The sequence below is a fragment of the Streptomyces sp. LaPpAH-108 genome (genome assembly GCF_000373625.1).
GTDB lineage: Bacteria > Actinomycetota > Actinomycetes > Streptomycetales > Streptomycetaceae > Streptomyces.
Genome location: NZ_KB891993.1, coordinates 57,672 through 169,922 on the forward strand (window position 1 = coordinate 57,672; position 112,251 = coordinate 169,922).

General features: G+C 72.3%; 104 protein-coding genes and 5 pseudogenes (2 of these 109 running past the window's edge). 63 read left to right on the forward strand and 46 right to left on the reverse strand.

Annotated features, from left to right (window positions below; genetic code table 11):
* From B079_RS0111640 to B079_RS36540, 4 genes are all read left to right on the forward strand, one after another.
* Positions 1-604, forward strand: partial view of a hypothetical protein gene (locus B079_RS0111640; protein ID WP_158684967.1) — the 3' portion only. 1,376 nt of this gene lie to the left of the window's left edge; only the last 604 of its 1,980 coding nucleotides appear in the window; its start codon lies beyond the left edge, outside the window; it ends in the stop codon at positions 602-604.
* Positions 601-1,305 carry a hypothetical protein gene (locus B079_RS0111645; protein WP_026248592.1) on the forward strand — a complete coding sequence of 235 codons (705 nt, stop codon included), beginning with the start codon at positions 601-603 and terminating at the stop codon, positions 1,303-1,305. Before B079_RS0111640 ends, B079_RS0111645 begins: the two co-directional genes overlap by 4 nt.
* Before the next feature lie 244 nt (positions 1,306-1,549).
* On the forward strand, positions 1,550-1,816 hold the full coding sequence (locus B079_RS35810; RefSeq protein WP_018545978.1) for a helix-turn-helix domain-containing protein: 267 nt from the start codon (positions 1,550-1,552) through the stop codon (positions 1,814-1,816).
* A 125-nt stretch (positions 1,817-1,941) separates the two neighbouring features.
* Positions 1,942-2,109, forward strand: coding sequence for a transposase (locus B079_RS36540; protein ID WP_420705769.1), 168 nt, complete (start codon positions 1,942-1,944; stop codon positions 2,107-2,109).
* Positions 2,110-2,364: 255 nt separating this feature from the next.
* Here B079_RS36540 and B079_RS0111660 read toward each other — a convergent pair whose 3' ends face one another.
* The 3 genes from B079_RS0111660 to B079_RS0111670 form a co-directional block, all read right to left on the reverse strand.
* On the reverse strand, positions 2,365-2,790 hold the full coding sequence (locus B079_RS0111660) for a helix-turn-helix domain-containing protein (protein ID WP_234016781.1): 426 nt from the start codon (positions 2,788-2,790) through the stop codon (positions 2,365-2,367).
* Between the two features lie 84 nt (positions 2,791-2,874).
* Positions 2,875-4,197, reverse strand: coding sequence for a hypothetical protein (locus B079_RS0111665; protein WP_158684969.1), 1,323 nt, complete (start codon positions 4,195-4,197; stop codon positions 2,875-2,877).
* Positions 4,198-4,519: 322 nt separating this feature from the next.
* Positions 4,520-6,343 (reverse strand): XRE family transcriptional regulator, encoded by a 1,824-nt coding sequence (locus B079_RS0111670; RefSeq protein WP_158684971.1) that lies wholly within the window; start codon positions 6,341-6,343, stop codon positions 4,520-4,522.
* A 176-nt stretch (positions 6,344-6,519) separates the two neighbouring features.
* Between B079_RS0111670 and B079_RS35815 the strand changes: the two genes are divergently transcribed.
* Positions 6,520-6,927: a hypothetical protein gene (locus B079_RS35815; protein WP_018545983.1), complete on the forward strand. Its 408-nt coding sequence runs from the start codon at positions 6,520-6,522 to the stop codon at positions 6,925-6,927.
* Between the two features lie 84 nt (positions 6,928-7,011).
* Here the strand turns inward: B079_RS35815 and proP are convergent, their stop codons facing one another.
* Entirely contained in the window at positions 7,012-8,517 is a 1,506-nt protein-coding gene (gene proP / locus B079_RS0111685; protein ID WP_018545984.1) for a glycine betaine/L-proline transporter ProP, read from the reverse strand.
* 401 nt (positions 8,518-8,918) lie between these two features.
* On the opposite strand from proP, the gene mgrA (B079_RS0111690) reads away from it, so the two are divergent.
* The 6 genes from mgrA (B079_RS0111690) to B079_RS0111715 all read left to right on the forward strand — a co-directional run bounded on the left by mgrA (B079_RS0111690) (position 8,919) and on the right by B079_RS0111715 (position 13,633).
* A complete protein-coding gene (gene mgrA, locus B079_RS0111690) occupies positions 8,919-9,965 on the forward strand; it encodes an L-glyceraldehyde 3-phosphate reductase (protein WP_018545985.1) in 1,047 nt (348 codons plus the stop codon).
* Between the two features lie 195 nt (positions 9,966-10,160).
* Positions 10,161-10,646 carry a cation:proton antiporter regulatory subunit gene (locus B079_RS0111695; protein WP_026248595.1) on the forward strand — a complete coding sequence of 162 codons (486 nt, stop codon included), beginning with the start codon at positions 10,161-10,163 and terminating at the stop codon, positions 10,644-10,646.
* 5 nt (positions 10,647-10,651) lie between these two features.
* Positions 10,652-11,893 (forward strand): cation:proton antiporter, encoded by a 1,242-nt coding sequence (locus B079_RS0111700; protein WP_018545987.1) that lies wholly within the window; start codon positions 10,652-10,654, stop codon positions 11,891-11,893.
* 90 nt (positions 11,894-11,983) lie between these two features.
* Positions 11,984-12,628, forward strand: a complete 645-nt coding sequence (locus B079_RS0111705; protein ID WP_018545988.1) for a DedA family protein — start codon at positions 11,984-11,986, stop codon at positions 12,626-12,628.
* 100 nt (positions 12,629-12,728) lie between these two features.
* On the forward strand, positions 12,729-12,902 hold the full coding sequence (locus B079_RS31770; RefSeq protein ID WP_018545989.1) for a CsbD family protein: 174 nt from the start codon (positions 12,729-12,731) through the stop codon (positions 12,900-12,902).
* A gap of 260 nt (positions 12,903-13,162) precedes the next feature.
* Complete coding sequence (locus B079_RS0111715) at positions 13,163-13,633, forward strand: ATP-binding protein (protein ID WP_026248596.1); 471 nt, start codon at positions 13,163-13,165, stop codon at positions 13,631-13,633.
* Between the two features lie 10 nt (positions 13,634-13,643).
* Here B079_RS0111715 and B079_RS0111720 read toward each other — a convergent pair whose 3' ends face one another.
* The 4 genes from B079_RS0111720 to B079_RS0111735 all read right to left on the reverse strand — a co-directional run bounded on the left by B079_RS0111720 (position 13,644) and on the right by B079_RS0111735 (position 17,346).
* A complete protein-coding gene (locus tag B079_RS0111720) occupies positions 13,644-14,657 on the reverse strand; it encodes an MASE1 domain-containing protein (protein ID WP_018545991.1) in 1,014 nt (337 codons plus the stop codon).
* A gap of 146 nt (positions 14,658-14,803) precedes the next feature.
* A complete protein-coding gene (locus B079_RS0111725; RefSeq protein WP_018545992.1) occupies positions 14,804-15,634 on the reverse strand; it encodes a PP2C family protein-serine/threonine phosphatase in 831 nt (276 codons plus the stop codon).
* 95 nt (positions 15,635-15,729) lie between these two features.
* Positions 15,730-16,050 carry a hypothetical protein gene (locus tag B079_RS0111730; RefSeq protein WP_018545993.1) on the reverse strand — a complete coding sequence of 107 codons (321 nt, stop codon included), beginning with the start codon at positions 16,048-16,050 and terminating at the stop codon, positions 15,730-15,732.
* Between the two features lie 72 nt (positions 16,051-16,122).
* The gene (locus B079_RS0111735) at positions 16,123-17,346 is read right to left on the reverse strand and encodes a hypothetical protein (protein ID WP_018545994.1); all 1,224 of its coding nucleotides are present in this window, start codon (positions 17,344-17,346) and stop codon (positions 16,123-16,125) included.
* A 187-nt stretch (positions 17,347-17,533) separates the two neighbouring features.
* Between B079_RS0111735 and B079_RS0111740 the strand changes: the two genes are divergently transcribed.
* The 3 genes from B079_RS0111740 (at position 17,534) to B079_RS0111750 (ending at position 20,962) form a co-directional block, all read left to right on the forward strand.
* Positions 17,534-18,988 (forward strand): glyceraldehyde-3-phosphate dehydrogenase, encoded by a 1,455-nt coding sequence (locus B079_RS0111740; protein ID WP_018545995.1) that lies wholly within the window; start codon positions 17,534-17,536, stop codon positions 18,986-18,988.
* 159 nt (positions 18,989-19,147) lie between these two features.
* Entirely contained in the window at positions 19,148-19,717 is a 570-nt protein-coding gene (locus B079_RS0111745) for a TetR/AcrR family transcriptional regulator (protein WP_018545996.1), read from the forward strand.
* Positions 19,718-19,771: 54 nt separating this feature from the next.
* Positions 19,772-20,962, forward strand: coding sequence for a GDSL-type esterase/lipase family protein (locus B079_RS0111750; protein WP_018545997.1), 1,191 nt, complete (start codon positions 19,772-19,774; stop codon positions 20,960-20,962).
* A gap of 23 nt (positions 20,963-20,985) precedes the next feature.
* Here B079_RS0111750 and B079_RS0111755 read toward each other — a convergent pair whose 3' ends face one another.
* Both B079_RS0111755 and B079_RS0111760 read right to left on the reverse strand, forming a co-directional pair.
* Entirely contained in the window at positions 20,986-21,627 is a 642-nt protein-coding gene (locus tag B079_RS0111755) for a class F sortase (protein WP_018545998.1), read from the reverse strand.
* A 168-nt stretch (positions 21,628-21,795) separates the two neighbouring features.
* Positions 21,796-22,401 (reverse strand): hypothetical protein, encoded by a 606-nt coding sequence (locus B079_RS0111760; protein WP_018545999.1) that lies wholly within the window; start codon positions 22,399-22,401, stop codon positions 21,796-21,798.
* Positions 22,402-22,698: 297 nt separating this feature from the next.
* On the opposite strand from B079_RS0111760, the gene B079_RS0111765 reads away from it, so the two are divergent.
* From B079_RS0111765 to B079_RS0111790, 6 genes are all read left to right on the forward strand, one after another.
* Positions 22,699-23,565 carry a fructosamine kinase family protein gene (locus tag B079_RS0111765; protein WP_026248597.1) on the forward strand — a complete coding sequence of 289 codons (867 nt, stop codon included), beginning with the start codon at positions 22,699-22,701 and terminating at the stop codon, positions 23,563-23,565.
* Positions 23,566-23,784: 219 nt separating this feature from the next.
* Positions 23,785-23,976 (forward strand): putative ATP-grasp-modified RiPP, encoded by a 192-nt coding sequence (gene tgmA / locus B079_RS0111770; RefSeq protein ID WP_018546001.1) that lies wholly within the window; start codon positions 23,785-23,787, stop codon positions 23,974-23,976.
* A gap of 16 nt (positions 23,977-23,992) precedes the next feature.
* Positions 23,993-24,976 (forward strand): ATP-grasp ribosomal peptide maturase, encoded by a 984-nt coding sequence (gene tgmB, locus B079_RS0111775; RefSeq protein ID WP_018546002.1) that lies wholly within the window; start codon positions 23,993-23,995, stop codon positions 24,974-24,976.
* A gap of 36 nt (positions 24,977-25,012) precedes the next feature.
* On the forward strand, positions 25,013-25,939 hold the full coding sequence (locus B079_RS0111780) for a Gfo/Idh/MocA family protein (protein ID WP_018546003.1): 927 nt from the start codon (positions 25,013-25,015) through the stop codon (positions 25,937-25,939).
* A gap of 193 nt (positions 25,940-26,132) precedes the next feature.
* Entirely contained in the window at positions 26,133-27,245 is a 1,113-nt protein-coding gene (locus B079_RS0111785) for a PP2C family protein-serine/threonine phosphatase (protein ID WP_026248598.1), read from the forward strand.
* A gap of 105 nt (positions 27,246-27,350) precedes the next feature.
* Positions 27,351-28,607 (forward strand): serine hydrolase domain-containing protein, encoded by a 1,257-nt coding sequence (locus tag B079_RS0111790; protein WP_018546005.1) that lies wholly within the window; start codon positions 27,351-27,353, stop codon positions 28,605-28,607.
* A 149-nt stretch (positions 28,608-28,756) separates the two neighbouring features.
* Here B079_RS0111790 and B079_RS0111795 read toward each other — a convergent pair whose 3' ends face one another.
* Positions 28,757-30,262 (reverse strand): helix-turn-helix domain-containing protein, encoded by a 1,506-nt coding sequence (locus B079_RS0111795; RefSeq protein WP_018546006.1) that lies wholly within the window; start codon positions 30,260-30,262, stop codon positions 28,757-28,759.
* 161 nt (positions 30,263-30,423) lie between these two features.
* On the opposite strand from B079_RS0111795, the gene B079_RS0111800 reads away from it, so the two are divergent.
* The 3 genes from B079_RS0111800 (at position 30,424) to B079_RS0111810 (ending at position 33,276) form a co-directional block, all read left to right on the forward strand.
* A complete protein-coding gene (locus tag B079_RS0111800) occupies positions 30,424-31,044 on the forward strand; it encodes an L-threonylcarbamoyladenylate synthase (RefSeq protein ID WP_018546007.1) in 621 nt (206 codons plus the stop codon).
* A gap of 125 nt (positions 31,045-31,169) precedes the next feature.
* Positions 31,170-31,925: a dienelactone hydrolase family protein gene (locus tag B079_RS0111805; RefSeq protein ID WP_018546008.1), complete on the forward strand. Its 756-nt coding sequence runs from the start codon at positions 31,170-31,172 to the stop codon at positions 31,923-31,925.
* A gap of 205 nt (positions 31,926-32,130) precedes the next feature.
* The gene (locus B079_RS0111810; protein WP_078495952.1) at positions 32,131-33,276 is read left to right on the forward strand and encodes a glycoside hydrolase family 64 protein; all 1,146 of its coding nucleotides are present in this window, start codon (positions 32,131-32,133) and stop codon (positions 33,274-33,276) included.
* 85 nt (positions 33,277-33,361) lie between these two features.
* Here the strand turns inward: B079_RS0111810 and B079_RS0111815 are convergent, their stop codons facing one another.
* The 3 genes and pseudogenes from B079_RS0111815 to B079_RS0111825 form a co-directional block, all read right to left on the reverse strand.
* Positions 33,362-35,770: a M4 family metallopeptidase gene (locus B079_RS0111815; RefSeq protein WP_018546010.1), complete on the reverse strand. Its 2,409-nt coding sequence runs from the start codon at positions 35,768-35,770 to the stop codon at positions 33,362-33,364.
* Between the two features lie 318 nt (positions 35,771-36,088).
* Positions 36,089-36,937, reverse strand: coding sequence for a helix-turn-helix domain-containing protein (locus B079_RS0111820; protein ID WP_018546011.1), 849 nt, complete (start codon positions 36,935-36,937; stop codon positions 36,089-36,091).
* Positions 36,938-37,015: 78 nt separating this feature from the next.
* Positions 37,016-37,318, reverse strand: a pseudogene (locus B079_RS0111825) (transcriptional regulator); the annotation flags it as partial.
* Positions 37,319-37,662: 344 nt separating this feature from the next.
* Here B079_RS0111825 and B079_RS36295 point away from each other — a divergent pair.
* The 3 genes and pseudogenes from B079_RS36295 (at position 37,663) to B079_RS0111840 (ending at position 39,855) form a co-directional block, all read left to right on the forward strand.
* Positions 37,663-38,363 (forward strand): annotated as a pseudogene (locus B079_RS36295) (low temperature requirement protein A).
* The gene (locus B079_RS36300) at positions 38,279-38,713 is read left to right on the forward strand and encodes a low temperature requirement protein A (protein WP_078495924.1); all 435 of its coding nucleotides are present in this window, start codon (positions 38,279-38,281) and stop codon (positions 38,711-38,713) included. The pseudogene B079_RS36295 and the gene B079_RS36300 overlap by 85 nt, the downstream one beginning before the upstream one ends.
* A 116-nt stretch (positions 38,714-38,829) precedes the next feature.
* Complete coding sequence (locus tag B079_RS0111840) at positions 38,830-39,855, forward strand: LLM class flavin-dependent oxidoreductase (RefSeq protein ID WP_026248600.1); 1,026 nt, start codon at positions 38,830-38,832, stop codon at positions 39,853-39,855.
* A gap of 22 nt (positions 39,856-39,877) precedes the next feature.
* On the opposite strand, the gene B079_RS0111845 is transcribed toward B079_RS0111840, so the two are convergent.
* Complete coding sequence (locus tag B079_RS0111845) at positions 39,878-40,840, reverse strand: TauD/TfdA dioxygenase family protein (RefSeq protein WP_018546015.1); 963 nt, start codon at positions 40,838-40,840, stop codon at positions 39,878-39,880.
* A 321-nt stretch (positions 40,841-41,161) separates the two neighbouring features.
* On the opposite strand from B079_RS0111845, the gene B079_RS0111850 reads away from it, so the two are divergent.
* Entirely contained in the window at positions 41,162-41,770 is a 609-nt protein-coding gene (locus B079_RS0111850; protein ID WP_018546016.1) for a hypothetical protein, read from the forward strand.
* Positions 41,771-41,875: 105 nt separating this feature from the next.
* Here the strand turns inward: B079_RS0111850 and B079_RS0111855 are convergent, their stop codons facing one another.
* Together B079_RS0111855 and B079_RS0111860 are read right to left on the reverse strand one after the other, a co-directional pair.
* Complete coding sequence (locus B079_RS0111855; RefSeq protein WP_018546017.1) at positions 41,876-42,349, reverse strand: peroxiredoxin; 474 nt, start codon at positions 42,347-42,349, stop codon at positions 41,876-41,878.
* On the reverse strand, positions 42,346-42,726 hold the full coding sequence (locus tag B079_RS0111860; protein ID WP_018546018.1) for a membrane protein: 381 nt from the start codon (positions 42,724-42,726) through the stop codon (positions 42,346-42,348). Before B079_RS0111860 ends, B079_RS0111855 begins: the two co-directional genes overlap by 4 nt.
* Positions 42,727-42,908: 182 nt before the next feature.
* Here B079_RS0111860 and B079_RS0111865 point away from each other — a divergent pair, with 182 nt between their 5' ends.
* On the forward strand, positions 42,909-43,862 hold the full coding sequence (locus B079_RS0111865) for an ATP-dependent DNA ligase (protein ID WP_037801530.1): 954 nt from the start codon (positions 42,909-42,911) through the stop codon (positions 43,860-43,862).
* 116 nt (positions 43,863-43,978) lie between these two features.
* Entirely contained in the window at positions 43,979-44,755 is a 777-nt protein-coding gene (locus B079_RS0111870; RefSeq protein ID WP_018546020.1) for an NPP1 family protein, read from the forward strand.
* A 67-nt stretch (positions 44,756-44,822) separates the two neighbouring features.
* On the opposite strand, the gene B079_RS0111875 is transcribed toward B079_RS0111870, so the two are convergent.
* The 4 genes and pseudogenes from B079_RS0111875 to B079_RS31785 all read right to left on the reverse strand — a co-directional run bounded on the left by B079_RS0111875 (position 44,823) and on the right by B079_RS31785 (position 47,780).
* Positions 44,823-45,347, reverse strand: coding sequence for a hypothetical protein (locus B079_RS0111875; protein ID WP_018546021.1), 525 nt, complete (start codon positions 45,345-45,347; stop codon positions 44,823-44,825).
* Positions 45,348-45,570: 223 nt separating this feature from the next.
* Positions 45,571-46,436: pseudogene (locus B079_RS31780) on the reverse strand (ABC transporter permease).
* On the reverse strand, positions 46,396-47,241 hold the full coding sequence (locus B079_RS0111885; protein WP_018546022.1) for an ABC transporter ATP-binding protein: 846 nt from the start codon (positions 47,239-47,241) through the stop codon (positions 46,396-46,398). The pseudogene B079_RS31780 and the gene B079_RS0111885 overlap by 41 nt, the downstream one beginning before the upstream one ends.
* On the reverse strand, positions 47,235-47,780 hold the full coding sequence (locus B079_RS31785) for a MarR family transcriptional regulator (protein WP_018546023.1): 546 nt from the start codon (positions 47,778-47,780) through the stop codon (positions 47,235-47,237). Before B079_RS31785 ends, B079_RS0111885 begins: the two co-directional genes overlap by 7 nt.
* Before the next feature lie 181 nt (positions 47,781-47,961).
* Here B079_RS31785 and B079_RS0111895 point away from each other — a divergent pair, with 181 nt between their 5' ends.
* A complete protein-coding gene (locus B079_RS0111895) occupies positions 47,962-48,753 on the forward strand; it encodes an RNA polymerase sigma factor SigF (protein ID WP_018546024.1) in 792 nt (263 codons plus the stop codon).
* A gap of 272 nt (positions 48,754-49,025) precedes the next feature.
* A pseudogene (locus tag B079_RS33885) lies at positions 49,026-49,835 on the forward strand (VOC family protein); the annotation flags it as partial.
* Between the two features lies 1 nt (position 49,836).
* On the opposite strand, the gene glgX reads toward B079_RS33885, so the two are convergent.
* Complete coding sequence (glgX, locus tag B079_RS0111905) at positions 49,837-51,951, reverse strand: glycogen debranching protein GlgX (RefSeq protein WP_037801481.1); 2,115 nt, start codon at positions 51,949-51,951, stop codon at positions 49,837-49,839.
* 23 nt (positions 51,952-51,974) lie between these two features.
* Complete coding sequence (locus B079_RS0111910; RefSeq protein WP_018546028.1) at positions 51,975-52,469, reverse strand: hypothetical protein; 495 nt, start codon at positions 52,467-52,469, stop codon at positions 51,975-51,977.
* A 301-nt stretch (positions 52,470-52,770) separates the two neighbouring features.
* Between B079_RS0111910 and B079_RS0111915 the strand changes: the two genes are divergently transcribed.
* The 9 genes from B079_RS0111915 to B079_RS31795 all read left to right on the forward strand — a co-directional run bounded on the left by B079_RS0111915 (position 52,771) and on the right by B079_RS31795 (position 67,356).
* Positions 52,771-53,070 (forward strand): DUF5133 domain-containing protein, encoded by a 300-nt coding sequence (locus tag B079_RS0111915; protein ID WP_018546029.1) that lies wholly within the window; start codon positions 52,771-52,773, stop codon positions 53,068-53,070.
* 109 nt (positions 53,071-53,179) lie between these two features.
* On the forward strand, positions 53,180-55,174 hold the full coding sequence (locus tag B079_RS0111920) for an alpha-1,4-glucan--maltose-1-phosphate maltosyltransferase (protein WP_026248603.1): 1,995 nt from the start codon (positions 53,180-53,182) through the stop codon (positions 55,172-55,174).
* Positions 55,171-56,889, forward strand: coding sequence for a maltose alpha-D-glucosyltransferase (treS, locus tag B079_RS0111925; protein WP_018546031.1), 1,719 nt, complete (start codon positions 55,171-55,173; stop codon positions 56,887-56,889). Before B079_RS0111920 ends, treS begins: the two co-directional genes overlap by 4 nt.
* Positions 56,890-56,919: 30 nt before the next feature.
* Positions 56,920-58,284 (forward strand): maltokinase N-terminal cap-like domain-containing protein, encoded by a 1,365-nt coding sequence (locus B079_RS0111930; protein ID WP_026248604.1) that lies wholly within the window; start codon positions 56,920-56,922, stop codon positions 58,282-58,284.
* 1 nt (position 58,285) lies between these two features.
* Positions 58,286-60,493: a 1,4-alpha-glucan branching enzyme gene (gene glgB / locus B079_RS0111935; protein ID WP_018546033.1), complete on the forward strand. Its 2,208-nt coding sequence runs from the start codon at positions 58,286-58,288 to the stop codon at positions 60,491-60,493.
* Between the two features lie 261 nt (positions 60,494-60,754).
* The gene (locus B079_RS0111940; protein WP_018546034.1) at positions 60,755-62,659 is read left to right on the forward strand and encodes an AMP-dependent synthetase/ligase; all 1,905 of its coding nucleotides are present in this window, start codon (positions 60,755-60,757) and stop codon (positions 62,657-62,659) included.
* Between the two features lie 161 nt (positions 62,660-62,820).
* On the forward strand, positions 62,821-63,255 hold the full coding sequence (locus B079_RS0111945; protein ID WP_026248605.1) for an ATP-binding protein: 435 nt from the start codon (positions 62,821-62,823) through the stop codon (positions 63,253-63,255).
* A 209-nt stretch (positions 63,256-63,464) separates the two neighbouring features.
* A complete protein-coding gene (locus tag B079_RS31790) occupies positions 63,465-64,880 on the forward strand; it encodes an NAD(P)/FAD-dependent oxidoreductase (protein WP_037801482.1) in 1,416 nt (471 codons plus the stop codon).
* Between the two features lie 163 nt (positions 64,881-65,043).
* Positions 65,044-67,356 carry an FUSC family protein gene (locus tag B079_RS31795; protein ID WP_037801532.1) on the forward strand — a complete coding sequence of 771 codons (2,313 nt, stop codon included), beginning with the start codon at positions 65,044-65,046 and terminating at the stop codon, positions 67,354-67,356.
* A 45-nt stretch (positions 67,357-67,401) separates the two neighbouring features.
* Here B079_RS31795 and B079_RS0111960 read toward each other — a convergent pair whose 3' ends face one another.
* Positions 67,402-67,839 carry an ATP-binding protein gene (locus tag B079_RS0111960; RefSeq protein WP_018546038.1) on the reverse strand — a complete coding sequence of 146 codons (438 nt, stop codon included), beginning with the start codon at positions 67,837-67,839 and terminating at the stop codon, positions 67,402-67,404.
* Positions 67,840-67,982: 143 nt separating this feature from the next.
* Between B079_RS0111960 and B079_RS0111965 the strand changes: the two genes are divergently transcribed.
* The gene (locus tag B079_RS0111965) at positions 67,983-68,249 is read left to right on the forward strand and encodes a hypothetical protein (protein WP_018546039.1); all 267 of its coding nucleotides are present in this window, start codon (positions 67,983-67,985) and stop codon (positions 68,247-68,249) included.
* A 324-nt stretch (positions 68,250-68,573) separates the two neighbouring features.
* Positions 68,574-69,029 (forward strand): cyclic nucleotide-binding domain-containing protein, encoded by a 456-nt coding sequence (locus tag B079_RS0111970; protein ID WP_018546040.1) that lies wholly within the window; start codon positions 68,574-68,576, stop codon positions 69,027-69,029.
* A 36-nt stretch (positions 69,030-69,065) separates the two neighbouring features.
* On the opposite strand, the gene B079_RS0111975 is transcribed toward B079_RS0111970, so the two are convergent.
* On the reverse strand, positions 69,066-70,385 hold the full coding sequence (locus tag B079_RS0111975; protein ID WP_018546041.1) for an MFS transporter: 1,320 nt from the start codon (positions 70,383-70,385) through the stop codon (positions 69,066-69,068).
* A gap of 135 nt (positions 70,386-70,520) precedes the next feature.
* Positions 70,521-71,138: a LysE/ArgO family amino acid transporter gene (locus B079_RS0111980; RefSeq protein WP_018546042.1), complete on the reverse strand. Its 618-nt coding sequence runs from the start codon at positions 71,136-71,138 to the stop codon at positions 70,521-70,523.
* A gap of 77 nt (positions 71,139-71,215) precedes the next feature.
* Between B079_RS0111980 and B079_RS0111985 the strand changes: the two genes are divergently transcribed.
* The gene (locus tag B079_RS0111985; RefSeq protein WP_018546043.1) at positions 71,216-72,100 is read left to right on the forward strand and encodes a LysR family transcriptional regulator ArgP; all 885 of its coding nucleotides are present in this window, start codon (positions 71,216-71,218) and stop codon (positions 72,098-72,100) included.
* Here B079_RS0111985 and B079_RS0111990 read toward each other — a convergent pair.
* A complete protein-coding gene (locus B079_RS0111990) occupies positions 72,066-72,815 on the reverse strand; it encodes a TetR/AcrR family transcriptional regulator (RefSeq protein WP_018546044.1) in 750 nt (249 codons plus the stop codon). The genes B079_RS0111985 and B079_RS0111990 overlap by 35 nt on opposite strands.
* Positions 72,816-72,946: 131 nt before the next feature.
* Between B079_RS0111990 and B079_RS0111995 the strand changes: the two genes are divergently transcribed.
* On the forward strand, positions 72,947-74,167 hold the full coding sequence (locus B079_RS0111995; RefSeq protein WP_018546045.1) for a saccharopine dehydrogenase family protein: 1,221 nt from the start codon (positions 72,947-72,949) through the stop codon (positions 74,165-74,167).
* Between the two features lie 48 nt (positions 74,168-74,215).
* Here the strand turns inward: B079_RS0111995 and B079_RS0112000 are convergent, their stop codons facing one another.
* Positions 74,216-75,649, reverse strand: a complete 1,434-nt coding sequence (locus tag B079_RS0112000) for a M1 family metallopeptidase (RefSeq protein WP_018546046.1) — start codon at positions 75,647-75,649, stop codon at positions 74,216-74,218.
* A gap of 171 nt (positions 75,650-75,820) precedes the next feature.
* Here B079_RS0112000 and B079_RS0112005 point away from each other — a divergent pair, with 171 nt between their 5' ends.
* Positions 75,821-76,168 (forward strand): DUF488 domain-containing protein, encoded by a 348-nt coding sequence (locus B079_RS0112005; RefSeq protein WP_018546047.1) that lies wholly within the window; start codon positions 75,821-75,823, stop codon positions 76,166-76,168.
* Positions 76,169-76,184: 16 nt separating this feature from the next.
* Here B079_RS0112005 and B079_RS0112010 read toward each other — a convergent pair whose 3' ends face one another.
* Positions 76,185-77,858, reverse strand: coding sequence for an FAD-binding dehydrogenase (locus B079_RS0112010; RefSeq protein ID WP_018546048.1), 1,674 nt, complete (start codon positions 77,856-77,858; stop codon positions 76,185-76,187).
* Positions 77,859-77,885: 27 nt separating this feature from the next.
* Positions 77,886-78,509, reverse strand: coding sequence for a TetR/AcrR family transcriptional regulator (locus B079_RS0112015; protein ID WP_018546049.1), 624 nt, complete (start codon positions 78,507-78,509; stop codon positions 77,886-77,888).
* A gap of 111 nt (positions 78,510-78,620) precedes the next feature.
* On the opposite strand from B079_RS0112015, the gene B079_RS0112020 reads away from it, so the two are divergent.
* The gene (locus B079_RS0112020; RefSeq protein WP_018546050.1) at positions 78,621-79,268 is read left to right on the forward strand and encodes an alpha-ketoglutarate-dependent dioxygenase AlkB; all 648 of its coding nucleotides are present in this window, start codon (positions 78,621-78,623) and stop codon (positions 79,266-79,268) included.
* Positions 79,269-79,334: 66 nt separating this feature from the next.
* Positions 79,335-80,087, forward strand: a complete 753-nt coding sequence (locus tag B079_RS0112025) for an MBL fold metallo-hydrolase (protein WP_026248607.1) — start codon at positions 79,335-79,337, stop codon at positions 80,085-80,087.
* Positions 80,088-80,295: 208 nt separating this feature from the next.
* On the opposite strand, the gene B079_RS0112030 is transcribed toward B079_RS0112025, so the two are convergent.
* A complete protein-coding gene (locus B079_RS0112030) occupies positions 80,296-81,174 on the reverse strand; it encodes a universal stress protein (RefSeq protein ID WP_018546052.1) in 879 nt (292 codons plus the stop codon).
* A gap of 253 nt (positions 81,175-81,427) precedes the next feature.
* On the opposite strand from B079_RS0112030, the gene B079_RS0112035 reads away from it, so the two are divergent.
* Genes B079_RS0112035 through B079_RS0112045 form a run of 3 tightly spaced genes read left to right on the forward strand, consistent with a single transcriptional unit; the run spans position 81,428 to position 84,911 of the window.
* Positions 81,428-83,104, forward strand: coding sequence for an FAD-dependent oxidoreductase (locus B079_RS0112035; protein ID WP_018546053.1), 1,677 nt, complete (start codon positions 81,428-81,430; stop codon positions 83,102-83,104).
* A complete protein-coding gene (locus B079_RS0112040) occupies positions 83,101-84,564 on the forward strand; it encodes an ATP-binding protein (protein ID WP_018546054.1) in 1,464 nt (487 codons plus the stop codon). Before B079_RS0112035 ends, B079_RS0112040 begins: the two co-directional genes overlap by 4 nt.
* Positions 84,561-84,911, forward strand: a complete 351-nt coding sequence (locus tag B079_RS0112045) for a UBP-type zinc finger domain-containing protein (protein ID WP_018546055.1) — start codon at positions 84,561-84,563, stop codon at positions 84,909-84,911. The genes B079_RS0112040 and B079_RS0112045 overlap by 4 nt, the downstream gene beginning before the upstream one ends.
* 24 nt (positions 84,912-84,935) lie before the next feature.
* On the opposite strand, the gene B079_RS0112050 is transcribed toward B079_RS0112045, so the two are convergent.
* Together B079_RS0112050 and B079_RS0112055 are read right to left on the reverse strand one after the other, a co-directional pair.
* Entirely contained in the window at positions 84,936-86,147 is a 1,212-nt protein-coding gene (locus B079_RS0112050; RefSeq protein WP_018546056.1) for a GDSL-type esterase/lipase family protein, read from the reverse strand.
* Positions 86,148-86,362: 215 nt separating this feature from the next.
* Positions 86,363-88,150: a M4 family metallopeptidase gene (locus tag B079_RS0112055; protein WP_026248608.1), complete on the reverse strand. Its 1,788-nt coding sequence runs from the start codon at positions 88,148-88,150 to the stop codon at positions 86,363-86,365.
* Between the two features lie 308 nt (positions 88,151-88,458).
* Here B079_RS0112055 and B079_RS0112060 point away from each other — a divergent pair, with 308 nt between their 5' ends.
* From B079_RS0112060 to B079_RS0112075, 4 genes are all read left to right on the forward strand, one after another.
* Positions 88,459-89,661 (forward strand): serine hydrolase domain-containing protein, encoded by a 1,203-nt coding sequence (locus tag B079_RS0112060; RefSeq protein WP_026248609.1) that lies wholly within the window; start codon positions 88,459-88,461, stop codon positions 89,659-89,661.
* 80 nt (positions 89,662-89,741) lie between these two features.
* Positions 89,742-90,419 (forward strand): AIM24 family protein, encoded by a 678-nt coding sequence (locus tag B079_RS0112065; protein WP_026248610.1) that lies wholly within the window; start codon positions 89,742-89,744, stop codon positions 90,417-90,419.
* Positions 90,420-90,514: 95 nt separating this feature from the next.
* Positions 90,515-92,176, forward strand: a complete 1,662-nt coding sequence (locus B079_RS0112070) for a protein kinase domain-containing protein (RefSeq protein ID WP_018546060.1) — start codon at positions 90,515-90,517, stop codon at positions 92,174-92,176.
* Positions 92,177-92,250: 74 nt separating this feature from the next.
* Positions 92,251-92,901 (forward strand): DUF2238 domain-containing protein, encoded by a 651-nt coding sequence (locus B079_RS0112075; RefSeq protein ID WP_018546061.1) that lies wholly within the window; start codon positions 92,251-92,253, stop codon positions 92,899-92,901.
* Positions 92,902-92,921: 20 nt separating this feature from the next.
* On the opposite strand, the gene B079_RS0112080 is transcribed toward B079_RS0112075, so the two are convergent.
* The 3 genes from B079_RS0112080 to B079_RS0112090 all read right to left on the reverse strand — a co-directional run bounded on the left by B079_RS0112080 (position 92,922) and on the right by B079_RS0112090 (position 95,482).
* Positions 92,922-93,971 (reverse strand): aldo/keto reductase, encoded by a 1,050-nt coding sequence (locus B079_RS0112080; RefSeq protein WP_018546062.1) that lies wholly within the window; start codon positions 93,969-93,971, stop codon positions 92,922-92,924.
* A gap of 90 nt (positions 93,972-94,061) precedes the next feature.
* Complete coding sequence (locus B079_RS0112085) at positions 94,062-94,538, reverse strand: DUF6328 family protein (RefSeq protein WP_018546063.1); 477 nt, start codon at positions 94,536-94,538, stop codon at positions 94,062-94,064.
* Between the two features lie 59 nt (positions 94,539-94,597).
* Complete coding sequence (locus tag B079_RS0112090) at positions 94,598-95,482, reverse strand: SDR family oxidoreductase (protein WP_018546064.1); 885 nt, start codon at positions 95,480-95,482, stop codon at positions 94,598-94,600.
* 174 nt (positions 95,483-95,656) lie between these two features.
* On the opposite strand from B079_RS0112090, the gene B079_RS0112095 reads away from it, so the two are divergent.
* Entirely contained in the window at positions 95,657-96,559 is a 903-nt protein-coding gene (locus tag B079_RS0112095; protein ID WP_018546065.1) for a LysR family transcriptional regulator, read from the forward strand.
* Between the two features lies 1 nt (position 96,560).
* On the opposite strand, the gene B079_RS0112100 is transcribed toward B079_RS0112095, so the two are convergent.
* From B079_RS0112100 to B079_RS0112120, 5 genes are all read right to left on the reverse strand, one after another.
* Positions 96,561-97,166: a TetR family transcriptional regulator gene (locus tag B079_RS0112100; protein WP_018546066.1), complete on the reverse strand. Its 606-nt coding sequence runs from the start codon at positions 97,164-97,166 to the stop codon at positions 96,561-96,563.
* Positions 97,163-98,668, reverse strand: coding sequence for an MFS transporter (locus tag B079_RS0112105; protein ID WP_018546067.1), 1,506 nt, complete (start codon positions 98,666-98,668; stop codon positions 97,163-97,165). The genes B079_RS0112100 and B079_RS0112105 overlap by 4 nt, the downstream gene beginning before the upstream one ends.
* 102 nt (positions 98,669-98,770) lie before the next feature.
* Complete coding sequence (locus B079_RS0112110) at positions 98,771-100,012, reverse strand: FAD-dependent monooxygenase (protein WP_018546068.1); 1,242 nt, start codon at positions 100,010-100,012, stop codon at positions 98,771-98,773.
* Between the two features lie 125 nt (positions 100,013-100,137).
* Positions 100,138-100,836, reverse strand: a complete 699-nt coding sequence (locus B079_RS0112115) for a ribonuclease H family protein (RefSeq protein WP_078495925.1) — start codon at positions 100,834-100,836, stop codon at positions 100,138-100,140.
* A gap of 34 nt (positions 100,837-100,870) precedes the next feature.
* Positions 100,871-101,665 carry a VOC family protein gene (locus B079_RS0112120; RefSeq protein WP_026248613.1) on the reverse strand — a complete coding sequence of 265 codons (795 nt, stop codon included), beginning with the start codon at positions 101,663-101,665 and terminating at the stop codon, positions 100,871-100,873.
* Positions 101,666-101,784: 119 nt separating this feature from the next.
* On the opposite strand from B079_RS0112120, the gene B079_RS0112125 reads away from it, so the two are divergent.
* Positions 101,785-102,672, forward strand: a complete 888-nt coding sequence (locus B079_RS0112125; RefSeq protein ID WP_026248614.1) for an aminoglycoside phosphotransferase family protein — start codon at positions 101,785-101,787, stop codon at positions 102,670-102,672.
* A gap of 18 nt (positions 102,673-102,690) precedes the next feature.
* On the opposite strand, the pseudogene B079_RS31800 reads toward B079_RS0112125, so the two are convergent.
* Positions 102,691-102,924, reverse strand: a pseudogene (locus B079_RS31800) (hypothetical protein); the annotation flags it as partial.
* A gap of 42 nt (positions 102,925-102,966) precedes the next feature.
* A complete protein-coding gene (locus B079_RS0112135) occupies positions 102,967-103,449 on the reverse strand; it encodes a VOC family protein (RefSeq protein ID WP_018546073.1) in 483 nt (160 codons plus the stop codon).
* A 469-nt stretch (positions 103,450-103,918) separates the two neighbouring features.
* Between B079_RS0112135 and B079_RS0112140 the strand changes: the two genes are divergently transcribed.
* A complete protein-coding gene (locus B079_RS0112140; RefSeq protein ID WP_018546074.1) occupies positions 103,919-104,809 on the forward strand; it encodes an RNA polymerase sigma factor SigF in 891 nt (296 codons plus the stop codon).
* A 117-nt stretch (positions 104,810-104,926) separates the two neighbouring features.
* Here B079_RS0112140 and B079_RS0112145 read toward each other — a convergent pair whose 3' ends face one another.
* Entirely contained in the window at positions 104,927-105,379 is a 453-nt protein-coding gene (locus B079_RS0112145; RefSeq protein WP_026248615.1) for an ATP-binding protein, read from the reverse strand.
* A 201-nt stretch (positions 105,380-105,580) separates the two neighbouring features.
* Positions 105,581-106,000, reverse strand: a complete 420-nt coding sequence (locus B079_RS0112150; protein ID WP_018546076.1) for a hypothetical protein — start codon at positions 105,998-106,000, stop codon at positions 105,581-105,583.
* Positions 106,001-106,472: 472 nt separating this feature from the next.
* Here B079_RS0112150 and B079_RS0112155 point away from each other — a divergent pair, with 472 nt between their 5' ends.
* The 4 genes from B079_RS0112155 to B079_RS0112170 are packed head-to-tail and all read left to right on the forward strand — an operon-like array spanning position 106,473 to position 109,770.
* Positions 106,473-107,003, forward strand: a complete 531-nt coding sequence (locus B079_RS0112155) for an EF-hand domain-containing protein (RefSeq protein WP_018546077.1) — start codon at positions 106,473-106,475, stop codon at positions 107,001-107,003.
* A 60-nt stretch (positions 107,004-107,063) separates the two neighbouring features.
* On the forward strand, positions 107,064-108,173 hold the full coding sequence (locus B079_RS0112160) for an isocitrate/isopropylmalate family dehydrogenase (protein WP_018546078.1): 1,110 nt from the start codon (positions 107,064-107,066) through the stop codon (positions 108,171-108,173).
* Positions 108,170-108,913, forward strand: coding sequence for a cysteine hydrolase family protein (locus B079_RS0112165; protein ID WP_018546079.1), 744 nt, complete (start codon positions 108,170-108,172; stop codon positions 108,911-108,913). The genes B079_RS0112160 and B079_RS0112165 overlap by 4 nt, the downstream gene beginning before the upstream one ends.
* Positions 108,892-109,770 (forward strand): SAM-dependent methyltransferase, encoded by an 879-nt coding sequence (locus B079_RS0112170; RefSeq protein WP_018546080.1) that lies wholly within the window; start codon positions 108,892-108,894, stop codon positions 109,768-109,770. The genes B079_RS0112165 and B079_RS0112170 overlap by 22 nt, the downstream gene beginning before the upstream one ends.
* Before the next feature lie 83 nt (positions 109,771-109,853).
* On the opposite strand, the gene mgrA (B079_RS0112175) is transcribed toward B079_RS0112170, so the two are convergent.
* Positions 109,854-110,846, reverse strand: coding sequence for an L-glyceraldehyde 3-phosphate reductase (gene mgrA, locus B079_RS0112175; RefSeq protein ID WP_018546081.1), 993 nt, complete (start codon positions 110,844-110,846; stop codon positions 109,854-109,856).
* Between the two features lie 152 nt (positions 110,847-110,998).
* On the opposite strand from mgrA (B079_RS0112175), the gene B079_RS0112180 reads away from it, so the two are divergent.
* On the forward strand, positions 110,999-111,928 hold the full coding sequence (locus tag B079_RS0112180) for a LysR substrate-binding domain-containing protein (RefSeq protein WP_018546082.1): 930 nt from the start codon (positions 110,999-111,001) through the stop codon (positions 111,926-111,928).
* Positions 111,929-112,007: 79 nt separating this feature from the next.
* Positions 112,008-112,251: the 5' end (the start) of a mycothiol transferase gene (locus B079_RS0112185; RefSeq protein ID WP_018546083.1), read on the forward strand. 272 nt of this gene lie beyond the right edge of the window; only the first 244 of its 516 coding nucleotides appear in the window; its start codon is at positions 112,008-112,010; its stop codon lies off the right edge, out of view.

The following is a 112,251-nucleotide window of genomic DNA, read 5'->3' on the forward strand; positions in this document are numbered from 1 at the left end:
CGCCCTGATGCTGCTGTGCCCGCTGGCCGGCGGCATCTATCTGGCCTGCCGGGTGGGCGTCCGCCTGGTGCGTGCCGCGCTCCGGGCGACCCGGGACCGGCCCGCGAAACGGCTGCTTCTCGCAGCCGCCGTGGGCGCGGGCGTGCTCGGTCTGTCGTTCGCGTGGTGGCAGGGGCTCACCCCCCGGCCGCTCCCGGCGGCGGCGCCGGTCACACCCGTCCTGCAACCGGCCGCGCCCACGCCCCGGCCCGCACCGCCCACGCCCTCCGGCTCTCCTTCGCCCTCCGCGTCGCGGCCGGAGGCGAGCGCTTCCGTCGTACGTCCGCTGCCCCGCCGTACGCCCGTCGCCCCAAGTCGCCCTGTCCGGCCCGCCGTACCGCCGGTCACCGCCACCGCGACGCCTGCCGCTCCGCGGCACTCCGCCTCGGCCCGGCCCACGACCGCGCCTCCGGACCGGCCCGCGCCGTCCTCCTCGGACGAGCCGGAGCCCTCCGGGTCCGCGTCGGCGCCGCCCCCTGCGACCACCCTCCCGCCCACGTCCGCTCCGGCGAGCCCGACCGAGCCCCCGGACGGACACCGCCCCCAACACAGGAGCCAGTCATGAAACATCGCAAGCCACACACCGGTCTTCTCAGGAGCCGGGTGGCCGGGATCGGCGTGGCGGCCACCGCCGCGCTGGCCGCGACCGCCACCGTTCCCGCCACCGCCGTCACCCTCCCGACCGCGCCCACCGCCCCGAGCGGCGCGGCCGGCCGGGCGGCGGTCGCGGTGGACCTCGCCAACTCCCGCGCCGACAGGACCCGCATGTACGACTTCGACGAGAGTTTCCGTATCCACGAGTACGGCCCCACGGTCGCCGTCACCGCCAACAACCGTGCCACCGCCGTCTCGGCGGGCTGCTCGGCCGACGCCCCGTGCCGTTCGATCGCGCTGTCCTTCCAGATCGTGACGACGGCGGGCAGCAATGCCCGGCTCATCAACGCCACCAACCTCAGCCGGGCGTTGAACGAGCACTGCCCGAGCTGCGAAACCCTGTCGGCGGCCTACCAGTTCGTGGTGGCCACTCCGCGCGAGTTCCATCTCAGCAAGGCGTCGCGCTCCGAACTCGCCGGTATCGAACGGCAGGTGGAGGCGCTGCGGACCTCACGGCTGCCCATCGCCCGGATCCGGGAGCGGGCGGACGCGCTCGCGCAGCAGGTCAAGGTCATCCTCGACCGCGAGACGGCGCGTGCCCCGCGTGGTGACGCGCGTGATCCGCGCACCAACTTCGCGCCCACCGTGACCATGCACCGCCACATGCGCTGACCCCGGTCGGCCCGAGCGGGGTCCGGCGCCGCGCACGCGGTGCCGGACCCCGCCGCCCCGGCGGACCGCCCGTACCGCCCGTACCGCCGGGCAGATCGTCCGCACCACCGGGCAGGGAGCGTCCGCCCCGGCACGCCCCGGCCCGGCCCGGAAGAGCACCACCCGACCCGGAAGAGAAGTCAGGCTCCGCCCGTACGAGTGACCGGGCGACCGGCATGAACCCCGACACCGGAGACGTGACCCAGTGAGCCCACACCACCCCGAGCTGCGTGATCTCGCCATGGAACTCCTCTCGCAAGGACGTCCGGCCAGGGAGATCGCGCAACGCCTGCGGATCTCGCCGCAGACCGTCTACCGCTGGCGCAGGACCCGTGTCCCCCGGCCCGAGGTGGCGCAGACCCGCAGCCGCATCGCGGAGCTGGAGCGGGAGATCCTGATGCACCGCAGAACGATCGAGGCCCTGAAAGACGCGATGCCCCCAAAAGGCGCTACGCGGTCGTTTCTCAAGTAGCCGCGCACGGACACCCGATCAGCAAGCTCGTCGCCCTCCTCGGTGTCTCCGAGTCCGGCTACTACGCCTACCGGAAGCGACCGCCGTCACCCCGCGCCCTGCGCCACGCCTGGCTCACCCAGCTGATTCTGACGATCCATCACGAGTCGGGCGCGTCCTACGGCTACCGCCGCATCCACCAGGTACTCCACGACCGCTACGGCGTCACGGTCAGCCACGGAACCGTCGAACACCTCATGCGGCAGGCCCGCATCCACGGCAAGACCGGCCGCACCGCCGCCCCGAACCCCTGACGGACAGTATGAACACAGCAGCAGCCCCGCCCGGTACAGCGCATCCGTACCTCCCCGTCCATCCCGTGCCGGACACCGCCGGACCGCAGGCCCAGCGCATCCGCCTCTACAGCGCGCTCGACACCCTGCGCGCGCCGCTCGGTGCCACCGACATCCAGGCGGTCTTCGACATCGCCGAACTCGACGCCGCCACCGTGCAGACGGTGATCGGCTGGATCACCGGCCCGCGCACCGCCGGGCTGGCGACTGCTCCCCTTACTCCGCCTCTTCCGGCGCTTCCGCCGCAGCCGTTCCCGCCGTCAGCAGGGATTCCACCAGGACCGCCACATGGCGGCGGTCCGCCGCGCTGAGCCGGCACACGCTCGCGATGAGGATCTCGACCTCGGGGTCGGCCTGTTCGGGCACCGACTCGTAGTAGAGGCTGACCCCCGCCGCCTCGGCCGCCGCGCGCCGCAGCGGCTCCACCGGGACGCCGAGGCCGCGGGCCAGACCCTCCAGCGTCGCGTCCTGCGGCATGCGCGCGAGGCGGGTCGCCGTCGCCAGGTGATGCACCGTGGAGCGTGAGATGCCGCCGCGCCGGGCCACATCGCCATAAGACCAGCCAAACCGATCCAACCTACTCCTGATCAGCTCCCGCAGCGAACTCGACACCACCGGCACATCCCATCGGAGACACAACATCCATCTGCCTAAGACCCAACGACCCGCCCCCCGAAGTCGTTCTGCCCCGCACCCCGGTCGAGTGGCGCGGGGTTGACACTCCCGTCACCGCCAGGCCGCCTGAATCCGGTCGAACTCCGCCCGCAGCCTTCGGCTCCGCACGACGGGGCACATCCAGTCCACGTCCGTCGGCCGCAGCTGCCACAGACCATCCTGGTCCAGGGTCAGCAGCAGGCGCTCGGCGTGCACGGCCAGCCAGTCGTCGGCCCCGAGGTCACGGGCGAGGCGGAGCACACCGATCACGAGCGTGGGCGTGCGGCGGTCCTCCGGGATGTGGTCGTGAAGGGTGAGAGCGGTGGCGAGGATCGTCTCGGCGTCATCGCGGGCCGCTCCTCGCCACAGGTGCGTGGTCACCGCCTCCTTGAGCAGGCTCTCCAACCTCAGTTCGGCCGTACCACCGTTGTCCAGCGCGGGCGCCTCGCGGCGGAACCTGCGGGCGATCGGGGCGAGTTCGGCAGGGGAGACGTCCCGACGCCCGGCCAGCCGCGCCAGACAGTCGGCCAGCACCAGCCAGGTCCGGGCGGCGACCCCACCGGAACCGGTGTGCTGGGGCGAAGTCAGGTCGTCCAGCAGGGGGATGGCGATTCCGGGCGGTAAGTCATCGGCCACGTCCCGGAGATGACGCGCGACGAGGTCGACGGCGAGGGCACCGTTGTCTCCGGCGAGCGCCCGTAAGCCCTCGAGAATGCCCGGGTGCAGCCCGTGCGGTGACCGTGGGTCCGGGCGGCAGAGGAGGGCGATCAGGTCGTGAGCCGCGGATACGCCCTTGTCGCCGTCGAAACGGTACGTGATGAAGGCGTCCGGCACACGGTCGAGCAGGGGTGCCACAGCCTGGAGCAGACACTGGAGGTCGGCGTCCCAGATGAAGGCCGCGAGGGTGTGCAGACGGGTGGAGAGTGGCTGCTGCTCGACGGCGTGCGCGGCGGCCGCAAGTTCTCCGAGGCCGCTCAGGTCGAGCGCCCAGGCCGGGTCGAGCGCGGCGGGGTCCGTGCCGGGCATGACGACGAGGTCGCGGGTGTCGCGGTCGACGGGCTGGACCCGGAGCGAGGTGATGAAGGCGCCCCAGGATGCCTCCCCGAACTGTGAGCGCCAGAGGTGGGTCTGGCGGCGCCAGCGGTCGAGGGTGGCGTCGCCACCGATGACCCGGGAGACCGGCAGGGGGCTTTCGACCTGGGCGGCCAGGAGCAGGAGGTTCGCGGTATAGATCGCGTCCTGCCGGATGCGGTGGGCTGGGGCCGGGAGGTAAGGAACGAGGGTACGGCGCGAGTCGTCCGCGAGGGTCCGCCGAAACAGGACGCCCAGTAACGCGACCAGGTCGGACCGGTGTTGGGGCGGCAACGGAGAAAGCAGTTCTCCCACATTCGCCAAGACCTCGACTCGGTCACTGGGAACGTGCCGCAAGGGCACCCGGAACCAGTAGGCCCCAGGGCATTCGCTCGGCCGCTGGCGGGGTGCCGCTGCGCCCACCCGTGCCGCCCCAGCGGCACGACTGCCCGCAGCTGACCAGGCTTCTCAGCCGACCTGAGCTGCAACCCCCTAGGGGCGCGGGGAACTGCGCGATCAGCCACGACGCACCCGCACTTGGACCACGACGTGGGTTGCGGACAACGAACTCCGTCAGTCGATGTCGGTTACCTCGTAGCACGACCGCGCGCCAACACGCTGTAGGTGATCGGCGTCATCAACGGCACTAGCTGGCTGCGAGTTCGCGATGCGGTCGAAGCGCCTCGGCCGTCAAAAAGCGTAAACCGGTGTCGAGGAAGTACGGCGATTCGTGGTGTTCCACGTCCACAGCCAGTGTGCGACACCGGACATCGTCGAACGGTTCAAGGCGGACCACCCTACCGGCAGCGGGCGTTCGGGCCTGGTCCGCCACGACCGTGCGGCTGGTGACGATCACGATCGTGGGGCGACCCTGTTCGCTCTCGTTGCGCTGGAATCGCTCCACGCTGTGCAGGTAGTCGTAGTGGCGCTGGGGCTCGGACTGGTCGGCGGCGGCCTGGAGCAGTTCGTCGAAGCCGTCCAGCAGGACGACGCGGACGACGCCGGAGCCCGCCGTGACCTCCGTCCAGGGGGTGTGGCGGCCGGTCGAGCGCCACAGGGCTTCCTCGATCTGGCCGCGGACGTCCAAGTCGGCGGGCAGGTGGCGGAGTTCGACGCGTTGGCAGCAGAACTCCGAGGCCGGGAGGCGGGCGGCGATCAGCTGGGTCAGGAGGGACTTGCCGCTGCCGGGGTGACCGAGGACCACCAAGGGGCCATGAGTCGCGGCGTCGGTCAGCAGGTACGCCGCCAGGAACTCCGCGAAGTCGTCCCGCAGCGGCATGCGGAGCCACCAGTCGTCGCGGGACAGTCCAGGGGAGCCGGTGTACGAGGCGACACGGAAGGCAGGGTCGACATAACCGGCCCCGAGGGTGGGGATGCGCGGTCCCGAGGCTTCGCCTGCCGCGAGGGGCGCGCGTAACAGATGACGGTGGCGGTCGGGCGCCTTGGCGCCATCGGCGAACTGTTCCAGCAGGTCGGCCAAGGCGCTGAGCGCGGTGGGGAGCTTCTGATCAGCGGAGGTCGGCTGCTCCACCGCCTCGGGCGGGTCCTCCGTGTGGGAGGTGAGGCGCAGTTCGGGGCAGTCCCAGAGGACGTGGTCGAGCAGGGTTTCGTAGCGGCGCCAGGCGGTCCGGGCCAGGTCTCCGGGGTCGGTTTCACGGGCTCCGGCTCCGTGGACGAGGTCGGCCGCGTACGAGTACGCCGTCTCGATCTCGTGACGGCGACCCGCCGGGGTTCCGACCCTCGTGGAGCCGAGGGTGACGTGCTCCAGCTCGGTCACGATGTCGACGGTGGGCGCCCCATCGCGCATCGGCCCCAGCTCGGGGTCGTACACGATGCCGTACTGCGAGACGGCCTGGCAGAACGCCGCCACGAGGACGGCCAGGTCGGCCGCGCACAGCAGGGCCGTGCGGGCGGTGCCGTGACTCGACCGGACCCGTTCCGCGAATCCTTCCAGGACCGGGCGCAGGTCGGCCCCCGTGCCGCCGGTCAGCCGCAGCGGTTCCAGGACCTCTTCGGCCAGCCCGTGGAAAGCCTGGCGTCCGCCGACCAGGATCTCGATCGCCCCGGCGAAGTCGACGGCGACCTCGGCGGGCGGTGGCGGCGCGACGGCAGGTTGCTTCCTGGCGCGGGGAGGTTGTCTCCCGGCGCGGGGCCTCGCGCCGGGCCGCCCCGGAACGGCCCTCACCGCCGCGTTCGCCTCGACCTCCTCCAGCCGCAGCCGCCACCATCCCCGGTCGAAGGTCAGTCCGGCGGGCGGCCTGGGACCGCTTCGGGTGCGGCAGTAGTCGACCACGCCGAGCACGTCGTCCCAGGAGGGTGGCGTGGCGCGACGTGCGTTGAGGAGGGCCGAGACCGTCGGTTCGCTGCGGTGCAGTGCCCGGGCCAGGTCGCTCTGTGGGATTCCGCAGCCGCGGACCAGCCGTCGGAGCAGTCCGCAGAAGTCCGCCACCGCGCCGGACGTCTCCCCCACCGCACACCCCCGCGTCTTCGGCCCGCTTCGGCGCGGACGAACGGACAGGTGCGGTCCGGTCTGCGTCAACGCCTCCGCAGTTTCGCGTACTTCGGTGTTCCCGAACTGAACGTCCCTTTGTTGCCAGGGTCATTGCGTCACGCCAGGTGCCCGCGCATCAAGAAGGAGACGAGCCCATGTCCCGGCTTTCGGCCGAACTGCCCGCGCTGTTGCTGTCCTTGACGCTCTTGGGCGCCTTCGTCGGGGTGGTGCTGCCCGCTGTGTGGTCCGCTCGGGCGGATCGGCGGCGGGACGCGGCGCGTGTACTCGGGCAGCTGCTGGCGGGGCTGGGACCGGTCGCACGGCGCGGCGTTCCGCTCGCGCCGTCCCACAGCTCGCTGTACACAGAAATCATGAGTGACGACATTGCTGCCGAGCTGTTTCACCCGGGGGACGTCGTCCCCACCTCCGGGATCTACGAGTGCGACTGCGACCGAGCGCACGAGTACAGCACCGATGTGAAGGGCCACCGTTTCCCGCCGCTGCGGCACGACTGCGGCGGCCACGGGTGGCGGCTCAAGGCCGCCACACCGTCCGGAGCCTGAACAGCCTGAACAACCGGAACAGACGGAACAACCTGAGCAGCCGGAAACCCGAACCCACGGGGTCGGCCCCGGCCCTCCCCGCCGTCAGCCCCGCCCCGTCCCCGCCCGCTCCTGCGCCAGCGCGTACAGCTCCTTCGACGTCGTGATCAGCTCGCGCCGTTCCTCCCGGGAGCCCACCATCGGCCGGGAGCCGTTGAGCGGCATCTGCGCGGTCTCGGGGAGGAACTTGACGGTCACCAGGCCGATGACGCCCGCGAGCATCAGGTAGTACGCGGGCATCAGATCGTCGCCCGTGGCGTCGACCAGCGCGGCGGTGACCAGCGGGGTCGTGCCGCCGAAGGCCGCGACGGCGAAGTTGAAGCCGATACCCATGGCCGCGTAGCGGACGGCGGTGGGGAAGAGGGCGGGCAGCGTGGCCGCGCTGGGGGCGGCGAAGCAGGCCAGCAGGGTGGCGAGGATCAGCACGCCGAGGATCGGCAGCCAGGTCCCGTGGGCCTTGATCAGCAGGAACGCCGGGATCGCGAGGATGATCATCGCGGCGGCGGCCCAGCCGTACAGCGGCCGTCGGCCCACCCGGTCGCTGAGGCGGCCGAGGAAGGTGATCAGGATGACGATCCACACCATGCCGATGAGCACGAGTACGTCGGCCGAACTGCTGGAACGTTTCAGCGTCTCGGTCTGGTAGGTCGGCAGATAGCCGGTGACCATGTAGTTGGTGACGTTGTAGAGCAGCACCAGGCCCATGCAGATCAGCAGTCCGCGCCAGTGCCGCTGGATGATGTCCTTGAACTCGCTGCCCGCCGACTCCTGCGCCAGGCTCTTCTCGTGCTCGTCCAGCTGCTGCTGGAAGGCCGGGGACTCCTCCAGCTTGAGCCGCATGTAGAGGCCGATGACACCGAGCGGCCCGGCGACCAGGAACGGGATGCGCCAGCCCCAGGAGAGCATCTGGGCGTCGGTGAGCCACAGGTTGAGCGCCGTGACCAGCGCCGAGCCGAGGGCGTAGCCGACGAAGGTGCCGAAGTCGAGCCAGCTGGAGAGGAAGCCGCGCCTGCGGTCCGGTGAGTACTCGGCGACGAAGGTGGTCGCGCCGCCGTACTCCCCTCCGGTGGAGAAGCCCTGCACCATGCGGGCCACCAGGAGGAGGATCGGGGCAGCGATGCCGATCGAGGCATAACCGGGGATGACGCCGATGGCGAAGGTCCCCACCGCCATCATGATCATGGTGGTGGCCAGCACCTTCTGCCGCCCGAGCCGGTCGCCGAGCGGGCCGAAGAAGAGGCCGCCGAGGGGCCGTACGACGAACGCGGCGGCGAAGGTCGCGAAGGAGGAGACGACCTGCGCGGCCGGAGAGGCGCCCGGGAAGAAGACCTTGCCGATGGTGGCGGCGAGATAGCTGTAGACGCCGAAGTCGAACCACTCCATGCAGTTGCCGAGCGCCGAGGCGCCGACGGCCCGCTTGAGCAGAGGCGGCTCGACGACCTGGACGTCGTCCTTGCCGAACGCGCCCCGGTTGCGGCGGAGTCTGCGGGTCAGCTCCTCGCGGACCTGACGCGGCAGCGCCGTGACGGCCTGCGATGCCTTGGTCCCCATCCTGTGCGGTCGTTCACCGTCGGACATCGCACCGCTCACGTGCCGCTCCCTTCGCCGCCGGTACTGCCGTTGTGCGCGCACCCCGGCGGCACCGGGTCTTTGCCCTGTGCATCATCCTGCTGCCCCACGCCTCACACGTCACACCGACAACAGGCACATGGGGGAACCGCACACGTAAGGGTGGGAAATGCGGTGCCACCCGCACACAGGGGGGGGGTGAGCCACACACAGCCACACACAGCCGCACACGGCCGCGCCCAGCCACACCCAGCCGATTCAGAAACCACGGCGCTCAATTCCATGACAGACGGCGGTTGGACTTCCGAATCATGAAGGCGCAGGGTGGACCAGCCCCTTTTCGTCTCGGGGCACCCCCTACGGCACCATCCGGAGAACACCCGATGAACCACGTCGCGGACCCCGCTCGCTACGACGGCACCATGCGCTACCGGCGCACCGGCCGCTCGGGGCTGGACCTCCCCCTGCTGTCCCTGGGCTACTGGCACAACTTCGGCGACGACCGCCCCTTCGAGTCCCAGCGCGAGATCGCGCTGCGCGCCTTCGACCTCGGGATCACCCACCACGACCTGGCGAACAACTACGGTCCGCCCTACGGCTCGGCGGAGATCAACTTCGGCCGCCTGATGAAGCAGGACCTCGCGCCGTACCGCGACGAGATGGTGATCTCCACCAAGGCGGGCTGGGACATGTGGCCCGGCCCCTACGGTCAGGGCGGTGGCTCGCGGAAGTATGTGCTGGCCTCCCTGGACCAGTCGCTGAAGCGTATGGGCCTGGACTATGTGGACATCTTCTACTCCCACCGGCTGGACGCCAGCACCCCGCTGGAGGAGACCATGGGGGCGCTCGACACGGCCGTCCGCCAGGGCAAGGCGCTCTATGTGGGCATCTCCTCCTACGACGCCGAGCGCACCCGGCAGGCAGCGGCCATCCTGCGCGAGCTGGGCACGCCGATGCTGATCCACCAGCCGTCGTACAACATGCTCAACCGCTGGATCGAGACGGACGGCCTGCTGGAGGCGGCCGAGGAGGAGGGCTTCGGCGTCATCGGCTTCACCGCGCTGGCGCAGGGCCTGCTGACCGGCCGCTACCTCGACGGCGTGCCGCAGGACTCGCGGGCCGCGCAGGGCAAGTCCTTCGACCCGGCCTGGCTGACCGAGGAGATGCGGGGCAGGCTGCGCGCCCTGAACGACATCGCGGCCCGGCGCGGGCAGAGCCTGGCCCAGATGGCGCTGGCCTGGGCGCTGCGGGACGAGCGGGTGACCTCGCTGGTCATCGGCGCCTCGCGGGTGGAGCAGCTGGAGCAGAACGTGGCGGCGCTGGAGAACCTGGAGTTCACCGCCGAGGAGCTGGCCGAGATCGACAAGTACGCCACCGACGGCGGTGTCGACCTGTGGCGGGAGGCCCGGCTGGGCACCATGGGCGGCTGAGTCCCTCTGGCTCCCCGCGCCCCGGGCGTTTTACCCTCCCCCTGTCTCGGCGGTCGGCCGGTCTCCGAAGCAGGGGGACAAATGGGCACATATGCCCCCTGACCAGCCCGTTTCTTCGGGTGGCCATGCACCGTCAAGGTAAGGTGCCGGTAATGGCCACTTCAAGAAACAGTCAAGTCAGTCAGGGGGGTCGCCATGGGCGCCGCACGCACGAGTAGGACACCACTGCCGGGAATCGGCGTCCGGTACGACCTCACCACCAAGGAACAACGCCGCTTGTCGGTGGTGGCCCACCGCGACGGGTCACGCACACTCAGCGCCTACCGTGAGGACGATCCCGACACCTGCGCGCTCTCGGTCCAGCTGACCGGCGCGGAGGCGGAGGCCGTCGCCGGGGCCCTCAAGCCGACGCACCACAGCCCGAACCTGCTGTCCACGACCGAACTCGGTCTCGTGGCCGAGCGGATCTCGCTGTCCTCCCTCTCGCACTGGAACGGGCGGCTGCTCGGGGAGACCCGGATGCGCACCGAGACCGGCGTGTCGATCGTGGCGGTGCTGCGCCGCGCGGACGCCATCCCCTCCCCCGGCCCCGGCTTCCGGCTGGCCGGCGGGGACACGCTCATCGTGATCGGTACCCGCGAGGGTGTCGACGCGGCCGCGGCGATCCTCGGCAGGGAGTGATCGGGATGCACTCCTCCGCGGTCTTCCTGATCGAGTTCGGCGCCATCATCCTGGCCCTCGGGCTGCTCGGCCGCCTCGCCGCGCGGCTGCGCTTCTCGCCCATCCCCCTCTATCTGCTGGCGGGCCTCGCCTTCGGGGAGGGCGGTCTGCTGCCGCTCGGCGCGAGCGAGGAGTTCGTGGCGATCGGCGCCGAGATCGGCGTGATCCTGCTGCTGCTCATGCTGGGCCTGGAGTACACGGCGGGCGATCTCGTCTCCAACCTGAGGACGCAGTATCCGGCGGGGCTCGTGGACGCCGCGCTCAACGCGCTCCCGGGCGCCGCGATGGCCCTGATACTCGGCTGGGGCCCCATCGCCGCCGTGGTCCTCGCGGGCATCACCTGGATCTCCTCCTCCGGCGTCATCGCCAAGGTCCTCGGCGACCTGGGCCGTCTCGGCAACCGTGAGACACCGGTCATCCTCAGCATCCTCGTCCTCGAGGACCTGTCGATGGCGGTCTATCTGCCGGTGATCACCGCGCTGCTGGCCGGGACCGGGCTCGCGGCGGGCAGTGTCACCCTCGCCGTGGCGCTCGGCGTCGCCGGGATCGTCCTGCTCGTCGCGGTGCGCTACGGCCGGATCATCTCCCGGTTCGTCTCCAGCGACGACCCGGAGAAGCTGCTCCTGGTCGTGCTGGGCCTGACCCTGCTGGTCGCGGGCGTGGCGCAGAAGCTCCAGGTGTCGGCGGCGGTCGGCGCCTTCCTGGTGGGCATCGCGCTCTCCGGCGAGGTCGCCGAGGGCGCCCACAATCTGCTGGCCCCGCTGCGGGACCTGTTCGCGGCCGTGTTCTTCGTGTTCTTCGGCCTGCACACCGACCCGGTCAGCATTCCGCCGGTGCTGCTGCCCGCGCTCGCGCTGGCCGTCGTCACCGCCCTCACCAAGATCGCCACGGGGTACTGGGCGGCGCGGAGAGCGGGGGTGTCCGAACGCGGCCGGTGGCGGGCGGGCGGCACGCTGGTGGCGCGGGGCGAGTTCTCCATCGTCATCGCCGGACTCGCCGTCACCTCGGGGATCGATTCCCGGCTCGGCCCGCTGGCCACGGCGTACGTGCTGATCCTGGTCGTCGTCGGCCCGCTGACCGCCCGCTACACCGACACGGTCGCGATGCGGCTGACGCGGTGGCGGCGTACGCGCCCGGCGCCGGTGGAGGCGAAGGCCGACGCCGCCGACGCCGCCGAGCCCGCGGCGGACCCGGTCGGCCGCGCCTAGGGGTCCACGGCAACCTGTGGGAGGGCCCCTGAGTGGTCTTCCCGCAGGTCAGTGCGGGGTGAGCGGGCCGGTGCGGCGTACCGTTGGGGCATGGCGCCTCCGTTGCCCGGCCCGCTGGCCGATCTGGCCCCGCTGCTCGGCCACTACGGCTACTGGGCGGTGGGTGCGGTCGTCCTCCTGGAGGACTTCGGGGTGCCCGCCCCCGGCGAGACGATCCTGCTGGCGGCGGGCGTCTACGCGGGCGCGGGCGAGCTGAACATCGTGGCCGTGGCGGCCATCGCGTTCGTCGCGGCCGTGCTCGGGGACAACATCGGCTACCTGATCGGCCGCACCGGTGGCCGGGTCTTCGTGGAGCGCTGGGGCAAGTACGTCTTTCTGACGCCCCAGCGCTTCCAGGCCGCCGAGCGGTTCTTCCACCGGCACGGCGGCAAGATCGTCACCGTGGCCCGGTTCGTCGAGGGGCTGCGTCAGGCCAACGGGGTGATCGCGGGCACCACACGGATGCCCTGGCCGCGCTTCCTCGCCTTCAACGCGCTGGGCGCCGCCCTGTGGGTGGGCCTGTGGTGCACGGTGGCCTATGTGGCGGGCAGCCACATCACGACGGTGTACGACGAGATCATCCGCTACCAGCGCTATGTGCTGATCGGCGTGGCCGTGGTGGTCGCCGCGCTGGTCGTACGCCATGTGGTCCGGCGCCGTCGGCAACGCCGAGGGCCCGGAACGCGGTCCGCGTGACGGTGCCGCCGGGACGGGAGTGCCGGGCGGGTTTGGACCGGGACGCAGCGGACAGGCGGAGGAGGACAGCGGACCCGAGAGACGTTGGGATGTGAACCCCATGGCTGGCGACCAGAAGGCGAAGGCCAAGGCCGAGCAGGCCAAGGGCAAGCTCAAGGAGACGATGGGCCGCGCCGTCGGCAACGAGAAGATGGAAGCCGAGGGCCGCATGGAAGGCGCGCGCGGGGATGCCCGCGAAGCCAAGGAGAAGACGAAGGACACGTTCAAACACTGAACCGGCGGCACACCGCACCGGTGCCGGGCGGGTCCGGAGTTCCCCTTCACGGGGGCTCCGGGCCCGCCCGTGTGTGCGGTTCCCGGCCAGGTACGCCGTCGTGCGCACGGCGCTGACCTGGGACGGATGTCCGATCGGGCGATTGGTGGCCGGATGCTCTTGTCCGGCGGCACAGCGGGTAACCGCAACAGGGACGGCACGGCCCTCCGTGATCGCGAGGAAGGGATCGGGGCGGCCCCTGAGGAGAAGGGCGACGACCCATGGACCTCCCCTTCAGGACGCAGACGACGACGGGGACACGGTTGCCCGCGCGGACCGGCGCGGCAGCGGCGCCGCGCGTCAGGCGGGAGTGGGACGCCGGTGTGCCCTCGCTCTCCGAGGCGCGCGAGGCGGTGGGCGGCCTGCTGGCCCGGGTGCGGCCGGTTCCGGCTCGCCGGGTGGTGCAGGACGCTCAGCTGGTGGTCAGCGAGCTGGTGACCAACGCGTTCAAGCACGCGACGGGACCGTTCGCGCTGCTGCTTGAGCTGGCCCCGGACGGGAGCACGCTGCGCATCGGTGTCACGGACGGCTCCCCCGAACCGCCCCGGCCCCAGCCGCCGGACCCCGGGCGGATCGGCGGGCACGGGCTGCGGCTGGTGACGCTGCTGTGCGCCGCGCTGGAGGTCACCCCGCATCGCGGGGGCAAGCAGGTGACCGCGACGCTGCCCCTGACGGCCCCGCCCAAGCACTGAGGAGCCCTGGTCAGGGCCCCCGGTTCGGCGGGGTGGGCCGGTCCGGGGCGTAGGGGGTGGAGGGCGCGGGCCTGGGCGGCGGGCCGTCGCCGGTGGTGAGGTGTTCCAGCACCTCGACCAGTTCCTGGCAGGCCCGCTCGACGGAGCGCCGGGTGTGGCGCTGCTCGGTGATCACAGCGGACAACAGGAGCGCGGTCAGCGCCATCGTGCCGTTGAAGCCCTGGAGTTTGGCCATGACCTGGACGCGGCTCAGTTCGGCGAACGCCCCGCTGCCCTCGGTGGCGGCTCCGGCGGCCAGCACCGAGGTGAGCAGCGCGCAGCCCACGCTGCCGGCCAGTTCGAACCGCAGCGCGCCCCAGATGATGACCGGGTAGACGAGGAACAGCAGGCTGAACGAGCTGTAGACGGCCAGCGGCACGACACAGCAGGCGGCCACGGCGAGGGCCAACGCCTCTTTCCAGCGGGTGGTCGGGGGTCTGCGCGCCTGGCGGAGCAGGAGCAGCAGCGGGGTGACGAGCAGGACGCCCATCGCATCGCCCACCCACCAGGCGAGCCAGACGGTCAGGAACGCGTGCGGGGGCAGCGCGTCGGTGGCCACGAGCAGGGCGACGCCGGTGGTGGCGCTGATCAGCATGGCGCCCAGCGCGCCGAGGAACACCAGGGCGACGCCGTCGCGCAACCGGCTCAGATCGGTGCGGAAGCCGGTACGGCGCAGCAGCACCGCCGCGCACAGGGGTGCGGCGGTGTTGCCGAGGAGATAGCCGAGCGCGTAGGGCGCCGGGGTGTCGAGGTAGGCGACGATCAGGAACGCGCCGAGGGTGATCCCGGGCCAGCAGCGCAGTCCGAGGAGGAGCAGGGCGGCCACGGCGACGCCGGTCGGCGGCCAGATGGGGGTGACGACGACGCCGTCCACGACGAGGCGGCGCATGAGCCCGAGCCAGCCCGCCGCGAAGTAGCAGGCGGCGACGGCCAGCATCTGGAGGGCCGGGCCGGCCGCCCGGCGCACGTCCAGGATTGCCACCACATCAGCACTCTCACACCGGGGCTGTGCCCTCGGCCAGGCGAGAGGTGTGCGGAGCGGCCCTATGGCTGAACCGGCGGGGCCGTATGGACCCGAAGCGGCCGTCCCACGCGACGAACCGGTCGTCCCACGCGGCGCGGCGGCCCGTCCTACCCGGCTCCGTCCGGCCCGTCGTGGCCGACGACGAGCACAGCCGCGTCGTCCTCGTGCCCGATGTTCTCCGCGCCCTTGATCACCGCCGCGGCCAGCGCGTGCACCTCCAGGCCCGCGACGGCGGCGATGCCCGCGAGCCGTACGACCTGGTCGAGCCCCTCGTCGATGCTGAGCGAGGGGCCCTCCACCACGCCGTCGGTGAGCAGGACGAACACGCCCCCGGTGGTCAGCCGGTGCCGGGTGACGCGGTACTCCAGGCCGCCCTGGATGCCGAGCGGCGGTCCGCCGAGGTCGTGGACGATGCCGGACTTGCCGTCCGCGGTGGCCCAGACGAAGGGGATGTGTCCGGCCCGCGCGCTCTCCAGGACACCGGTGGCGGGGTCCAGGCGCAGGAAGGTGCAGGTGGCGAAGAGGTCGCTGCCGAGGGTGAGCAGCAGGTCGTTGGTGCGGGCGAGGAGTTCGCCGGGTTCGCTGGTGACAGAGGCCAGGGCGCGCAGGGCGGCCCGGACCTGGCCCATGAAGGCGGCGGCCTCGATGTTGTGGCCCTGGACGTCGCCGATGGACAGGCCGATGCGGCCGTCGGGCATGGCGAAGGCGTCGTACCAGTCGCCGCCGACATTGAGGCCCTGGTAGGCGGGGGCGTAGCGCACCGCCAGGTGCAGGCCGGGCAGGCGGGGCAGGTCACGGGGGAGCATGCCGCGTTGCAGGGCGATGGCCAGCTCGACCTGGGTGCGCTGCAGCTCCGCGCGCTCGCGCGCCTGTGCGGTGAGCGAGCCGAGTCGGGCCAGCAGTTCGTCGCCGTCGTCCGTGGAGCGCTTGCGGAACATCGGTCACTTCCGGCTGGGCGGAGACACCGAAACCGCCTTTTGGGTGGTTTGCTGGAGTCTTGTCGTCTCGTGGGGTGAATACCCGGTACGGCCGGTCACCGCACCTGTGAATCGATGCCCGTGATCACGGCGGGTCCGAGCGGCGCGGTGTGCTCGTCGAGTCCGGCGGCGCGCAGGGCGGAGTCGGCGAGGCTCCGGGCCTCCCGCTCGGCGTGCGGTCCGGTGTCCGCCTCGACGGTCAGGCGGAGGGTGAAGGTGTCGTCGTCGTTGACGGTGAGGGCGTCGAGGTCCTCGTCGCTGCCCATGGTGGTGGTGTGCGGGTCGGCGGGGCGCAGCGCCCGGCCGAGCCGTGCGCGGGCGTCGGGCTCGATCCCGTCGGTGAAGGTACCGGGGACGGTGATGACGTACGTGGTCATGGCGTTCCTTTCCTCGGGCCTGCCCTCCTACCCCGGATCGGGGACCTCGCACAGCCCTGCCGCCCGTACGGGTCACAGCGGCGCGTGTGCCACCACCATGACGTACGCGCCGTAGACCAGGGAGACGGCGGTCAGGGCGCCGCCGATCAGCAGGACCTGGGCGCGGCGCGGCCCCCAGGCGCGGGCGAGCGCCCGGGCGGGCGGGATGAGCAGCGGGAAGTCCGGCAGCAGGAAGCGCGGTTTGGAGGAGAAGGAGCCGGAGCCGCAGATCACGAGGAGGACGAGGACGCCGCTGAAGACCACGAGGACCAGCGGGGCGCGGTCCAGGCAGAGCAGTCCGAACAGGACAAGGGAGATCACGACGACGAGCAGGGCCACCGGGTAGACGAACTTCCCGCCGTGGGCGAAGAGGGCGCCGAGGAAGCGGACGGCGCCCGCGCCGAGGTCGAAGCGGGAGCCCCAGGCGCTCTGCACGGTGAAGTAGCCGCCGGGCACGTCGCCGGTGCGCAGGCCGACCCAGAGGACGTAGCCGAGCCAGCCGAGCGGGGAGATCAGGGCGCCGGTCCAGAGCGCGGGCGGCACCCGGCCGTGCCGGTGCCATGCCTCGTGGGCGGCGGCGACGCAGACGGCGACCGCCACGGCGAAGCCGGTGGGCCGGGCGAGCCCCGCGAGCAGGGCGAGCGCGCCCGCCCACAGCCAGCGGCGCCGCAGGACGCAGTACAGGGAGAAGGCGGCCAGGGCGGCGAAGAGGGATTCGGTGTAGGCGATCGTCAGCTCGACGGCGTGCGGCAGGACGGCCCACAGCCCGACCAGGGCGGTGGCGGCGGCGCGGCCGTGCAGCAGGTGGCCGACGAGGTAGACGCCGTAGGCCGCGACGAGTGCGGCGGTCCAGGAGATCAGGAGTGCGGCGGCTCCGGGGACGAGCGGGAAGACCTGGGTGAGGGCCCTGATCAGCGCGGGGTAGAGCGGGAAGAAGGCCCAGTCGGTCTGGACGCCACCGCTCGGGGTGATCCAGATGAGGTTCCCGTAGCCGTGCTCGGCGATGTGCAGATACCAGCGGGCGTCCCAGGCGTGGGCGAGGTCGCGGACCAGGGGACGGCCCGCGAGGAGGTTGCCGATGATCACGGCGACGGTCCCGGCCAGCCGGACGCCGGTGAACAGCGCGAGGGCGGCCGGGGCGCCGTCCGGCATCCGGGCGCGGACGGCGCCGGGCAGCGCGCGGGCGCGCAGGGGACGGGCGCGCGGGGGACGGAGGGGGGCGACCGGCTCGGGCCGGGGCACGGAGGGCGTGATCACGCACCGACCATGGTCACGCGGCCCGGGCGGTGCAATGCGCGAGCCGGGTGTCGCCCGCTCTTCCACCCTGATTCAGGAACGGAGGTCAGGTCCCCGTGCCCGGACCCCACCCCCCGGCAGCACTGTGAACAGGGAGAAGTAGGGTGTGTTCACCATATGAGCGCCGCCTAGCTCGAAAGATAGATCTGTGACTGTCAACGACGACTCGTTCACGAACTGGAAGAACCGCGAGGAGATCGCGGAGTCGATGATCCCGATCATCGGGAAGCTGCACCGCGAGCGGGACGTGACCGTCCTGCTGCACAGCCGCTCCCTGGTGAACAAGTCGGTGGTCAGCATCCTCAAGACGCACCGTTTCGCCCGGCAGATCGCGGGCGCGGAGCTGTCGGTCACCGAGACCATGCCGTTCCTCCAGGCACTGGCCGGTCTCGACCTCGGGCCGTCCCAGATCGACCTCGGGATGCTCGCCGCGCTGTACCAGGCGGACGACCGGGGGCTGAGCGTGGCGGAGTTCACCGCCGAGGCGGTCGCCGGGGCCACCGGCGACGACAAGATCGAGCGCCGCGAGCCGCGTGACGTGGTGCTCTACGGCTTCGGCCGGATCGGTCGGCTCGTCGCCCGGCTGCTGATCGAGAAGGCCGGGTCGGGCAACGGGCTGCGGCTGCGCGCGGTCGTGGTGCGCGGGGGTGGCGCCCGGGCGGGCGGCGACCTGGTCAAGCGGGCCTCGCTGCTGCGCCGCGACTCGATCCACGGCCAGTTCCAGGGCACCATCACGGTGGACGAGGACGCGGGCACGATCGTGGCGAACGGCAACACGATCCAGGTGATCTACGCGGACGACCCGTCGGCCGTGGACTACACCGAGTACGGCATCCGGGACGCCATCCTCATCGACAACACCGGCAACTGGCGTGATCGCGAGGGGCTGTCGAAGCATCTGCGGCCCGGCATCGACAAGGTCGTCCTGACCGCGCCCGGCAAGGGCGACGTGCCGAACATCGTGCACGGCGTGAACCACGACACGATCAAGCCGGACGAGCGCGTCCTGTCCTGCGCGTCCTGCACCACCAACGCCATCGTGCCGCCACTGAAGGCGATGGACGACGAGTTCGGTGTGCTGCGCGGCCATGTGGAGACGGTCCACTCCTTCACCAACGACCAGAATCTGCTGGACAACTACCACAAGGCCGAGCGCCGGGGCCGGTCCGCGCCGCTCAACATGGTGATCACCGAGACCGGTGCCGCGTCCGCCGTCTCGAAGGCGCTGCCGGAGCTGAAGGCGCCGATCACCGGTAGCTCCATCCGGGTGCCGGTGCCGGACGTCTCGATCGCGATCCTGAACCTCCGGCTCGGCCGCGAGACCACCCGGGACGAGGTGCACGACTACCTGCGCGAGGTGTCGCTGACCTCCCCGCTCAAGCGGCAGATCGACTTCACCACGGCGCCCGACGCGGTCTCCAGCGACTTCATCGGCTCGCGGCACGCCTCGATCGTCGACGGCGGCGCCCTCAAGGTCGACGGGGACAACGCGATCCTCTACCTCTGGTACGACAACGAGTTCGGCTACTCCTGCCAGGTGGTCCGGATCGTCCAGCACGTGTCGGGGGTCGAGTACCCGACGTTCCCGGCGACCACGGTCTGACGGTCCCACCGCGCACGCCCCGGCGATCCCCTTACGACGGCCGCCGACCGGAAGCCCCGGTCGGCGGCCGTCGTGCTACCTGGACCCTAATAGAGATTCGCGTTTGCCTAATAGCTTTAGGCACCCGCATAATCGTCCTGTCTTCCCAGGAGGTGTCCCATGGCGCGTGCGGGTCTGAGCACGGAGCGGCTGGTCCGGGCCGGGGCGGAGCTGGCCGACGAGGCCGGGTTCGACCAGGTCACGGTGTCGGCGCTGGCCCGGCGGTTCGACGTGAAGGTGGCGAGCCTGTACTCCCATGTGCGGGGCAACCACGATCTGCGCACCCGGATCGCACTGCTCGCACTGGAGGAGCTGGCCGACCGCGCCGCCGAGGCGCTCGCGGGCCGGGCGGGCAAGGACGCCCTGACGGGCTTCGCGAACGCCTACCGCGACTACGCCCGCGCGCACCCCGGCCGCTTCGCCGCGGCCTCGTACCGGCTCGACCCGGAGGACGCCGCCGCGAGCGCGGGCGGACGGCACGCCCGGATGACCCGCGCGATCCTGCGCGGCTACGACCTCTCCGAACCCGAACAGACCCATGCGGTACGACTGTTGGGCAGCGTGTTCAGCGGCTGGGTCGGACTGGAGTCGGCGGGCGCCTTCGACCACAGCACGCCCGGCTCGCAGGAGTCCTGGGACCGCGGCCTCGACGCCCTGGACGCGCTGCTGCGCAACTGGCCGTCCGCCTGAGCGACTTGGCCGCACGCCCCGAATCACACCCCCCTCTTCCGACAGGCAGCACCGATGACCACCGTGTCCGACGACCTGACCACCACGCCCCTCACCGCCGGTCTCATACACGGCGCCCTCGAACTGGAGCGCACCGAGCGGGGGTTGCTCCCCCACCGGCTGCCCGCGCGGGCCCGCGCCCAGTGCGCCGACCCGCAGTTGCACCTGGTGGAGTCCCAACCGGCGGGCGTACGGCTGGTGTTCCGCACCCGTGCCACCACCGTCGAGCTGGACACCCTGCCCACCAAGCGGGTCTACGCCGGTGCGCCGCCACGCCCCGAGGGCGTGTACGACCTGCTCGTGGACGGACGCCCGGCGGGCAGCACCTCCGTCCCGGGCGGGAACACCCTGCTGATCGACATGGCGGCCGGTACCGCCGAGCACCACCCCGGCCCGGTGGGCACCGCGCGCTTCACCGGCCTGTCCCCCGAGGACAAGACCGTGGAGATCTGGCTGCCGCACAACGAGACCACCGAACTGGTCGCGCTGCGCACCGACGCGCCCGTCACCGCCGTACGGGAGCGGGAGCGTCCGGTGTGGCTGCACCACGGCAGCTCGATCAGCCACGGCTCCGACGCCGCGTCCCCGACCGGCACCTGGCCCGCCGTCGCCGCCGGGCTCGGCGGGGTGGAGCTGATCAACCTCGGCCTCGGGGGCAGCGCCCTGCTTGACCCGTTCACCGCCCGCGCACTGCGGGACACGCCCGCCGACGTGATCAGCGTCAAGCTGGGCATCAACCTGGTCAACACCGATCTGATGCGGCTGCGCGCGTTCGGGCCCGCCGTGCACGGCTTCCTCGACACGATCCGCGAGGGTCACCCCGACACGCCGCTGCTCGTCGTCTCGCCGGTCCTGTGCCCGCTGCACGAGGACACGCCGGGACCGACGCTGCCCGACTTCACCGCGCTGAGCGAGGGACGGCTCGCGTTCCGGGCGGCCGGTGATCCGGCGGAGCGGGACCAGGGCAGGCTGACCCTGAACGTGATCCGCGAGGAGCTGGCCCGCATCGTGCGCCAACGGGCCACCGAGGACCGCCACTTGCACCTTCTCGACGGGCGCGAGCTGTACGGCGCGGCCGACTTCGCGGAGCTGCCGCTGCCCGACGGGCTGCACCCGGACGCCGCGGCCCACCGGCGCATCGGGGAGCGCTTCGCCGCGCTGGCCTTCGCGCCGGGCGGCCCGCTGAGCACGCCGGCCGCCCGCTGAGCACGCGGGTCGCTCGCTGAGCGTCACACCAGGTGCGCGAACACCACCAGGTTCTCGGTGTAGTCCTTGGCCGTGTGGTCGTAGTCGCCCGCGCAGGTGATCAGCCGCACCTCGGGGCGGGCCGCGTTGTCGTAGACGCGGTCGCTCGGGAAGTCGTCCTTCTCGAAGGTCTCGGCGCTGTCCACGACGAACTTCGCGGTGCGGCCGTCGGCGCGCTCGACGGTGAACCGGTCACCGGGGAGCAGGGCGTCGAGACCGGCGAAGACGGCGGCGGAGGTCTTCGTGTCCACGTGTCCGGCGATGACCGAGGTCCCCTTCTCACCGGGCGAGACGCCCTTGCTGTACCAGCCGACGAGGTTGGTGTTGTCGGCGGGCGGGGGCTCCAGGCGGCCGTCGGAGCCGAGGACGAGGGCGGTGAAGGGGGCGTTCACCCCGATCTTCGGGATGACCAGGCGGGTCGGCGCGGACCGGGGCAGGGCCGGGCCCGCAGGGCCGGTGGCGGCCGTCGTACCGGCGGCGCGGGTCGCGCCCGGGACCGTGCCGGTGCCGTGATGGCCGCTGAGCACGCTGAGCACGAGGACGACGATCGCCACGCCCCACAGGGTCAGCCGGCCCCCGCGGGCGGCCTGTTCGTCGGCGCGGTGCGGGGAGGGATCTGCTGCCATCGGACACCACCTCACTCGGTCACGGCAGCGCGGTTCGGGACCGGGGCGCCGGCCGCCGGACCCCGAGGGGTACCGGCGGCCGTGGCCCCTGGCCCTGTCGCCGGACTCCCGTCGCCACGGCGGGCGGGCGCAGGGAGTCCGACGACAGGGGCGGGGAAGGCGAGTCGGTCAGGAGGCCGAACCGGCGGCCTTCCTGCGCCGCAGCACGTACACCCCGGCCGCGCCCGCGGCGAGCACCGCGAGACCGCCCGTCGTCGTCGAGCTGGAGTCGTCGGCGAGACCGCCGCCGCCGGTGTGCATCCCGCCGCGCGGCTCGTCGTCCTTGTCCCCCTTGCCGCTGTCCCCCTTGCCGCTGCCGGAGTCGCTCTTGCCGGTGTCGCCCTTGTCCTTGTAGGTCTCGGGGTCGAAGCGGCTGTCGTCACTGCCGCTGGAGCTGGAGCTGGAGCTCCAGTCGTCTCCGCTGCCGCTGCTGCTGCCGCTGCTGAGGACGGAGGCGAGGGCGCCGCCGCCGGTGTGCATGCCGCCGCGCGGCTCGTCGTAGCCGCCGCCGTCGCCCGAGCCCTTGCCCGAACCGTCGCCGGAGCCCTTGTCGTAGCCGTCGCCGGAGCCCTTACCGGACCCCTTGCCGTGGTCGCTGCCGGAGCCGCTGTCCTGCTTGTTGTAGGAGGAGTCGTCCCGGCCTCCGTCGTCCCCGGCGAGCGCGGCTCCGGGGACGGCGAGGGCGAGGGCGGCGGATGCGGCCGCCGTGGCGAGAAGAATGCGGGCAGAACGCATATCGGTGTCCTTCCGCCGTGGCCGGGCAGCGGATACCTCATCGGCTGTCAGGACCCGGCCCCGACACGAACCACCGTCGAACAGGGCGCCCCGGCGCGCGATCCAGGCCGCCCAGCCGGGTCACCGCTCCACCCGTCTGTCCCAGCGACACGCCGCGAGCGCCCCCGGACGGGTCAACGGTGATCACGCCGGAGGCGGAGGACCGCGCTGCGGCGACGCGACTTTGGCCGGATTTCGTCGTAGTAAAGCGCGAAGTTCCGCCCCTGGGACGCCTCTGACGGGTCGTACCCTGTGGGCGTGATCGAGCGAGGCGAGGCTCCAGGGGCGGTGGCGTCCCGGCTCACCGGGCGCCGTCCCGTCAGCGGCCCGGCGCCGTCCGGGTCGCCCGCGGTGGTGATGCTCGAGGACGGTACGGCGGTGATGGTCAAGCGCGGGGACGGCCCGGGCGCGGTGCGCGCGGAGGCGGCCGGACTGCGCTGGCTGGGCGCTGCCGGGTCGGTGCGCGTGCCCCGGGTGCTCGGCGCCGACGAGCGCTGGCTGGTCACCGAGTACGTGCCGACCGGGCGTCCCGAGGCCGGGGCCGCGCTGCGTTTCGGCCAGGCGCTCGCGGAGCTGCACGCGTCCGGGGCGCCCGCGTTCGGCGCGGCGCCGCCGGACGGGCCGGAGGAGGCGTTCATCGGCCGGGCGCCCATGCGCAACGTCCGGGGCGACGACTGGCCGCGCTGGTACGCCGAGCACCGCGTGCTGCCGTATCTGCGCACGGCGGTGGACGCGGGCACGATCCGGCCGGGCGAGGCGTCCGTGGTCGAGTCGGTGTGCGAGCGGCTGCCCGGACTGGCGGGGCCCGCCGAGCCGCCCGCGCGGCTGCACGGCGACCTGTGGCAGGGCAACGTCCTCTGGGGCGCGGACGGTGAGGTCCGTCTCATCGACCCGGCCGCGCACGGCGGGCACCGGGAGACCGACCTCGCGATGCTGGCGCTGTTCGGCTGTCCCGAGTGGGACCACGTGCTCGCCGGGTACGAGGAGACGGCGCCGCTCGCCGACGGCTGGCGCGACCGGGTCGGTATACATCAGCTCTTCCCGCTGCTGGTGCACGCGGTGCTGTTCGGCCGGTCCTACGCCGATCAGGCCGTCGCGGCGGCCCGTACGGCGCTGTCCGGCTGAACCGCCCTGCCGGGCTTGGCCGCTCGACGCGCGGGCATCCGAACTCCGCTGAATCCGCGTCGATTTGACGCAGCCACTCCCCCGCCTTCGGCGTCTTTCTGGCTGACGCCGAACGGCGCTCCCCGCACCGCCTCCGGACACCGGTCACGGAGTGTGAGGAAACCAACCAATCGTTCGATTCGTATAAGGACGTGAAAGAACGAATCAGGGAGGACGACCATGCAACCGTTCACGCTCAACTACGCACGACCCGCTGTGCAGTTGGATGTCACCGCCCCGTACGCGTACGACGCCGGGCTCCAGTTGAACGTCCTCCCGGACGGAAGGATCGCCGCCACCGACCACGCGACGCTGCACGCCCTGGGGACCACCACCTCCACGGCGGGCTCCAAGACCCACTTCGACGACTGAACGCGGGCCCCGGACGATGACCGTGCTCATCCTCACCAGCGACGAGGACGTGACGGCGGACATGGTGGTCCTCCGCCTGGGCGAGACGGGCGTGCCCGTCGTCCGGCTCGATCCCGCCGATCTCACCAACGGGGTGACCCTGTCGGCCGAGTTGACGGGCGGGTCCGCCGACGGGCATCTGTCCGTCGGCGGCCGTCTGGTGAGCCTCGGCGCGGTGCGCTCCGTGTGGGTGCGCAGGCCGGGGCGGGCGGCGGCGCGGGCCGCCCGGCCGTCCGCCTGGCTGACCGAGGAGTCCACGCAGGCGCTGTACGGGATGCTGCGGTGCGCCGGGGCACGCTGGATGAACCATCCGGACGCGGCCCGGCGGGCCCGGTACAAGCCCTGGCAGCTGCATCTGGCGCGGCGCAGCGGGTTCGCCGTGCCCGCCACGCTGATCACGACGTACCCGGAGGCGGCCCGGGAGTTCGCGGGGCGTTTCCCGGATCTGGTGGTCAAGCCGGTCTCGGGGGCGCATCCGCAGGAGCCGCCGCGTGCGGTGCCGACCAGCCGGGTCGCGCCGGACGCCGACTTCACGGCCGTCGCCTACGGTCCGACCCTGCTCCAGCAGCGGGTCGCCAAGCGGGCCGACATCCGGCTGACGGCTGTCGGGGACCGGCTCCTCGCGGCGCGCAAGCCGGTCGATCCGGACGCCCATCCCGACGACGTGGACGTGCGGTTCGCGCCGTCCGTCTCGCCCTGGCGGCCCGCCGAGGTGCCGCCGCGCGTGGCCGAGGGCGTGCACCGGTATCTGCGCGGGGCGGAACTCGCGTACGGCGCCTTCGACTTCGCGGAGGACGCGGACGGGGTGTGGTGGTTCCTGGAGTGCAATCAGTCGGGCCAGTTCGGTTTCGTCGAGCTGGAGACCGGTCAGCCGATCGCCCAGGCCATCGCACGCTGGCTGGCCGGAGACGGAGAGCCGGGGCGGACGTATCTCAAGGGCGAGAGGGACAGGGCGCCGTGACGCGGTGCCGGCCGGCTCGAAGGAGAGGAACGCGACATGCGCATCGGACTGCTGGGGACGGGCCCCTGGGCGCGGGCGGCACACGCGCCCGCGCTCGCGGCCCACACGGCCGTGGACTTCGCCGGGGTGTGGGGGCGCCGCCCGGAGGCGGCGGCCGAGCTGGCCGGGGAGTACGGCGTCCGGGCGTACGAGGACGTGGACGAGCTGCTGGCCGGGGTGGACGCGGTGGCGGTGGCGCTGCCGCCGTCGGTGCAGGCGGGGCTCGCGGTGCGGGCGGCCCGGGCGGGCTGTCATCTGCTGCTGGACAAGCCGCTGGCGGTGGACGTCGCCGAGGCGCGTGAGGTGGTCGTCGCCGCGGAGCGGGCCCAGGTCGCCTCGGTGGTGTTCCTGACCACCCGGTTCCAGAAGGAGCCGGAGGCGTGGATCGACGAACAGGCCGCCGAGTCGGGCTGGTTCACGGCGCGGGCGCAGTGGCTGGGCGCGGTGTTCACGACCGGGAGTCCGTTCGCGGCCTCGGCCTGGCGGCGGGAGAAGGGGGCGCTGTGGGACGTGGGCCCGCACGCGCTGTCGGTGCTGCTGCCGGTCCTCGGTGATGTGCGCGAGGTCCTGTCGGCGGTGCACGGTCCCTCGGACACCGTGCACCTGGTGCTCGACCACGCGACCGGCGCGTCCAGCACCCTCACCCTGAGCCTCACCGCGCCGCCCGCCGCCGCGGGCGCCGATGTGGAGCTGCGCGGCGAGGCGGGCGTCGCCCTCCTCCCCCGCGGCTCGGAGGGCGCGGTCCCCGCGCTCACCCGCGCCGTCGACGCGCTCCGGGACGCGGCGCGCACGGGCCGCCCGCATCCGTGCGACGCGGCGTTCGGGCTGCGCATCACCGAGATCCTGTCGGCGGCCCAGGCCCGGCTGACCGGCGAACCGGCGGGCTGGACGACGGCGACGGACGGGGTGAGCCCGGCGGGGTGAGCCGGGCCGGATGCGAGAGGCCGGGTGTGACGGGCCGGGTGTGACGGGCGCGGTCGGCGGACCGGGCAGCCCCGGTGCTGCCGGTGGGGACGGACCCGGCACCCGGCGCCCCGCCGGGGCCGGTCGAGCGGCGCGTGCCCCGGCCGGGTGTCCGGAGAAGGCCCCGGTGACGGCCCCGGCGTAGCGTGGCGTTGTGAGATCGTTGCGCGGCCGGTCAGGGCGCCGGAGCCGGGAACGTCGCGGCTGGCTGCGGGGTGCGCCGCCGCCGCGCTGGGTGCGGGTGCTTCCGGCGCTGTTGCTGCTGGCCGTGTCCCTGGCGACGCTCGTGACCCCGCACGCGGGCGATCTCGGTTTCCTGCTCGGCGCGATCCCGCCGCTCGCGGTGCTGTCGTACGGCCCGCTGGCGACCGCGCTGCTGGGTGTCCTGGTGGTGGTGGCGCTGCTGCTGCCGATGACCCATCTGAACCGGCCCGGTGACACCGATCTGCTCACCATCGTGTTCGTCTCCTTGCTGAGTGTGTTCGTCTCCTATGTGCGCAGCCACCGCGACGCCCAGCTGGGCACCGAGCGCGCGATCGGCGAGGCGGTCCAGCGGGCCGTGCTCCCGGAGCTGCCGGAGCGGGTCGGCGCGGTCGCGTGCGCGGGTTTCTCGCGGGCCGCGCAGGGCGGGACGCTGGTGGGCGGGGACTTCTACGACGTGCGGGACGGCCCGTTCGGGGTGCGCGCGGTGATGGGGGACGTACGGGGGCACGGCCTGGAGGCGGTCGCCACGGTGGTGGCGCTGCTCGGCGCGTTCCGGGAGGCGACGCTGGACCAGCCGGACCTGGAGGCGGTGGCCGCGCGGATGGACCGCAGGCTCACGGTGGATTCGGCCGGGGTGCGGCACGCGGAGCTGTTCGCGACGGCCGTGCTGCTGGAGTTCTCCGCCGACATGCGCTCGGTGCGGGTGGTGGCGTGCGGGCATCCGCCCCCGGTGGTGCTGCGCGGGGGCCGCGCCTGGGAGACGACCGTGACGCCGGGGCCGCCGCTGGGCATCGGTCTGATCGGGGTCGACCCGCCGAAGGAGGTGACCGTCGACCTCCGGCCGGGCGACCGGCTGCTGATCGCCTCCGACGGACTGTGGGAGGCGCGCAACGCCGACGGCACCTTCTATCCGCTGCCCGAGCGGCTGGCCGCGCTCTCCTGGCACGGCGCGCCCGAGCTGCCGAGCGCGCTGTGGACGGATGTACGGCGGCTCGGGTACGAGGTGCGGGACGACGCGACGGTGCTGGTGCTGGCGCCGGTGCCGACGGGCGGGGCCGGGTGAGCGCTCCTATCCTGGGAGTTCCGGGTCGCTGACGTCTCGCCCATCGGTCTCGCTCATCGGTCTCGCCCACCGCACGGTCGTGTCCCACGTGCTTGGAGGCAGCCCATGCCCCGTCCGCCCGTACGCCCGCGCCGGAAAGCCGCCGTCGCTCTGACCGCCGTGGCACTCGCGGCGCTCGCCCTGCCGCTCGCCGCCGCTCCGGCGGGAGCCGCCCCGCTGCTCGCCCCGGCCGCCGCGCCCGGCCCCTCCCCGTCGGACAGCCCGGACAGCGGGGTGCGCGAGCTGACGCCCGAGGTCGCGGACCGGCTGGACAGTGCCGTGCGCGAGGTGATGGACGAGGCGCGGGTGCCGGGTGTGACGGTCGGCATCTGGACGCCGGACCAGGGCAGTTACGTCCGCTCCTTCGGGGTGGCCGACAGGAGCGACGGGCGCCGGATGGCCCCGGACCTGTACACGCGGATCGGCAGCGAGACCAAGACGTTCACGGTGACCGCGCTGCTCCAGCTGGTGGACCAGGGGAAGGTCTCCCTGGACGACCCGGTCTCCCGGTACATCGGCGGTGTCCCCGACGGCGACAAGATCAGCCTGCGGCAACTGGCCGGGATGCGCAGCGGGCTGTACAACTACTCGGACGACCCGGACTTCTTCAAGGCGCTGACCTCCGATCCGCAGCGCTCCTTCACCCCGCGCGAGCTGCTGGACTACGCCTTCAAGCACCCGGTGCTCTTCCCACCGGGGCAGAAGTTCGACTACTCCAACACCAATCTGATCCTGCTCGGCCTGGTCGTGGAGCAGCGGAGCGGGCAGCCGCTGGGGGACTACATCAAGGACCACATCCTGGACCCGGCCGGGATGAACCGTACGTCGTTGCCGTCCGGCGCCGAGTTCCCGAAGCCGCATCCGCAGGGGTACACGAACCAGACGGCCGACGGGAAGGTGGAGGAGACGGCGGGCTGGAACCCGTCCTGGGGCTGGGCGGCGGGCGCGATGGTCTCCACGCTGGACGATCTGCGCGTGTGGGCGCCCACGGTGGCGACCGGTGAACTCCCCGACGGCAGGCGGATGATCGACGAGTCGACGCAGCGCCAGCGCCTGGTGACCCCGCCGACGGGCGTGCCGGGCGCGGGATACGGGCTCGGCATCTTCGACGTGCACGGCTGGATCGGCCACAACGGCTCGCTGCCGGGGTACGAGTCGCTGACCGTCTATCTGCCCTCGGCGCGCACCACGCTCGTGGTGCTGCTGAACACCGACATCGACCACGACGGGCAGGAGCCGAGCACGCTGCTGGGCCAGGCGATCACGCGGATCATCTCCCCGGGGCACGTCTTCGACCTGCCCGCGCAGCCCGCGGCGCGGTGAGCCGGGAGCCGGGAGCCACCGGATGCGGAAACAGGCCGGCGGGGCCCCGACCGGTCCCCCGCTCCGGTCGTGCCCCGCCGACCGTCGAATCTACGCGCGGCGCGCGCCGGTGGCCATCGCGTCCGTGCCCGGTCCGGGGCGGCGACCACTCACTCGTGCACAGGGGCGTCCGCTTGGTCCCCGTTCGAACCGTCGTGCGGGGGCGGTCGCAGGTCGCCGCAGGCCAGATGGGCGAGGACCACCTCGTACAGATCGGTGCCGCCGGCCAGCAACTGCCGTTCCAGGACGGGTTCGGCGGCCCGGACGTGCTCGCGCACGGTCTGCGCGTGGACGCCGCGTTCGCGGGCGGCGCGTTCGGCGTTGGCCCCGGCGGCGATCCAGGCGCGCAGGGTGCCGCGCAGGTCCCGGCCGTCGCCGTCGAGGCGGCCGAGCAGCGCGTCGGCCCAGTCGCGCAGCGCGGGCGAGCCGAGCAGTCCGCCGAGTCCGGCGGGCGTACGGGGCCGTGCGGCGGCGGGGTCGTACGGCCCGTGCGCGGCCTCGGTGACGAGGGCGAGGCGTACGGCGGCGCGGGCGGTGAGGTCGGTCAGGTCGGTGCCGAGCAGGGCGGCGACGCGGTCCATGCGGGCGCGGACGGTGTTGCGGCTGACGCCGAGCACCTTGGCTGCGTTGACGGCGGTGAAGTCGAGTCCGAGCCGGGTGGTGGCGAGGAGTTCGGCGCGTATGTGGTGGGGCAGCGTGTCGAGCGGGCGGAGCAGGGCGGCGGACCAGGCGCGCAGGGCGGCGGGGTCCAACAGGCGCTCAGGGTGGGTGCGTTCGGCGTAGACGGCGCTGCGGTCGGGGCGGTGGCGGGCGACGGCGAGGGCGCTGACGGCCTGTCCGTAGGCGGTGGCGGTGCGGGCGAGGCGCTGGCGGGTGCTGCCGCCGAGGTAGACGCCGGGGTGGTCGCCGAGGAGGGCGCGCAGCCGCTGTCCGGCGGCGGGGGCGGGGCTGACGACGATGACGTGGCCATCCATGGCGGGGCAGCGCACGACGAGCGCGCCGCCCTCGGTGGCCTCGGCGCAGCTCTCGGCGAGGGCGTCGCGTTCGGCGGGGGACGCCTCGACGACGTAGACGCGGGCGGTGTCCCCTTCGAGCAGTCCGGGCCAGAGTCCGGCGGCGACGCGGCGGGCGGAGACGACGTCCTCGACCATGAGCAGTTGCAGGATCGCGAGGCGCAGGTCGGCGGAGGCGCGGCGCAACCGGCGTCCGGCGTCGGCGAGTTCGGCCTCGCGCAGCAGGAGGGCGAGGACGGTGGCGGTGCGGTGGACGATCTCGGCGGTGCGCTGGTCGAAGGGTTCGGCGCGGGCCACGGCCAGGGCGGCGCCGGTGGTCGTGGTGAGCCGGATGTGGCGGCCGTCCTCCTCCAGGGCGGCCGAGGAGAGCCCGCCCCGGGCGATGCGGCCGACGAGTCCGGGGTCGAGCGGCAGGGGGTCGCCCGCGAGGACGGTGCCGTGCGCGTCCTGGAGGCTGACCGAGGCGCGGATGCCGCGGGCGAGCCAGGCGACGACGCGGCGCGGGTCACGGACGGCGGGGCGGAGCTGGTCGAGCAGTTGCTCCGCCCAGGGGGCGTCGGGGCCGTACGGCTCCCGGGGGCCGTCGGCTGCTCGGGCGGCCACGTCGTTTCGCTCCTCATATCGGTGCTGACCTCGGGTTTCGTCGGTGGACGTTACCCGAAGAGGGCGTGCGGGGCGCAGGGGTGTGCCGCAGAACACGGCGCGGTGGGGGCCGCGCGGGCGGGGTGCGCCGGTGGCAGGCGGGGACGGCATAAGCTCGGCGGATGGCGAAGTATTACGACGTGCATCCCGACAACCCGCAGCCGCGCGCCGTCGCGCAGATCGCCGACGCGGTCCGTTCGGGGGCGCTGATCGCGTATCCGACGGACTCCTGTTACGCGCTGGGCTGCCAACTGGGCAGCAAGGACGGCATGGAGCGCATCCGTTCCATCCGTCATCTGGACGACCGGCACCATTTCACGCTGATGTGCCGGGACTTCGCGCAGCTCGGGCAGTTCGTGCGGATCGACAACGACGTGTTCCGCGCGATCAAGGCGGCGACGCCCGGGAGTTACACCTTCATCCTGCCCGCGACCCCCGAGGTGCCGCGCAAGCTGCTGCATCCGAAGAAGCGGACGGTGGGGGTGCGCATCCCGGACCATGTGGTGACGCAGGCGCTCCTCGCGGAGCTGGGTGAGCCGCTGGTCTCCAGCACGCTGCTGCTGCCGGACGAGGAGGAGCCGCCGACGCAGGGCTGGGAGATCAAGGACCGGCTCGACCATGTGGTGGACGCGGTGGTGGACTCCGGGGAGTGCGGCACGGAGCCGACCACGGTGGTGGACTTCTCCTCCGGGGAGCCGGAGGTCGTGCGCCGGGGCGCCGGGGACGTATCGCTGTTCGAGTGAGGCAGCGGGCCGGGCACGTGAGGCGGCGGGCCGGGCGCTCCGTCGTGGATCTTGCGTGGCAGCATGAGCCGGGAGGGGCGCCGGGGCATCCCGCCGGGCGCCGGTGATCCCAGGAGGCTCGCGCGATGACCGCCGTGGAGGGTACGACCGTTCAGATCCCGACGAAGGACGGCGTCGCCGACGCCTATCTCGTCCACCCGGCGGACGGAGAGCCGCACCCGGGCGTCCTGTTCTACCAGGACGCCTACGGGCTGCGGCCCCGGCTGCGGGAGATGGCGGACCGGCTGGCCGCCGAGGGGTACACGGTCCTGGTGCCGAACGTGTTCTACCGCTCGGGCCCGGCCCCGGTCGTGCGGCTGCCCGAGTTCATCGACCCGGGCGCCGATCCGTCCATCTGGCGGCGGCTCGGTCCGCTGGTCGGCTCGCTCAAGCCGGACCAGGCGGAGCGCGACGCGGACGCCTTCCTGGCCCGGATGGCCGCCGATCCGCTGGTCGCGGACGGCCCGGTCGCGCTGGTGGGCTACTGCATGGGCGCCCGGCTCGCGCTGCGCACGGCGGCCACCCACCCGGACCGGGTCGCCGCCGCCGCGGGCTTCCACGGCGGCAACCTGGCGACCGAGGAACCCGACAGCCCGCACCTGGGCGCCGGACACATCACGGCGGAGCTGTACTTCGGCCATGCCGACAAGGACCGCTCCCTGCCCAAGTCCCAGCGCGACCGCCTGGAGAACGCCCTCACGGCGGCAGGCGTCCGCCACACCGCCGAGGTCTACCCGGGCGCCACCCACGGCTACACCCAGTCGGACACGACGGCCTACGACGCGGAAGCGGACGAACGCCACTGGCGAGCCCTCCTGGACCTGCTGCACCGCACGTTCTGACGTATCGTCAAATCTGCCTAGGCATCGGCACGTTACTCAATGTGTCCGGCCGGAGCAATTGACAGCCCTCCGTTCCGCCCGCACTCTGAGAGCGCTCTCATGCAGGTACGGACCAATTTCCGTTCCGCCCCGATCCCCACACGGAGGTGGAGAGTTGACTCGAAGAATCCCGCGGTTCGCGACGAGTGCGGCGGCCGTGGCCGCCATGGTCGGCGGGGTGGTCGTGTTCGGAGTCCCGGAGCACGCCAGTGCGGCGGTGCCGGACACGATCCCGCTCCAGATCACCAACAACTCGGGCCGGGGTGACCAGGTCTACATCTACGACCTGGGCACGCAGCTGTCCTCGGGCCGCCAGGGCTGGGCCGACGCGAACGGCGGCTTCCACGCCTGGCCCGCGGGCGGCAACCCGCCGACCCCGGCGCCCGACGCGTCGATCGCCGGGCCAGGCCCCGGCCAGACCGCCACGATCCGGATACCCAAGTTCTCCGGCCGGATCTACTTCTCCTACGGCAAGAAGCTCGACTTCCGGCTCACCACCGGCGGTCTGGTGCAGCCGGCCGTGCAGAACCCGTCGGACCCCAACCGCGACACCCTGTTCAGCTGGTCCGAGTACACGCTCAACGACGGCGGCCTGTGGCTCAACAGCACGCAGGTCGACATGTTCTCGGCGCCGTACGCGGTCGGGGTCAAGCGCGGCGACGGATCGACCGTCACGACAGGTCACCTCAAGTCCGGTGGCTACACGAACGTGTTGAACACGCTGCGCGGCAAGTCCGGCTGGTCGGGCCTCGTCCAGACCCGCTCGGACGGCACCGTGCTGCGCGCGCTGTCCCCGCTGTACGGCGTGGAGACCGGGGCGCTGCCCGCGAACGTCATGGACGACTACGTCAACCGGGTCTGGCAGAAGTACTCCTCGCAGACCCTGACGGTCACGCCGTTCACGGACCAGCCCAACACCAAGTATTTCGGGCGGGTTTCGGGCAACGTCATGAACTTCACCAACTCCTCCGGCGCGGTCGTCACCAGCTTCCAGAAGCCGGACGCGGGCAGCATCTTCGGCTGCCACAACCTGCTGGACGCGCCGAACGACCAGGTGCGGGGCCCCATCTCCCGTACTCTGTGCGCCGGTTACAACCGCTCCACCCTGCTCACCAACCCCAACCAGCCGGACTCCTCGGACGCCGGTTTCTACCAGGACGGGGTGACGAACCAGTACGCCAAGGCCATTCACTCCCAGATGGCCGACGGCAAGGCGTACGCCTTCGCGTTCGACGACGTCGGCAACCACGAGTCGCTGGTCAACGACGGCAACCCGCAGACGGCGTACCTCACGCTCGATCCGCTGAGCTGAGAGCCGCACAACGCGGAAAGCCACACAACGCGGCCCCCGTGCACGGACGTTCCGTGCACGGGGGCCGCGTCGCGGTGTGCGGAGGTCAGCTGGTGGTGAGGGCGGTGTCGTCCACCACGAAGCTGGTCTGGAGCGAGGAGTCCTCGACCCCGTTGAACTTCAGGGTGACCGTCTGGCCCGCCAGCGAGGACAGGTCGAAGGTCTTCTGGCTGTAGCCCGATGCCTTGTTGAGGTTCGAGTACGTGGCCAGGGTGGTCGAACCGGCGGTCAGCGTGAGCTTGTCGTACTGCGTGCTGGTGGTGGTCTCCGCCGAGTCGATGTGCAGCCAGAAGGTGAGCGTCGCCTTGCAGCCCGAGGGGATCGTCACCGACTGGGACAGCGAGTCGGTGTGCGAGGAGCCGTAGCCGTCGAGCCACGCCTTGTACGAGCCGCTGTGGCTGGCCTGGCCGCTGGCGGTGGTGATGACGCCGCTGGTCGCCGTCCAGCCGGTGTTGCCCGACTCGAAGCCGGGGTTGGCCAGCAGCTGGGTCGAGGAGCAGCCGCCGCCGGTGACGCTGACCGTCCAGGAGAAGGCCGCGGTGCCGGTCTTGCCCGCCGAGTCGGTGACCGTGACCGTGGTGCTGGAGGTGCCCGCGGTGGTCGGCGTGCCGGAGATCAGACCGGTGGAGCTGTTGATGGACAGCCCGGCGGGAAGCCCCGAGGCGCTGTAGCTGAGCGCGCCGCTGTTGGTGCTGCTCGCCTGGATCTGGAGGCTGACCGCGTTGCCGACGGTGGCGGACTGGCTGCCCGGGTTGGTGACGGTCACGCCGTCCGCGGGCGGGTTGATGTGGCTGCCGACGTTGATCCCGGCGAAGGCGTTGCCGACGGCCGCGTACTCGGCGGAGTTGGCGCCGTAGAGCGCGGTGGCCGCGTTCAGGGCGGCGGTGCGGGCGCCCGCGTAGTTGGTGCTGGACGTCATGTACGTCGTCAGCGCCTTGTACCAGATCTGGAGCGCCTTGTCCCGGCCGATCCCGGTGACGGCGACGCCGTCGGAGGTCGGGCTGTTGTAGGTGACACCGTTGATGACCTTGGTGCCGCTGCCCTCGCTCAGCAGGTAGAAGAAGTGGTTCGCCGGGCCCGAGGAGTAGTGCACGTCGAGGCCGCCGAGGCTGGAGGACCAGCTGTCCTTGGACGCGCCGTCCTTGCTGGGCTTGTCCATGTAGCGCAGCGGGGAGCCGTCGCCGTTGATGTCGATCTTCTCGCCGATGAGGTAGTCACCGGGGTCCGAGGCGTTGTTGGCGTAGAACTCCACGCCGGTGCCGAAGATGTCGGAGGTGGCCTCGTTCAACCCGCCCGACTCACCGGTGTAGTTGAGCCCGGCGGTGTTGGAGGTGACGCCGTGGCTCATCTCGTGGCCCGCGACGTCGAGCGAGGTGAGGGCGTGGGTGTTGCCCGTGCCGTCGCCGTAGGTCATGCAGAAGCAGGAGTCGTCCCAGAAGGCGTTGACGTAGCCGCTGCTGTAGTGGACCCGGCTGTAGGCGGCGACGCCGTCGTTGCGGATGCCGCTGCGGCCGAAGGTGTTCTTGTAGAAGTCCCAGGTCTCCTGGGCTCCGTAGGCCGCGTCGGCCGCGGCGGTCTGGGTGTCGGATCCCGCCCCGGAGCCCCAGACGTCGTCGGCGTCGGTGAACAGGGTTCCGGTGCCGGAGGTGCCCTTGTTCAGGTTGTACGTCTTGTGGCCGCCGCGCGTGGTGTCGTACAGCTGGTAGGTGGAGCCGGACAGCGTGGTGTTGAGGCTGACCGTGCCGCTGTACTGCGTCTTGCCGGTGCCGGTCTGGACCGCCTGGTAGCGGTACAGCTCCTTGCCGGTGGTGGCGTCGGTGATGACGTGCAGCTTGCTCGGCGTGCCGTCGTCCTGGAAGCCGCCGATCACGGACTCCCAGGCGAGCGTCGGGCTGCCGGAGCCGGCCCAGATCACCTTGCGCGCGCTGTCGGCGGCGGGCTTGTCGGCCTTCAGGGCCTTGGCGGCCTTGAGCGCCGTCGACTGCGCGGCGGACTTGGTGACGGCCGCGGTGGTGGAGGCGACCTTGAGGGTCCGCTTGTTGTTGAACGTGGTGCTGACCGTGCCCGCGGCCAGGGAGGCGGGCGGGGTGTGCACCACGAGGTCGCCGCCGAGGACCGGCAGGCCCGCGTAGGTGCGCTCGTAACGGGTGTGCACGGTGCCGTCGTTGTCCTTGACGACGTCCCGGACGACCAGCTTCTCCTTGGCACCGAGGCCGAGGGTGCGGGCGGTCTGCGTGACGTTGCCCTTGGCGCTCTTGAGGAGCGCGGCGTGCTGGGCGGGGCTGAGCTCGGCCTCCAGAGCGCCGGTGCGCAGCGGGCTGGGGTGGGGGGCGGCGGGCCGGGCTGCCGCGGGGTTCGCCTGGATGCCTACGGCCAGGAAGGCCGCGGTGGAGACCAGGGCGGCTCCGACCGTGGCGCCTCTGCGGGAAAGGCGTCTGTGGGGAAGGCGTCTCACTCGTACTCCTCCTGCTACGGCCGCCGGGGCGCGGCCGGTGACAGACCGGGCAGACGGGTGTGCTGCCCGGGCGAGCTGAGCTGTGCGGGGCCGTGCTGTGCGACGAGAGGTGAAGCGTGAAGAGCGTGGGAAGAATGTGCGTACCGGGCGAGAATGGCACCGTTGACCAGCACATGTCATCCACGACGAGGGCAACCGAGGGTTTTCCCTAGGGCGCGCAAAGTGCCCGTAACACGCTGGTGATCCTCAAACCTCGTACCGCAAAGCCTCGGTGACGACTCGTCAAAGAAAGGGCAACGCGGGCGCGCGGCTGCGGGGTCAGGCGCGGCGCGCGGCCGGGGACTGCGCGAGGCGCCGCAGGGCCTCCTCGGAGGAGCTGCCCGGCCGGGCCGTCCAGACGACGATGTGCTGGTCGGGCGCGGTGGAGCTGGTCAGCGTGTCCCAGTCGAGCACGAGGATGCCGGCCACCGGATGGCGGAACACCTTGCTCGCGGTCCCCTGGACGGCGACCTCACGCGCCTGCCACCAGCGCTGGAAGTCGCTGTAGGCGGACATCCGGGCCAGCAGCGCGCGCAGCCGGGGGTCGTCGGGGCGGCGCGCGGTGTGCATCCGCAGATACGCCACGCAGGAGCGGGCCCCGGCCCGCCAGTCGTCGTAGCGGGCGCGCATCTCGGGGTCGGCGAAGAGCAGCCAGACGTAGTTGCGGTCCCGCTCGGGGTGCCGTCCGAAGTCGGTGAGCAGGGCGGCGGCGAGCCGGTTCCAGGCCAGGACGTCCATGGTCCCGGACAGCACCAGGGCCGGTGATCCGGTCAGCTGGTCCAGCAGTCTGCGGGTGTGCGGGGCGACGGCGCGGCCCGGTCCCGGGGGCGGATCGAAGGGCGTCCGCCCGGCGAGCCCGAACAGATAGGCGCGCTGGTCGCCGCTGAGCCGCAGGGCACGGGCGAGCGCGTCCAGGACGGGCGCCGAGGCCCGCATCCGGCCCTGTTCGACCCGTGTGTAGTAGTCGGTGCTGATCGACGCCAGCCGGGCGACCTCCTCACGGCGCAGCCCCGCCACCCGGCGCGGGGTGCCGGTGTCGGGCAGGCCCACCTGCGCCGGGTCCAGCTCGGCCCGCCGGGCCCGCAGGAAGGTGCCCAGCTCCTTGGGGTCGCCGCTGACGCCGCTCATTCCTCCAGTGTGGCAGCGCCGGGCGCGGGACGCGGGGTCGGGCGGGCCGGGAACCAGCGGGGCCGCGCGGTCCCGGTGTCAGCCGGGCCGGTGGCGGCCCCCGTCCGTCTCCCGCGCGGAATCGGCCCAGGAGGCGAGAATGCGCAGCCCGTCGTGGGAGGGGGAGCCGGGTTCAGCGGACCAGACGACGAGTTGCTGGTCGGCGTCGGTGGCGTCGGCGAGGGTGTCCCGGTCGAGGGTCAGCTCACCGACGACCGGATGCCGGAGCACCTTGGTGCCGACCCCGCGCAGCGCCACATGGTGAGCACCCCACCAGCGCCGGAAATCGGCGTCCTGGACCGACAGCTCACCCACGAGCGCGGTCAGACGCGGATTTCGCGGGCCGAGGCGCACGACTACTACCTGACCCCGCGCGCCCAGCACCCCGACGCCCAGAACAAGTTCCTCTTCACCCAGAGCGTCTCGCGGATCTTCACCTTCGACGCCTTCCACATGGTCGAGGACCTGCTCACCCGACCGGTCCTCATCGTCACGGGCAGCGAGGTGGCCTCCCTGCGCATGTCCACCGAGCTGCACGGCCGCGCCCGGAGCCCGAAGAGGCTGGTGGTCGTGGAGGGTGGCGCCCACATGGACTTCTACGACGTGCCGAAGTACGTGGACCGCGCCGTGGGGGAGGCCGTGCCATTCTTCCGGGAGCACCTGACGTCCGGCGGGAGGTCTCGCCCGTGGAGCTGTTCTACGACCTCGTCTTCGTCTTCGCGGTCTCGCAGCTCTCCCACCACCTGCTGGAACACCTCACCTGGCGGGGCGCGGCGGAGACGGTCGTCCTGCTGGCCGGGGTCTTCGGCACCTGGGCGTACACCAGCCTGGTGGCGACGCTGCTCGACATCGAGCGTGACATCACCCGGTGGATGGTGCTGATCGTCATGGGGCTCGGGCTCTACATGAACGCGGCGATCCCGGGCGCGTTCGAGGACCGGGCGTGGGCGTTCGTGGTGCCGCTGCTGGTGACCCTGTTCTTCGTGGCCGGGGTGACGGCGGCGGCCGGACGCACCGAGGCACTGCGCGAGCACTTCCGGCGGACCCTGGTCTGGATGGTGGTCGCGGCCCCCCTGTGGATCGTCGGCGCGTGCGTGGAGTCCGAGTCCCGGCTGTGGTGGTGGGCGACCGTCAGCTGGGCTTCGACGCGGACCACATGGTGGAGCGGATGCGGCTGTTCTTCATCATCCTGCTGGGCGAGACCGTGCTGACCGCCGGGCGTGCGCTGGCCGACGCCCCGGTGAGCTGGGCGACCATCCTCGCGGGGCCGGGGCGTTCACCGCGCTGGTCTGTCTGTGGGCGATGTACTTCGGCGGCGGCGAGGACGTGTTCCGTACCGCCGTCGCCACGACGGCCAACCCGCTGCGCTCGGTCCGGATGGCCGTGAACAGCGCGTACGTGGTGCTGGCCGCGCTGGTGGCGATGGCGGTGGGCAGCGAACTGGTCGTCGCGCATCCGCTGGGCCACGGCTCGGTCACCCTGGCGCTGCTGCTCTTCGGCGGCCTCGCCCTGTACCTCGCGGCCACGGCCTGGTTCTTCCGCGCCACGGCGCACGGCGCCTGGACCGAACGCCTGCTGGCGGGCGCGGCCTGCGTCCCGGCGGCCGTCGCCACGGTCTGGATTCCGCCGCTGGCCGCCGTGGCCCTTCTCGACCTGATCCTCCTGCTGACGGTCACGTCGCTGACCCGGGCGCACCGCCGCGTGATCGGCAGCCTGCGGCAGGCGACCGACGGCTGAGCGGGTGCCGGATTTCCGATCACACGGTTGTCACATTCGGCTGCGAGAATCGGACTCGTCCCGGCCAAGTGTGGTCGGAGCACTCTCCGGGTGCCGTCCGAGTGGTGGAGGAGGCCGTGGCGTCCATGTCGCGTCCGCTGCGCAAGCTGGGGTTTTTGACGATCGGGCTGTTCGACGCCGAGGACCCGGGACGGGGGCACGCGGACACGCTGGAGATCATCGAGCTGGGTGAGCGGCTGGGCTTCGACAGTGCCTGGGTGCGCCATCGGCATCTCCAGTACGGCATCTCCTCGCCGGTGGCCGTGCTGGCAGCTGCCTCGCAGCGCACCCGGCGCATCGAGCTGGGTACGGCGGTGATCCCGCTGGGCTGGGAGAACCCGCTGCGCCTGGCCGAGGACCTGGCCACGGTGGACGTGCTCTCCGGCGGGCGGCTCAATCCCGGGGTCAGTGTCGGACCGCCGATCCACTACGACCAGGTCAAGGAGGCGCTGTATCCGGTCTCCGCCGAGGCGGAGGACTTCGGGTACGGGCGGGTGCGGCGGCTGCTGGACTTCGTCGCCGGTGTGCCCGCCACGGACTTCAAGGGCGCCGAGGGTTTCGAGCAGTACTCCGACATTGTCCAGCCGCACTCCCCCGGCCTCGCCCGGCGCATGTGGTACGGCGGCGGCAGCCTGGCCTCGGCGCGCTGGGCCGGTGAGCAGGGCATGAACCTGCTCACCAGCAGCGTCGTCAAGGCCGAGGACCCGGACGGGCCACTGGACTTCGCGGCGATCCAGCTGGCCCAGATCCGGGAGTTCCGCGCCCGGCACCCCGAGGGCGAGGCGGCCCGGGTCTCCCAGGGTCTGGTGGTGATACCGACCGACTCCGCGACGGCCGGACAGCGGGCGCGGTACGCCGAGTTCGCCGCCGCCCGGCTGCCCCGTACGACCGCTCCGCAGGGCCCGGCGCGGCTGCTGTTCGCGCCGGACCTGGTGGGCACCAGCGAGGAGATCGCCGAGCGGCTGCACGCGCACGCCGCGTTCCGCGAGGTGGACGAGGTGGCGTTCGCGCTGCCGTTCACCTTCCGGCACGAGGACTACGTACAGATCCTGACGGACATGGCGACGAAGCTCGCCCCCGCGCTGGGGCGCCCGGCACCCTGACACCGGGCGCCCCGGCGGCTGGTCACCAGCGGCCTGGCTCGGTGCCCGTCAGCGCCTCGGACGGCCTGCCGTCCACGCCCACCGGCACGTCGCCCGCGAGCATCACCCGGTGCATGATCCGGGGGTGGTCGACGTGGACGTTGTCGCTGGGCGCGAGATGCACGGTGGCCCGGTTGTCCCAGAAGGCGACGCTGCCCGGCTCCCAGCGGAAGCGGACGGTGTACTCGGGCCGTACGACCTGTTCGAGCAGCATCTCCAGGAGGGCCGCGCTCTCGGGGCGGGAGACGTCCTCGATCTGCTCGACGTAGTAGCCGTTGACGAAGAGCACCCGCTCGCCGGTCTCCGGGTGCACGCGGACCAGCGGGTGCACGGAGGCCACCTGGTGGTCCAGGAGGCGGCGCAGATAGGCGTCGTCGCCGGGCCGGGGCTGGTAGCCGACGCCGAGCCGGTGTTCGGCGCGCAGCCCGTCCACGAAGGCGCGCACCGGCGCGGACAGGCCCGCGTAGGCGGCGGCCAGATTGGCCCAGGTGGTGTCGCCGCCGTAGGGCGGTACGGTCTCGGCGCGCAGGATGGTGGCCGCGGGCGGGTCGATGCGGGCGCCGTGGTCGCAGTGCCAGCCGCGCAGCAGGGTGTGGCGGCGGCGGCGCAGCCACTCGTCGTGCTCCATGCCGAAGCGTCCGCCGAGTTCCAGCCGGTCGGCGGTGGTCTCCACCTCGGGGTAGCCCTCGGGCGAGGCGCTGCCCCGGCGGCCGAGGACGACCGGCTCGCCGAAGCGGCGGGCGAAGGCGATGTGCGCGGCGTGGTCGAGGTGCTGGTCCCGGAAGAACACCACCTTCCAGCGCAGCATCGCCTCCCTGATCAGCTCCGCCACCGCGTCGTCGAGCGGTGCGGCGAGGTCCACGCCGGTGATCTCGGCGCCGATGTGTCCGGCTGCGGGCAGGACCTCCACGCCCTTGGTCGGGTCCACCACGCTGTCCGTCGTCATGTGTCGCTCCCTGGTCTTCGTCCGTGGTCCCAGGGTGATCGTGTCAGCCATGACGAGACGTCAGCAACGGGCGTCAGCCGACCAGGCCGAAGTCCTGACCGAAGCGGGTGCGGTGGTACGGGCACTATCTACCGTGAACTCTCTTTTACTTCCTCTACGTCACCCAATGCACCGAAATGCAACCGCCATTTGATCCCCCACACCATGACGAGAGACACTATCTGCTGGACGCCTATTCCCCAACGATTACCGGGCAGTTGACCTCAGGGTTTCGTGATAGCGTCCTCATTCTGAGGGACAGAGCAACCTGAAAGGGAAATCGTGAACACGGAGAAGATCGCCGCTCGCCGCCTCTCTCTGGAAGAGGTGACGAAGCTCGATATGAAGGACAAGCTCTTCGTTTCCGCCGACACGGCAGAACTCAAGCTTCCCGGCTGCTATGTCCCTGCTTTTCTGACGAAGTCCGGTGAGCATTTCGAGGGTGGCTCCGTCACGGCGAGGACCATATTCCAGGAAGAGGTCTCCTGCCTTCCCGACGACGAGAATGAAGCCGGAATCTACGTGGCCGACGAGAACGGCCCGGTGACCATCGAGGTCCTCCAGTCCGCCGGCGTCGTGCTGGACCTGGCACTTTTCGTCCCCAGCGGGGACAAGGGGGCCCTCAGCGCCCTTTACGCCGCGGCCCGGCAGGCGTTCGGCGCCGACGTCGTGCAGATCTGGCGCCAGGGCCTCAAGGAGGTTCCCGACGTGAAGGTCGACATCTTCGAGGAGCAGATTCCCCGGGGACGCAAGGGCGGCGACACCCCCAAGCGTGACCGTCGCGCGATCGACACCTACCCCACCCGTGCGGACTTCATCGAATTCACCGCGGGATGGAAGCCGGTCGTCGAGATCCACAAGCCGGTCGTCGACGACACCCCGACCATCTGAGGCGGCGTCACAGCCCGCCTGGCTGATATCAAAACCTCCGGCCGTCACGCGCATTGCGGCGACGGCCGGAGGCGATGTTCTGCCCCGGAGAAGTATCCGCGTGCGTCATCCCTGGGCGCGGGCAGCGCGCAGCGCGGCCAGCGCCCGGTCCGCGTGGGTGTTCATGCGCAGTTCGCTGCGGACGATCTCCAGGACGGTGCGGTCGGGTGCGATGACGAAGGTGGCCCGCTTGGTGGGGGCCAGCGAGAAGCCCCGCTTGACGCCGAAGCGCTCGCGGACCGTGCCGTCGGCGTCGGAGAGCAGCGTCATCCCGAGGGTGTGCTTGTCGGCGAACTCCCGCTGCCGGTCCACCTCGTCACCGCTGATGCCGACGGGACGCGCCCCGGCCTCGGCGAACTCGGCGGCGAGGTCGCGGAAATGGCAGGCCTCGGCGGTGCAGCCGGGGGTGAGGGCGGCCGGGTAGAAGAAGAGCACCACGGGGCCGTCCGCGAGCAGTTCGCTCAGGCGGCGGCCGGCGCCGCTCTCGTCGGGGAGCGCGAAGTCCTCGACGGTGTCCCCGATCCGGATCTCGGTGCTCATGCGCGTCCCTCCCCGGTACGGGCCACACCACGGGCCCAGAGAACCAGCGGCACCTGGAGCGGCAGCCGGGCGAGGGCGGCATTGCGCTGCGGCCCCGGGCGGTCGCGCCAGTCCACGGCCATCTTCACGTTGGCGGGGAACACCCCGACGAAGAACGCGGCGGCGGCCTTCGCGGCCAGCGGCCGGGTGGGGCGCGCGGCGATGCCCGCGGCGAGGGCGAGTTCGACGGCTCCGCTGCCGTACGTCCAGGCCCGGCGGGAGCCGGGCAGCGCCTTCGGGATGATCGCGTCGAACGGGCGCGGGACGGCGAAATGGGCGGCCCCGGCGGCGGCCAGCAGACCGGCCAGCAGCAGGGGTGAGCGTTCGGACCGGGGCACGGCGCCTCCTCAGGTGACCTGACGCCGGATATTACTGCACGGTAGAGACTGCGCGGATCACGGGGCACCGCGCGGGGCCGGGCGGCGCGGGCCGTTCGGGGGAAACCGCCCCCTGACGTGCGTGGAAGCGCGTCCGGCGGTCGAGGTCTTCTGCCGTGACCACCCTGCCCCTCCTCGCGCCGATGCTCGCCACCCCCGGCACGCTGCCACCCTCGGCGCAGGACCACCGATGGGCGTACGAGACCAAGCAGGACGGTCAGCGGGTGATGGTGTACCTGCCCGGCGACGGACGTGTGCTGCTGCGCGCCCGCTCGGGCGAGGACATCACCGCCGCCTATCCCGAACTCGCGCCGCTGGCCACGGCGTTGGGCGACACCCCGGCCGTGCTGGACGGCGAGGTGCTGGCCCTGGACGCACAGGGCCGGGCTGATTTCCAGTTGCTCCAGGGCCGGATGGGCCTCGCCCACTCCCCCGCGCTCGCGGCCCGCAGGGCCGGGCAGGTGCCGGTCCAGCTGGTGCTGTTCGACGTGCCGTTCCTGGGCGGCTCCCTGCTGCACACCCCCTACGCCCGGCGGCGCACCGCGCTGGAGGCCCTGGGGCTCGACGGGCCGCACTGGTCGGTGCCGGGCGCGGTGGTGGGGCACGGCTCCGAGGCGCTGAGCGCGACCCGGGAGCACGGCCTGGAGGGGCTGGTGTGCAAGCGGCTGGACTCGGCGTACGAGCCGGGGGTGCGCTCCCGCGCCTGGATCAAGATCCGCAACCAGCGGAGCGCGGACGTGATCGTGGGCGGCTGGCTGCCCGGCAAGGGGCGCCTGACGGGGCTGCCCGGGGCGGTGCTGCTCGGTCAGCGCGGCGGTGGGCGGCTGCGGTACGCGGGCCGGGTGGGCACCGGCTGGAGCGAGGCGGAGCGCAATGAACTGGCTGTCATGTTGCGGGAGTTGGCGACCGAACAGTGTCCCTTCGACCCGGCGCCGAGGCTCGCGGAGGCGCACTGGGTGCTGCCCCGGCTGGTCGGCGAGGTCGGCTACAGCACCCGCACCCGCGCGGGCCTGCTGCGTCAGCCGACGTGGCTGCGGCTGCGCCCGGATCTGACGCCCGAGGAGTCGGCGGCGGAGGTGCCGGAGGGCACCGGCTGAGGCGGAAGGTGATCCGTCGGCCAGGGTTCACCGGTGGGACACCCGGGGTGACACGGGGGCGCACACCTGTGCCAGGATGCTGAACTCCCTTACCCCCCAACCGAGTTGGAGACTCAGTGGCTTCGTTCACGTCCCCTCGGCGACGCGGCAGATGGCTGGCCGCGCTCACCGGCGCCGCCACGCTCGTGCTCGCCACCCCCGCCTTCGCCGCCGACGGCCCGCCGCAGGCCCTGCCGCAGAACGCCGAGGCCGGTGAGCTGACGTACCAGCCCGCGTTCGACTACGACACCGACGGCTGCTACCCGACCCCGGCGATAGGCCCCGACGGCAGGATCAACCCGGGCCTGAACCCGACCGGCGCGCTCAACGGCAACTGCCACGACGCGTCCGACCTGGACAACACCAACAGCTACTCGCGCTACAAGTGCAACAACGGCTGGTGCGGCTATCTGTACACCCTGTACTTCGAGAAGGACCAGGCGCTGCCCGGTGTCAGCCTCGGCGGCCACCGCAACGACTGGGAGCACGTGGCCGTCTGGGTGCAGGACGGCCAGGTCAAGTACGTCTCGACGTCCAACCACGGCAAGTTCACCGTGCACCCCGTCTCCGAGGTCCGCTTCGAGGGCACGCACCCCAAGGCCGTCTACCACAAGGACGGCATCAGCACCCACTGCTTCCGGCTGGCCACCGCCAACGACGAGCCGCCGGAGAACCACAAGCACACCTGGCAGTACCCGCCGCTGGTCGGCTGGAACGGCTACCCGGCCGGGCTGCGCGACAAGCTCAGCTCCTATGACTTCGGGAGCGCCAACTTCCCGCTGAAGGAGGCGAGTTTCGCCTCGCACCTCGCCGCGGCGAAGCCGTCGGGGATTCCGTTCGACCCGAACGCCTGACAGAGCGGGGGCGGTTCACCGCTGTCGGTGGACCGCCCCTCGTCACGGCTGTGCCCGCGCGCACGTCTCAGGCGCCGCCGGGCTCGGCCTGGTCCTTGAGGAAGGCGGCCAGTTCGTGCGCGAGGCTCGCGGCCCCCGCGCTCGCGGCGGCAGTGGCCAGGGGCGCCTCGGTGATCCCGATGCCGCCGGTCCACAGCCGGCGGTCGGCCCACTCCTCGTCCACGCGCGGCTGGACCTGCACGTCGACATGGGTGAGGGCCGCCTCGGGTGCCGCAGCGCAGAGGAAGGCGGTGGCCCGGCGCAGCGGGTGCACGTCGAAGCCCTCGATGAACTGGGAGTTGCGCCAGTCGATGAAGGCGCCCCCGCCGTCGGGGCCGACCCGGACGTCGATCTGACCGTCCTCCAGCTGCACGCCGTAGGGCCGTGTGCCCCGGTTCTCGAAGGTCACCCGGAGCGCGAAGTAGGTGAGCCCGGCGGCGGCGTCGTCCCGCCCGCGCGGCGGCTCGGCGCGCTCCAGGCGGTGGACGCGGACCCGCAGACCGGCGAAGTCGTCGTACTCCTGCCAGTCACCGACCACGTTCGGCTCGTACACGGTTCCCCTCTCGACCATCCGGGAGCTGCTGTCTATCTGTGGGCCGAGCGCACTGTCAAATAAGCCGAATACGGCGTGGCCTGGTGGTTCGCCCGGTTTGATCGCTGATCAAGCCCTGCGCAGGAGGAACGGCGTGGGAGGGGGTTCCACTCCGTTCGGGCCGCGTGCCGCACATCACGTCCGGGCCCGGCCGACACGCGGAGCGGCCAGGCCCGGTTCCCGGTCAGCGCACCAGGCGGCCGAGCAGTGAGGAGGCGGCCGTGATCCCGAGGACGGCGGCCAGCGCGAGCACGCCGAAGTCGGCCGGAAGGTGGGCCGGGGTGCCGAGCAGAAGTCCGCGCAGGGCGTCCACCTGATAGCTGAGCGGATTCACCCGGCTGACGGCCTGGAGCCAGCCCGGCATCACGGAGACGGGGTAGAGCGCGTTGGAGCCGAAGAACACGCGTTGGAGCCGAAGAACAGCGGCATGGTGATCGCCTGTCCGAAGCCCATCAGCCGGTCGCGGCTGAGCACGATGCCCGCGATGGTCATGGACAGACAGGAGAAGAACGCGGCGCCGAGGATCACGGCGACGGCGACCCCGAGGAGCTTGAGCGGGTTCCAGGTGAGGGCGACCCCGAGCAGGGCGGCGATCACGATCACCACGACGGCCTGGATCAGCGACTTCACCCCGGCCGCGAACGCCTTGCCGGTGATCAGCGCCGAGCGCGGGGTGGGCGTGACGAGCAGCTTGTCCAGGGTGCCCGCGTCGCGCTCCCAGATGATCTGGATGCCGTAGAAGATCGCGATGAACATCGCGGACTGGGCGATGATCCCGGGCGCCAGGAAGTCGATGTAGGGGATGCCCCCGGTGGGGATCGCCCGGATGCGGGTGAAGGTCTGGCCGAAGATCAGCAGCCAGAGGGCGGGCTGGACGGCGCGGGTGTACAGCTCGGTGCGGTCGTGGCGCAGCTTCTGCAGCTCGACGGCGCACATCGCGGCGACCCGGGTGGGCAGCAGCAGGAGGCCGGATCGCGGGCGGGGCGGCCCGCTCGGCGCGGGGGCGCGGTCAGCCGACTCGGCGCGCGGTGCGGCGGGTGCTCCGGACATCGCGGAAATCTCCTCCCGTTCGGTCGTCCAGGCCGCTTCCGGCGACGTCCCGGAACACGTCCTCCAGCGTGGGCACCGTGTCGGTGCCCAGGCGTTCGGCCAGGCCCCGGCGCAGCTCGGCGGGGGTGCCGAGCGCGCGGACGCGGCCGTGGTGCATGAGGCCGACCCGGTCGCAGTACTGGTCGGCCTCGTCCATGTAGTGGGTGGTGAGCAGGACGGTCATGCCGGTGGCGGCGCGTACGGAGTCGATGTGCTCCCAGACGCCGGTGCGGGCGATGGGGTCGAGCCCGATGGTGGGCTCGTCCAGGATGAGCAGCCGGGGCTCGCTGACCAGGGCCTGGGCGAGTTCAAGGCGGCGGACCATGCCGCCGGAGTAGGTGCCCGCGAGCCGGTCGGCCGCGTCGCTCAGGCCGACGGCGGCCAGGGCGTGGGCGACGCGTTCGGCGCGCTCGCGGCGCGGCACGTCGAAGACGCGGGCGAAGAGGACGACGTTCTCGCGTCCGGTCAGTCCGCTGTCGGCCGAGAGCCGCTGGGGGACGTAGCCGATCATGCGGCGTACGTCCATGCGTTCACGGGCGGCGTCGTGGCCGAAGACGCGGACGGTTCCGGCGGGGACCGGCAGCAGGGTGGTGAGGCAGCGGATGGCGGTGGTCTTGCCCGCGCCGTTGGGTCCGAGCAGCCCGAACACCTCGCCCTCGCGGACGGTCAGTTCGAGCCCGTCGACGGCTCTGGTCGCGCCGAAGGCGTAGGTCAGGCCCGTGCAGGAGACGGCCGCGCCGGGGGCCGCCGGGTCGTCGCTCACCATGATTTCTCGGCCTCCCTCGGGGTTCGCCGGTCCGTGCCGGGGTCTTCGGGCTCCTCGTGCAGGGCGGTGGCCAGTCTGCGCAGCGCGGGGAGTGCGGCGCGCAGGGCCGCGCGGTCGGCGGCACCGAGCCCGGCCACCTCGCGGCCGACCAGTTCGGAGCGGCGGCGGCGCCACTGTCCGAGCCGCTCGGAGGCGGCCGGGGTGAGCCGCAGCCGGGCGGCACGTCGGTCGGCGGGGTCGGTCTCGCGCAGCAGATAGCCGTCCCCCACGAGCCGGTTGACCAGGGTGGACACGGAGTTCCCGGCCAGGTGCAGGGCGCGGGCGGCGTCCGAGACCCCGAGCCCCGGCCGCTCCTCGACCAGTCGCAGCAGCTCGACCTCGGCGCCGCGCAGCCGGGGTGCGGTGAGGCCGCCGCGCAGCCGCCGCCGGATCAGCCGCTGGACGCGCACCAGGGTGTCGGCCAGCTCCTCCGGGAAGGCGTCCGGTTCCGTGCCGCCGCCGCCCTTTTCCTGGTCTTCCGCTTCCAGGGAATCGTCCACTCCTGGAGATTACCTCTGTTGCAGAGGTAATTAACGTCAAAGGTAGGTCAAGCACTTCGCACCGTTTGGCGGCTTGTGTACATACTTGTTTTGGTTTGCCGGACATCGGGAAGGCGAACCACCAGTGCCCCGCAGCGGGCACCCGTGACCACCCCAGCCCCCGCTGAGAGAAGTGCACGCGATGGCTGTCACCGGCAGCACGAAGACGCACCCCCATGACGACGCCCCGGACACGGCGGAAGCCTTCGAGCGGCTTGCCGCGCTGCCCGACGGTCCACGGCGCCAGGCGTTGAGGGACGAGCTGGTGCGGCTGTGGCTCCCCATGGCCGAGCGGATCGCGGTGCGCTTCCGTGGCCGCGGCGAGTCCCTGGAGGATCTGTATCAGGTGGCGGCGCTCGGTCTGGTCAAGGCGGTCGACCACTACGACCCGGAGCGCGGCCGTGCCTTCGAGGCGTACGCGGTCCCGACCATCACCGGTGAGATCAAGCGCCACTTCCGCGACCACATGTGGACCCTGCACGTGCCCCGGCGCGTCCAGGACCTGCGCAACCGGGTCCGCGTCGCGTGGAAGGAGCTGTCCCAGACCACCTCGGGACGCGCCCCCACCGTCGAGGAGATCGCCGAGCGCACCGGCCTGACCGAGGACGAGGTGCGCACGGGCATGGAGGCGCTGGAGTGCTTCTCCGCGCTCTCGCTGGACGCCGAGGTGGCCGGGACCGAGGGCTTCGCGCTCGGCGACTGCCTCGGGGAGCCGGACCCGGGGTTCGACCTGGTGGTGGACCGGGTGGCCGTCTCCCCGTTCCTCGCCGCGCTGCCGGAGCGCGAGCGCACCATCCTCTATCTGCGGTTCTTCCGGGGCATGACCCAGAGCCGCATCGCCGACCAGCTCGGGATCTCGCAGATGCACGTGTCCCGGCTGCTCACGGGCTGCTTCGACCGGCTGCGCGAGGAACTGCTCGCGGAAGCGGGCTGAACGACAGCGGGCCGGACGAACCAGGCACCGGTCCGCACCGGGATTTCACCCCTTCGGGTCTCCCCCGTCCCCCTCTCCCCTCACTCTCCTTCACTCGTTCGGACTACTCACCCCCGGCCCGCGGCAGTCCCGCCCAGCCGTGGGGCGGCGCTGCCGGACGCCCCTGCCTGCCTGGGCCGCGCCGGGGTACTCGGGAGGCATGCGACCCCCGTCCGGCCGGACACTGGTGCGGACCGGTGGCCGCCCGGCCCCGAGAGCAGGACGCGACTGCCATGAATCACGACACAGCCGTCAGCGGTGAACCGAGGAAGCGGAAGGACGCCCCCTCGACGCATTCCTTCTTCGGCGCCCCCTGCTGGGTGAGCCTGACCAGCCGCGATCTGCAGGCCACCGAGGAGTTCTACACCGCCGTGCTCGGCTGGCGCTGGCGCGAGGCGGAGCTGGGCGACCGGTTCCGGGTCGCCCTGGCGAACGGGGTGCCGGTGGCCGGCATCGCCGCCGTGGCCGCGATGTGGCAGACGGCGGTGGCCTGGACGCCGTACTTCGCGGTGCCGGACGCCGATGTGGCGGCGGCGCGGACGCGCGAGCGCGGCGGCACGGCGGCGGTGGGCCCGCTGTCCTTCCCGCCGGGCCGCGCCGCCCTCCTTGCCGACCGCGACGGCGCCACCTTCGGCATCTGGCAGGGCCAGCTGGTCTCCAACTGGGAGACCTGGCGCCGCTCGGCCCCCACCTTCATCCGGCTGCACACCCGCAACGCCTTCGATTCCGCGATCTTCTACGGCGAGGTGCTGGACTGGGCGACCGGGGCGCCGGGCTGCTGCGAGGTCGAGTACGAGGGCGGCGAGGTGGTGCTGCGCAGCCAGGGCGACGTGGTGGCCCGCATCGACTCGGGCGCGGTGGAGGCGGCCCCCGACCCCTCCGTACGCCCGCACTGGCAGGTCCACTTCGCGGTGTCCGACGTGGCCCGCTGTGCGCGCGGGGCCGAGAAGCACGGCGGCAGTGTGCTGAGCGAGCAGGCGACCGAGGCCGTGCTGCGCGACCCGGACGGGGCGCAGTTCACGGTGACCTCGCGCGACCCGCGCGTCAGCCGCTCTGGGAGGGCCGGGAGAGCAGGATCAGGCTGCGGGCCTCGACCCGGAGTCTGCTGCCCGCCTTGCGCTCGCGTTCGTCGGGCACACCGTCGGGGTCGGCGGTGTCGATCAGGGTGGTCCAGCGCTCGCCGTAGGACTCGCCGGGCAGCCGGAAGTCGACCGGCTCCCAGTAGCCGTTGAGGAGGATCAGGAAGGAGTCGTCGACCACGCGCCGTCCGTAGGCGTCGCGTTCGGCGATGGCGTCGCCGTTGAGGAAGACGCCCACCGAGTACGCGTCGTCGCGCTGCCAGTCCTGGTCGGCCATCTCGCGCGCGTCGGGCCGCAGCCACACCAGGTCGGGCAGCCGCCGGTCGGCCTTGGCCGCGCGCTCGCCGTGGAAGAACCGGCGTCTGCGCAGCACCGGGTGCCCGGCGCGCAGGGCGATGATCCGGCGGGTGAACTCGGTCAGGGACCGCTGTTCGTCGTCCAGGTCCCAGTCCACCCAGGAGACCTCGTTGTCCTGGCAGTAGGCGTTGTTGTTGCCGCCCTGGGTGCGGCCGAGTTCGTCGCCGTGGGCGAGCATCGGGATGCCCTGGCTCAGCAGCAGCGTGGCCAGCAGATTGCGCTGCTGGCGGGCTCGCAGTTCGAGCACGGCGGGATCGTCGCTCTCGCCCTCCACCCCGCAGTTCCAGGACCGGTTGACGCTCTCGCCGTCCTGATTGTCCTCGCCGTTGGCCTCGTTGTGCTTGTCGTTGTACGACACGAGGTCGCGCAGGGTGAAACCGTCGTGCGCGGTGACGAAGTTGACGCTGGCCCGGGGCCTGCGGTTGCTGGCCTGGTACAGGTCGGAGGAGCCGGTGAGCCGGGAGGCGAACTCCCCGAGCGACCCGGGCTCGGCCCGCCAGAAGTCCCGTACGGCGTCCCGGTACTTGCCGTTCCACTCCGACCAGAGCTGGGGGAAGTTGCCGACCTGGTAGCCGCCCTCGCCCAGGTCCCACGGCTCGGCGATGAGCTTGACGCGGCTGATCACCGGGTCCTGCTGGATCAGGTCGAAGAACGCCGAGAGCCGGTCCACCTCGTGGAACTGCCGGGCCAGGGTCGCCGCGAGGTCGAAGCGGAAGCCGTCGACATGCATCTCGGTGACCCAGTAGCGCAGCGAGTCCATGATGAGCTGGAGCACATAGGGGTGGCGCATCAGCAGGCTGTTGCCGGTGCCGGTGGTGTCGTAGTAGTGCGCCCAGTCGCCGTCGACCAGGCGGTAGTACGAGGCGTTGTCGATGCCCCGGAAGGAGAGGGTGGGGCCCCTCTCGTTGCCCTCGGCGGTGTGGTTGTAGACCACGTCGAGGATGACTTCGAGACCGGCCGCGTGCAGCGCCTTCACCATGGCCTTGAACTCGTTGACCTGCTGGCCGCGCGAGCCGAGGGCGGCGTAGGCGTGGTGCGGGGCGAAGAAGCCGATGGTGTTGTAGCCCCAGTAGTTGGCGAGGCCCCGGTCGCGCAGCACGCCGTCCTGGGCGAACTGGTGGACCGGCATCAGCTCGACCGCGGTGACGCCGAGCGAGGTGAGGTGCCCGGTGACGGCGGGGTGGGCGAGGCCCGCGTAGGTGCCGCGCAGCCGCTCGGGAACCTCGGGGTGGGTGCGGGTCAGGCCGCGTACATGGGCCTCGTAGATGACGGACCCGGAGTACGGGATGTCCGGCGGCCGGTCGTCGCCCCAGTCGAAGTAGGGGTCGGTGACCACGCCGAGCATCGAGTGCCCGGCGCTGTCGGCCGGGTCCGGTCCGTCGGGGTCGCGCTCGTAGAGGGAGGCGTCGTTGTCCGTCTGGCCGTCGACGGCGCGGGCGTAGGGGTCGAGCAGCAGCTTGGCGGGGTTGCAGCGGTTGCCGAGCGAGGGCTGCCAGGGGCCGTGCACCCGGTAGCCGTAGCGCTGCCCGGGGCCGACGCCGGGGAGGTAGGCGTGCCAGACGAAGCCGTCGACCTCGTGCAGCGGCACCCGCGTCTCGCGTCCCTTGTCGTCCACGAGGCTGAGGTCGACGCGCTCGGCGACCTCGCTGAAGAGGGCGAAGTTGGTGCCCTGCCCGTCGTAGGAGGCGCCCAACGGGTAGGGGTGCCCGCTCCACACGGGCACCCCTTTCCGGGACTTGCGCGCCGTCACCGGGCGCCCGCCAGGACGTCGGGGGCGGCCAGGGCGGCCACGGGCAGCGCGCGCGGCAGATCGAGGACCCGGCGCAGGCTGGGCACCGGGGCGGTGGCGACCAGCGGGACGCGCTGGTCGGAGCGGGCGCGCTGGGAGAACCAGATGACCTTGCCGCCGTTCGCGGTGGCGCAGCATCCCCAGCCGTCGCTCATCGCCGCGAGGTCCGCGAGACAGGCCCGCAGGTCCTGGTCGGGGCGCAGCTCCCGGTCGTCGCCGCCGACGGCGGTGATCAGATGCTGGCCGGTCCACCACATCTCGATGGAGGTGGCCTTGTCCGTCGCGTGCCGGTCGATCGCCCGCAGCAGCAGCTGGGTGCCGTGGCGGACGGGACCGACGAGGTTGTCCAGGTCCCAGTAGCGCAGATGGGCGGCCAGGATGCGGCTGACCTGTCCCACCCGTTCCGGGCCGACTTCCACGTCGAGGTGGTAGTAGCAGGGCACTGCCTTCATCGTCGCTTGCTCCTCACCGGCGAAGCTCCCGCCCGTCGCCCCGATCGGGACGATTCCCGGTCACGTGGCGTGAGCGCCGATCGCTTCTGAGTCACTCCCACAGTGCGGGGGCTACGCCATTCGTGCAACACGAGCATCACGAACGGCCGGGTCGTTGAAGCTCCAACAGGACGATGCGTGTGTACGCGTGCACCATGAGTGAAAACCTCGATCGACGTCATGGCGCCGTGCGCTTCCGTGCGCGGAGCCACCCGATCCTCGGGACCACGCCCGGTCGAGAGCGGGAAAGGTGAAAAGGGCCATGCTGCTACCGGCCAAGGCCGAAGTGGCCCGGCAGTTGCGGCGTTACCGGGCGTGGGAGCGTGTGATGCTCGCCTCGCCCCACGACCGCACGGTCCGGGGCACCTTCGAGGATTCGGGCTACACCCTGTGCGTGCTGATGGGAAAACGGTGCGCGCGGGAGGCCGCCGACGCGGCCGAGCGGTATCTGCGCTCCACCCTGACCGGCTATCTGCGCGAGCAGGACGGCCGGCCGCGAGGGGACAGGGCGGCGCGACGCGCGCAGTCCCCGGAGCGGCGTTCCACGGCGCCACGGCCCTGACCTGGCACCGTACATGGCGTTCCCCACGGGGCGGCAGCAGCCGGCTTGTGGATCGGATCGCGAAGCCGGGCCCGTGTGCCCGGCTTCGCGCACGGCGGAGGTGAGATCCATGCGCAGGACTCCGGCCATCGGCCGCGTACCGGTACGTGATGTCCGGCCGTCCGTGGAATGCGGAAGGCGCCCGGCGAAGGCGGTGACCGGGGAGACGTTCCTGGTGACCGCGACCGTGTTCCGCGAGGGGCACGACGTGGTGGGCGCCAACGTGGTCCTGCGCAACCCGAAGGGCCGGCGCGGCCCTTGGCTGCCGATGCGGGAGCTGTCCCCCGGCAGTGACGTGTGGGGTGCCGAGGTCACTCCGGACATGACGGGCCGCTGGACGTTCCGGGTCGAGGCGTGGAGTCATCCGCTGGCGACCTGGCGGCACGCGGCCGGGATCAAGATCCCGGCGGGCATCGACACCGGCCTGGTCCTGGAGGAGGGCGCCGAGCTGTACGAGCGGGCCGCCGCCGGAGTGCCCAAGGGCGCGGAGCGGGACCTGGTGCTTGCAGCCGCCCGCGATCTCGGCGACGACATCCTCGGGGTGGACGACCGGCTCAGGGGCGCGCTGTCGGCCGAGGTCCTGGACCTTCTGGAGCGGTATCCGCTGCGGGAGTTGGTGACCGCGTCCGATCCGATGCCGCTGCTGGTGGAGCGCGAACGCGCGCTGTACGGCTCCTGGTACGAGTTCTTCCCGCGCTCGGAGGGCACGGTCGAGCAGCCGCACGGCACCTTCCGCTCGGCCGAGCGCCGGTTGGCGGCCATCGCGGAGATGGGCTTCGACGTGGTGTACCTCCCGCCGATCCATCCGATCGGGACCACGCATCGCAAGGGCCGCAACAACACGCTCACCGCGACGCCGGACGACGTCGGTGTGCCGTGGGCGATCGGCTCGCCCGAGGGCGGTCACGACAGCGTCCACCCGCAGCTGGGCACGCTGGAGGACTTCGACCATTTCGTGGGCCGGGCACGGGAGTTGGGCCTGGAGGTGGCCCTGGACTTCGCGCTCCAGTGTTCCCCGGACCACCCGTGGGTGGAGAAGCACCCGCAGTGGTTCCACCACCGCCCGGACGGGACGATCGCGTACGCGGAGAACCCGCCGAAGAAGTACCAGGACATCTATCCCATCGCCTTCGACGCTGACATGGACGGCCTGGTGACGGAGACTGTCCGCGTCCTGCGGCACTGGATGGAGCACGGGGTGCGGATCTTCCGCGTGGACAACCCGCACACCAAGCCGGTGGTGTTCTGGGAGCGGGTGATCGGGGAGATCAACCGCGCCGATCCCGATGTCCTGTTCCTGGCCGAGGCGTTCACCCGTCCCGCGATGATGCACACCCTGGCCCAGGTCGGCTTCCAGCAGTCCTACACGTACTTCACCTGGCGCAACGGCAAGCAGGAACTCACCGAGTATCTGACCGAGTTGTCGGGGGAGGCCGCCGCCTATATGCGGCCCAACTTCTTCACCAGCACCCCGGACATCCTGCACGCCTACCTCCAGGACGGCGGCCGTCCCGCCTTCGAGGTCCGGGCCGTGCTCGCCGCCACCCTCTCTCCGGCCTGGGGCGTCTACAGCGGCTACGAGCTGTGCGAGAACCAGGCGTTGAAGCCGGGCAGCGAGGAGTACCTGGACTCGGAGAAGTACCAGCTCAAGCCCCGTGACTGGGAGGGCGCCGCCCGGGAGGGCCGCACCATCGCCCCGCTCATCACCCGCCTCAACGACATCCGCCGTCGGCATCCCGCGCTACAGCGCCTGCGGAATCTCCGCTTCCATCAGACCGACAACGACTCCGTGCTCGCCTACAGCAAGAGCACGGGGACGGACACGGTCATCGTGGTCGTCAACCTCGACCCGCACCACACCCAGGAGGCCACGGTCTCGTTGGACATGCCGCAACTCGGCCTGGACTGGCACGCCGACCTGTCCGTCCACGACGAACTGACAGGCGAGACCTACCACTGGGGCCGGACCAACTACGTCCGTCTCAGCCCCGGCCACGCACCCGCGCACGTACTGCACGCCGCCGGGCGGGCGACGCCACAGATCGGAGGGCCTTCAGCGTCATGACCGTGAACGAACCCGTGCCGGACACTTTTGAGGACACCCCCGTCCGGGACCGCGACCCGGAGTGGTTCAAGCGCGCCGTCTTCTACGAAGTCCTGGTCCGCTCCTTCCACGACAGCGACGGCGACGGCATCGGGGACCTCAAGGGTCTCACCGCCAAGCTGGACTATCTCCAGTGGCTCGGCGTCGACTGTCTCTGGCTGCCGCCGTTCTTCAAGTCCCCGTTGCGGGACGGCGGTTACGACGTGGCCGACTACACGTCGGTGCTGCCGGAGTTCGGGGACCTCGCGGACTTCGTCGAGTTCGTGGACGCCGCCCACCAGCGCGGGATGCGCGTCATCATCGACTTCGTCATGAACCACACCAGCGACCAGCACCCGTGGTTCCAGGAGTCCCGCAAGAACCCCGAAGGCCCCTACGGCGACTACTACATGTGGGCCGACGACGACAAGCAGTACCAGGACGCGCGGATCATCTTCGTGGACACCGAGGTCTCCAACTGGACCTTCGACCCGGTGCGCGGCCAGTACTACTTCCACCGCTTCTTCTCGCACCAGCCCGACCTCAACTACGAGAACCCGGCCGTGCAGGAGGAGATCCTGGCCGCGCTGAAGTTCTGGCTGGACCTCGGCATCGACGGGTTCCGCCTGGACGCGGTGCCGTACCTCTACGCCGAGGACGGCACCAACTGCGAGAACCTGCCCGCCACGCACGAGTTCCTGCGGCGCGTACGGCGCGAGATCGACACGCAGTACCCGGACACCGTGCTCCTCGCGGAGGCGAACCAGTGGCCGGAGGACGTGGTCGACTACTTCGGCGACTACCAAGTGGGCGGCGACGAATGCCACATGGCGTTCCACTTCCCCGTCATGCCGCGCATCTTCATGGCCGTACGCCGTGAATCGCGCTACCCGGTCTCCGAAATCCTCGCCAAGACCCCGGCCATCCCGTCGAGTTGCCAGTGGGGCATCTTCCTGCGCAACCACGACGAGCTGACCCTGGAGATGGTCACCGACGAGGAACGCGACTACATGTGGGCCGAGTACGCCAAGGACCCGCGGATGCGCGCCAACATCGGTATTCGCAGGCGCCTCGCCCCCCTCCTCGACAACGACCGCAACCAGATCGAGCTGTTCACCGCCCTGCTGCTCTCCCTGCCCGGCTCGCCGATCCTCTACTACGGCGACGAGATCGGCATGGGCGACAACATCTGGCTCGGCGACCGCGACGCCGTCCGCACCCCCATGCAGTGGACCCCGGACCGCAACGCGGGCTTCTCGCCCTGCGACCCCGGGCGGCTCTACCTCCCCACGATCATGGACCCGGTCTACGGCTACCAGGTCACCAACGTGGAAGCCTCGATGTCGTCCCCGTCGAGCCTGCTGCACTGGACCCGCCGGATGATCGAGATCCGCAAGCAGAACCCCGCCTTCGGACTCGGCACCTACACCGAACTGCCGTCCTCCAACCCGGCGGTCCTCGCGTTCCTGCGCGAGTACGGCGACGACCTGGTGCTGTGCGTGCACAATTTCTCCCGGTTCGCGCAGCCGACCGAGCTGGATCTGCGGGCCTACGACGGGCGTCACCCGGTCGAGCTGATCGGCGGGGTGCGCTTCCCGGCGATCGGTGAACTGCCCTATCTGCTGACCCTCGCGGGCCACGGCTTCTACTGGTTCCGGCTCACCCGAGTCGCATCCCGCATCGGCCGCCGCCGCTAGCGCCAGGCGCCGAGGAAAGGACGCGTGACCATGCCGAAGACCATCACCCTCTCCCCCCGCGCCGCGGTCGACGCGGGACGGCGGCCGTCCTCGCTGCGCGGCCTGCTGCTCGCATGGCTCCCCGAACAGCGCTGGTTCGCGGGAAAGGACCGGCCCGTCACCGATCTGACGGTGCTGTCCATGACCGAGCTGTTCCCGGGCTGTCTGCATCTGCTGGTGAACGCCTCGCACGCGCCGCTGCCCACCCCGGGCGGCACTCCCCCGCCCGGCGACTGCTACCAACTCCTCCTCGGCCTGCGCGAGGAGATGGCACCGCGCCTGGAGCGCGCCTTCATCGGGCGCGCCGAGGAGGGGCCGTTCAAGGGCCTCGCCGTCTACGACGCGCTGCACGATCCGCGCTCGGCGCATCTGCTCCTGGAGCGGCTGCGCCGTCCCGGCCAGGCGGGCCCGCTGCGCTTCGAGACGGACCCGGCCGCCCGGGTGCCGGGCGGTCTGGCACCCCGGCTGCTGACCGCCGAGCAGTCCAACTCCTCGATCGTGTACGGCGATGCGTACATCCTGAAGGTGTTCCGCCGTATCCAGCCGGGCGTCAACCCGGACCTGGAGGTGCCGAACGCGCTGACCGCGCAGGGGTGTGCGCGAGTGCCCGCGCCGGTGGCCTGGTTCAGCACCACGAGCCCGCAGCCCGCGACGCTGGGCGTGCTCCAGCCGTTCCTGCCGGACGCCGCCGACGGGTGGACGCTGGCGCTGCGCGCGCTGGCCGACGGCCACGACTTCACCGCCGAGGCACGGGAGTTGGGCAGCGCCATGGCCGAGGTGCATCTGGCGCTGGCCGAGGCGTTCCCCCCGGCAGGACCCGGCGAGCGGGGCCGTACGGCGGACCAGATGCGCGCGCGGCTGGACGCCGCCGCGCGCGCCGTACCCGGTCTGCGGCCCCATGTGCCCGGTCTGCGGGCCGCGTTCGCGGCGCTCGCCTCGTGCGACTCGGGGCCGCCGGTGCAGCGGGTGCACGGCGATCTGCACCTCGGCCAGGTACTGCGGGCCGGGCGCGACTGGTTCGTGATCGATTTCGAGGGTGAGCCGTCCCGTCCGCTGGACGAACGGCGCGCCCCGCAGTCCCCGGTGCGTGACATCGCCGGGATGCTGCGCTCCTTCGACTACGCGGCCCGGCAGCGCCGCCCCTGGCGACCCGAATGGGCGCAGCGCTGCCGGGACGCGTTCTGCGCGGGCTACGCGGCCCGCGCGGGCTGGAACCCACGCGAGAAGCACGCGCTGCTGCGCGCGCACGAGACGGACAGGGCGGTGTACGAGGTGCTGTACGAAGCGAGACACCGGCCGGACTGGCTGCCGGTACCGATGGCCGCGATCGAGCGACTCGCCGCGTGGGGAGGCTGACATGGCACTGCGCGACACCTCTCCCCCCGAGACCGCGGGCCCGCTGCGCGCCCTCGCGCCACCGCTCGACGCCGCCGAGCGCGACCGGCTCCTGGGCGGCGCGCACCACGATCCGCATGCCCTGCTCGGCGCCCACCCGGTGCCCGGTGGCGTGCTGTTCCGGGCGCTGCGCCCCAACGCCCGCGCGGTCCACGTGGTCGTGGACGGCGAGCGGGGCGCCCTGGAGTCGGAGGGCGGCGGCCTGTTCGCCGCCGTGCTGCCCTACCGGGAGATCCCGGCGTACACCCTGCTCGTCACCTACGACGACGGCGAGCGGGAGGTCCACGACCCCTACGCCTTCCTGCCGTCGCTCGGTGAGCTGGATCTGCATCTGATCCGCGAGGGCCGCCACGAGGAGCTGTGGAAGGCGCTGGGCGCGGAGCCGATGACGCACGAGGGGGTGGCGGGCACCCGGTTCACGGTGTGGGCGCCGAACGCCCAAGGCGTGCGCGTGGCCGGGGAGTTCACCTTCTGGGACGGCACCCAGTACCCGATGCGCTCGCTGGGCGCGTCCGGGGTGTGGGAGCTGTTCCTGCCCGGGATCGGCGAGGGCGCGCGGTACAAGTTCGAGATCACCTCGCGGCACGGTCACCGGTTCCTGAAGGCCGACCCGATGGCCCGCGCCACCGAGGTCCCGCCGGACACGGCGTCGGTGGTGGCGGTGTCGCGGCACGCGTGGCACGACGCGGACTGGATGGCGCACCGCGGGGACACGCCCGTGCACCGGGCACCGTTCTCGGTGTACGAGGTCCATCTGCCGTCCTGGCGACCCGGGTCGACGTATCGTCAGCTCGCGGACGAACTCCCCGCGTACGTCAAGGAGATGGGCTTCACGCACGTCGAGCTGATGCCGGTCGCCGGGCACCCCTTCAGCGGGTCGTGGGGCTACCAGGTCACCTCGTACTACGCGCCCACCCCGCGCCTCGGCTCGCCCGACGACTTCAAGTACCTGGTGGACAAGCTCCACCAGGCGGGCATCGGCGTGATCATGGACTGGGTGCCCGCGCACTTCCCCAAGGACGACTGGGCGCTGGCCCGCTTCGACGGCGACCCGCTCTACGAGCCCGGGGACTCGCGCCGTGCCGAGCATCCGGACTGGGGGACCTACGAGTTCGACTTCGCGCGGACCGAGGTGCGCAACTTCCTGGTCGCCAACGCGGTGTACTGGTGCGAGGAGTTCCACATCGACGGGCTGCGCGTGGACGCGGTCGCCTCGATGCTCTACCTCGACTACTCGCGCGACTCCGGGCAGTGGGAGCCGAACGTCTTCGGCGGCCGGGAGGACCTGGGCGCGGTGGCCTTCCTCCAGGAGATGAACGCCACCGTCTACCGGCGCTGCCCCGGCGTGGTGACCATCGCCGAGGAGTCCACCGCCTGGGACGGGGTGACCCGGCCGACGGACGGCGGCGGGCTCGGCTTCGGGCTGAAGTGGAACATGGGCTGGATGCACGACTCCCTCGAGTACGTGCAGAAGGAGCCGGTGCACCGCAAGTACCACCACCACGAGATGACCTTCTCGATGGTGTACGCGTACAGCGAGAACTACGTCCTGCCGATCTCCCACGACGAAGTGGTCCACGGCAAGCAGGCGCTGGTGTCGAAGATGCCGGGCGACTGGTGGCAGCGCCGCGCCAACCACCGTGCGTACCTGGGCTTCATGTGGGCCCACCCGGGCAAGCAACTGCTCTTCATGGGGCAGGAGTTCGCGCAGGGCGGGGAGTGGTCCGAGACGCACGGTCCGGAGTGGTGGCTGCTGGACGAGGGCTACTGCGCGGCGGGCGACCACCGGGGCGTCCAGGATCTCGTGCGGGACCTGAACGCGCGGTACCGGGACACCCCGGCGCTGTGGCAGCGGGACACCGACCCGGGCGCCTTCCGGTGGGTGCTGTGCGACGCGGCCGACGACAACGTCTTCGCGTTCCTGCGCTACGACGAGGCGGGCACCCCGCTGCTCGCGGTGTCGAACTTCTCCCCCGTCGTCCGCCACGACTACGCCCTCCAGGTGCCCGGCGAGGTCCCGGTCTGGCGGGAGGCGCTGAACACGGACGCGGCGCGGTACGGCGGCGGCGGTGTGGCCACGGGCGCGGCCGAGGGGCTGAAGCCGCAGGACGGGGTGGTGCGGCTGACGCTGCCGCCGCTCGCCACGGTCTGGCTCACGCCCGCGGGCTGAGCCGCCGGGTGAGGCCGCCGAGGGGCGGCCGGAGTCGTCGGACTCCGGCCGCCCCTCGCGCCGTACCCGTGGCCGTGAACCGCGGTCCTCATATGTCCGCGGAAGGGCGGTTCACGGGGCCCACCGGGCGCCCAAAGATCATCGCTCGATCACGAGTTTCCGCTTCCCCTCACCGAAAGCGCTTACCTGGGCTAGATTCGTGCACCGCCGACACAGAGCCGATCGGCGGAGTCACCCTCGGTACATACCAGGAGCAGCGCCATGCGCGACGTCGCCCTCGCTCCAGCAGCGGTCCCGCCTCCCACCGGCGGGCTCGCCGACACCGTCTTCGAGACCGCGGACCGCGATCCCGGCCTGCCCCTGCTCGCGTGGCGCAAGAACGCCGCCGCGACCGTGTGGGAGGAGGTCACGGCCGCCACCCTGCGGGACGAGGTGGTCGCCCTGGCCAAGGGGCTGGTGGCCGCCGGGATCTCACCGGGCCACCGGGTGGCCCTGATGGCCCGCACCCGTTACGAGTGGACGGTGCTGGCGCACGCCCTGTGGACCGTGGGCGCGGAGATCGTCCCGATCCATCCGACCTCCTCGCGGGAGCAGGTGGAGTGGATCCTGCGGGACGCGTCCTGCGTCGCCGTGGCGGTGGAGGACGAGCAGGGGATCATGACCGTCGGCACGGTGTGCGCGGCGCTGCCCCGGCTGAAGCACGTCTGGCAGCTGGACGCGGGCGCGCTCGGCGAACTGGCCGAGCGGGGCGCGGAGATCCCGCTGACCACGGTGGAGTCGCTGCGCCGGATCGTGCTGCCGGACTCCACGGCGGTCATCGCGTACACCTCGGGCACCTCGGGGCGTCCGCTCGGCTGCGCGCTGAGCCACCAGGGGCTGGCCTATCCGTGCGACGTGCTGCTGGCGGGCTGGGGCCACACCGCCGGGCCGCCCGGTGAGCAGCCCTCGGTGCTGGCGTTCCTGCCGTTCTCGCACGTGTACGGGCTCATGATCATGCAGATGTGCCTGCGGGGCGGTTTCCTGATGGCGCACGAGCCCGAGATGACCGAGGAGGCGCTGGCCTCGGCGCTGGCCACGTTCCGGCCGACGTACCTCTACGGCGTGCCCTCGGTGTTCGAGAAGCTGTACAAAACCTTCCTGCGCACGGCCCAGCAGGCGGGGCGCGGGGCGGTGTTCGAGCGGGCGGCGCAGACGGCGCGGGACTTCGCGGAGGCGCAGGAGCGCGCCCGGCTCGGCACCGGACCCGGCCCGGGACTCGATCTGCGGCTCCAGCACACGCTGTACGAGCGGACCGTGTACCGCAAGCTGCGCGCGGCCCTCGGCGGCCGGGCCCAGCGCGGCACCTCGGGGGGTTCCTCGCTCAGCCGTGATCTGTCGCTGTTCTACGAGGGCATCGGGCTGTATCTGCACGACGGTTACGGCCTGACCGAGACCAGCGGCGGGATCACCATGCAGCCGGTGGGCCGGGAGAAGACGGGGACGGTGGGGCTGCCGCTGCCGGGCACCGAGATCGCGGTGGCCGACGACGGGGAGATCCTGGTGCGCGGTCCCTCGGTGTTCCAGGGCTACATGGGCGACGAGCCGCGCACCCGGGCCGCGCTGCGCTCGGGCTGGCTGGCCACCGGGGACATCGGACGCCTGGACGGCGAGGGGTATCTGACGATCACGGGACGCAAGAAGGACGTGCTGGTCACCAGCAGCGGCAAGAGCGTGGCCCCGGCCCCGCTGGAGCAGCGGCTGCGGGAGCATCCGCTGGTGCACCAGGCGGTGGTCGTCGGGGACGACCGGCCCTGTGTGGGCGCGCTGATCACGCTGGACCCCGATTTCCTGGCGCACTGGCGGACCGCGCTGGCCTTCCACGGCGAGCCGGGCGGCCGGGAGGCCCGCGAGGAGAACGCGCTGCGCGAGGAGCTGGCGCGGGCGGTCGCCTCGGCCAACAGCGCGGTCTCGCGCGCGGAGTCCATACGGGTCTACCGGGTGCTGCCGGAGCCGTTCGCTCCGGACAACGGGCTGCTGACGCCGTCCCTGAAGCTGCGCCGGGACGCGATCGTGCGGCACTTCTCGGCGGAGATCGACGCGATGTACGAGGCCCGCTCCCGTGCCGCGCGGCGCTCGCGCCCGCAGGAGCCGGCCGACTGGGACGACTCGGACAACGTGTTCCGCTAGCAGGCGACGCCGTGGGGCAGAAGGGGTGCGCGGCCCGGGCGCGGGTGGATGATCACCGGTGACCGGGCGGACGCGTAGTCCGGTGAGCGAGGGGAACCCGCAGCAGGGAAAGTGATCGGTCGACACGACCGCCCCGGGTGTTCCGGGGCCGGGGACGCGAGATGGCGAGCGAGCCGCGCTGGGACGGGACACCGCCCTCACAGGAGACGCACGAGCGTGTGTTCTCCTTCCCGGGCGAGCTGTCCAACGTGACCGGGGCGCGGCTGGCCGCGGAACAGTTCCTGCGCTCCCTGGCCCTGGACACGCCGCCCCGGGCGTCCGAGTACTGGGACGACATCCTGCTGGTGGTCACGGAACTCGCGGCCAACGCCATCCAGTACGCGCCCGGTCCGTTCGGGCTGCGGCTGCGCCGTACCTTCGACGGGGTGCACGTGATCATGCATGACACGAGCACGGTCCGGCCCGAGCCGCGCCCGTTCCGGCCGAGCACGGGCGGGGGCGGGATCGGCTGGCATCTGCTGCACACGCTGTGCGACCAGGTGAGCGTGGTGGTGGACGAGGACGGCAAGGACATCCACGCGTTCCTGCCCTGGTGAGGTCCGGTGGCGCGGGCCACGGCGGGATTCCGGTTGCCGCCACCGTCCCGGGGGCAGGGTGATGCCCAGGTGTTCGGCTGACGTTCAACTGCCTGCCCCGCCCGGCTGGCACAACGGCCCGCGGCGCGGTGGGATCGGGGTGTGTGGTGGCAGCGGTGCAGGGCAGGCGGACGGCAGTCGGGCCGGTCCGCCGGGAGCCGCAGAAAGGGATGAACACCGTGACACGACCCAGGATTCTGGTGATCGGCGCTGGTTTCGCCGGCGTCGAGTGCGTTCGCCGTCTGGAGCGCGAACTCGCACCCGGGGAGGCCGACGTCGCGCTGGTGACGCCGTTCTCCTATCAGCTCTACCTCCCCCTGCTCCCCCAGGTCGCCTCCGGGGTGCTCACCCCGCAGTCGATCGCCGTCTCCCTGCGCCGCAGCCGCAAGTACCGCACCCGGATCATCCCGGGCGGTGCCATCGGGGTCGATCCCGAGGCCAAGGTGTGCGTCATCCGCACGATCACCGACGAGATCGTCAACGAGCCGTACGACTATCTCGTGCTCGCCCCGGGCAGTGTGACCCGCACCTTCGACATCCCGGGCCTGACCGAGCACGCCTTCGGGATGAAGACGCTCGCCGAGGCCGCGTACATCCGTGACCATGTGATCTCCCAGCTCGATCTGGCCGACGCCAGCGACGACCCCGCCGAGCGCGAGGCGCGGCTGCAGTTCGTCGTCGTGGGCGGCGGTTACGCGGGCACCGAGACCGCGGCCTGTCTGCAGCGCCTCACCCACGCCGCCGTCCAGCGCTATCCCCGCCTCGATCCGAGCCTGATCAAGTGGCATCTGCTCGACATCGCGCCCAAGCTGATGCCCGAGCTCGGGGACCGGCTGGGCAAGCAGGCGATGAAGATCCTGCGGGACCGGGGCATCGACGTCTCCCTCGGTGTCTCCGTCGCCAAGGTCACCGAGGACGAGGTCACGCTCACCGACGGCCGGGTGCTGCCCAGCCACACCCTGATCTGGACCGCCGGGGTCGCCGCCAGTCCCCTGGTCGGCACCTTCGACGCCGAGACGGTGCGCGGACGGCTCGCCGTCACCCCGGAGATGACCGTGCCGGGCCACGACGGCATGTTCGCCCTCGGGGACGCCGCCGCGGTGCCCGACCTGGCCAAGCACGAGGAGGGCGCGATCTGCCCGCCCACCGCGCAGCACGCGATGCGGCAGGGCAAGGTGGTCGCGGACAACGTCATCGCCGCGCTGCGCGGGCAGCCGCTCAAGCCGTACGTGCACAAGGACCTCGGGCTCGTCGTCGACCTCGGCGGCAAGGACGCGGTCTCGCGGCCGCTCGGCATCGAGCTGCGCGGCGTCCTGGCCCAGCTCGTGGCCCGCGGCTACCACTGGTCGGCGCTGCGCACCAACGTCGCCAAGGCGCGGGTGCTGGTCAACTGGCTCCTGAACGCCGTCGCGGGCGACGATTTCGTCCGCACCGGCTTCCAGGCCCGCAAGCCCGCCAAGCTCAAGGACTTCGAGTACACCGACAGCTATCTGACGCCGCAGCAGGCGCGGGCCGAGGTGGACCGGGCCGAGGCCGAGGGGCGCATCGAGGGACAGGTCGAGGGGAAGGCCGTCGGAGGCTCCTGAGACGGCACCGGGGTCCGCCCCGGGCCCCTGACGTGCGGCGCCGCCCGCCAGGTGAAGGCGAGCGGCGCCGCACGTCATGACATGCTGGTGTGCGGATCATGTTCCGGCACGGAAGAAAGAGCGCGGCGGCGTGAAGGCAGTGGAACGTGCGGTGCTCGTACGCATGTGGGACCGGCTCTCCGCGTCCGATCCCGGGCTGTTGCGGCTGACCGCCGGGCTGCGCACGGTCATCGCCATCGCCATGACGCTGGTGGCACTCGGGCTGCTCCGCTTCCCGGTGCCGCAGCTGGTCGCGGGCGCCATGGCGGCGATGTCCGCGACCTTCGCCGTACGGGAGATCGACCGGCGCCCCCAGATCATCACCCTGGCCCTGTGCGTGCCCGTCGCGTTCGCGGCGGTCTCCCTCGGCGCGGTCCTCAACCAGTGGCCGCTGGTCAGCGACGCCTGTTTCCTGCTGCTCATCTTCTGCGCCGTCTACGGGCGCAGATTCGGTGACCGGAGCACCGGGCTCGGTCTGATCGGCTTCCAGATCTACTTCCTGTCGCTGTTCGTACGGGCCACGGTCGATCTGCTGCCCTCGCTGTTCGTGGTCATCTCGGTGGCGTTCGTGTGCAGCGCGCTGGCGCGGTTCGTGCTGCTGCCGCAGACCGCCGCAGGCACCCTGGACCGGCTGCGCCGGGCCTTCCGGGCCCGCCTCGGGCTGCTGATCACGAGCCAGATCGAGCTGCTGGACGCCGGTCCCGAGGACATCGACAAGGTGCTGGGCGACCTGCGCACCGGCACCGCCCGGCTGCACGAGACGGCGCTGATGATCCAGGGCCGCCTCGAGCGGGGCACCGACGACGAGGCGATGGCCCAGCTGCTGCAGCGCCGCATCGCGGAGGCCGAGATCGCCGCCGAGCGGCTGGGGCTGCTGCTGCTGACCGCGCGCAGCGCCGAGCGCACCGACACCCTCACGCTGCATCTGCCGGGCGCCTCGCTGCCCTCGCGCGGCCAGCTGCCGGTGCGCGACGAGGCGCGGGCCACGATGCGCCGGGACCTGGAGGCGCTGCGGCTGCTGGTGATGCGCCCGGTGGGCGAGGCGTCGGGCACGGCGCTGGCCCAGGTCCGCAACCGGCTGCTCGGCTACCGCGAGGCGGAGAACCTGCCGAAGGCGGCCCCGCCCGTCCAGGACGTGTTCCGGGGCATCGGGGAGGCGGCCCGCGCGGTGCTCGGTCTGCGCACCGCGCTGGACGGCCCGCAGGACGAGTCGGACGACTCCCCCGCCACCGCCCGCTCCCGCGAGGAGCTGGACGCGGAGGAGGCGGGCATCGAGGGCAGCGAGGAGAGCGAGGACGACAAGCCCGACGAGTCGGGGCTGCACCGGCCGACGACCCGGGCGGCGGTCCAGGTGGCCGTGGGCTCGGCGCTGGCCATCGCGGGCGGCGAGCTGCTGTCCAGCCAGCGCTGGTACTGGGCGGTGCTGACCTGCTGGATCGTGTTCATCAACACCGCCTCCACCGGGGAGATCCTGGTCAAGGGCTCCCGTCGGCTGCTCGGCACGATCCTCGGCGTGGTCGCCGGTATCGGTCTGGCCGGTGTGGTGGGGCACCACACCTGGACGGCGTTCATCCTGGTGCTGGTGTGTGTGTTCGCCATGTTCTACACGGCGCCCCTGTCGTACACGCTCATGTCGTTCTTCGTGACGGCGGCTCTGGGGCTGCTGTACACGCTGCTGAACACCTACAGCATGGAGGTGCTGCTGCTGCGGATCGAGGAGACGGCGCTCGGCGCGGCCTGCGGGATCATCACGGCGGCCGTGGTGCTGCCGGTGCGCACCGACCGGCGGACCAACGAGCTGCTGGCGGACGTCCTGGACAAGCTGGCCGACGCGACCCGGGCGGCGGTGGACCAGCTCAGCGGAAAGCGCCACTTCGACCTGGTGGACAAGGCGCGGGACATGGACCAGGCGCTGGCCGATCTGCGCACCGCCATTCAGCCGCTGACGCATCCGGTGACCCCGCTGCGCTCGCGCCGGGACACCGCCCGCTATGTGCTGGCCCTGCTGGAGACGTGCGCGTACCACTGCCGGGCGCTCGCGGCCACGGCGGAACTGCTGCCGAGCCACCCGTCGATCGCGGAGGACCCCCGGCTGAGCGGGGTGTCCTCGCGGATCGTGCACAACATCGAGGCGATCGCCGAGCACGTGCGCGACCCGCACTCCCCCGCGGCGATCGAGAGGGGGCCGAGCATCGCGTCGATGCTGGAGCCGGGCACCTTCGGCGCCCCGCGCTACGGCCGGGTCACCGACCGCGTGCTGCGCCATCTCCAGCGCCTGGACGAGGCGGTCTCGGGTCTGGCGCGTCCGCTCGGCGTGCCGGTCGAGAAGCCGGACAGCGACCAGAGCGAGAAGGCGGAGAAGCCGGGGAAGGGCGAGAAGGCCCGCAAGGCGGAGAAGGCCGGGAAGGCCGACCGCCCGGAGAAGGCCCGGCAGTAGGACCCGTCCCGGGCCGCAGGTCAGATCCCGGGCCCGCAGGTCTGGTCAGCGCAGCGGTACGACGGCGGTGACCCGCTTGCCGCCGCACGGCAGCCCGCAGACCCGTACGTCCCGGGCGAGCAGGCACACCAGGGGCCAGCCCCGGCCGCCGGTGCGGGAGTGGTCGGCCTCGCGGGCCGCGCACACCGGGGGTGCGTCGCTGCGGTCGCTCACCGAGACGCGGACGCCCGCGCTGTCGACGTCGACCTCGAAGCCGGTGATCCCGCCGCCGTGCACGATGGCGTTGGAGGTCAGCTCGGAGGCCACCAGCAGGGCGTCGTCCAGGGTCTCGTCCGCGCACGGCACGGCCCGGGTGCGGCAGTGCTCGCTCAGCGTGCGGCGTACGGCGCTGCGCGCGTCGGCGGGGCGGTAGGCCGGGGTCCGGGGCCCGCTGTCAGGCGCCGTGGCCGGGCCGGGTGTGTGCTGCTGCCGCTCGCGCATCATCCTGATCCCTCCCTCACGGAAAGTCCCGGCCGTCCCGTGGCCCGAGTGCGCCGGGTCTCTCCTTCCGGCTGACCTGTCGTGGCGGTGTCAAACACCGTCGGTGCCACTGTCATCACCGGGCCCGGAAGGGGTAGGGGACGGGTATGACCGATGTGGTGGACGCGGACGAACTGTTGCGGCGCATCCGGCGGGGCCGGGACGTGGCCGCCGAGGAGGAGCGGGTCTGGCGGGAGCGGGCGCAGAGCCTGACGGCGACCGATCCGGACCAGGCCCGGGAGGCGTCCGAGCGGGCGCGGGCGTACGAGGTGGTGGGCAGTGTGCTGACGGAGATCATCGCGCCGGGCGCGCTGGCGGCCCCGGAGCCGGGCCCGGTGGGACCGAGGGGACCGGGAGTGAGGCGGGTCACGTGAGCGGGGAGGGGTTGGCCGCCGCGCCCGAAGGTGGTTTATCGTTCACTCATACGTGGCGAGGGAGCGGCGCGAGGCTTTCCCGCTGTGCTCTCCCGTGCGTCATGTCTGACCGCCCTGGCTGGTTTCCCCCGTCCAGCCAGGGCTTTTCTCTGCCCGCGTGCCGGTGTGGCGGCGAGGTGCCGGGCCGCCGAGGTGCCCGGTGGGGCGGGAGCGGCTGAAATGGGCTTAGGGCCGGTTGCGGGGCAGACGGGACTTTCGCAGCGGGCCGAGGGAGAGCACTCGAGGGACAGCACCCGAACCGCCGCCCGGTGAGGAGCCCCGCGTATGACCAAGGCGATAAAACTGCTGACCGCCCTGCCCAGAGCGCAACGCGAGCGGCTGATGGAACTGGCCGAGGAGGTGTCCTTCCCGGAGGACACCCGGATCTTCGAGGCGGGCGGGGTCGCCGACCGGTTCTGGGTGATCCGCTCGGGGGCGGTCTCCCTGGACCAGCAGGTCACCTCGCACCAGCACGTCACGGTGGCCACGCTCGGCGCGGGCGACCTGCTGGGCTGGTCCTGGCTGTTCCCGCCCTACGAGTGGGACTTCGGGGCGGTGGCCTTCAGCAACGTACGGGCCTACGAGTTCGACGGGCCCTCCGTGCTCGGGGTGTGCGTGGAGGACCCGCTGCTCGGGCTCTCGCTGGTGCGCACGGTCGCCGAGATCCTGGCCCATCGGCTGGAGACCACGCGGGGCAAGCTGATGGACCAGTACGCGATCCGGCGGACCACTCCGCTGTAGTGAGCGGGCACGTCAAGGCAGCGGGCGCGGCAGGGCTCAGACGCGGTAGCGGCGCAGCGCGGGGACCGCGGCGGCCAGGACCAGCATCAGGGCGACGACCAGCGCCCCGCCGCCCGCCACGGCGGCCCGGGTGCCGAAGGCCGCTCCCGCCGTACCGTGCAGCACGTCCGCGAGGCGCGGTCCGCCCGCGACGACGACGGTGAACACGCCCTGCATCCGGCCGCGCATCTCGTCGGTGGCGGCGGAGAGCAGGATGGCGCCCCGGAAGACCATGGAGACCATGTCGGCCACGCCCGCGGCGGCGAGGAAGGCGACGGCCACCCAGAGGTTGCCGCTGAGTCCGAACCCGGCGACGGCCAGGCCCCAGGCGACGACGGCGCCGATGACCATCCAGCCGTGCGAGCGCGCCCGGGAGAACACGCCGGAGAACAGTCCGCCGAGCACGGCACCGACGGGTACGGCCGCGAAGAGCAGGCCGAGCGCGAAGCCCGAGCCCCAGGGGGCGTAGGTCTCGGCGGCCATTTCCGGGAAGAGCGCGCGGGGCATGCCGAAGACCATGGCGATGATGTCGGCGAGGAAGGACATCAGGAGCACCTTGTGCCCGGCGATGTACCGGAACCCGGCCGCGATCTCGCGTACCCCGGCCCGGCGCGCGGCCTTCCCGCCGAGCGGCGGCAGCGCGGGCAGCCGGAAGACGGCCCACACGGTGACGCACAGCGCGAGGGCGTCGATCAGATACAGCTCGGGCAGGCCGACGACCGGGATCAGCACACCGGCGAGCAGCGGTCCGGCGACCAGTCCGGTCTGCATGACGGTGGTGCCGAGCGCGTTGGCGGCGGGCAGCTCCGACTCCGGGACCAGCCGGGCCACCGAAGCGCTGCGCGCCGGGGAGTTGAGCCCGAAGAACGCCTGCTGGGCGGCGAGCAGCACCATCAGCACGGGCACCGCGTCGAGTCCGACGAACGCCTGCACCCAGAAGAGCAGCGAGGTGACGGCGATGCCGGTGTTGGTGACGAGCATCAGCTTGCGCCGGTCCACGGTGTCCGCGACCGCGCCGCCCCACAGCGCGAAGGCCACCATGGGCACCAGACCCGCGAGGCTCGCGTAGCCGACCCAGGCGGAGGAGTGGGTGATGTCGTAGATCTGCTTGGGCACGGCGACGGCGGTGAGCTGGCTGCCGACGGCGGTGACGATGGTCGACGTCCACAGGCGCCGGTACGCCGGGATGCGCAGGGGCCGGGTGTCCATCGCCCAGCGGCGCCAGCCGCGCCGGGGCGGCGGGTCGGCGGGCGCGGCCTCGGCGGGCGGGGTGGCGGCGGTGCCTGGGTCGGTGCTGCTGCTCTCGCTCGTGTCCACGGGGTTCCTGGTCGCTCGATCCGTTGCTCGATACATCTTTCGATTCGGGCCTCACTATCGCAGCAACTCCCGCCGGTGGCCGAACCCGTATCGCGATCCGGCCGGATACCGCCCCGGCCGTTCCCGGTACCGGGCTCAGGACCCGGCGAGCAGGGCCGCACCGAGGCCGAGCATCGTGGCGGCGATGACGCCGTCGAGCACCCGCCAGGCGGCGGGCCGGGCCAGGACCCGGCCGAGCAGCCGGGCGCCCAGGCCGAGGGCGGCGAACCAGCACAGGCTGGCGAGGGCCGCGCCGAGCCCGAAGGTCCAGCGCAGCGGGCCCCGGTCGGCGGCGAGCGAGCCGAGCAGGAAGACGGTGTCGAGATAGACGTGCGGGTTGAGCCAGGTCAGCGCGAGACAGGTGAGCACCGCGCGCCTGCGCGAGCCCGCCGCGTCGCCCTCGGCGCGCAGCCCGGTGCCGCCCGGCCTGAGGACGCGGCGGGCGGCGAGGACGCCGTAGCCGATCAGGAACAGGCCGCCGATCACACCCACGGCGCGCACCGCGTCCGGCCACGCGGTCACCAGGGCGCCGACCCCGCCGACGCCGAGCGCGATCAGCACGGCGTCGGAGAGGGCGCAGATGCCGATCACGGCGAGGATGGCGTCGCGGCGTATCCCCTGGCGCAGGACGAAGGCGTTCTGGGCACCGATGGCGACGATCAGGGAGAGGCCGGTACCGAATCCGGCGACCGCGGCGGTCAGGGCGTGGTTCATGCTGCCGACGCTAAGGAACGGATCACCGCGCGTACAGCTAAAGATTCTTACGTATCCTTAGCGCTTGTGATGTTCTCATGATGCCGGACCTCCCTCTGGACCAGGTGCGGACGCTGCTCGCCGTGGTGGACGAGGGCACCTTCGACGCGGCGGCTGCGACCCTGCATGTGACGCCGTCGGCGGTGAGCCAGCGGGTCAAGGCGCTGGAGCAGCGCACCGGCCGGGTCCTGCTCCAGCGGACCAAACCGGTCCGGCCGACCGAGTCCGGCGCGGTGCTGGTGCGCTACGCCCGTCAGCTGGCCCGCCTGGAGCGGGACACGCGCCGCGAGCTGGGCCTGAGCGGGGCCGGGGAGCCCGCGCGCGTGTCGGTCGCGGTGAACGCGGACTCGCTGGCCACCTGGTTCTTCGGCGCGCTGACCCGGGTGTCCGGGCTCTGTTTCGAGCTGCACCGCGAGGACGAGGGCCACACGGCGGCACTGCTGCGCGAGGGCCTGGTGATGGCGGCGGTGACCACCGCGCCCGACCCGGTGCCGGGCTGCTCGGTGCGCCCGCTCGGACGGCTGCGCTATCTCCCGGCCGCCGCACCAAAGTTCGCCGCCCGGCTGCCCGAGGGGCCGCTCGCCGAGGCGCTGACCGAGGTCCCGGTGGTGACCTTCGACCTCAAGGACCGGCTCCAGGACGGCTTCGTCCGCTCGCTGGGCGGCACCGGCGCGGGCCCGCTGCGGCACCGCATCCCGACCTCGGAGGGCTTCCTCCAGGCGGTCGTCGCGGGGCTCGGCTGGGGCCTGATCCCGGAGCCGCAGGCGCTGCCGCTGCTGGCCGACGGGCGCCTGGTGCCGCTCGCGCCGGACGCCTGGGTGGACGTGACCCTCTACTGGCAGCAGTGGAAGCTCGACTCCCCCGCCCTGGCGGCAATGGCGGACGCGGTCAGCGAGACGGCCGCGGGCGCGCTGCGGCGCTGAGCGGGACGGTGGCGCCCGCAGAGCCGAGTCTCGCGGTCGCGCTGTCCAGCAGCATCTCCAGCGCCGTCGGATAGGCGCTGTGCACCATCCGCCGGGCCAGCAGCGGGGCGGCCTCCGCGATGCGTGGGTGGGTGGCGCGGGGCAGCCGGGCGTACGTCGACTGCCACTGCTCCTCGTCGGCGCGCTGGGAGGCGCTGGGCAGGGCCAGGGTCGCGGCGTCCAGGGCGGCGAAGGCCAGCGTCTGGTCGATGAAGGCGTGGTAGACGCGGACCGTCTCCGGGAGGGAGAACCCGGCCCCGGCGAGCACGTCCAACACGGCCTCGTCGGCGGCCAGTTCATGGACCCGCCCGGTGACGCGTCCGGCCGTGAGCACGGCGGCCTGGGGGTGGTCGACGTAGACGGTGTAGATGCGCAGCCCGATCGTGCGCAGGTCGGTGCGCCACTCCCCGGTGCGTTCCCAGCCGTCCAGGGCCTGTCCGATGAGCGCGTCGCCGATGGCCAGGGTGAGGTCGTCCATGCCCCGGAAGTACCGGTAGAGGGTACTCGGGTCGCAGTCGAGCGCGAGGCCGAGACGGCGGGCGGTGAGGCCGGTGCTGCCGTGTTCGCGCAGCAGCCGCAGCGCGGTGGTGACGATCAGTTCCTCGGAGAGCACGGTGCCGCCGCGCGTGGGCCGCCGCCTGCGGCGCCGCTCCTCGGGGACGACGGGTTTGGGCACGGCGTAGCCTCCTCGCGGCCGCTCTTATGCCAACACCATTGACCTTACGGCACCGGCAGGCGTTCCATACGGGCCAAGGCGCGCCTGCCGAGTCGTCGTTTCCGTCCGTGTCAGGCAGGGAGTTTTCCGTCATGCGTGTACTGCTCGTGGGAGCCGGCGGTGTGGGTACCGCCGTCACCCGGATCGCGGCCCGCCGTCCGTTCTTCGAGCGGATGGTGGTGGCCGACTACGACCTGGCCCGTGCCGAGGCGGCCGTCGCGGCCCTCGGCGCGGAGGGCGGCCGTTTCGAGGCCGCCCAGGTGGACGCCGGGGACGAGGCCGCGGTGTCCGCGCTGCTCGCCCGGCACGGCTGTGACGTGCTGCTGAACGCCACCGACCCGAGGTTCGTGATGCCGCTGTTCCGGGCGGCGTACGGCGCCGGGGCGACCTATCTCGACATGGCGATGTCGCTGTCCCGCCCGCATCCCGAGCGGCCGTACGAGGAGTGCGGGGTGAAGCTGGGCGACGAGCAGTTCGCGCTCGCCGGGCAGTGGGCCGAGGCGGGGCTGCTAGCGCTCGTGGGAATGGGCGTGGAGCCGGGGCTCTCGGACGTGTTCGCCCGGCACGCGGCCGACGAACTCTTCGACACCATCGAGGAGATCGGGGTCCGCGACGGCGCCGATCTCACCGTGGAGGGCCTGGACTTCGCACCGTCCTTCAGCATCTGGACCACCATCGAGGAGTGCCTGAACCCGCCGGTGGTCTGGGAGTCCGGGCGGGGCTGGTTCACCACCGAGCCGTTCAGCGAGCCCGAGGTGTTCGACTTCCCCGAGGGCATCGGCCCGGTGGAGTGCGTGAACGTCGAGCACGAGGAGGTGCTGCTGATGCCCCGCTGGGTGGGCGCGGAGCGGGTCACCTTCAAGTACGGGCTCGGCCGGGAGTTCACCGACACGCTGCGCACGCTGCACCAGCTGGGCCTGGACCGCACCACCCCGGTGACCGTGCCGGGCCCGGACGGCCCGGTGCGGGTCTCGCCGCGTGACGTGGTGGCCGCGGGGCTGCCCGACCCGGCGACGCTGGGCGACCGGATGCGCGGCAAGACCTGCGCGGGCACCTGGGTGCGCGGCACCAAGGACGGGGCGCCGCGCGAGGTGTATCTGTACCACGTGGTCGACAACGAGTGGTCGATGGCGGAGTACGGCTGTCAGGCGGTGGTGTGGCAGACGGCGGTGAACCCGGTCGTCGCCCTCGAACTCCTCGCCACGGGCGCGTGGTCGGGCCGGGGCGTCCTCGGTCCCGAGGCGTTCCCGGCCCGGCCCTTCCTCGATCTGCTCACCGCGTACGGCTCGCCGTGGGGCCTGCGCGAGCAGTGAGGCGCGCCGGGACGCGCGCCGGGACGTGCACCCTGTCCGGCGCCGGGCTCAGGCGCGGGCGGGCTTGCCCTTCGCGTACAGCCAGGTGTGCAGCAGCGGGCCCACGTCCTTGCCGGACTCCCGCTGCGCCAGCCGGGTGAACTGGGCGGTCGTACCGTGCCCGGCGCGGTGGGCGTCGGCCCAGGCGCGCAGGATGCGGAGGAACGTCTTGTCGCCGACGGCCCGGCGCAGCTCGTGCAGGGCCATGGCACCCCGCTCGTACACGGGGTCGCCGAAGATGTTCTTCCCGCTTCCCGGGTCGCCGGGCGGGTAGGCCCACAGGCCGTCCTTGGCCGGGCGGGCGTAGAGGGCGTCGAAGGTCTTCTGGGCGCTGTCGCCGCCATGCTGCTCGTTGTAGAGCCACTCGGCGTAGCTGGCGAACCCCTCGTTGAGCCAGATGTCCTTCCAGCTCGTCAGCGAGACGGAGTCGCCGAACCACTGGTGGGCGCTCTCGTGGACGAGGGTGTCCATGTCGGGCGCGGAGGAGTAGACGGGCCGCGTCTGGGTCTCCAGGGCGTAGCCGACGCTGGGCGCGTGGTCGACGATGGAGCCCGCCGCGCGGAAGGGGTACGGGCCGAAGAGCTTGCTCTCCCACTCCAGCACGGAGGGCAGCTTCTTGAGCACGGGCGCGGCCTTCTTGGCCTCACGCGCGTCGACGGCGTTGTAGACCTTCACCCCGTCGCGGGTCGTGAAGCTCTCGGTCTGGAATGTGCCGACGGTGGCGGTGGCCAGATAGGCGGCCATGGGGTCGGCCGCGTGCCAGCGGAAGGTGGTCAGGCCGTGCGCGGTGCTCTGTCCGCGCAGCACGCCGTTGGCGACGGCCGTGTAGCCCTTGGGGACGGTGACGGTGAAGTCGTAGGTCGCCTTGTCCGTGGGGTGGCTGTTCGACGGGAACCAGGTCATGGCGCCCTGCGGCTGGTTCGCGACGAAGGCGCCGTCGTCGGTGGGGATCCAGCCGTCGGGTGAGCCGTCCGGGTCGGTGACGGGCTTCGGTGTGCCCCGGTAGGTGACGGTGACGCGGAAGTCCCGCCCCTTGCGCGGGGCGTGGCGCGGGGTGACGACGAGTTCCTGGCCGTCGCGGGTGAAGCGGGCGGCGCTGCCGTCCACGGTGACGCCGGTGACGCTCAGGCCCTTCAGGTCGAGGTCGAAGCGGCTGAGGTCCTGGGTGGCGCGGGCGGTGAGGACGGCCTTGCCGTCGAGGTGCCGGGAGGCGACGTCGTAGCGGAGGGTGAGGTCGTAATGGTTCACGTCGTAGCCGCCGTTGCCGCTGAGCGGGAAGTAGGCGTCGCCCGCGCCCGGTGCGCCCGGCTTCGCGGTCCCGGCGGACCCGGCGGGTGCGGCGGCGCCGAGCAGGGCCGCGAGCACGGCGGGCACGGTGAGCAGGACCGCCTCGCGGCTGAGGACCGTGGTGCGTCGGGCGGCGGATCTGCGGGGTGGCCTCACGTGCGCTCCTCGGGTCCGGCGATGATCGCTTCGTCCACAGGGTAGGGCGCGGGCCCCGGGGTTTCGCCCCGGCGCGGGTCAAGTCACGCGCTGTGATCCGTACGGCGGCGCGGCCCTGCCCGCAGTACGCTCGCAGGACGCGTCCCCCCGACCGTCCGAGGGAGCCCGGTCATGAGCGTGCGTGTGCGCAGGATCTACGACCCGCCGGAGCCGGACGACGGACTGCGCGTGCTGGTGGACCGGCTGTGGCCGCGCGGGGTCTCCAAGGAGGAGGCCCAGCTGGACGAGTGGCCCAAGGCGCTGACCCCGTCGACGGAGCTGCGCCACTGGTACCACGACGGCGGCTCCTTCGACGAGTTCCGGCGCCGCTACGAGCACGAGCTGACCGCCCCTGAGGCCGCCGCGGCGCTCGACGGCCTCAGGAAGGCGGTCCGGGAAGGTCCGGTCACGCTGCTCACGGCGACGAAGCACACGGAGAGCAGCCAGGCGGAGGTGCTGTTGGAGCTGCTTCAGCGGTGAGCGGCCCCAGGGGGCCTCAGGCCATCTCCTGCGCCGCCGCCCGTCCCGCCGCGCGCCCCGAGAAGAGGCAGCCGCCGAGGAAGGTGCCCTCCAGCGCGTTGTAGCCGTGGACCCCGCCGCCGCCGAACCCGGCGACCTCTCCGGCCGCGTACAGTCCGCCGACCGGGGTGCCGTCCGGGCCGAGGGCGCGGGAGTCCAGGTCGGTCTGGATGCCGCCGAGGGTCTTGCGGGTGAGGACGCTGAGCCGTACGCCGATGAGCGGGCCCGCCTCCGGGTCGAGGATGCGGTGCGGGGCGGCGACGCGGCCGAGGCGGTCCCCGATGTAGCGGCGGGCGTTGCGGATGCCCTGGATCTGGGAGTCCTTGCTGTAGGGGTTGGCGAGCTGGAGGTCGCGGGCCTCGATCTGGCGGCGCACCTCGGCGGCGTCCAGGAGGGACTTGCCGGTGAGGCCGTTCATCTTGCCGACCAGGTCCTCCAGGGTGCGCGCGGTGACGAAGTCGGCGCCGTGATCGAGGAAGGCCTGTACGGGGCCGGGGGCGCCCTTGCCGAGCAGCCGGTCGCGGAGCACGGCCTTGCGGTCCTTGGCGGTGATGTCGGGGTTCTGCTCGGAGCCGGAGAGCGCGAACTCCTTCTCCACGATCTTGCGGGTGAGGACGAACCAGGAGTGGTCGTACCCGGCGATGTCCTCGGTGGTGCGCAGCTGGCGCAGCGTGCCGAGCGTGTCGTAGCCGGGCAGGCAGGGGTCGGGCAGGCGGCGGCCCAGTGCGTCGAGCCAGATGGAGGAGGGGCCGGGCAGGATGCGGATGCCGTGGCCGGGCCAGACGGGGTTCCAGTTGGCGATGCCCTCGGTGTAGTGCCACATCCGGTCGCGGTTGACCAGGCGGGCGCCCGCCCCGGCGGTGATGTCGAGCATCCGGCCGTCGACGTAGGCGGGGACGCCGGTGACCATCTTGGCGGGGGGCGTGCCGAGCCGTTCGGGCCAGTAGCGGCGGACCAGGTCGTGGTCGGCGCCGATGCCGCCGCTGGTGACGATCACGGCTCCGGCGGTCAGCTCGAAGTCGCCGACGGCCTCGCGGCTGGAGGCGACGCCGCGCGGGGAGTCGTCGGGGGCGAGCAGGGTGCCGCGCACGCCGCACACCGCGCCGTCCTGGACGAGGAGTTCGTCCACGCGGTGGCGGTGGTGGAAGGTGAGCAGCCCGTCGCGCGCGGCCTCGCGGGCGTAGCGGACGAAGGGTTCGACCACGCCGGTGCCGGTGCCCCAGGCGATGTGGAAGCGGGGTACGGAGTTGCCGTGGCCGTCCGCGCGCAGGTCGCCGCGCTCGGCCCAGCCGACGGTGGGCAGCAGCTCGATGCCGTGGCCGCGCAGCCAGGGGCGCTTCTCCCCCGCGGCGAACTCGACGTAGGCGCGGGCCCAGCGCACCGCCCAGGAGTCCTCGTCCTCGATGCGGTCGAACTGGGCGCTGCCCCGCCAGTCGTTCCAGGCGAGGTCCAGGGAGTCCTTGACGCCGAGACGGCGCTGTTCGGGCGAGTCGACCAGGAAGAGGCCGCCGAAGGACCAGTACGCCTGGCCGCCGAGGTTGGCGGCGTTCTCCTGGTCGAGCAGGGCCACCTTCCGTCCCCGGCTGGTGAGTTCGTGCGCGGCGACCAGGCCGGCGAGGCCCGCTCCGACGACTATCGCGTCCGCGTCCATGGTGTGCGTGTCCTTCCGTCGGGTGGGTCAGGAGGTCCGGCTGCCATCGGTCAGCAGGGCGGTGAGGAGCTGTTTCAGCCAGGCGCGTGCGGCGGGCACGTCCTTGTCAAGCAGCAGCTGGGTGGTGACGCCGTCGTAGGCGGCGACGACCGCGTGGGCCGCGCCGTCGGCGTCGCCGAGCACGGCGGGCAGCTCGGCGTGGCCCTGGGCCCTTCGTAGCCGGTCGGCGACCGCCTCGCGCAGCCGGGCACGGTGGTCGAGCAGGGCACGGGCGGTGTCCGGGTCGCGGGCCGCGTGCACCAGGAAGTCGGTCTTCACCAGCAGCCAGTCCACATTGAGCAACAGCGTCTCGGCGACACGGTCGACGCAGGCCGGTACGTCGAGTCCGGGGCCGTCCTGGGCGAGGGCGCCCGCGACCTGGGCGGCGATGAGGTCGGCGCGCTCCTGGTAGAGGGCGAAGAACAGCTCGTCCAGGGTGGCGAAGTTCGAGTAGAAGGCACCCCGGCTGTACCCGGCCGCCTCGCAGACCTCCTCGATGGAGACCCGCCCGAATCCCTTGGCCGCGAACACCGCGAAGGCGGCGGCGAGCAGGTCGGCGCGGGTCCTGGCGCGGCGTCTGGTGACGCGAGGAGTGGCTAGGCCGTCCGTCATGGTGCCACCTCCGTTCGATACAGAAATGTATTCGATACATCGATGTATCGAAAGAGGCCGGTCCGGATTCGTAAATGGAACGTATTTTCGATTCAGGGATACGCTGACCCCATGTCCCCCCTCTCCAGACACCTCCAGGGCTCCCTGTTCGACCAGACCGACGACCTCCGGCTCGGTCCGCTCGGCGGTCTGCGCCGTACCGCGCTCGGGGCGGGCGCCTGGATCGACGTGCTGCCGGGCTGGCTGAGCGGCGCGGACACGCTGTTCGAACGGCTCGCCGCCGAGGTCCCCTGGCGGGCGGAGCGACGGAAGATGTACGACAACGTGGTGGCGGTGCCCCGCCTGCTCGCCTTCTACAAGCAGCGCGATCCGCTCCCCCACCCCGTGCTCGACGAGGCCCGCGCCGCGCTCACCGCGCACTACGCGGCCGAGCTGGGCGAGCCGTTCACGACGGCCGGGCTGTGCTTCTACCGCGACGGGCGCGACAGCGTGGCCTGGCACGGCGACCGGATCGGACGCGGGGCGCGGGCGGACACCATGGTCGCGATCCTCTCCGTCGGGGCGCCCCGGGACCTGCTGCTGCGCCCGGCCGACGGCGGCGGTGGCGGCGCGGCCACCGTGCGACGGCCGCTGGGACACGGCGACCTGATCGTGATGGGCGGCTCCTGCCAGCGCACCTGGGAGCACTGCGTGCCGAAGACCGCCCGCGCGGCGGGGCCCCGGATCAGCGTGCAGTTCCGTCCGCACGGAGTGCGCTGACACGTCCGCGGCCCTCCGTCTGCTTGGGTGTCACCGACGGTTCAACAGCGAAGGGACGGCGGGCGGATGCGCGCAGAGGTACACCAAGTGGCCGACGGCACCTACCTGGTGCACGGCCACCACACCAACTGGGTGATCCTCAAGGACGGGGACGCGGTGACCCTGGTGGACACCGGGTATCCGGGTGACCGCACGGGACTGCTGGAGTCCCTTGCGGCGGTGGGGAGTTCACCGGAGGCGGTGGCCGCCGTACTGATCACCCACGCGCACAACGACCACCTGGGCTCGGCGGAGCACCTGCGTTCCGCGTACGGCACGCCGGTTCAGCTGCACCCGGCCGAAGTCCCGCACGCGCGGCGGGAGTTCCTTCAGCAGGCCACGGTCGGGGACGTGGTGCGCAACGCCTGGCGGCCCCGGGTCCTCTCGTGGGCGGTGCACCTCGTCCAGGTGGGCGGCCTTGAGCGCCACCCCGTCACCGCGCCCGAGCCGTTCCCCGCCGAGGGCGCGCTCGACCTGCCAGGGAACCCGGTCCCGGTACACACCCCGGGCCACACGGACGGCCACTGCGTCTACCATCTGCCGCGCCTGGGCGTCGTGATCACCGGGGACGCGCTGGTCACCGGGCACGCGATCTCCCGGGTGAAGGGCCCCCAGCTCCTGGCCGACTTCTTCCACCACGAGCGGCGGCGCGCCGTGGCCTCCCTGGACCTGATCGCCGGCCTGGAGGGCGACACGCTGCTACCCGGGCACGGTCCGGTGCACCGGGGGCCGGTCCGGGAGGCGGCGAAACTGGCCGGGGAGCGGGCGGGACAGGGGTGACGCCCCCGGGACGACCGGGAGCAGCCGACGGGGCGGCGGTGATCCGCCGCGGGCACCGGCCCCTCCCCGGGCGGCCGTGACCCACCGCGCACACCGACCCTTCCCCGGGCGGCCGTGACCCACCGCGCGCACCGGCCGCTCCCCGGCGGAACGTGACGCACCGGGCCGTTCGGCGGCACCCGGCCGCCGCCGGACTCCCGCGCCCGGCTCACTCCTCCGACGCCACCCCCGGCACCACCGCGACCGGGCACGGCGCGTGGTGCAGCACCCCGTGGGCCACCGAGCCGACCCGGGCGCCCACCGAGGTGTGCCGGGGGCGGCGGCCGACGACGACCAGCTGCGCTCCCCCGGACACCGACAGCAGGACCTGGCCCGCGCTGCCCATCTCCACGTGCTCGGAGACGGACACGTCGGGGTAGCGCTCGCGCCAGGGCTGCACCGCCTCGGTGAGGGCCTTGCGCTCGTAGGGCTCCAGGCCGCCCGCGTCGTCCAGGAGCTTCAGGGAGGCGGGGCTGTAGGCGAAGACGGGCGGCAGGGTCCAGGCGCGGACGACGCGGACGGTGGCGCCGCGTGCGGCGGCCGTCTCGAAGGCGAAGCCGAGCGCGGCGGCGCTCTCCTCCGGGGTGCCGTCCTGGCCGACGACGATCTCGCGCCCGGCGGCCTCCGAGGCGGCCTCGTCCCCGGCGCGCACCAGCACCACGGGCCGGGACGCCTCGGCGACGACCCGGCCGCCCACCGAGCCGAGCAGGAAGCCGACCACACCGCCGTGCCCGCGCGAGCCCAGCACCAGCAGCTCGGCGTCGTCGGCGGCCTTCGTCAGCGTCTCGGCGGGGGCGCCCTCGGGCACCTCCAGGCTGATGGCGAGCCGCGGATGCCGCTCGGTGACGGTGCGCACCGCCTCGGCGGCGGCGGTCTCGGCCCAGCCCCGCTGCACGACCGGGTCGGGGGCCGAGGGCGACTCGACATGGCGCCAGACGTGCAGCACGCGCAGCGGCAGCCCCCGGCGTACGGCCTCCCTGGCCGCCCAGTCCAGCGCCGCCAGGCTCTCCGGCGTACCGTCCACCCCGGCCGTGATCGGGCGTGTCATGCGTGGCCTCCTCGTCGTCACCGCGTCGTTCTCACCGCGTCCGCGCGCCGCCCTCCGCACGGGCGCCGCTCGGTCATGACCTTGTCACAGAACACCGGCCGTGCGGACCAGGACCTCCGGACCCGCGACGAGGGCCGACCGGCGCCGGGGCGAAGCGGGCCGGGCGCACCTACGATGGGCGGAAGGCGGTGTTCCGCTCCCGTGCCACCGCCGCAGGAAGCCCGTGCAGCCGACCGCTCGGGGTGGGAGACCCATGGCACAGGCCACCGACGCCGCCCGTACGGTCATCCTGACCGTGGACGACGACCCGGGCGTGTCCCGCGCCGTCGCCCGGGACCTCAGGCGCCGCTACGGCGAGTCGTACCGGATCGTGCGCGCGGAGTCCGGCGCGTCCGCGCTGGACGCGCTGCGCGAGCTGAAGCTGCGCGGCGACCAGGTGGCGGTGCTGCTCGCCGACTACCGGATGCCCCGGATGAACGGCATCGAATTCCTCGAAGAGGCGATGGACGTCTACCCGTGGGCGCGCCGGGTGCTGCTGACGGCGTACGCGGACACCGGCGCGGCGATCGACGCGATCAACGTGGTGGACCTGGACCACTATCTGCTCAAGCCGTGGAACCCGCCGGAGGAGAAGCTCTACCCGGTCCTGGACGATCTGCTGCAGGCGTGGCACGCGAGCGACCACCGGCCGGTGCCGAGCACCAAGGTGGTGGGCCACCGCTGGTCGGCACGCTCCTCGGACGTACGGGAGTTCCTGGCCCGCAACCAGGTGCCCTACCGCTGGTACTCGGCCGAGGAGCCGGAGGGGCGGCGGCTGCTGGCGGCGGCCGGGCAGGACGGACGGCGGCTGCCGCTGGTGATCACCCCGGACGGTACGGCGCTGGTCGAGCCGGAGGCCCCGGAGCTGGCGGCCCGGGTGGGCCTGGCGACGACCCCGACGGCCGACTTCTACGACCTGGTGGTGATCGGCGGCGGCCCGGCCGGGCTCGGGGCGGCCGTGTACGGCGCCTCGGAGGGGCTGCGGACCGTGCTGGTCGAGCGCTCGGCGACGGGTGGGCAGGCCGGGCAGAGTTCCCGGATCGAGAACTACCTCGGCTTCCCTGACGGTGTCTCCGGTGCCCAGCTCACCGACCGGGCGCGGCGGCAGGCGGCCCGGTTCGGCGCCGAGCTCCTGACCACGCGCGAGGTGACGGGCCTCGAGGTCTGCGGGGCCGCGCGGATCGTACGGTTCGCGGACGGCTCGACGGTCGGGGCGCACAGCGTGATCCTGGCGACCGGGGTGCAGTACCGGCGCCTCGCGGCGGAGGGCTGTACGGAGCTGACCGGCTGCGGGGTGTTCTACGGCTCCGCGCTGACCGAGGCGGCCTCCTGCCAGGACCAGGACGTGTACCTCGTGGGCGGCGCCAACTCGGCGGGCCAGGCGGCGATGTTCCTCTCGCGGGTCGCCAAGTCGGTGACGCTCCTGGTCCGCGGCGCCGATCTGTCGGCGTCGATGTCGCACTATCTGGTCCAGCAGATCGGGGAGGCCCCGAACATCTCGGTGCGCGGCCACACGGAGGTCGTGGCGGCGCACGGCGAGGGCCGTCTTGAGCGGCTGACGCTGCGCGGCACCGAAACCGGTGAGACCGAACAGGCCGACGCGCAGTGGCTGTTCGTGTTCATCGGCGCCGCCCCGCTGACCGGCTGGCTGGACGGGACCGTGCTGCGCGACGCGCGCGGTTTCGTGCTCGCGGGCCCGGACCTGACCCCCGACGGGACGCCACCGCCCGGCTGGGAGCTGGACCGGCCGCCGTACCACCTGGAGACCAATGTGCCGGGCGTGTTCGTGGCGGGCGATGTGCGCGCGGAGTCGGCCAAGCGGGTCGCGTCCGCCGTGGGAGAGGGTGCGATGGCCGTCATGCTCGTCCACCGGTATCTGGAGCAGTCGTGAGCGGGCAGCGGCTGCCGTGCAGTCCCGGGGAGATCGGCAGCCTGTTCCTGTTCGACCAGCTGACGCCCGGCCAGTTGGGGCGGCTGTGCGCGGAGGGCCGGGTGGAGCTGTTCGAGCCGGGCCCGGTGTACGCCGAGGGCGCGCCCGCGACCTGCTTCTACGTGCTGATCGAGGGCACGGTGGTGCTGTCGCGGCGGGTCGGCGCCGAGGACATGGAGGTGACCCGGACCGCGCAGCGCGGGGTGTACGCGGGCGCCATGCAGGCGTATCTCGGGGACCGGGTGCGGCAGGTGTACAACAACTCGATGCGGGTGACCGAGCCGAGCCGTTTCTTCGTGCTGCCCGCCGAGACGTTCGCGGCCGTGATGCGCGAGTGGTTCCCGATGGCGACGCATCTGCTGGAGGGGCTGTTCTTCGGCTCGAAGAGCGCCCAGGCGCTGGTGGCCCGGCGCGAGCGGCTGCTGGCGCTCGGCTCGCTCTCGGCGGGGCTGACCCATGAGCTGAACAACCCGGCCTCGGCGGCGGTGCGGGCGACCTCCGCGCTGCGCGAGCGGGTGGCGAAGATGCGGCACAAGCTCGCCCTGATCGCCGAAGGGCCGCTGTCCCGCGACACGCTGGCCCGCCTGGTGGAGGTCCAGGAGCGCACGGCCGAGCGGGTCGCGAAGGCGCCGTCGCTCGGCCCGCTGGAGGCGGCGGACCGGGAGGACGCGCTCGCGGACTGGCTGGAGGACCACGGCGTCGAGCAGGCCGTGCGGTACGCGCCGACGTTCACGCAGGCGGGCCTGGACACCGACTGGCTGGAGCAGGTCGCGGCGGCGGTGGGCGAGGACGTGGTGCCCCGGGCGATGGGCTGGCTGGAGTCGACCGTCGAGACCGAGCTGCTGATGAACGAGATCGAGGACTCCACCGCCCGGGTCTCGCACCTGGTGGGTGCGGCGAAGCAGTACGCGCAGCTCGACCGGGCGCCGTTCCGCCCGGTGGACCTGCGCGAACTCCTGGAGAGCACCCTGCTGATGCTGTCGGCGAAGATCGGCCCGCACATCGAGGTGGTCAGGGAGTACGACGGCGCGCTGCCCGAGGTGCCCGGGTATCCGGCGGAGCTGAACCAGGTGTGGACCAACCTGGTCGACAACGCGGTCTCGGCGATGGGCGGTTCGGGGCGGCTGACGGTGCGGACCACGCGGGAGGGGGACCGCGCGCTGGTGGAGGTGCGGGACACCGGGCCGGGGATTCCGGCCGAGCTGCGCGAGCGCGTCTTCGATCCGTTCTTCACCACCAAGCCGCTCGGTGAGGGCACCGGCCTCGGGCTCGACATCTCGCGGCGGATCGTCGTCGACAAGCACCACGGCACGCTCCGGGTCGAGTCGGTGCCGGGCGACACCCGCTTCCAGGTCTTCCTTCCGCTGACCGCCGAGGCGCCCGATCCGGCGCCCGGACCGACCCCCGAGGAGGCAGCATGAGCGCCGAGGACGCCATCGACCCGAGTGTGCCGCCGAGCGGTACGGGCTGTGTGGAGTGCGAGAAGACGGGCGGCTGGTGGTTCCATCTGCGCCGCTGCGCGCAGTGCGGGCACATCGGCTGCTGCGACGACTCGCCCGCCAAACACGCCACCGCCCACTTCCGGGCCACCGGGCATCCGGTGATCCGCAGTTACGAGCCGGGCGAGGGCTGGTTCTGGGACTACGACACCAACGAGATCTACAGCTCAGGTCCCGAACTGGCGCCCCCGGAGAGCCATCCGGCCGACCAGCCGGTGCCAGGTCCGGCGGGGCGCGTTCCGGCGGACTGGGCGCAGACCCTGCGCTGAGGGGCCGTTCACGCAGAGCCGGGTTCAGCGGGCGCAGCGCAGCCGGTCGAGGTCGATCGCGTCGGCGAGCGCCCGCATCCCCCGGTCGTCCGGGTGGAGATGGTCCCCGCTGTCGTAGGCGGGCCGCAGCCGCTCGGGGCGCCGGGGGTCGCGCAGGGCGCGGTCGAAGTCCGCCACCGCGTCGAAGCCGACGCCGGTGCGGACGCGGTCGTTGACCTCCCGGCGCACGGCCTCGGCGCCCGGGCTCCACTGCGGCCAGCCCCGAAACGGGGCGACGGTCGCGCCCATCACGCACCTGCCCGCCGCGTGCGCCCGCCGGACGATCTCCCGGTACCCGGCGACGAGTTCGGCGGCCGTGACCCCGGTACCCGCCTTGAGGTCGTTGACGCCCGCGAAGAGGATCACGGTACGCACGCCGGGCAGGTCCAGCGCGTCCCGGTCCAGACGCGCGAGGGCGCTGGGACCGCCGCCGCCGTCGGACAGGACCCGGTTGCCGGAGATCCCCTCACCGGCGACGCCCGCGAGCGGTGTACGGGCCAGGCGCCGCGCGAGCAGGTCGGGCCAGCGCCGGTCCCGGCCGGGGGTGGAGCCCCAGCCGTCGGTGATGGAGTCGCCGAGCACGGCGACCGCACCGGTGGCGGGCCGGTCGGGGCGTACGGCGACGGCATCGAGGTACCACCAGGAGTCCGTGGTGCGCGTCCAGGGGGCGGCGCCGTCGTCGGCGGTGTGGTCGCCCCGGGCGGTGTACGAGGTGCGCAGGGCCAGCGCGTGGCCGGTGGCGGGTCCTGTGGCGTCCGGGGTGTGCAGGCTGACGGCGAGCAGGGCCCCGGCGGGGACACGGCCGCGCAGCGGGTCGCTCCAGACGACGGCGCCCCGGGGGATCGTGACGGACGCACGGCCGTGGAAGGCGAGCGGCCGGTTGTCGCGCACGGCCGCGCCCCGCTCACTCAGGCCCGCGCGGACGGCGTTCACGCGCAGCGGGCGGTCCCCGAAGGCGTTGGAGAGGCGGACGCGCAGCTCGCTGCCGCCGACGCTGGTGCGTACGAGGAGACGGTAGCTGCGGTCGGCGCCGCCGTGCCCGAGGCGTTCGGCGCCCGCGGCCCAGGTGACGACGCCGAGGGCGTGGGCGGTGTCCCCGCTGGGACGGGCGGCGGCCTGGAGGATCGGGGCCTGTACGGCGAGGGCGGCCAGCAGGACGGCGGCGCTGCGGCAGGCGCGGCCCAGGCGGCCGGTCACCGGGCCCGCTCCCGGGCAGCGGCCGGTGCGCCGAACTCCCGGACCGGCCGGGACGCTTCCGCGTACCCCACGCCAGTCATCGTCCCACCGGAAAGCGGGCGCGCGCATGTCGGTGGGCCGCGCGGCCGGGCGCCGGACGTGCGGATGCCCCGCGCGGGGCGGGGCATCCGGGGGTCCTGCGGGGCGGTCGTACGGCGGCGTACGACCGCCGTGTCTCAGGAGGTGGGGGTGTTGGCCTCGGTGACGTTGACCGCCGCCCACGCCCGGTTCACGGCCTTGTACTCGGTGCTGCTCGCGCCGTACAGGTCCTTGGCCGCCTTCAGCGTCGCGACGCGCGCGTCGTGGAAGTCGGTGGAGGAGACCATGTAGCGGGTCAGGGCGCGGTAGAAGACGGCGGTGGCCTTGGTGCGGCCGATGCCCTTGACGGAAGCGCCGTCGTAGGTCGGGGAGTTGTAGGCGACTCCCTTGATCGTCTTCTTGCCGCTGCCCTCCGCGAGGAGGTAGTAGGCGTGCGAGGAGACGCCGGAACCGGCGTGCACCTCGGTGGAGTAGACCTCGGGCGACCAGTAGTCGACGGTCTGCTCCAGCTTGTCCAGCGACGGGTGGTCCAGGCGGCGCAGGAACTTCTGCTTGAGGCCCAGCTTCTCGCCGATGAGGTAGTTCGGCGGGTTCTTGGCGTTGTTCGCGTAGAACTCGACGTTGGAGCCGAAGATATCGGCCAGCGACTCGTTGAGGGAGCCGGGTTCGCCGTACTGGTTGCCGTTGCGGTCGACGAAGGTCGGCTCCAGCTTGGCCGTGGCGTCGACGACGCCGTGGGTCAGCTCGTGGCCGGTGACGTCGAGCACGACGAGCGGCTTCTTGATCATGTCGCCGTCGCCGTCGCCGTACAGCATGCAGCCGCACGCGGAGTCCCAGAAGGCGTTGGCGACCGAGCGGCCCCAGTGGACCATCGCGCGGGCGGGCTTGCTGTCCCCGGCTATGCCCTTGCGGTTGAAGGTCGTGCGGTAGAAGTCCAGCGTCTTGGAGATGCCGTACTGGGCGTCGGCGGCGGCGCTGTTGCGGCTCGTCGTCTTGCCGTTGCCCCACACGTTGCTGGTGCCGGTGATCTTGGTGCCGGAGCCGAAGGTCTCCGACATGCGGTTCTTGGCGTCGCGGGTCTCGGTGCCGTACCGGCTCGGGTCCTTGAGCTGGAAGTGTCCCTTCGAGGTCTGCGTGGTCGTCAGGCCGACGCTGCCCACGAAGAGGGTCTTGCCGGTGCCGTGCGCGGTGGCCGGGTACTTCGCGGCGGCCACCCCGGCGACGAGCGGGCTCGCCGCGGCGGCGGTGCCGGTGCCGGTGGGCGGGGCGATGGTCTCGCCGTGGCTGCGCATGGCCTTGACCAGCTTGGGCGAGATGAACTCGTCGGCGTCGGGGGTGTCGCTGCGCACGGTGCCGGTGAGGGCGTCCACGACGACCGTGTGGGAACCACCGTCATCGTCGAGGGTGCTGCCGGTCACGGTCACCTGGTAGGCGAGGTGGGCGGAGCCGCCGCGGGCGTCCACCACCAGCTGCGGGGTGCCCGCCTGGCCACCGGCGGCCTGGGCGGCGGCGCTCGCCGCCTGGGCCGGGGTCACCTCGGCGTCGGTGGTGGCGGGGCGGACCGCGTGGTCGGCGGCGCGGGTGACGCCCGCGTAGCCGAGCTGCCGGTCGAGGTGGACGACGAGGTCGCCGCCGAGGACCGGGAGTCCGTCGTGGGTGCGCGTGAAGCGCACGTGACGACCGCCCTCGGGGTCGAACATGACGTCCTGCGGGTCGAGTTCGTCGCCGGTGGCGACGCCGGTCTCGGCCGCGTGGGCGAAGGCCGCGGCGCTCGCGGCATGGACCACCGGGGCGGTGCGCGCGGTACTGAGGACGGACCGTACGTCCACCGGGTCGGGGCCCGCGAGGGCCGTGCCGGCCAGGCCGGTGGCGGCCGTCGTCACCGCGACGGCGACGGCCACGCTGCGTATGTGCGGTCTGCGCACGAGGAAGGGTTCCTTCGTCCGAAGGCGGCCGGACCTGCCAACCGCCTTGTGACATGGCACTGTTGAGCACCAGGAGGCCCAGGTCGGGCCTGGGGTTCACCCTTCCGGATGAGTCATGGTCACGTAAACACGGAATGATCCATTTCGCGGTTCCCTATGACAATCCTTTGCGAATATACGTCACAGAGTGATCAGTGATTGACCATGTGTGTGTCGGAGCGCGGGATTCCGGCGCAATCCCCTAGGTTCCAGGCCGGAATGTGACCGATGTCGCATCAACAACCGCGTGGACGAGGAGTGGGAACCGGATGGTCTCAGCAACGGTGGGCAGGGGTGCGGTACTCGGAGCGGTCGCGCTGTCTCTCCTCGCGGTCCCGGCGTGGGCGGCGGGCGAGGCACCGGGCCGCGCGGCGGCGCTCCCGGCACCCGACACGGTCGGCGTCGACAAGGTGCTGCGCACCGCGCGGGAGCAGGGCGCGCCGGGCGCCGCCGCCCGGATCGACGACCACGGCAGGACGTATCTCATCAGCCGGGGCCTCGCGGACCGGGGCACGAAGCGGCCCATGAGCACCGGGGACCGCTTCCGGATCGGCAGCGTCACCAAGACCTTCTCGACGGTCGTCCTGCTGCAACTGGCCGACGAGCACAAGCTCGACCTGGACTCCCCGGTGAACCACTATCTGCCCGGGCTGCTCCCGGACGACCGGATCACGGTCCGCCATCTGCTGAACCACCGCAGCGGTCTGTACGACTTCAGCAACGACATGTTCGCCCAGAGCGTCTCCGGCTTCGAGAGCGTGCGCGACAAGGTCTTCACCTACCGCCAGTTGGTCGCGCTCTCCCTGAAGAAGCCGCGCACCAACGCCCCCGGCGCGGCCTACTCCTACTCCAACACCAACTTCGTGGTGGCGGGCCTGCTCATCGAGAAGCTGACCGGGCACTCCGTGAGGACCGAGTACCAAAGCCGCGTCATCAAGCCGCTGAAGCTGGCCGACACCTTCTACGTCCACCCCGACACCAAGATCCCCGGCCGGTACGCGCGCGGCTATCTCACCCCCGACAAGGCCGGTGCCGCACTGGTCGACGCGACCGACCAGACCGTGTCCTGGGCGCAGAGCGCGGGCGCGATCATCTCCACCGCCAAGGACCTCAACACCTTCTACTCCGCGCTGGTGGGCGGGCGGCTGCTCTCCTCCGCGCGCCTCGCCGAGATGGAGCGCTTCACCAAGGTCAACAGCACCACGGCCTACGGCCTCGGACTGCGACGCCGCGACCTGTCCTGCGGAATCTCGGTCTACGGCCACACGGGTGCCGTACAGGGCTACTACACCTACGCGTTCACCAGCAAGGACGGTGGCCGCAGCCTGACCGCGCTGGTCAACACCTCCAACAACGGCAAGGTCCTGGACACGCTCGCGGGCACCCTGGAGTCGGCGTTCTGCGGCAAGCCGGCCAAGTCGGCGCGGCGCGGCGCGATGCTGCACGAGCGCGAGGGGGACCTGCGGCAGTAGGCAGTAGCAGCAGCGCCCGGGAGCCGGGGCGCGATCCGCGATCTTGTCGGAACGCGCCCCTCCGGGACACGATGCCCCGCATGAAGGGTGATCTGTTTTCCAGCGAGCACATGGTGCGCCCGGCCGTGGAGCCGGGCCTGACCGTCGAGAACGCCAAGTGTCTGAAGTACACCGTGAACGGCGAGATGCTGGCCCGGCAGGGCGCGATGGTCGCGCACCGGGGCGAGCTGAAGTTCGAGCACAAGGGCCAGGGCATCGGCGGCATGATCAAGCGCGCCGTCACCGGTGAGGGGCTGCCGCTGATGGCGGTGCGCGGCCGGGGCGACGCGTGGTTCGCGCACGAGGCGCAGAACTGCTTCGTCGTCGAGGTAGAGCCGGGCGACCGGTTCACCGTCAACGGCCGCAACGTCCTGTGCTTCGACGCCACGCTCTCCTACGAGATAAAGACCGTGAAGGGCTCCGGCATCGCGGGCGGCGGCCTGTTCAACAGCGTGTTCAGCGGGCACGGCCGCCTCGGCCTGGTCTGCGAGGGCAACCCGCTGGTGATCCCGGTGTCCCCGGAGAACCCGGTGTACGTCGACACGGACGCCGTGGTCGGCTGGACGGCCGGGCTCGACACCTCGCTGCACCGCTCCCAGTCCTTCGGCTCGATGCTGCGCGGCGGCTCGGGCGAGGCCGTGCAGCTGATGCTCCGGGGCCACGGCGTCGTGGTGGTCCGGCCGAGCGAGGCCACACCGCAGAAGCCCCAGCAGCACTGACCGGACGTCAATTGTGGCCGGAACACGATCGGTTTGAACATTTCACCGTGACCTTCGCGTAACCCAGGGAGACAACGGCAGGGTTACAGCGAGGGATGGCCATGGCCGAGGCGTACGTCGTCGCAGATGAACTGGTCGCCGGGCGGTTCCGGCTCCTTGAGGTCTTCGCCCGGGAGACCGGCCGTGAGTGGTGGCGGGCCGAGGACGTACGGGAGAACCGGGCCTGCCTGGTGACCCGGACTGCGCTGCCGTCCACGGCCGACCAGGACACCCTGCGCCGGACCAGGTCCCGGGTGGTGCGCACCTCCGAGACCATGCGGCTGCTCTGCCCGGGCGGTGCCGCCGCGGTGATCGACGCGGTCGTGGAGCCGGGCACCCTGTGGACGGCGGCCCAGTGGATCGACGGCACGCCGCTCACCCGGCTCCTGGAGGAGGAGGGCCCGTTCGACCCGGTACGGGCGGCCGGAATCGGCCTCGAAGTGCTGGACGTGCTGCGCACCGCGCACGAAGAGGGCATCACCCACGGCGAGTTGAGCCCCGGCCAGATCTTCGTACGGGACGGCGGCACGGTCGTGATCGCGGGCTTCGGCCTCGCGGGCACCACCCTGGCGCCGAGGGTCGCCGCGCCGTCGTACGCCTCGCCGGAGCAGGCCCGCGACGAACGGATCGGCCCCGCCGCCGACTTGTGGGCGCTCGGCGCGATCCTCTACACGATGACCGAGGGACGGCCGCCGTTCCGCGACCGGGGCCGCACCGAGGCCACCTTGCGGGCCGTGGCCCGGCTGCCGCTGCGCGCCCCGCTGCGCACGGGCCCGCTCACCCGGACCGTGGAGGGGCTGCTGCGCAAGAACTCCCGTGAGCGGCTGAGCCGTCCGGTGGTGCGCGCGTCGCTGGTGCGGGTGCTGGAGGAGGACGCGGGGGCGTACGGCGCTGTCGCGGACGCCCCCGCCTCGGAGGCCGCGTCGGAGGCGGCCCCGCCGGGCGGGAGTCCGCTGCGGAGCAGACGGGCCCTGGCGGCGGGGGTGTGCCTGGCCGTCGTCGCCGTGGCGGCGGCCGTGCTGGCTGTGACGCACCAGTCGTCGGAGGAGGATGCGGGGGCGCTGCCGAGCGGGGCGACCGCGTCGGCGGGTGCGGGTGCGGGTCCGTCGGCCGGGCTGAGCCCCGGAACCGGCCAGGGCACCGCGACCGCCACCGCCCCGAGCCGCAGCGCGGCCCCCGGCAACGGCACCACCGCCGCCCCGACCTCGGACCGCACCCGGAGTCAGTCCGCCCCCGCACCCGGCACCTCCGCCGCCCTCCCTGCCGGATTCCGCACGTACACCGCCCCGGAAGGCTTCTCCCTCGCGCTACCCGAGGACTGGAAGCGTGAGGGGATCAGGTCCGGCGCCGCCAACTCCTACCGGATCACCTTCGGCCCCGGCGGCGCCTCCTCCCCTACCCTCGCCGTCACCTACAGCGAACGCGTGGGCTCCGACCCGGTGGCCGTCTGGCGTGACGACGTCGAGCCCGGCCTCGCCCGGGAGGACGGCTACCAGCGCGTCGGCGAGATCGAGGCCACCGAGCAACAGGGGCGCCCCGCCGCCGACATGGAGTGGCTGTCCGGCACCGGGCAGGCGCGGACGCACACCTTCGGGCGCGGCTTCCTGCTCGGCGGCGGCCGGGGCTACTCGCTGCGCTTCACCACCCCGGCCGCCGAGTGGGACGACCCGGCGAACGAGGCCGTGCTGCGCACCGCGCTGCGTACCTTCCGCGCCTGAGTAGGCGTACTCATGACCGGTGCCGCCCGGCGGAGCCACCATGGGGGCTTCCCGACCCCCGCCTGGAGGCCGCCATGACCGCCGCGCATACCGTCCCGCGCACCGTGCACCGCCAGGTGCCGCCCCTGCTGTTCGCGGGCGTCGCCGTGCTGGGACTCGCCGTCTCCGCGATCGACGTGCACGACCGTACGACCTGGTTCCTGGAGACCTTCTGGGTGCTGATCGGGCTGCCCCTGGTGCTGCTCACCTGGCGGCGCTTCCCGCTGACCGGCCTGCTGTGCGGCCTCCTCGCCGTGCACGCCCTGGTGTTGTCGGTCGGCGGCCACTACACCTACGCCGAGGTGCCCGCGGGCGACTGGGTGCGGGACACCTTCGGCCTCAGCCGCAACCCGTACGACCGCTTCGGGCATCTGATGCAGGGCTTCGTCCCGGCGATCCTGGTCCGCGAACTCCTCAGCCGTACCTCCCCGTTGCGCGGCAGCCGCTGGCTGGCCCCGCTCACCGTCTGCGCCTGCCTCGCCTTCAGCGCCTGCTTCGAACTCCTCGAGTGGGCCGCCGCCGAGATCGGCGGCCACGGCGCCGACGCCTTCCTGGCCACCCAGGGCGATGTCTGGGACACCCAGTGGGACATGTTCTGCGCCCTGATCGGAGCCGTGCTGTCCCTCCTGCTGCTCAGCAGGGTCCATGACCGGCAGCTCGCGGCGCTGGAGACCCGCGACCGGTGATCCTTCCCGGGCGACGGGGCTCAGGCGGCGGCGCGTTCGGCGAGGGGGCGGCGGCGCAGGGAGGTGTCGGTCAGGGAGCGCGGGGGCATGGAGGCGGCGGGGTTGTAGAGGTTCACTCCCGGGCGCACGATCTCGTCGATGCGGTCGAGCGTCGCGTCGTCCAGGGTGAGCGCGGCTCCCTTGAGCAGCGCCTCCAGTTGTTCCATGGTGCGCGGGCCGATGATCGCCGAGGTGACGGCGGGGTGGGCCACGGTGAAGGCCACGGCGAGTTCCGGCAAGGTGCAGCCGATGCTGTCGGCGAGTTCGACCAGCTGCTCGACGGCATCCAGCTTGGCGGCGTTCTCGGCGAGCGCGGGATCGAAGAAGCCGGGACGGAGCGCGGCCCGGCCGGACTCCATGTCGACGGGCCTCCCCCTACGGATCTTCCCGCTGAGGAAGCCGAAGGCGAGCGGGCTCCAGACCAGGACTCCCATGCCGTAGCGCTCGGCGACGGGCAGCAGCGAGGTCTCGATCCCACGGGCCAGGATCGAGTAGGGCGGCTGGGCCGTGCGGAAGCGGCCGAGAGCGCGCCGCTCGGAGACGTGGTGGGCCTCGACGATCTCCTCCGGCTGGAAGTTCGAGCAGCCGAAGGCGCGTATCTTCCCCTGGGTCACGAGGTCGGTCAGGACCGACAGTGTCTCCTCGATGTCCGTGGTGTGGTCCGGGAAGTGGATCTGGTAGAGGTCGATCCAGTCGGTGTCCAGGCGCCGGAGGCTGTCCTCGACCGCGGTGAGGATCCAACGCCGTGAGTTTCCGCCCCGGTTGGGGCCCTCGCCCATCGGGAAGTGGACCTTGGTGGCGAGCACGACATCGTCACGGCGCCCGCGCAGCGCCTTGCCCACGATCTCCTCGGACTCGCCCCGGCCGTACATGTCGGCGGTGTCGAGGAAGTTGACGCCCTGGTCGAGAGCGGCGTGGATGATGCGGACACAGTCGTCGTGGTCGGAGTTGCAGCCGTCCTGGAACATCATGGTGCCGAGGCAGTGGGTGCTGACCTCGATGCCGGTCCTGCCAAGGGTGCGATAGCGCATGGCGAAGCTTCCTCACGGGGGCGGCCGATGACGCGGAGCGACAGGGCGTCGACCGCCCGACGGACTCTAGTAATTGGAGTCCTCTCGAGGTCAACCCTTGTGCCGTACCCACAGCGGGAGGCCGTACCAGCACGTCAGGTACCAGACGACGACGGCCGCGACCAGCCAGGGGACGTAGTCGTCGTGGGTGGCGACGCGGAGGATCAGGAGGAGGGAGGAGGCCATGGTGGCAAGGAGGAGGATCAGGCCGACGAAGGTGAGAAGGCCGGCCAGGCGGACCGCACGGGGTTTGACGCGGCGTCCGGAGACCAGGCGGTGCAGGGAGACCGGGCCGATGAGGGCACCGGTGGCGCAGGCACCGAGCACGACCGTCACGATGTAGATGATCTGGTCGGTGCGGGCCAGTTCACCGTACTTGGGCTGGAAGACGACGGTGAGCAGGAAGCCGAAGAGGATCTGGACGCCGGTCTGGGCGACCCGGACCTCCTGGATGAGTTCGCCCCAGCGCCGGTCGGCCCGCTCTTCCTCGGTCTCGCTACGGCCTCTGCGCGTTCCCTCCTCGGTCATGCGGTGCAGTTAACCGCCCGCGCGTTTCTTCAAACCGGCCCGGCGTCCCCCGACGGGAGCTACTGGAAGTAGTGCCCCTCCTCCAGGTCGGCCAGCAGCCCGGTCTCCGTCGGCTCCCAGCCGAGCAGTTCGCGGGTGAGCGTGCTCGACGTGGGGTTGTCGACCCCGGTGAAGCGGCCCACGAAGCCGTAGCGGGCCTCGGCCTCCTCGCTCGTCAGACTGATCACGGGGACGTCCAGGTGACGGCCGATGACCTCGGCGATCTCCCGGAACGGCACGCCCTCCTCGGCGGCGGCGTGCAGCCGCTGTCCGGCGGGTGCCTTCTCCAGGGCGAGCCGGAACAGCCGGGCGGCGTCGAGCCGGTGGACGGCGGGCCAGCGGTTGGCGCCGTCCCCGACGTAGGCGGCGACGCCCTTCTCGCGGGCGACGTCGATGAGACGGGGGACGAAGCCGTGGTCGCCGCGTCCGTGGACGGTGGGCGCGAGCCGGACCACCGAGGAGCGCACACCGTCCGCGGCCAGTGCCGTCGTGGCCTCCTCGGAGGCGGTGCGGTGGGTGCCGGGGGCGGGGGCGTCGGCCTCGGTGATCAGACGGCCGGTCGGGCCGATCGCGGTGCCGGAGGTGACGACCAGCGGCCGGTCCGAACCGGCGAGCGCGGCGCCCATGGCCCGGATGGCGGTCAGGTCGGTCTCGCCCGCCGCGCGGACGTCGGCGAAGTCGTGGACGAAGGCCAGGTGGATCACGCCGTCGGCGCCGCCTGCGACGCGGGCCAGGTCCTCGGGGTCCGCCAGGCTGCCCCGGTGCACCTCGGCGCCCGCGGCCTTCAGCCGGGCGGCCCCCTCGTCGGACCGGGCGAGGCCGACGACCTCGTGCCCGGCGCCGATGAGTTCGGGTACGACGGCCGAGCCGATGAATCCGGTGGCCCCGGTGACGAAAACACGCATGTCGTGGTTCTCCTCGGATGGTGGGACTCCCTGCCGCGAAACGTGCCCGGGAGTGCTTCCATCCTTGGCCGGACGGTGTGCCCGCGTCCAAAGCTTGTTCCGCATCGGGCAATACGATTCGGGCATCACCGCAGCTCAAATGGCATGCATGACAGAGAGCCGTACGCTGGGGTCATGTCCGACTCCCCCGCCGACGCGGATCTCGACCTCAGGCTGGTGCGGTACTTCACGGTCGTCGCCGAGCACCGCCACTTCGGGCGCGCGGCCACCGCGCTGCACATCACCCAGCCGTCCCTGAGCCGTCAAGTACGGCGGCTGGAGCGGGAACTGGGTGCGCGCCTGCTGGACCGCACCCCGCAGGGCACGCGGCTGACCGAGGCGGGCGAGGTGTTCCTGCCGCGCGCGAGGTCGCTGCTGCGGGCGGCCGGGCAGGCGGTCGCCGCCGCGCGGGCCGCCGCCGAGCCCAGCCGGATCACCGTCGGCTACACCACCGGGCTGATCGTCACCCCGGCCGTGGCCGAGCTGCGCCGCCGGTTCCCGGACGCGGACGTGCGCACGACGCACCTGCCCTGGCAGGAGGCGCGCAAGGCGCTGACCGAGCACCGGGTGGACGCGCTGGTCACCCGGCTGCCGTTCGTCACCGAGGGCCTGCGGGTGACCGTGCTCTACGACGAGCCGCGCGTGGTGGTCCTGCCGCTGGACCACCGGCTGGCGGGCAAGGAGTCGGTCACCCTGGACGACATCGCGGACGAGCCGCTGCCCCGCGTCCCGGACCGGCTGTGGGACGCGTTCTGGCGCATCGACCCACGCCCGGACGGGCGGCCCGCGCCGGACGGCCCGCTCATCGAGAACATCGAGGACAAGTTCGAGCTGGTGGCCTCCGGGCAGTCGCTCGCGCTCGCGGCGGGCGTGCCCGGGCTGCGCCCGCCGCGCCCGGATCTGACCACGGTGCCACTGCACGGGGTCGAGCCGTGCCATGTGGCCGTGGCGACCCGGGCCGGGGACACCGGACGGCTGGTGACGGAGTTCCGCAAGTGCGCCGAGGCGCTGCTCACCGGCCCCGGGGTCACCGAGTGAGTCAGGCGCCGGGGGTGAGCGCGCCCGGGGTCAACTGGGCCTGGACGAGCGGCCCGTAGCGGTCGGCCACCGCGTCGGCGTCCGCCTCCCGCAGCCCAGGGCCGCGCGCGATGCCGTACATCACCCCGAGGCCGACGACGGCCGCGACGGCGAGTTCGGCGCGCAGTCCCGCGTCGGGTCCGCTGAGCCGGGCGGCGAGGCGTTCGGTCACCTGGGCGCGGAAGTTGGCGCGCAGGATCTCGCCGTGGTCACCGTGCAGCGGGGCGAAGACGATGCGCAGCAGCGGGTCGGTGCCGCGTTCGCGCTGGCTGGCCAGGACGTGCCGGACCATGTGCCGGCCGAGGGCGGCGAGGGGCGCGTCGAGCAGGTCGTCCGCGTCGGTGTCGAAGGACATCACGCGGGCGAAGAGGGCGTCCTTGTTGCCGAAGTACTTCAGGACGAGCGGCGGGCTGACCCCGGCCCGTTCGGCGACGGCCTTCAGGGTGATGTCGCCGTGCGGGTGCCGGGCCAGCAGATGGCGGGCGGCCTTGAGGATGGCCGCCTTGGTCGCCTCGGCGTCCCGGCGCACGGTGCCCTGCCCGGCGGGCGGGGTGTCCGGGCTGCTCACGCGCCCTCCATGGCACCGGCGCGGGCCTTGCGGGTACGGCCCCACGCGCGCCGGGTGCCGCCGCCGTCCCCCTCGCCGGTGGAGTCCCCCGGGATGGTCAGGGCGGCGGCGCAGGCGACCAGGGCGACGGCCCCGGCCATCCCGAAGGCCAGCAGATAGCCGTGCAGGGTGGGCACCGGGATGCCGCCGACGAGGCTGGTGTGGTGGACGAGCACGGCGGCGACGGCGGCGCTGGAGACGGCCTGGCCGATGGTCCGCATGAGCACGTTGACGCCGTTGGCGGAGGCGGTCGCGGCGGCCGGTACGGCGCGCAGGATCAGGGTGGGCAGCGCGGAGTAGGCGAGGGTGGTGCCGGTGGCGACCACGGTGGCGCCCAGGATGATCATCCACAGGTCGCGGCTGTCCACGATGCGCAGCGCGTAGCCGCAGGCGATGACGGCGGCGCCGAGCGCGAGCGTGATGCGCGGTCCGCGCCGGGCCGAGATGCGGGCGGACAGCGGCGAGAACAGCAGCATGGTGACGCCGCCGGGCAGCAGGCACAGCCCGGTGGCGACGATGGACAGGCCGAGGCCGTACCCGCTGGCTTTGGGCGCCTGCACGAGCTGGGCGGTGACGAGCGAGTTGGCGTAGAACGCGAAGCCGGTGAGCAGCGCCGCGATGTGCGAGAGGCCCACCCGGGGCCGGGTCACCAGGCGCAGGTCGACCAGCGGGCGCGGGGTCCGCAGTTGCTGGCGCCACCACAGGACGAGCACGACCACCGAGACGGCGAAGAGGCCGAGGACGCGCGGGCTGCCCCAGCCCCACTGGCCGCCCTGCGAGACGCCGAGCAGCAGACAGACCAGGGCGACGGCGAGACCGAGCGCGCCGACGACGTCGAAGCGGCCGGGCTCCCGCACCGGGGACTCCTTGACCGCCCACCAGGTGGCCGTGACGCCGAGCGCGCCGAGGGCGCTGGTCAGCCAGAACATGGTGTGCCAGTCGGCGTACTGCACGACCAGCGCGGCCAGCGGCAGCCCGAGGGCGGCGCCGATGCCGACGGTGGAGCTCATGAACGCGACGGCCGAGCCGCGCCGCTCGGGCGGGAGTTCGTCGCGCAGGATGCTGATCGACAGCGGGACGACGGAGGCGGCGGCGCCCTGGAGCGCGCGGGCCGCGATCAGCACGGCGATGTCCGAGGACAGCGCGCAGAGCACCGAGCCGACGGTCATCAGGAGGAGCGCGGAGGTGAGCACCCGGCGCTTGCCGTACATGTCACCGGCGCGGCCGAGCACGGGGGTCAGCACGGCGCCGGAGAGCAGGGTCGCGGTGACCATCCAGGAGACAGCGGCCGGGGACGACCCGGTGAGCCGGGGCAGGTCGGGCAGGAGCGGCACGACCACGGTCTGCATGACGGCCATGAGGATGCCGCCCGACGCCAGCACGGGGATGGTGAGGCGCTCCCGCAGCCGGGGCGGCGGCGCGAGGCTGCCGGGCGGCTCGGGTATGGGGGCGGACGACGCCATGGGCTCTCCTGCGGAATGTGCGTGACTGGTGAATGACTATTCACCCTATCCAGTGAATGACCTTTCACCAACATTTACCCCCGCGTCCGAGCGGTGGTGGGCCTACTGGTCACGGTGGTGCGAGGGGCGTGGATGCGCGGCGCGGGCGGACGAGGAGCGGGCGTGCAGCGCGCGGGCCACCCGGGGGCCGAGGCCGCGCTTGAGCCTGCGCAGCGGCTCAAGACGCCCGGCCGCGCGGTCCAGGCCGTAGTAGAGCTGCGGCGGTACGTACGGCAGCAGCGGGGAGTGGCGCTGGCCGAGCAGGGCGAACATGCGGTGCGGGGGCAGGTCGATGTAGCGGGGCAGGTTCTCGTACCAGCGGGCGCTGTAGCGGGCGGCGCTCTGTGCGGACAGCAGGTCGGCGCGGCGCCGGGTCTCGTAGGCGGCCAGCGCCTCGGGCAGCGTGGCGTGGTCGCGGAGGGCGGCGGCCAGGCACATGGCGTCCTCCAGGGCGAGGGTGGTGCCCGCGCCGATGGAGTAGTGGGTGGTGTGGGCGGCGTCGCCGAGCAGGACGAGGTTGCCGTGGTGCCAGGTGCGGTGGGTGAGGGTGCGGAAGGTGGGCCAGGGGGCGGCGGCGCCCGGCCGGGACCGGGCGAGGAGGGGGTGGCCGTCGAGGATGTGCGCGAAGTGCTTCTCCAGCAGGGTCAGTTGCTCGCCCTCGTCGGCACGGTCCAGGCCGAGGCCGGTGTACGTCTGCGGGGAGCATTCGACGACGCAGGTGCTGTGGGTGGCGTCGTAGGGGTAGCCGTAGGCCCAGATCCAGCCGTGCGCGGTCTCGGCGAAGGCGAAGGTGAAGGCGTCGAAGACGCGGGTCGTGCCGAGCCAGAGGTAGTGGTTGCGGCCGTGGGTGGTGTGGGTGCCGAAGGCGTCGGCGTACCGGGTGCGCAGGGCGCTGCCGATGCCGTCGGCGGCCACCACCAGGTCGGCCCCGCCGGGGAGTTCGGTGATCTCGCTCTCGAACTCCAGCCGTACGCCCAGGTTTCGGGCGCGCGCGGCGAGCAGGTCGAGGAGGCGGTGGCGGCCGATGCCGAAGCCCCGGTCGCCGGGCTGCCGCGTGCTCAAGTCCCGTACGTGCGCGACGCCTTCGGTCCAGTGGACCGAGTTCTCCTCGACGGCGCGGGCCGACTCGGGGTCGTGGGCGCGGAGCCGGTCGAGCAGGCCCTGCCAGTAGGTGACGCCCCAGCCGTAGGTGGAGCCCTCGGGGGCGCGTTCGTGCACGGTGACGTCGTGGGACGGGTGCTGCCGCTTGAGCAGGATGGCGAGGTACAGGCCCGCGGGCCCGCCTCCGACGCAGACGACCTTCACGCACACACCTCTGGAAGTCACCGGACGTAGTCGATCGGGCTCGCAGGGTAGCAGCGAAGGGGCGGGCTCATGCCCGGCGACGGCGGCCGGTCGGTGCCGGGTGGGTGCCGGTCAGTCGGTGGCGGTCAGTCGGTGGCGGTCCGGCACTCCGGGTGGCCCCAGCCCGTCGCGTTCTTGGCGATGGGCTCACCGGCCGCGTAGGAGCGCCCGCACTGGCAGCGGCCGGGGAACTTGGCCTTGATGGTGCGCGCGGAGCCGCTGCCGCCGTTGGTACGGCGCGGTGCCTTGCGGCGGGCGGCGGCCGGGGCGGGGGTGTCGGGCGAGGGCGGCGGCTCCGGGGAGCCGAGCGCGCTGCCCGCGGCCTCCTGCACGACGGCGGCCTGGCTGGCGGCGCGGTCGGCGAAGTCGTTCAGCGGGTCGCCATCGACCTGGTGGGCGGGGACGTAACGGAAATCGACCGAGCGGCCGTCGAGGAGGGCGTCGATGCGGACGACCAGTTCCTGGTTGGCGACGGGCTTTCCGGCGGAGGTCTTCCAGCCGTTGCGCTTCCAGCCGGGCAGCCAGGTGGTGACGGCCTTCATCGCGTACTGGGAGTCCATCCGGATCTCCAGCGGCACATCCGGCTCGACGGCCGTCAACAGCCGCTCCAGGGCGGTGAGTTCCGCGACGTTGTTGGTGGTACGGCCGAGCGCCCCGGACTCCCAGCGGGCCGGGGTCCGCTCGTCGTCGCCGGAGACCACCCATGCCCATCCGGCCGGTCCGGGGTTTCCCTTCGAAGCCCCGTCGCACGCGGCCACCACACGTTCACGCATGTGCACGATCATGCCATGGCCGCGGCGGAGGACGGACCGGGCCTGGTCAGGCGTCCTTCAGCTCGGGCATCTCGCCCTCGGTGGTGGTGACGTCGATCACCGAGAAGTGGGCGCCCTGCGGGTCGGTGAGCGCGGCGAACCGGCCGAACGGGCTGCTCATCGGGCCGAAGCGGAGCACGGCCCCGCGCTCGGTGGCGCGGGCCACGGCGGCGTCGCAGTCGTCGACGGTGAAGTAGACGTTGATGTACGAGGGCACCTCGGGCGGGAAGTCCTCGGTCATCCGCATCCGGCCCAGGACGGGGTCGGCACCGAGGTCGAAGACGCGGAAGTCGACCGCGTCGTCCTCCATGTCCTTCGCGCGGTAGGGGAAGACAGCGGAGAAGAAGGCGTCGGACTTCTCGGGCTCACGGGTGAAGACCTCGGACCAGCAGTAGGCGCCGGGGGTCGCGACGGCCTCGAAGCCCTCGTGGGCGGCGCCCTGCCAGACGCCGAAGACGGCGCCGCTGGGCTCGCGGGCGAGCACCATCGTGCCGAAGTCACCGACCTGCATGGGCGGCATCAGCACGTCGCCGCCGTTCTCCCGGATCTTCTCGGCGGTCGCGGCGGCGTCCGGGGAGGCGAAGTAGAGGCACCACTGCGACTGGCCCTCCTGGCCCGGCATCGGGGGGACGACGGCGGCGACGGCCTTGCCGTCCGCGTACGCCTGTGTGTAGTTGCCGTACTGCGACGACGACTCGCCGAAGGTCCAGCCGAGGACGTCGCCGTAGAACCGCTTGGCGCCCTCCAGGTCGGTGAACATCGCGTCGGCCCAACAGGGCGTTCCTTCGGGTGGTACGGCCATGGTCGGGCCCTCTCGTTTCTGGCGTTTCGTCCCGGGACGTCACGCTAGCCGCGCACCGGTCGGCACGCGCGCCGAATTCGTTCGACACGGGGGAGGTCCGGCCCCTTGGATGGGCGGCGATGAGTACTCCGAAGATGCGTGTGGACGAGATCGACATCGACGCCCCGCTGGTACGGCGGCTGGTGGCCGGGCGGTTCCCCGACTGGGCGGGGCTGCCGGTGCGGCGGCTGGAGTCGTCCGGCACCGAGAACGCGATGTTCCGCCTGGGCCCGGACCTGGTGGTACGGCTCCCCCGGCATCCCGGCGCGGTGGCCGACGTGGCGCTCGAGCGGCGCTGGCTGCCCCGGCTCGGCCCCCTGCTGCCGGTGTCCGCACCTCAGCCGGTGGGCCTCGGGGAGCCCGACGAGCACTTTCCCTGGCCCTGGTCGGTCTACCACTGGCTGGAGGGCGGCAACCCGGTCGCGGGCGCCGTCGAACGACCCGGCCCGCTGGCCCGGGACCTGGGCCGGTTCGTGACCGCACTGCGCCGGGCCGGAACGGAGGACGCGCCTTGGGGATACCGAGGCGGCCCGCTCGCGAACCAGGACGCGGAGACCCGGTCGGCACTGGCGGAGCTGACCGGCCGGATCGACACGGAAACGGCGACCGCGCTCTGGGAACGGGCCCTGAAGGCTCCCGCCCACCCGGGCCCGCCGGTCTGGGCGCACGGCGACCTCTCCCCCGGCAACGTCCTGGTCGCCGACGGGCGGCTCGGCGCGGTCATCGACTTCGGCTGCGCGGGGGTGGGCGACCCGGCCGTGGACCTGATCGTGGCGTGGAACCTGCTGCCCGCTTCCGCCCGTGAGACCTTCCGGGAGACCGTGAGCGCCGACGACGCGGAGTGGGCTCGCGGACGCGGCTGGGCCCTCTCCATCGCCCTGGTCCAGTTGCCGTACTACTGGCAGACCAACCCGGTGCTGGCCGCGAACGCCCGCCATACGATCACCGAGATCCTGCGGGAGGGATGAGGACCGCGCGGCGCCGCGTCAGAGCAGACGCAGCGCCGCGTCCACGCTGTCGCCGCCGTGCGCGTTGAACGCGATGGCGGCCTGCGGTGCGTGACGGCGGATCAGATTCACGATCCGCTCGAAGAGCGGCAGCAGCGCCTCCGTCTTACGGATTCCGCCGCCGACGACGACCACGTCCCAGGGGCGCGCGTCCAGCGCCGTCGTCAGCGTCTCCTCGGCCGTCTCGTCGAAGACGACGAGCGTCATGAGCGCGCCGCCAAGCCGTCAGACGCGCCCCGCCCGCCGGACGGCCCGTCAGCCGCCCGTGTACGCCTGCTCCAGGGCAGCGATGTCCATCTTGCCCATGGTCATCATGGCGCGCATGGCGCGGTCGGACTTCGCCGCGTCCGGGTCCTTGATCATCTCCAGCAGGCGCTCGGGGACGACCTGCCAGGAGACGCCGAAGCGGTCCTTGAGCCAGCCGCACGGGCCGGGTTCGCCGCCGTCCTCGGTCAGCCGGGACCAGTAGTGGTCGACCTCCTTCTGGTCGGCACAGAGGATCTGGAACGAGATCGACTCGTTGAAGCGGAACTGGGGACCGCCGTCGAGGGCGACGAACCGCTGGCCGTTGGCCGTGAAGTCGACGGTCAGCACGGTGCCGGGCTCCCCCGGACTCGCCTCCCCGTGGCGGACGACGTCGCCGATGCGGGAGTCCTTGAACACGGAGACGTAGAAATGCGCGGCCTCCTCCGCCTGGCCGTCGAACCAGAGACACGTGATGAATCCGTCGGTGGTCATGAACGCCTCCCGGGCGTGGTGGGTGGTGCGTAGTGGTGTCGCGGTCGTGGATGTGGACCGGGACGGGCGCCGGAACTCATCGGTGGGGTGGTGAAAGCGGGAGGAGCAGGGGCGATTTCAGGCCACTGGGTGACCGGGTCGCATCCCTCACGGTAGGCCGCGCGAGGGCTGTCGCTTGGCCGACACGCAAGCCGGAAAACATCTCTCACCTGCGCTTTTCTATATCCAAGCCGCACGAATCGGCGATGCGGCCCGATCGACACACCCTCGGCCGAACGTCACCTTCACGCCACTGCTTCGCACCGCCCGCATGGGGTGCGTGACCCTGGGTACCCGCCCCGAGAGGAAGAGGAAACAGGAATAGGGCGCGGATTTCCGGGAATCCGGGGACCACGCAGCGTCTGCGGCCGAGCGCGCCATCGAGGCCACAGGGGCTGACACCGAAACCGTGACTCACGTGGGAGAGGTAATGGACACCGCCGCCGGCATCCGGTCGCACGCCGAGGTCGCCGAGAAGACCGCACAGGACACGACGGTCGAGGAGAGCCTTCCGGGAATCGCGGACCCCACGTCCGTGGCGCCCCGGGACGCGCGGGCACTGTCCCGCCAGTTCTTCCGCCGGCTGGCCGAGCTGGAGGAGGGCACCCACGAGTACCAGTACGCGCGCAACACCCTGATCGAGATGAACATGTCGCTGGTGCGGTTCGCGGCCGGACGCTTCCGGGGCCGTGGCGACGACATGGAGGACATCGTCCAGACCGGCATGATCGGTCTGATCAAGGCGATCGACCGGTTCGAGGTGTCGCGCGAGGTCGAGTTCACCTCCTTCGCGCTGCCGTACATCGTGGGCGAGATCAAGCGGTTCTTCCGGGACACCACCTGGGCGGTGCACGTCCCGCGTCGGCTCCAGGAGCTGCGTGTGGAGCTGGCCAAGGCCCGTGAGGAGCTGTCCAGCAGGCTCGACCGCGACCCGACGGTCGCCGAGCTGGCCACCCTGATGAACATCACCGAGGCCGAGGTCGTCGAGGGCCAGGTCGCCGCGAACGGCTACAACTCCTCGTCCCTGGACGCCGCGCTCACCGGTGACGGCCCCGAGGACGGCGAGGCCGTGCTCGCGGACTTCATCGGCGTGGAGGAGGAGGGGCTGCGGCTGGTCGAGGACTTCCACGCCCTCGCCCCGCTGATGGCCGACCTGAGCGAGCGCGACCGCCGGATCATCCACATGCGGTTCGTGGAGGAGGCCACCCAGGCGGAGATCGGTCAGCAGCTCGGCTGCTCCCAGATGCACGTCTCCCGCCTCATCAAGCGGATCATCTCGCGGCTGCGCCAGGGGATGCTCGGCGAACTCGGCTGCGCCTGAGTCCACGGCGACGGGCCCGGTCGTGCGAACACCGGGCCCGTTCTGCTGCTCCGACGGCTTCCCTTGCCTCTACGCGTGCCTCTACCGGCTTCCCTCGCGGAGACGAGGTGCGCGTGGTCAGGAGGCCAGCTCGACCCGGGCCCGGACCCGCTTGCCGACGGGCACGCGGTCCACGGTGATCTCGGTGGCGAGCGCGCTCACGATCTCCAGCCCGTGGCGGCCGACGCGCTGCGGGTCCTTGGGGAAGGCCCGGGGCAGCACGACGCTGCTGTCGTACACGACGACCGCGACCGTGCTGTCCGTCCCCTCCAGCTCCAGGATGTACGGCCCGTCGCTGTGCCGGTCGGCGTTGGTGACCAGCTCGCTCACGACGAGCAGCACCTCCCCCGCGGCGCGGCTGTCGACCATGGCGCACCACTCGTTGCGCAGCTGTTCCAGGAACTGGGCGGCGAAGGCCCGTGCCGCGGCGATGCATCCGGGTTCGCCGGTGTAGTGCGCCGCGCGTCGCAGCGGCTCCACGGGTACGTCGAAACCAGTCGGTATCACTGCCCCGCCCAGTTGTTCCGTCATGCCTGTCTCTCTCGAAGGGCCGGCCTTGTCGCCTGTCGCTCCTGTGCTCGTACCCCGAGCCGCGCCGGGCAGTCCACCGAGTCCGTTCGCCTCCGGCGCACAGCGGCTCGGACATCGGGTCATGGCCAGAATCCCACCGGTACGCGCGGGACAGCAGAGGCGTACGACCGCGTACGTGGGGCGCGTTGCGGGGCGCACGGGTCAGGCGACGGGGACGACCGGCACCACGAAGGCGGGCACGGTGCGCTGCATCCGCAGGGCATCGACCGACTCGGCGAGGAGTTCGTACTCCGTGGTGTCGTCGTGGGCGGCGATGCGCACCAGGCGCCCGGCCGCCAGCTCGTCGGCGACCTGCTCCTGCCGGATGTCGTCCGCGCACCAGGCGCGCAGCAGGGTGGGTACGTCGGCCACCGTGTCCGCGACGGGCACCAGCGCGCCGGGCGGGAACGCCGTGTTCTCCGGGGCCGGGTCGAGCCGCTCCGCCATCCACGAGGCGCGGTCCCGCAGCCACCACAGGGCGAGTGCGAGGGTGGGCGCACGGTAACTGCCGAGCGGTACGCCCACGCGCTGTCCGCCGCACGTCCCGTACGCGGTGACATGGCACAGGAATTCGTCGTGCACGCTCACTCCCCCGTTGCCTGGCCGATAGGGCGGTCGGACCCTCGCTTTCCGGTGCGGCTCATGTGCGGTGAGAAGTGCCCCTGGTATTCCGAGTATCGCCACGGGGGAAACGCTGTCACCACGTCTTTCCGGCCAGTCTCTTGGCATATGCGAAGCGGGGCCCTGTCCGAAAACACGAGGCAAGCCATGGCCACGCATTAGTCGTTGCGTGATCAACCGTTGCGTTTTACGGGCGGTGCGGAAAGCGGACACGATGTGAATATCAGGGAAGCCGTGTGAATATCGGGGGAGTCATGTGAATGCGGATTCCCGCCCGCGCGGGTGACCGGCCCGGCCGCAATCCTCTCCCGGCGGCGAATCCACCCATCGGATGAACGTGCCCGTCCGGCCGCATGTCCGGGGTCCGCCGGACGCAGTGTGTGGGTGCCGTCCCGACGACCGGGACGCCATCGAAGGAAAGGTCACGCACGTCATGCGCACTGAGGCCATCGACCGGGTCGCCCTCGTCTTCTCGCTCTTCGACGCCAACGGCAACGGTCGTCTGGACCCCGAGGACTTCGAGTTGATGACCACCCGGGTGATCGCGGCGGCCGAGGGGGCCGGTCCGGCCGCACGGGAGCGGATCGCGGTCGCGTTCCGGCGGTACTGGGAGACGCTGTCGGCCGAGCTGGACGCCGACGGCGACGGAAAGATCACGCCGGACGAATTCCAGGCGTGCGTCCTCGTTCCGGAGCGATTCGCCCCCACCGTGCGGGAGTTCGCGGAGAGTCTGGCCGCCCTGGGCGACCCGGACGGCGACGGTCTGATCGAACGCCCGCTGTTCCTCGGTCTGATGGACGCCATCGGTTTCCGGCGCGCCCACGTCGAAGCCCTCTTCGACGCCTTCGAACCGGATGCCTCGGACCGCATCACGGTGGAGAAGTGGATCGGCGGGATCGAGGACTTCTACGCGCCGGACAAGGCGGGCATTCCCGGGGACCGGCTGGTGGGGGCGGGCGGCTGAGCCCGTGAAGGCCGTACGCACACAGGGAGTTCAGGAGTCGAGGCAGAGAGGAGCGGCCGGGTGACGGTCGTCGGACTGGCGGTGGGCCGGGGCACGGGCCCGGAGATCGCCGCCGTCTTCGAACGGGTGCTGGGGCATCTCGCGAAGGCGCACGGTGTCCCGGTGACGGTGGAGCGCTCGGGGCGGGTCTACGACTCGTACGTGTCGCTGCGCGGCGCGGGCGTCGAGCGGACCGCCGCGCTCACCGCCGAGGACGCGGCGCATTACGAGGAATTCTGCCGGGAGTTGGCGGCCCGAGGGGCGACCGCCGTGTTCCGTACCGCGATCAACGCGCAATCGCTGTATCTGGTACGGCAGCGGCTGCGCGCGGTGAAGGTCGACACCCTGGGCGGCCCGCCGGACGGTTCGGCACCGGAGCTGCTGCTCGTCCGGGACCAGGCGCAGGGCTTCTACACCGGGGACAACACCCACTCCCCCGGCCGGGTGGTCCGGACGATGGAGTTCAGCGAGGAGATCACCGGCGAAGTGCTCGACTGCGCGCTGCGCCGGGCGCGGCGGCTGTGGCCCGAGGGCGGGGCCCGGCAGGTGGTGATGGCGTACAAGTTCCATCTGCTGGACGGGGCGTTGGACGACTGGGTGAAGCGGGCGGCGGACCGGCACGGGGTGGAGATCCGGCTGTGCCAGCCGGACACCGTGAACCGCGATCTGATCACGCATGGGCTGCCGCCCCGCACGGTGATCGTCGCCGGGAACGAGTGGGGCGACATCATGCATGTGATGCTGCTCGACCGGTTCGGTGGTGAGCGGCAGGAGACCCGCTGCACGGAGAACGTCCATCTGCGCCCGGACGTGGCCGACTTGGTGGAGTACCAGACGGTGCACGGCTCGGCGGACGACCTGGAGGGCCGGGACGCGGTGAACCCGGTCGCGGCGATCCGCGCGGCGGCGGCCGTCGCCGAGCGTCACGCGGGCTGTCCGGGCGCGGTGGCCGCCGTGGAGACGGCGCTCGCGGAGCTGTCGCGGCAGGGGGTGTGCACCGCCGACCTGGGCGGGGAGGGGACGACCAGCCAGGTGGTGGACGCCCTGCTGACGGCGCTGGACGCGGTACCGGGAGCTGCGGCGGTGCCCGCTCAAGGCATCGGGGAGTCCCCGATCGCCGCCGGGACATGACGGGCACGGACGGGCGCACGGCGCTGGTCGTCGTGGACCTCCAGGCCGACTTCTGCGGTCCGTCCGCCGCCGCCCGGCACGGCCACGACCCGGCCGTGCTCACCCGCGCCGCCGAGAACGCCGCCCGCGCGGTGGCGGCGGCGCGGGCGGCGGGCACCGAGGTGGTCTTCGTCCGCTTCCTGGGGGACGAGGACCACCAGGGGCCCAGCTGGCGGCGGCGCGACCGGCTGCTCGGCAAGCGGCCCAAGTGCGTCACGGGCACCCCGGGCGCGGAGTTCCACGGGGTCTCCCCCGCGCCCGGCGAGGCGGTGTTCACCAAGTACGCCTGTTTCGACGCCTTCCTCGCGGACGGCTTCGAACCCCACTTGCGTGAACGCGGCGTCGTACGGCTGGTGTTCGCGGGGGTGTTCCTCGATGTGTGCGTGGACTCCAGCGCGCGGACCGCGTTCCAGAAGGGGTTCGAGGTGTCGGTGCTCACCGACTGCACGACCCCGCTGCACCTGCCCGAGGAGCGGATCCTCGGCTTCATGCGGCGGGTGTACGGCGCCCGCCTCACCACCCGCGCGGACCCGGAGGTGTGGGCCGCGTACCCCGCGACACCGGGACCGAGCCGCCATACGACCGAGGAGGAGAGATCACGACCACCGTCACCACGCCCCGACCCGACCCCGGCGACCCAGCCAAGTCCGCCGAATCCGGCGCCCCCGGAGCCTCAGGAGTGGACGTCGGCGTCGGAGTGACCGCGCTGCTGGTCGCCGCCGCCCGCGCGCTCGAGACGCACCGCCCCGACGCGCTCGCCCGCGATCCGTACGCCGCGCACTTCGTCCGCGCGGCCCGCGCCTCGGCGGGCTGGCCGCTGCGCCCCGAGCAGGTGCCGGACGGGGACGCCGACCCGGTGTGGGGGCGGCTCGGCCGCTACTTCGGGCTGCGCACCCGGGCGCTGGACGACGCGCTGCGGGCGGCGGCGGCCTCCGGCACCCGGCAGTTCGTGCTGCTGGGCGCCGGGCTCGACACCCGGGCGTTCCGGCTGGACTGGCCGCCGGGCAGCACGGTGTGGGAGGTGGACCGGCCGGGCGTCCTCGCCTTCAAGGAGCGGGTGCTGGACTCGCTGGGCGCCGTCCCGGTGGCCCGGCGTGTGCCGGTCGCCGCGGATCTGTGCGAGGACTGGGCCACGGCCCTGCTCCGCGCCGGACTGGACCCGGCCGCGCCCACCGGCTGGCTGGCCGAGGGGCTGCTGCTCTATCTGCCCGCCGACGCCGAGCGCCGACTCCTCGTGAAGATCGGCGAGTTGAGCGCCCCGGGCAGCACCCTGGCGTACGAGGTGAAGCTGCACCGGGAGGTGCGGGCGGTACGGCACAACCCGGTGTACACCGCGACCCGGCAGCGGCTCGGCATCGATCTGCTCGCCCTCTTCGACGGTGATCCGCGTCCGGACTCGGCCGCGGATCTGGCGGGGCGCGGCTGGCGCACCCGGGTGGACTCACCGTACGACCACACCCGCCGCTACGGCCGGGGCCCGCGTCCCGAGCCGGACGACGCGCTGGCGGTGAACCGCTGGGTGTTCGCCGTCAAACCGGCCGCAGACCGGGGAAGTTGACCGCTTCCCCGGCCGCGACCGGGCCACCGGGCCACCGAGCCACTCAGCCGCTCAATCGCGGCCCCTCAGGGGCAGTTGGCCCCTCAGCCCTCCAACACCTCGTCGATCCGCGCCAGTTCCTCCGTCGCGAAGTCCAGGTTCCGCAGCGCGCCCACGCTGTCCTCCAGCTGGCGGGGGCTGCTCGCGCCGACCAGGGCCGAGGTGACCCGGCCGCCCCGTAGCACCCAGGCAAGGGCGAGCTGCGCGAGGGACTGGCCCCGGGACTTGGCGATCTCGTCCAGGGCGCGCAGCCGGGCGACCAGGTCCTCGGTGACGGCGTCGGAGTTCAGGAAGGGGCTGTCGCTCGCGGCGCGGGAGTCCTCGGGGATGCCGTCGAGATAGCGGTCGGTGAGCAGACCCTGTTCCAGCGGGGAGTAGACGATGGAGCCGACGCCGAGGTCGTCCAGGGCGTCGAGCACGCCCTCGTCCTCGGGGCGCCGGTCGAGCATCGAGTAGCGCGGCTGGTGGATGAGGAGCGGGGTGCCCAGCCCGGCCAGGATGCGGGCGGCCTCCCGGGTCTGCTCGGCCGGGTAGTTGGAGATGCCGACGTAGAGCGCCTTGCCCTGCTGGACGGCGGAGTGCAGGGCACCCATCGTCTCCTCCAGCGGGGTGTCGGGGTCGAAGCGGTGGGAGTAGAAGATGTCCACATGGTCCAGGCCCATACGCTTCAGCGACTGGTCCAGTGAGCCCAGCACATATTTGCGCGAGCCCCACTCGCCGTACGGGCCGGGCCACATGAGGTAGCCCGCCTTGGTGGAGATCACCAGTTCGTCGCGGTACGGCGCGAAGTCGGCCTTCAGTGCCTCGCCGAGGGCGGATTCGGCGGCGCCGGGCGGGGGGCCGTAGTTGTTGGCGAGGTCGAAGTGGGTGACGCCGAGGTCGAAGGCGCGGCGCAGGATCGCGCGCTGGGTCTCCGCGGGCCGGTCGGGGCCGAAGTTGTGCCACAGGCCGAGCGACAGGGCAGGGAGCTTCAGTCCGCTGCGTCCGGTGCGCCGGTAGGGCATCTCGGCGTAGCGGTCGGGGTGTGCGGTGTACAACGCGACTCCAGTGGGGTGGGCACTCGGTCTTCCCGGCTGCCGGGTGTCCGGCAGCCTCCCCCACTCTGTCCCGGGGCCCGGTCAGCGGTCCAACAGGAGAATGCGATGGGTTTGAGCGAGCGGGTTTCTCAATCCGGTTAGGCTTCTCCGTCATGGAACTGCGTCATCTCCAGCACTTCGTCGCGGTCGCCGAGGACCAGCACTTCACCCGGGCCGCCGAACGGCTCATGGTGTCCCAGTCGGGCCTGTCGGCGTCGATCCGGTCCCTGGAGCGCGAGCTGCGGGCGCCGCTCTTCGTGCGCACCACCCGGCGGGTGACGCTGACCGAGGCCGGGCGGGCGCTGCTTGTGGAGGCCGAGCGGGTGCTCGCGCAGGTCCGCGCGGCGCACGAGGCGGTGGCCGCCGTACAGGGTGTGCTGCGCGGCACGGTGGCGCTGGGCACCGAGCAGTGCATCGCCGGGGTGCGGGTGGCGGGGCTGCTCGCGGCCTTCCGCCGGGAGCACCCGGACGTGGAGATCCGGCTGCGGCAGACCGGTACGGGCGCGCTGGCCGAGGAGGTCGCGGCGGGCCGTCTCGACCTGGCCTTCGCCTACCGCACCCGCACGGACGGCGACCAGTTGCGGGCCGTACCGCTGACGAGCGAGCCCATGACGGTGCTGTGCCATCCGGGGCACCGGTTCGCCGAGGCGGGTGCGGTCCTCGCCCCGGCCGATCTGGCGGGCGAGGTGTTCGTGGACTTCCACCCGGACTGGGGTCCGCGCCGGGCGACGGACGCGGCGTTCACGGCGGCCGGGGTGCGGCGCACGGTCGCCCTGGAGGTCAACGACGTGCACAGCCTGCTGGACCTGGTGGACGAGAACCTGGGGATCGCGGTCGTCCCCCGGCACTTCCGGCACAAGCGGTCCTCGCTCACCGCGCTCCCGCTGAAGGGCATGGGCGAGGCGGCGTACGAGACGGTGGTGCTGCTGCCGCCGGAGCGCGCGACCAGCCCGGCCGCCCGCGCCCTGCTCTCGCTGCTGGGCACGAAGGAGGCGGCCGTACCGGCGGAACCGGCGGTGACCGGCCCGCTCGGGGACGTGTGACACGAGAGGCGACCCGAGGGGTGACGCGCCGTCAGGCGATCGGGGCGCGGCGACGGCCGGGATGGGCGATGGTGGACCCATGCATGCCAAGGACATCCTCATCGACGGCTTCGGCCGCATCCGGGAAGAGGTCCACGCCGTCCTGGACGGTCTCGGCCCCGACGAGCTGGACACGAGCCCCGCGCCCGGTGCCAACACCATCGCCTGGCTGGTCTGGCATCTCACCCGGGTGCAGGACGACCACATCGCCGACGCCTTCGGCCTGGACCAGGTGTGGCTGTCCGACGGCTGGGAGAAGCGCTTCGGGCTGAAGCTGCCCGCCC

What these genes read in the sequence shown, in the direction of transcription:
- B079_RS0111645 (WP_026248592.1), top strand. Translation starts at nt 601, where the DNA reads ATGAAACATCGCAAGCCACACACCGGTCTTCTCAGGAGCCGGGTGGCC.
- B079_RS0111660 (WP_234016781.1), bottom strand. Translation starts at nt 2,790, where the DNA reads ATGTTGTGTCTCCGATGGGATGTGCCGGTGGTGTCGAGTTCGCTGCGG.
- B079_RS35815 (WP_018545983.1), top strand. Translation starts at nt 6,520, where the DNA reads ATGTCCCGGCTTTCGGCCGAACTGCCCGCGCTGTTGCTGTCCTTGACG.
- proP (WP_018545984.1), bottom strand. Translation starts at nt 8,517, where the DNA reads ATGGGGACCAAGGCATCGCAGGCCGTCACGGCGCTGCCGCGTCAGGTC.
- mgrA (WP_018545985.1), top strand. Translation starts at nt 8,919, where the DNA reads ATGAACCACGTCGCGGACCCCGCTCGCTACGACGGCACCATGCGCTAC.
- B079_RS0111695 (WP_026248595.1), top strand. Translation starts at nt 10,161, where the DNA reads ATGGGCGCCGCACGCACGAGTAGGACACCACTGCCGGGAATCGGCGTC.
- B079_RS0111700 (WP_018545987.1), top strand. Translation starts at nt 10,652, where the DNA reads ATGCACTCCTCCGCGGTCTTCCTGATCGAGTTCGGCGCCATCATCCTG.
- B079_RS0111705 (WP_018545988.1), top strand. Translation starts at nt 11,984, where the DNA reads ATGGCGCCTCCGTTGCCCGGCCCGCTGGCCGATCTGGCCCCGCTGCTC.
- B079_RS31770 (WP_018545989.1), top strand. Translation starts at nt 12,729, where the DNA reads ATGGCTGGCGACCAGAAGGCGAAGGCCAAGGCCGAGCAGGCCAAGGGC.
- B079_RS0111715 (WP_026248596.1), top strand. Translation starts at nt 13,163, where the DNA reads ATGGACCTCCCCTTCAGGACGCAGACGACGACGGGGACACGGTTGCCC.
- B079_RS0111725 (WP_018545992.1), bottom strand. Translation starts at nt 15,634, where the DNA reads ATGTTCCGCAAGCGCTCCACGGACGACGGCGACGAACTGCTGGCCCGA.
- B079_RS0111730 (WP_018545993.1), bottom strand. Translation starts at nt 16,050, where the DNA reads ATGACCACGTACGTCATCACCGTCCCCGGTACCTTCACCGACGGGATC.
- B079_RS0111745 (WP_018545996.1), top strand. Translation starts at nt 19,148, where the DNA reads ATGGCGCGTGCGGGTCTGAGCACGGAGCGGCTGGTCCGGGCCGGGGCG.
- B079_RS0111750 (WP_018545997.1), top strand. Translation starts at nt 19,772, where the DNA reads ATGACCACCGTGTCCGACGACCTGACCACCACGCCCCTCACCGCCGGT.
- B079_RS0111755 (WP_018545998.1), bottom strand. Translation starts at nt 21,627, where the DNA reads ATGGCAGCAGATCCCTCCCCGCACCGCGCCGACGAACAGGCCGCCCGC.
- B079_RS0111760 (WP_018545999.1), bottom strand. Translation starts at nt 22,401, where the DNA reads ATGCGTTCTGCCCGCATTCTTCTCGCCACGGCGGCCGCATCCGCCGCC.
- tgmA (WP_018546001.1), top strand. Translation starts at nt 23,785, where the DNA reads ATGCAACCGTTCACGCTCAACTACGCACGACCCGCTGTGCAGTTGGAT.
- tgmB (WP_018546002.1), top strand. Translation starts at nt 23,993, where the DNA reads ATGACCGTGCTCATCCTCACCAGCGACGAGGACGTGACGGCGGACATG.
- B079_RS0111780 (WP_018546003.1), top strand. Translation starts at nt 25,013, where the DNA reads ATGCGCATCGGACTGCTGGGGACGGGCCCCTGGGCGCGGGCGGCACAC.
- B079_RS0111790 (WP_018546005.1), top strand. Translation starts at nt 27,351, where the DNA reads ATGCCCCGTCCGCCCGTACGCCCGCGCCGGAAAGCCGCCGTCGCTCTG.
- B079_RS0111800 (WP_018546007.1), top strand. Translation starts at nt 30,424, where the DNA reads ATGGCGAAGTATTACGACGTGCATCCCGACAACCCGCAGCCGCGCGCC.
- B079_RS0111805 (WP_018546008.1), top strand. Translation starts at nt 31,170, where the DNA reads ATGACCGCCGTGGAGGGTACGACCGTTCAGATCCCGACGAAGGACGGC.
- B079_RS0111810 (WP_078495952.1), top strand. Translation starts at nt 32,131, where the DNA reads ATGGTCGGCGGGGTGGTCGTGTTCGGAGTCCCGGAGCACGCCAGTGCG.
- B079_RS0111820 (WP_018546011.1), bottom strand. Translation starts at nt 36,937, where the DNA reads ATGAGCGGCGTCAGCGGCGACCCCAAGGAGCTGGGCACCTTCCTGCGG.
- B079_RS36300 (WP_078495924.1), top strand. Translation starts at nt 38,279, where the DNA reads ATGTACTTCGGCGGCGGCGAGGACGTGTTCCGTACCGCCGTCGCCACG.
- B079_RS0111845 (WP_018546015.1), bottom strand. Translation starts at nt 40,840, where the DNA reads ATGACGACGGACAGCGTGGTGGACCCGACCAAGGGCGTGGAGGTCCTG.
- B079_RS0111855 (WP_018546017.1), bottom strand. Translation starts at nt 42,349, where the DNA reads ATGAGCACCGAGATCCGGATCGGGGACACCGTCGAGGACTTCGCGCTC.
- B079_RS0111865 (WP_037801530.1), top strand. Translation starts at nt 42,909, where the DNA reads ATGCTCGCCACCCCCGGCACGCTGCCACCCTCGGCGCAGGACCACCGA.
- B079_RS0111885 (WP_018546022.1), bottom strand. Translation starts at nt 47,241, where the DNA reads ATGGTGAGCGACGACCCGGCGGCCCCCGGCGCGGCCGTCTCCTGCACG.
- B079_RS0111895 (WP_018546024.1), top strand. Translation starts at nt 47,962, where the DNA reads ATGGCTGTCACCGGCAGCACGAAGACGCACCCCCATGACGACGCCCCG.
- B079_RS0111910 (WP_018546028.1), bottom strand. Translation starts at nt 52,469, where the DNA reads ATGAAGGCAGTGCCCTGCTACTACCACCTCGACGTGGAAGTCGGCCCG.
- B079_RS0111915 (WP_018546029.1), top strand. Translation starts at nt 52,771, where the DNA reads ATGCTGCTACCGGCCAAGGCCGAAGTGGCCCGGCAGTTGCGGCGTTAC.
- B079_RS0111920 (WP_026248603.1), top strand. Translation starts at nt 53,180, where the DNA reads ATGCGCAGGACTCCGGCCATCGGCCGCGTACCGGTACGTGATGTCCGG.
- treS (WP_018546031.1), top strand. Translation starts at nt 55,171, where the DNA reads ATGACCGTGAACGAACCCGTGCCGGACACTTTTGAGGACACCCCCGTC.
- B079_RS0111930 (WP_026248604.1), top strand. Translation starts at nt 56,920, where the DNA reads ATGCCGAAGACCATCACCCTCTCCCCCCGCGCCGCGGTCGACGCGGGA.
- glgB (WP_018546033.1), top strand. Translation starts at nt 58,286, where the DNA reads ATGGCACTGCGCGACACCTCTCCCCCCGAGACCGCGGGCCCGCTGCGC.
- B079_RS0111940 (WP_018546034.1), top strand. Translation starts at nt 60,755, where the DNA reads ATGCGCGACGTCGCCCTCGCTCCAGCAGCGGTCCCGCCTCCCACCGGC.
- B079_RS0111945 (WP_026248605.1), top strand. Translation starts at nt 62,821, where the DNA reads ATGGCGAGCGAGCCGCGCTGGGACGGGACACCGCCCTCACAGGAGACG.
- B079_RS31790 (WP_037801482.1), top strand. Translation starts at nt 63,465, where the DNA reads ATGAACACCGTGACACGACCCAGGATTCTGGTGATCGGCGCTGGTTTC.
- B079_RS31795 (WP_037801532.1), top strand. Translation starts at nt 65,044, where the DNA reads ATGTGGGACCGGCTCTCCGCGTCCGATCCCGGGCTGTTGCGGCTGACC.
- B079_RS0111960 (WP_018546038.1), bottom strand. Translation starts at nt 67,839, where the DNA reads ATGATGCGCGAGCGGCAGCAGCACACACCCGGCCCGGCCACGGCGCCT.
- B079_RS0111965 (WP_018546039.1), top strand. Translation starts at nt 67,983, where the DNA reads ATGACCGATGTGGTGGACGCGGACGAACTGTTGCGGCGCATCCGGCGG.
- B079_RS0111970 (WP_018546040.1), top strand. Translation starts at nt 68,574, where the DNA reads ATGACCAAGGCGATAAAACTGCTGACCGCCCTGCCCAGAGCGCAACGC.
- B079_RS0111980 (WP_018546042.1), bottom strand. Translation starts at nt 71,138, where the DNA reads ATGAACCACGCCCTGACCGCCGCGGTCGCCGGATTCGGTACCGGCCTC.
- B079_RS0111985 (WP_018546043.1), top strand. Translation starts at nt 71,216, where the DNA reads ATGATGCCGGACCTCCCTCTGGACCAGGTGCGGACGCTGCTCGCCGTG.
- B079_RS0111995 (WP_018546045.1), top strand. Translation starts at nt 72,947, where the DNA reads ATGCGTGTACTGCTCGTGGGAGCCGGCGGTGTGGGTACCGCCGTCACC.
- B079_RS0112005 (WP_018546047.1), top strand. Translation starts at nt 75,821, where the DNA reads ATGAGCGTGCGTGTGCGCAGGATCTACGACCCGCCGGAGCCGGACGAC.
- B079_RS0112010 (WP_018546048.1), bottom strand. Translation starts at nt 77,858, where the DNA reads ATGGACGCGGACGCGATAGTCGTCGGAGCGGGCCTCGCCGGCCTGGTC.
- B079_RS0112015 (WP_018546049.1), bottom strand. Translation starts at nt 78,509, where the DNA reads ATGACGGACGGCCTAGCCACTCCTCGCGTCACCAGACGCCGCGCCAGG.
- B079_RS0112020 (WP_018546050.1), top strand. Translation starts at nt 78,621, where the DNA reads ATGTCCCCCCTCTCCAGACACCTCCAGGGCTCCCTGTTCGACCAGACC.
- B079_RS0112025 (WP_026248607.1), top strand. Translation starts at nt 79,335, where the DNA reads ATGCGCGCAGAGGTACACCAAGTGGCCGACGGCACCTACCTGGTGCAC.
- B079_RS0112030 (WP_018546052.1), bottom strand. Translation starts at nt 81,174, where the DNA reads ATGACACGCCCGATCACGGCCGGGGTGGACGGTACGCCGGAGAGCCTG.
- B079_RS0112035 (WP_018546053.1), top strand. Translation starts at nt 81,428, where the DNA reads ATGGCACAGGCCACCGACGCCGCCCGTACGGTCATCCTGACCGTGGAC.
- B079_RS0112045 (WP_018546055.1), top strand. Translation starts at nt 84,561, where the DNA reads ATGAGCGCCGAGGACGCCATCGACCCGAGTGTGCCGCCGAGCGGTACG.
- B079_RS0112060 (WP_026248609.1), top strand. Translation starts at nt 88,459, where the DNA reads ATGGTCTCAGCAACGGTGGGCAGGGGTGCGGTACTCGGAGCGGTCGCG.
- B079_RS0112065 (WP_026248610.1), top strand. Translation starts at nt 89,742, where the DNA reads ATGAAGGGTGATCTGTTTTCCAGCGAGCACATGGTGCGCCCGGCCGTG.
- B079_RS0112070 (WP_018546060.1), top strand. Translation starts at nt 90,515, where the DNA reads ATGGCCATGGCCGAGGCGTACGTCGTCGCAGATGAACTGGTCGCCGGG.
- B079_RS0112075 (WP_018546061.1), top strand. Translation starts at nt 92,251, where the DNA reads ATGACCGCCGCGCATACCGTCCCGCGCACCGTGCACCGCCAGGTGCCG.
- B079_RS0112080 (WP_018546062.1), bottom strand. Translation starts at nt 93,971, where the DNA reads ATGCGCTATCGCACCCTTGGCAGGACCGGCATCGAGGTCAGCACCCAC.
- B079_RS0112085 (WP_018546063.1), bottom strand. Translation starts at nt 94,538, where the DNA reads ATGACCGAGGAGGGAACGCGCAGAGGCCGTAGCGAGACCGAGGAAGAG.
- B079_RS0112090 (WP_018546064.1), bottom strand. Translation starts at nt 95,482, where the DNA reads ATGCGTGTTTTCGTCACCGGGGCCACCGGATTCATCGGCTCGGCCGTC.
- B079_RS0112095 (WP_018546065.1), top strand. Translation starts at nt 95,657, where the DNA reads ATGTCCGACTCCCCCGCCGACGCGGATCTCGACCTCAGGCTGGTGCGG.
- B079_RS0112105 (WP_018546067.1), bottom strand. Translation starts at nt 98,668, where the DNA reads ATGGCGTCGTCCGCCCCCATACCCGAGCCGCCCGGCAGCCTCGCGCCG.
- B079_RS0112115 (WP_078495925.1), bottom strand. Translation starts at nt 100,836, where the DNA reads ATGATCGTGCACATGCGTGAACGTGTGGTGGCCGCGTGCGACGGGGCT.
- B079_RS0112120 (WP_026248613.1), bottom strand. Translation starts at nt 101,665, where the DNA reads ATGGCCGTACCACCCGAAGGAACGCCCTGTTGGGCCGACGCGATGTTC.
- B079_RS0112125 (WP_026248614.1), top strand. Translation starts at nt 101,785, where the DNA reads ATGAGTACTCCGAAGATGCGTGTGGACGAGATCGACATCGACGCCCCG.
- B079_RS0112135 (WP_018546073.1), bottom strand. Translation starts at nt 103,449, where the DNA reads ATGACCACCGACGGATTCATCACGTGTCTCTGGTTCGACGGCCAGGCG.
- B079_RS0112140 (WP_018546074.1), top strand. Translation starts at nt 103,919, where the DNA reads ATGGACACCGCCGCCGGCATCCGGTCGCACGCCGAGGTCGCCGAGAAG.
- B079_RS0112145 (WP_026248615.1), bottom strand. Translation starts at nt 105,379, where the DNA reads ATGACGGAACAACTGGGCGGGGCAGTGATACCGACTGGTTTCGACGTA.
- B079_RS0112155 (WP_018546077.1), top strand. Translation starts at nt 106,473, where the DNA reads ATGCGCACTGAGGCCATCGACCGGGTCGCCCTCGTCTTCTCGCTCTTC.
- B079_RS0112165 (WP_018546079.1), top strand. Translation starts at nt 108,170, where the DNA reads ATGACGGGCACGGACGGGCGCACGGCGCTGGTCGTCGTGGACCTCCAG.
- B079_RS0112180 (WP_018546082.1), top strand. Translation starts at nt 110,999, where the DNA reads ATGGAACTGCGTCATCTCCAGCACTTCGTCGCGGTCGCCGAGGACCAG.